At 46.1% G+C, this 115,343-nt stretch carries 93 protein-coding genes, 3 tRNA genes and 3 rRNA genes (1 of these 99 running past the window's edge); 44 read left to right on the top strand and 55 right to left on the bottom strand.

The features are described from left to right. Together AC060N_RS19820 and AC060N_RS19825 are read left to right on the top strand one after the other, a co-directional pair. Positions 1-1,683 carry the 3' portion of an efflux RND transporter permease subunit gene (locus tag AC060N_RS19820; protein ID WP_479525233.1) on the top strand. The gene continues 756 nt to the left of window position 1, outside the view, so 1,683 of the gene's 2,439 nt are visible here — the last part of the coding sequence; its start codon lies beyond the left edge, outside the window; its stop codon occupies positions 1,681-1,683. Further along, a complete protein-coding gene (locus AC060N_RS19825) occupies positions 1,680-2,663 on the top strand; it encodes a polyprenyl synthetase family protein (RefSeq protein ID WP_479525234.1) in 984 nt (327 codons plus the stop codon). Before AC060N_RS19820 ends, AC060N_RS19825 begins: the two co-directional genes overlap by 4 nt. 21 nt (positions 2,664-2,684) lie before the next feature. On the opposite strand, the gene AC060N_RS19830 is transcribed toward AC060N_RS19825, so the two are convergent. Continuing rightward, entirely contained in the window at positions 2,685-3,857 is a 1,173-nt protein-coding gene (locus AC060N_RS19830) for a MalY/PatB family protein (protein WP_479525235.1), read from the bottom strand. A gap of 17 nt (positions 3,858-3,874) precedes the next feature. Beyond that, positions 3,875-4,585, bottom strand: a complete 711-nt coding sequence (locus AC060N_RS19835) for a 2-phosphosulfolactate phosphatase (RefSeq protein ID WP_479525236.1) — start codon at positions 4,583-4,585, stop codon at positions 3,875-3,877. 370 nt (positions 4,586-4,955) lie between these two features. Between AC060N_RS19835 and AC060N_RS19840 the strand changes: the two genes are divergently transcribed. Beyond that, complete coding sequence (locus AC060N_RS19840; RefSeq protein WP_479525237.1) at positions 4,956-5,588, top strand: hypothetical protein; 633 nt, start codon at positions 4,956-4,958, stop codon at positions 5,586-5,588. A gap of 219 nt (positions 5,589-5,807) precedes the next feature. Next, positions 5,808-8,588, top strand: coding sequence for a glycosyl hydrolase 2 galactose-binding domain-containing protein (locus AC060N_RS19845; protein WP_479525238.1), 2,781 nt, complete (start codon positions 5,808-5,810; stop codon positions 8,586-8,588). Positions 8,589-8,974: 386 nt separating this feature from the next. On the opposite strand, the gene rrf is transcribed toward AC060N_RS19845, so the two are convergent. The 11 genes from rrf to AC060N_RS19900 all read right to left on the bottom strand — a co-directional run bounded on the left by rrf (position 8,975) and on the right by AC060N_RS19900 (position 20,730). Beyond that, positions 8,975-9,085, bottom strand: a 5S ribosomal RNA gene (gene rrf / locus AC060N_RS19850). A 223-nt stretch (positions 9,086-9,308) separates the two neighbouring features. Next, a 23S ribosomal RNA gene (locus AC060N_RS19855) occupies positions 9,309-12,191 on the bottom strand. Positions 12,192-12,390: 199 nt separating this feature from the next. Further along, positions 12,391-12,464: transfer RNA gene (locus AC060N_RS19860), tRNA-Ala, on the bottom strand. A 77-nt stretch (positions 12,465-12,541) separates the two neighbouring features. Beyond that, positions 12,542-12,615: transfer RNA gene (locus tag AC060N_RS19865), tRNA-Ile, on the bottom strand. A 141-nt stretch (positions 12,616-12,756) separates the two neighbouring features. Then, positions 12,757-14,278, bottom strand: a 16S ribosomal RNA gene (locus AC060N_RS19870). The 16S, 23S and 5S rRNA genes sit together here with 2 tRNA genes alongside, the layout of an rRNA operon. A gap of 755 nt (positions 14,279-15,033) precedes the next feature. After that, positions 15,034-15,843, bottom strand: a complete 810-nt coding sequence (locus tag AC060N_RS19875) for a helix-turn-helix transcriptional regulator (RefSeq protein WP_463231111.1) — start codon at positions 15,841-15,843, stop codon at positions 15,034-15,036. 101 nt (positions 15,844-15,944) lie between these two features. Beyond that, positions 15,945-16,388, bottom strand: coding sequence for a hypothetical protein (locus tag AC060N_RS19880; protein WP_463231112.1), 444 nt, complete (start codon positions 16,386-16,388; stop codon positions 15,945-15,947). 101 nt (positions 16,389-16,489) lie between these two features. Further along, positions 16,490-17,641 carry a PDDEXK-like family protein gene (locus AC060N_RS19885; protein ID WP_463231113.1) on the bottom strand — a complete coding sequence of 384 codons (1,152 nt, stop codon included), beginning with the start codon at positions 17,639-17,641 and terminating at the stop codon, positions 16,490-16,492. A gap of 297 nt (positions 17,642-17,938) precedes the next feature. Then, entirely contained in the window at positions 17,939-18,571 is a 633-nt protein-coding gene (locus AC060N_RS19890; RefSeq protein ID WP_479525239.1) for a hypothetical protein, read from the bottom strand. A 392-nt stretch (positions 18,572-18,963) separates the two neighbouring features. Beyond that, positions 18,964-19,407 carry a hypothetical protein gene (locus tag AC060N_RS19895; protein ID WP_479525240.1) on the bottom strand — a complete coding sequence of 148 codons (444 nt, stop codon included), beginning with the start codon at positions 19,405-19,407 and terminating at the stop codon, positions 18,964-18,966. A gap of 60 nt (positions 19,408-19,467) precedes the next feature. Continuing rightward, positions 19,468-20,730, bottom strand: coding sequence for a GIY-YIG nuclease family protein (locus tag AC060N_RS19900; RefSeq protein ID WP_463231116.1), 1,263 nt, complete (start codon positions 20,728-20,730; stop codon positions 19,468-19,470). 523 nt (positions 20,731-21,253) lie between these two features. On the opposite strand from AC060N_RS19900, the gene AC060N_RS19905 reads away from it, so the two are divergent. After that, positions 21,254-21,964: a DUF6261 family protein gene (locus AC060N_RS19905; protein ID WP_479525241.1), complete on the top strand. Its 711-nt coding sequence runs from the start codon at positions 21,254-21,256 to the stop codon at positions 21,962-21,964. A gap of 883 nt (positions 21,965-22,847) precedes the next feature. Here AC060N_RS19905 and AC060N_RS19910 read toward each other — a convergent pair. Then, complete coding sequence (locus AC060N_RS19910) at positions 22,848-23,975, bottom strand: N-acetyltransferase (RefSeq protein WP_479525242.1); 1,128 nt, start codon at positions 23,973-23,975, stop codon at positions 22,848-22,850. Between the two features lie 258 nt (positions 23,976-24,233). Here AC060N_RS19910 and AC060N_RS19915 point away from each other — a divergent pair, with 258 nt between their 5' ends. Beyond that, positions 24,234-24,719, top strand: a complete 486-nt coding sequence (locus tag AC060N_RS19915) for a glutathione peroxidase (RefSeq protein ID WP_479525243.1) — start codon at positions 24,234-24,236, stop codon at positions 24,717-24,719. A 2-nt stretch (positions 24,720-24,721) separates the two neighbouring features. On the opposite strand, the gene lipB is transcribed toward AC060N_RS19915, so the two are convergent. Further along, complete coding sequence (gene lipB, locus AC060N_RS19920) at positions 24,722-25,423, bottom strand: lipoyl(octanoyl) transferase LipB (protein ID WP_479525244.1); 702 nt, start codon at positions 25,421-25,423, stop codon at positions 24,722-24,724. Between the two features lie 103 nt (positions 25,424-25,526). After that, complete coding sequence (gene lipA / locus AC060N_RS19925) at positions 25,527-26,384, bottom strand: lipoyl synthase (protein ID WP_479525245.1); 858 nt, start codon at positions 26,382-26,384, stop codon at positions 25,527-25,529. Positions 26,385-26,505: 121 nt separating this feature from the next. Here lipA and AC060N_RS19930 point away from each other — a divergent pair, with 121 nt between their 5' ends. The 8 genes from AC060N_RS19930 (at position 26,506) to frr (ending at position 33,902) form a co-directional block, all read left to right on the top strand. Then, positions 26,506-27,960: an MFS transporter gene (locus AC060N_RS19930; protein ID WP_479525246.1), complete on the top strand. Its 1,455-nt coding sequence runs from the start codon at positions 26,506-26,508 to the stop codon at positions 27,958-27,960. 173 nt (positions 27,961-28,133) lie between these two features. Further along, positions 28,134-29,297: a hypothetical protein gene (locus AC060N_RS19935; protein ID WP_479525247.1), complete on the top strand. Its 1,164-nt coding sequence runs from the start codon at positions 28,134-28,136 to the stop codon at positions 29,295-29,297. 328 nt (positions 29,298-29,625) lie between these two features. Next, positions 29,626-30,081 carry a 50S ribosomal protein L13 gene (gene rplM, locus AC060N_RS19940; protein ID WP_479525248.1) on the top strand — a complete coding sequence of 152 codons (456 nt, stop codon included), beginning with the start codon at positions 29,626-29,628 and terminating at the stop codon, positions 30,079-30,081. A 5-nt stretch (positions 30,082-30,086) separates the two neighbouring features. Further along, complete coding sequence (rpsI, locus tag AC060N_RS19945; protein WP_479525249.1) at positions 30,087-30,473, top strand: 30S ribosomal protein S9; 387 nt, start codon at positions 30,087-30,089, stop codon at positions 30,471-30,473. 110 nt (positions 30,474-30,583) lie between these two features. Next, positions 30,584-31,492 carry a 30S ribosomal protein S2 gene (gene rpsB / locus AC060N_RS19950; RefSeq protein WP_479525250.1) on the top strand — a complete coding sequence of 303 codons (909 nt, stop codon included), beginning with the start codon at positions 30,584-30,586 and terminating at the stop codon, positions 31,490-31,492. 33 nt (positions 31,493-31,525) lie between these two features. Continuing rightward, the gene (gene tsf, locus AC060N_RS19955) at positions 31,526-32,353 is read left to right on the top strand and encodes a translation elongation factor Ts (protein ID WP_479525251.1); all 828 of its coding nucleotides are present in this window, start codon (positions 31,526-31,528) and stop codon (positions 32,351-32,353) included. A 176-nt stretch (positions 32,354-32,529) separates the two neighbouring features. Then, on the top strand, positions 32,530-33,240 hold the full coding sequence (gene pyrH / locus AC060N_RS19960; RefSeq protein ID WP_479525252.1) for a UMP kinase: 711 nt from the start codon (positions 32,530-32,532) through the stop codon (positions 33,238-33,240). A gap of 95 nt (positions 33,241-33,335) precedes the next feature. Next, on the top strand, positions 33,336-33,902 hold the full coding sequence (frr, locus tag AC060N_RS19965) for a ribosome recycling factor (protein ID WP_106540840.1): 567 nt from the start codon (positions 33,336-33,338) through the stop codon (positions 33,900-33,902). 76 nt (positions 33,903-33,978) lie between these two features. On the opposite strand, the gene AC060N_RS19970 is transcribed toward frr, so the two are convergent. Further along, a complete protein-coding gene (locus AC060N_RS19970) occupies positions 33,979-34,779 on the bottom strand; it encodes a BtpA/SgcQ family protein (RefSeq protein ID WP_479525253.1) in 801 nt (266 codons plus the stop codon). A gap of 528 nt (positions 34,780-35,307) precedes the next feature. Between AC060N_RS19970 and AC060N_RS19975 the strand changes: the two genes are divergently transcribed. Next, complete coding sequence (locus AC060N_RS19975) at positions 35,308-35,802, top strand: thioredoxin family protein (protein ID WP_479525254.1); 495 nt, start codon at positions 35,308-35,310, stop codon at positions 35,800-35,802. A 36-nt stretch (positions 35,803-35,838) separates the two neighbouring features. On the opposite strand, the gene AC060N_RS19980 is transcribed toward AC060N_RS19975, so the two are convergent. From AC060N_RS19980 to rbfA, 7 genes are all read right to left on the bottom strand, one after another. Beyond that, complete coding sequence (locus tag AC060N_RS19980; RefSeq protein ID WP_479525255.1) at positions 35,839-36,885, bottom strand: DUF4421 family protein; 1,047 nt, start codon at positions 36,883-36,885, stop codon at positions 35,839-35,841. An 82-nt stretch (positions 36,886-36,967) separates the two neighbouring features. Next, positions 36,968-37,402, bottom strand: coding sequence for an SPOR domain-containing protein (locus AC060N_RS19985; protein ID WP_479525256.1), 435 nt, complete (start codon positions 37,400-37,402; stop codon positions 36,968-36,970). Positions 37,403-37,570: 168 nt separating this feature from the next. After that, a complete protein-coding gene (locus tag AC060N_RS19990; RefSeq protein ID WP_479525257.1) occupies positions 37,571-38,530 on the bottom strand; it encodes an aldo/keto reductase in 960 nt (319 codons plus the stop codon). Positions 38,531-38,755: 225 nt separating this feature from the next. Beyond that, entirely contained in the window at positions 38,756-40,831 is a 2,076-nt protein-coding gene (locus tag AC060N_RS19995) for a sensor histidine kinase (RefSeq protein WP_479525258.1), read from the bottom strand. Between the two features lie 167 nt (positions 40,832-40,998). Further along, the gene (locus tag AC060N_RS20000; RefSeq protein WP_463236455.1) at positions 40,999-42,225 is read right to left on the bottom strand and encodes an FtsX-like permease family protein; all 1,227 of its coding nucleotides are present in this window, start codon (positions 42,223-42,225) and stop codon (positions 40,999-41,001) included. 12 nt (positions 42,226-42,237) lie between these two features. Further along, on the bottom strand, positions 42,238-43,068 hold the full coding sequence (locus AC060N_RS20005) for a class I SAM-dependent methyltransferase (RefSeq protein WP_463236457.1): 831 nt from the start codon (positions 43,066-43,068) through the stop codon (positions 42,238-42,240). A gap of 35 nt (positions 43,069-43,103) precedes the next feature. Next, positions 43,104-43,445, bottom strand: a complete 342-nt coding sequence (gene rbfA, locus AC060N_RS20010; protein ID WP_106540848.1) for a 30S ribosome-binding factor RbfA — start codon at positions 43,443-43,445, stop codon at positions 43,104-43,106. Positions 43,446-43,761: 316 nt separating this feature from the next. Here rbfA and AC060N_RS20015 point away from each other — a divergent pair, with 316 nt between their 5' ends. From AC060N_RS20015 to AC060N_RS20035, 5 genes are all read left to right on the top strand, one after another. After that, a complete protein-coding gene (locus tag AC060N_RS20015) occupies positions 43,762-44,514 on the top strand; it encodes a GntR family transcriptional regulator (RefSeq protein ID WP_479525259.1) in 753 nt (250 codons plus the stop codon). 101 nt (positions 44,515-44,615) lie between these two features. Continuing rightward, positions 44,616-45,056 (top strand): YqaA family protein, encoded by a 441-nt coding sequence (locus tag AC060N_RS20020; RefSeq protein WP_479525260.1) that lies wholly within the window; start codon positions 44,616-44,618, stop codon positions 45,054-45,056. 112 nt (positions 45,057-45,168) lie between these two features. Further along, positions 45,169-45,681: a dihydrofolate reductase family protein gene (locus AC060N_RS20025; protein WP_153640687.1), complete on the top strand. Its 513-nt coding sequence runs from the start codon at positions 45,169-45,171 to the stop codon at positions 45,679-45,681. 195 nt (positions 45,682-45,876) lie between these two features. Next, the gene (locus AC060N_RS20030) at positions 45,877-46,890 is read left to right on the top strand and encodes a YeeE/YedE thiosulfate transporter family protein (RefSeq protein ID WP_479525261.1); all 1,014 of its coding nucleotides are present in this window, start codon (positions 45,877-45,879) and stop codon (positions 46,888-46,890) included. Positions 46,891-47,302: 412 nt separating this feature from the next. Continuing rightward, positions 47,303-50,089, top strand: coding sequence for a bifunctional YncE family protein/alkaline phosphatase family protein (locus tag AC060N_RS20035; RefSeq protein WP_479525262.1), 2,787 nt, complete (start codon positions 47,303-47,305; stop codon positions 50,087-50,089). Positions 50,090-50,154: 65 nt separating this feature from the next. Here the strand turns inward: AC060N_RS20035 and AC060N_RS20040 are convergent, their stop codons facing one another. The 10 genes from AC060N_RS20040 to AC060N_RS20085 all read right to left on the bottom strand — a co-directional run bounded on the left by AC060N_RS20040 (position 50,155) and on the right by AC060N_RS20085 (position 59,540). Then, positions 50,155-51,273 carry a Fic family protein gene (locus AC060N_RS20040; protein WP_479525263.1) on the bottom strand — a complete coding sequence of 373 codons (1,119 nt, stop codon included), beginning with the start codon at positions 51,271-51,273 and terminating at the stop codon, positions 50,155-50,157. 162 nt (positions 51,274-51,435) lie between these two features. Next, on the bottom strand, positions 51,436-52,272 hold the full coding sequence (locus AC060N_RS20045; protein WP_479525264.1) for a cupin domain-containing protein: 837 nt from the start codon (positions 52,270-52,272) through the stop codon (positions 51,436-51,438). 520 nt (positions 52,273-52,792) lie between these two features. After that, complete coding sequence (locus AC060N_RS20050; RefSeq protein ID WP_479525265.1) at positions 52,793-53,152, bottom strand: hypothetical protein; 360 nt, start codon at positions 53,150-53,152, stop codon at positions 52,793-52,795. A gap of 1 nt (position 53,153) precedes the next feature. Beyond that, complete coding sequence (locus AC060N_RS20055) at positions 53,154-53,681, bottom strand: hypothetical protein (protein ID WP_479525266.1); 528 nt, start codon at positions 53,679-53,681, stop codon at positions 53,154-53,156. Positions 53,682-53,860: 179 nt separating this feature from the next. After that, complete coding sequence (locus AC060N_RS20060; protein ID WP_479525267.1) at positions 53,861-54,580, bottom strand: DUF6090 family protein; 720 nt, start codon at positions 54,578-54,580, stop codon at positions 53,861-53,863. 35 nt (positions 54,581-54,615) lie between these two features. After that, positions 54,616-55,779 carry a serine hydrolase domain-containing protein gene (locus AC060N_RS20065; RefSeq protein WP_479525268.1) on the bottom strand — a complete coding sequence of 388 codons (1,164 nt, stop codon included), beginning with the start codon at positions 55,777-55,779 and terminating at the stop codon, positions 54,616-54,618. Between the two features lie 19 nt (positions 55,780-55,798). Continuing rightward, positions 55,799-55,978: a hypothetical protein gene (locus AC060N_RS20070; RefSeq protein ID WP_463236475.1), complete on the bottom strand. Its 180-nt coding sequence runs from the start codon at positions 55,976-55,978 to the stop codon at positions 55,799-55,801. 22 nt (positions 55,979-56,000) lie between these two features. After that, entirely contained in the window at positions 56,001-56,762 is a 762-nt protein-coding gene (locus tag AC060N_RS20075; RefSeq protein ID WP_479525269.1) for a DUF4386 domain-containing protein, read from the bottom strand. A 55-nt stretch (positions 56,763-56,817) separates the two neighbouring features. After that, positions 56,818-57,795: an NAD(P)-dependent alcohol dehydrogenase gene (locus AC060N_RS20080; protein ID WP_479525270.1), complete on the bottom strand. Its 978-nt coding sequence runs from the start codon at positions 57,793-57,795 to the stop codon at positions 56,818-56,820. A gap of 26 nt (positions 57,796-57,821) precedes the next feature. Continuing rightward, a complete protein-coding gene (locus tag AC060N_RS20085; protein WP_479525271.1) occupies positions 57,822-59,540 on the bottom strand; it encodes an acyltransferase family protein in 1,719 nt (572 codons plus the stop codon). Positions 59,541-59,767: 227 nt separating this feature from the next. Between AC060N_RS20085 and AC060N_RS20090 the strand changes: the two genes are divergently transcribed. Continuing rightward, positions 59,768-61,828 (top strand): helix-turn-helix domain-containing protein, encoded by a 2,061-nt coding sequence (locus tag AC060N_RS20090; protein ID WP_479525272.1) that lies wholly within the window; start codon positions 59,768-59,770, stop codon positions 61,826-61,828. A gap of 34 nt (positions 61,829-61,862) precedes the next feature. Here the strand turns inward: AC060N_RS20090 and AC060N_RS20095 are convergent, their stop codons facing one another. Both AC060N_RS20095 and AC060N_RS20100 read right to left on the bottom strand, forming a co-directional pair. Further along, positions 61,863-62,456 carry a MarC family protein gene (locus AC060N_RS20095; protein WP_463236493.1) on the bottom strand — a complete coding sequence of 198 codons (594 nt, stop codon included), beginning with the start codon at positions 62,454-62,456 and terminating at the stop codon, positions 61,863-61,865. Positions 62,457-62,622: 166 nt separating this feature from the next. Continuing rightward, on the bottom strand, positions 62,623-64,833 hold the full coding sequence (locus tag AC060N_RS20100) for a GH92 family glycosyl hydrolase (protein ID WP_479525273.1): 2,211 nt from the start codon (positions 64,831-64,833) through the stop codon (positions 62,623-62,625). A gap of 243 nt (positions 64,834-65,076) precedes the next feature. On the opposite strand from AC060N_RS20100, the gene trpS reads away from it, so the two are divergent. Further along, a complete protein-coding gene (gene trpS, locus AC060N_RS20105; RefSeq protein WP_479525274.1) occupies positions 65,077-66,084 on the top strand; it encodes a tryptophan--tRNA ligase in 1,008 nt (335 codons plus the stop codon). Between the two features lie 58 nt (positions 66,085-66,142). Here trpS and AC060N_RS20110 read toward each other — a convergent pair whose 3' ends face one another. The 3 genes from AC060N_RS20110 to AC060N_RS20120 all read right to left on the bottom strand — a co-directional run bounded on the left by AC060N_RS20110 (position 66,143) and on the right by AC060N_RS20120 (position 68,510). Continuing rightward, positions 66,143-66,793 (bottom strand): TIGR02117 family protein, encoded by a 651-nt coding sequence (locus AC060N_RS20110; RefSeq protein WP_479525275.1) that lies wholly within the window; start codon positions 66,791-66,793, stop codon positions 66,143-66,145. A gap of 57 nt (positions 66,794-66,850) precedes the next feature. Further along, complete coding sequence (locus tag AC060N_RS20115; protein ID WP_479525276.1) at positions 66,851-67,315, bottom strand: MaoC family dehydratase; 465 nt, start codon at positions 67,313-67,315, stop codon at positions 66,851-66,853. Positions 67,316-67,409: 94 nt separating this feature from the next. Then, positions 67,410-68,510 (bottom strand): AI-2E family transporter, encoded by a 1,101-nt coding sequence (locus tag AC060N_RS20120; RefSeq protein ID WP_153640698.1) that lies wholly within the window; start codon positions 68,508-68,510, stop codon positions 67,410-67,412. A 432-nt stretch (positions 68,511-68,942) separates the two neighbouring features. Here AC060N_RS20120 and AC060N_RS20125 point away from each other — a divergent pair, with 432 nt between their 5' ends. Continuing rightward, the gene (locus tag AC060N_RS20125) at positions 68,943-70,382 is read left to right on the top strand and encodes a sodium:solute symporter family protein (RefSeq protein ID WP_153640699.1); all 1,440 of its coding nucleotides are present in this window, start codon (positions 68,943-68,945) and stop codon (positions 70,380-70,382) included. 127 nt (positions 70,383-70,509) lie between these two features. Here the strand turns inward: AC060N_RS20125 and AC060N_RS20130 are convergent, their stop codons facing one another. Genes AC060N_RS20130 through AC060N_RS20140 form a run of 3 tightly spaced genes read right to left on the bottom strand, consistent with a single transcriptional unit; the run spans position 70,510 to position 74,767 of the window. After that, positions 70,510-71,700 (bottom strand): AGE family epimerase/isomerase, encoded by a 1,191-nt coding sequence (locus AC060N_RS20130; protein WP_479525277.1) that lies wholly within the window; start codon positions 71,698-71,700, stop codon positions 70,510-70,512. Beyond that, positions 71,700-72,875 (bottom strand): glycoside hydrolase family 130 protein, encoded by a 1,176-nt coding sequence (locus AC060N_RS20135; RefSeq protein WP_479525278.1) that lies wholly within the window; start codon positions 72,873-72,875, stop codon positions 71,700-71,702. The genes AC060N_RS20130 and AC060N_RS20135 overlap by 1 nt, the downstream gene beginning before the upstream one ends. Positions 72,876-72,934: 59 nt before the next feature. Beyond that, complete coding sequence (locus AC060N_RS20140) at positions 72,935-74,767, bottom strand: sodium:solute symporter family protein (RefSeq protein WP_479525279.1); 1,833 nt, start codon at positions 74,765-74,767, stop codon at positions 72,935-72,937. 251 nt (positions 74,768-75,018) lie between these two features. On the opposite strand from AC060N_RS20140, the gene AC060N_RS20145 reads away from it, so the two are divergent. Then, positions 75,019-75,900 carry a helix-turn-helix domain-containing protein gene (locus tag AC060N_RS20145; RefSeq protein WP_479525280.1) on the top strand — a complete coding sequence of 294 codons (882 nt, stop codon included), beginning with the start codon at positions 75,019-75,021 and terminating at the stop codon, positions 75,898-75,900. Between the two features lie 38 nt (positions 75,901-75,938). Here the strand turns inward: AC060N_RS20145 and mnhG are convergent, their stop codons facing one another. The 7 genes from mnhG to AC060N_RS20180 are packed head-to-tail and all read right to left on the bottom strand — an operon-like array spanning position 75,939 to position 81,504. Continuing rightward, entirely contained in the window at positions 75,939-76,298 is a 360-nt protein-coding gene (gene mnhG, locus AC060N_RS20150) for a monovalent cation/H(+) antiporter subunit G (protein WP_479525281.1), read from the bottom strand. Next, entirely contained in the window at positions 76,288-76,575 is a 288-nt protein-coding gene (locus AC060N_RS20155) for a monovalent cation/H+ antiporter complex subunit F (protein ID WP_479525282.1), read from the bottom strand. Before AC060N_RS20155 ends, mnhG begins: the two co-directional genes overlap by 11 nt. Next, positions 76,572-76,910 (bottom strand): Na+/H+ antiporter subunit E, encoded by a 339-nt coding sequence (locus tag AC060N_RS20160; RefSeq protein WP_479525283.1) that lies wholly within the window; start codon positions 76,908-76,910, stop codon positions 76,572-76,574. Before AC060N_RS20160 ends, AC060N_RS20155 begins: the two co-directional genes overlap by 4 nt. A 12-nt stretch (positions 76,911-76,922) precedes the next feature. Further along, complete coding sequence (locus AC060N_RS20165; RefSeq protein ID WP_479525284.1) at positions 76,923-78,419, bottom strand: Na+/H+ antiporter subunit D; 1,497 nt, start codon at positions 78,417-78,419, stop codon at positions 76,923-76,925. Between the two features lie 3 nt (positions 78,420-78,422). Then, a complete protein-coding gene (locus AC060N_RS20170) occupies positions 78,423-78,764 on the bottom strand; it encodes a Na+/H+ antiporter subunit C (protein WP_479525285.1) in 342 nt (113 codons plus the stop codon). Then, positions 78,764-79,189 (bottom strand): MnhB domain-containing protein, encoded by a 426-nt coding sequence (locus tag AC060N_RS20175; protein WP_479525286.1) that lies wholly within the window; start codon positions 79,187-79,189, stop codon positions 78,764-78,766. The genes AC060N_RS20170 and AC060N_RS20175 overlap by 1 nt, the downstream gene beginning before the upstream one ends. Continuing rightward, the gene (locus AC060N_RS20180) at positions 79,186-81,504 is read right to left on the bottom strand and encodes a putative monovalent cation/H+ antiporter subunit A (RefSeq protein WP_479525287.1); all 2,319 of its coding nucleotides are present in this window, start codon (positions 81,502-81,504) and stop codon (positions 79,186-79,188) included. Before AC060N_RS20180 ends, AC060N_RS20175 begins: the two co-directional genes overlap by 4 nt. Before the next feature lie 365 nt (positions 81,505-81,869). On the opposite strand from AC060N_RS20180, the gene AC060N_RS20185 reads away from it, so the two are divergent. The 3 genes from AC060N_RS20185 to AC060N_RS20195 all read left to right on the top strand — a co-directional run bounded on the left by AC060N_RS20185 (position 81,870) and on the right by AC060N_RS20195 (position 85,895). Then, a complete protein-coding gene (locus AC060N_RS20185; RefSeq protein ID WP_479525288.1) occupies positions 81,870-83,687 on the top strand; it encodes a PAS domain-containing hybrid sensor histidine kinase/response regulator in 1,818 nt (605 codons plus the stop codon). A gap of 133 nt (positions 83,688-83,820) precedes the next feature. Then, entirely contained in the window at positions 83,821-85,020 is a 1,200-nt protein-coding gene (locus AC060N_RS20190) for an acyloxyacyl hydrolase (protein ID WP_479525289.1), read from the top strand. 77 nt (positions 85,021-85,097) lie between these two features. After that, positions 85,098-85,895: a DUF2797 domain-containing protein gene (locus AC060N_RS20195; protein ID WP_479525290.1), complete on the top strand. Its 798-nt coding sequence runs from the start codon at positions 85,098-85,100 to the stop codon at positions 85,893-85,895. On the opposite strand, the gene AC060N_RS20200 is transcribed toward AC060N_RS20195, so the two are convergent. Beyond that, positions 85,896-86,855, bottom strand: coding sequence for a DUF3667 domain-containing protein (locus tag AC060N_RS20200; protein ID WP_479525291.1), 960 nt, complete (start codon positions 86,853-86,855; stop codon positions 85,896-85,898). Positions 86,856-87,156: 301 nt separating this feature from the next. Between AC060N_RS20200 and AC060N_RS20205 the strand changes: the two genes are divergently transcribed. Then, positions 87,157-88,170: a branched-chain amino acid aminotransferase gene (locus AC060N_RS20205; RefSeq protein ID WP_106540881.1), complete on the top strand. Its 1,014-nt coding sequence runs from the start codon at positions 87,157-87,159 to the stop codon at positions 88,168-88,170. Between the two features lie 129 nt (positions 88,171-88,299). Here the strand turns inward: AC060N_RS20205 and nadA are convergent, their stop codons facing one another. The 3 genes from nadA to AC060N_RS20220 all read right to left on the bottom strand — a co-directional run bounded on the left by nadA (position 88,300) and on the right by AC060N_RS20220 (position 93,203). Further along, positions 88,300-89,289: a quinolinate synthase NadA gene (gene nadA, locus AC060N_RS20210; RefSeq protein ID WP_479525292.1), complete on the bottom strand. Its 990-nt coding sequence runs from the start codon at positions 89,287-89,289 to the stop codon at positions 88,300-88,302. Between the two features lie 138 nt (positions 89,290-89,427). Beyond that, complete coding sequence (locus AC060N_RS20215) at positions 89,428-90,339, bottom strand: patatin-like phospholipase family protein (RefSeq protein WP_479525293.1); 912 nt, start codon at positions 90,337-90,339, stop codon at positions 89,428-89,430. 170 nt (positions 90,340-90,509) lie between these two features. After that, entirely contained in the window at positions 90,510-93,203 is a 2,694-nt protein-coding gene (locus AC060N_RS20220) for a TonB-dependent receptor (RefSeq protein ID WP_479525294.1), read from the bottom strand. A 970-nt stretch (positions 93,204-94,173) separates the two neighbouring features. Here AC060N_RS20220 and AC060N_RS20225 point away from each other — a divergent pair. The 9 genes from AC060N_RS20225 to AC060N_RS20265 all read left to right on the top strand — a co-directional run bounded on the left by AC060N_RS20225 (position 94,174) and on the right by AC060N_RS20265 (position 106,131). Further along, positions 94,174-96,756, top strand: a complete 2,583-nt coding sequence (locus AC060N_RS20225; protein WP_479525295.1) for a TonB-dependent receptor — start codon at positions 94,174-94,176, stop codon at positions 96,754-96,756. Positions 96,757-96,797: 41 nt separating this feature from the next. Then, positions 96,798-98,648 (top strand): choice-of-anchor J domain-containing protein, encoded by a 1,851-nt coding sequence (locus AC060N_RS20230; protein ID WP_479525296.1) that lies wholly within the window; start codon positions 96,798-96,800, stop codon positions 98,646-98,648. Positions 98,649-98,809: 161 nt separating this feature from the next. Further along, positions 98,810-100,609: a translational GTPase TypA gene (gene typA / locus AC060N_RS20235; protein ID WP_153640717.1), complete on the top strand. Its 1,800-nt coding sequence runs from the start codon at positions 98,810-98,812 to the stop codon at positions 100,607-100,609. A 639-nt stretch (positions 100,610-101,248) separates the two neighbouring features. Next, positions 101,249-101,704, top strand: a complete 456-nt coding sequence (locus AC060N_RS20240; protein ID WP_479525297.1) for a hypothetical protein — start codon at positions 101,249-101,251, stop codon at positions 101,702-101,704. Positions 101,705-101,722: 18 nt separating this feature from the next. Further along, positions 101,723-102,049: a PadR family transcriptional regulator gene (locus tag AC060N_RS20245; RefSeq protein WP_025862542.1), complete on the top strand. Its 327-nt coding sequence runs from the start codon at positions 101,723-101,725 to the stop codon at positions 102,047-102,049. Positions 102,050-102,081: 32 nt separating this feature from the next. Then, entirely contained in the window at positions 102,082-103,644 is a 1,563-nt protein-coding gene (locus AC060N_RS20250; protein ID WP_479525298.1) for a PspC domain-containing protein, read from the top strand. A 45-nt stretch (positions 103,645-103,689) separates the two neighbouring features. After that, a complete protein-coding gene (locus AC060N_RS20255; protein WP_479525299.1) occupies positions 103,690-104,193 on the top strand; it encodes a DUF4252 domain-containing protein in 504 nt (167 codons plus the stop codon). 21 nt (positions 104,194-104,214) lie between these two features. Then, positions 104,215-104,424: a PspC domain-containing protein gene (locus AC060N_RS20260; RefSeq protein ID WP_025862545.1), complete on the top strand. Its 210-nt coding sequence runs from the start codon at positions 104,215-104,217 to the stop codon at positions 104,422-104,424. Between the two features lie 240 nt (positions 104,425-104,664). Further along, positions 104,665-106,131 carry a DNA/RNA non-specific endonuclease gene (locus AC060N_RS20265; protein ID WP_479525300.1) on the top strand — a complete coding sequence of 489 codons (1,467 nt, stop codon included), beginning with the start codon at positions 104,665-104,667 and terminating at the stop codon, positions 106,129-106,131. On the opposite strand, the gene AC060N_RS20270 is transcribed toward AC060N_RS20265, so the two are convergent. Continuing rightward, on the bottom strand, positions 106,128-106,439 hold the full coding sequence (locus AC060N_RS20270) for a hypothetical protein (RefSeq protein ID WP_153640721.1): 312 nt from the start codon (positions 106,437-106,439) through the stop codon (positions 106,128-106,130). The genes AC060N_RS20265 and AC060N_RS20270 overlap by 4 nt on opposite strands. 281 nt (positions 106,440-106,720) lie before the next feature. Here AC060N_RS20270 and AC060N_RS20275 point away from each other — a divergent pair, with 281 nt between their 5' ends. From AC060N_RS20275 to AC060N_RS20305, 7 genes are all read left to right on the top strand, one after another. Further along, positions 106,721-106,948 (top strand): hypothetical protein, encoded by a 228-nt coding sequence (locus AC060N_RS20275; protein ID WP_153640722.1) that lies wholly within the window; start codon positions 106,721-106,723, stop codon positions 106,946-106,948. 38 nt (positions 106,949-106,986) lie between these two features. Beyond that, positions 106,987-107,565, top strand: a complete 579-nt coding sequence (locus tag AC060N_RS20280) for a non-canonical purine NTP diphosphatase (protein ID WP_463229532.1) — start codon at positions 106,987-106,989, stop codon at positions 107,563-107,565. Between the two features lie 9 nt (positions 107,566-107,574). After that, positions 107,575-109,584 carry a YfhO family protein gene (locus AC060N_RS20285; protein WP_479525301.1) on the top strand — a complete coding sequence of 670 codons (2,010 nt, stop codon included), beginning with the start codon at positions 107,575-107,577 and terminating at the stop codon, positions 109,582-109,584. 42 nt (positions 109,585-109,626) lie between these two features. Further along, complete coding sequence (porZ, locus tag AC060N_RS20290; RefSeq protein WP_479525302.1) at positions 109,627-111,939, top strand: type IX secretion system anionic LPS delivery protein PorZ; 2,313 nt, start codon at positions 109,627-109,629, stop codon at positions 111,937-111,939. Positions 111,940-111,943: 4 nt separating this feature from the next. After that, entirely contained in the window at positions 111,944-112,669 is a 726-nt protein-coding gene (gene recO, locus AC060N_RS20295; protein ID WP_479525303.1) for a DNA repair protein RecO, read from the top strand. A gap of 118 nt (positions 112,670-112,787) precedes the next feature. After that, entirely contained in the window at positions 112,788-113,948 is a 1,161-nt protein-coding gene (locus AC060N_RS20300) for a methionine aminotransferase (RefSeq protein ID WP_479525304.1), read from the top strand. Between the two features lie 72 nt (positions 113,949-114,020). Beyond that, positions 114,021-114,095 (top strand) — tRNA-Arg (locus AC060N_RS20305). 142 nt (positions 114,096-114,237) lie between these two features. On the opposite strand, the gene AC060N_RS20310 is transcribed toward AC060N_RS20305, so the two are convergent. After that, positions 114,238-115,245: a virulence RhuM family protein gene (locus tag AC060N_RS20310; protein ID WP_479525305.1), complete on the bottom strand. Its 1,008-nt coding sequence runs from the start codon at positions 115,243-115,245 to the stop codon at positions 114,238-114,240. Between the last annotated feature and the right edge of the window lie 98 nt (positions 115,246-115,343).

Raw genomic sequence — 115,343 nt, forward strand, 5'->3', positions numbered from 1 at the left:
ATTGGCGTTATCTGGACGCTCGGACTGATGGCCATACTCGGCTACAAGATTACATTGCTCACAGGAATGATTCCGCCTTTGCTCATTGTGATTGGGGTTCCCAACTGTATTTTCCTGGTGAATAAATATCATAACGAATACAAAGGGCACGGAAATAAAATCAAGGCGCTGCAGCGGACCATCATGAAGATTGGTAACGCTACGTTCCTCACCAACCTGACTACCGCTTCGGGCTTTGCCACATTTTTGGTGACCAGTAGCTCCATTCTGCGGGAATTCGGTTTGATTGCGTCGGTGAACATCATGGCAGTTTTCATGACTTCGCTGATCATTATCCCAACGGCTTTCACCATCCTCGATCCGCCGGCCGACAAGGACATGCGCCACCTCGATAATAATTTCATCGGGAAGATTATCGACAAATTTGTTTTGGTCACTCAAAATCATCGGAAAGGTATTTACGTCACATTTGGCATTATTCTTCTCCTGAGCATCGTCGGAATTACCCAGATGAAAAGCACCGGCTACATGGTAGACGATCTACCGAAGAATGACCCGATTTACCTTGATTTGAAGTTCTTCGAGAAGAATTTCGACGGATTAATGCCGTTGGAGATTACTGTCGATACCGAACGTCCCAATGGTGTTTTGCGCACATCCAACCTGAAGAAAATTGACGAATTCAGCACGGCCCTCTCGAAGTACAGCGATTTGTCGCCATCGCTTTCGTTGGTCAATGTTTTGAAGTTTGCCAAACAGGCTTTTTACAACGGAAAAGAAAAATATTATTCGTTGCCCAGCTACCGCGAACAGTCGTTCATTCTGTCCTACGTGGGAAAATCGAACGGCAAAATCGGCGATTTAAAATCGTTTATCGACAGCACCAAGGAAGAAACACGCATCAGTTTCCGCATGAAGGACGTGGGAACTACCCGAATGGAAGACTTGTTAAGCCGTATCCGGAAAGAGGCTGCTAAGATATTCCCGGCCGACAAATACCATGTAACCGTAACAGGTGCTTCGGTGGTATTTGTGAAAGGAACTCAGTACTTGGTGAAGAGTCTGTTCCAGAGTCTCGGTTTGGCAGTTTTACTCATCGCCACCTTCATGGCATTGATGTTCAACTCGCGTCGGATGGTATTCCTGTCACTGGTTCCAAACGTAATTCCGCTACTTTTCACAGCCGGAATCATGGGCTTTACAGGTATCCCGATTAAGGCTTCAACCATTCTGGTATTCTCGATTGCTTTCGGTATATCGGTCGACAATACGATACACTTCCTGGCCAAATACAGGCAGGAACTTCGGTTTACCCAATGGAATATTGGCAAGTCGGTGGTACTCGCTTTGCGCGAAACCGGCTTCAGCATGATTTATACCTCGTTTGTACTTTTCTTCGGATTCGGTATCTTCAGTCTGTCGAGTTTCGGCGGAACAGTTGCCCTGGGCATTCTGGTATCGTTGACCTTACTCGTTGCCTTAATATCGAACCTGATATTGTTGCCGGCTTTGCTTCTTGGATTGCAGCGTCGTGCTACAACCCGGTATTTCGAAGAACCTTTCCTCGAAATTTTCGATGAGGAAGAAGACATCGAACAGGATGAACTTCGAATCGAAGGCAGAGATAAAAACGGCAATCTGCTCTCCGGAACCGATGAAAAGGATAAAACTACTGATGAATGAAAAGCCAGCAGGAACTCTTTGACCGCTTTCTTCAGGAACTGAAAAAAGAACGGGAAAAAATTGACAACGCTACACCAGCGGGTCTGTACAAACCGGTTTCCTATACCCTCGACATGGGCGGAAAAAGGCTCAGGCCGGTATTGGTTCTGACGGGAGCCAATCTTTTTTCCGAAAATATAGAAGAAGCACTGCCGGCCGCGACTGCCATCGAAGTGTTCCACAATTTCACCCTGCTGCACGACGATTTGATGGACAATGCCTCGGTTCGCCGCGGGAAACCGACCGTTCATCTGAAATTCAATCCCAATACGGCCATTCTCAGTGGTGATGCCATGATGATTCTGGCCAACGATTACCTGGCGAATTCGCCTGGTGAAAAACTGCCGGAATTGCTAAAGCTTTTCTCGCGGACCGCACTCGAGGTTTGCGAAGGTCAGCAGTACGACATGGATTTCGAGAGCCGGATGGACGTAACCGTGGACGAATACATCGAAATGATCCGGTTGAAAACCGCGGTATTAATTGCCGGTGCGTTGAAACTTGGAGCCATCATCGGTAATGCACCGAAAAAACAGGCTAATCTGTTATATGATTTCGGAATCAACATTGGGCTGGCATTTCAGTTGCAGGACGATTGGCTCGATGTGTACGGTGATCCCAATGTGTTCGGTAAGAAAATTGGTGGCGATATTCTGAGTAATAAGAAAACATTCCTGTTACTCAAAGCACAGGAAAAGTTGCAGGGAGAGAAAAAGGAACAGTTGCAAAACTGGATCACCAGAGAGTCTTTCCTTCCGGAGGAAAAAATTGAAGCGGTTACGCAGTTATATAATGAAGCTGCAGTAAGTGAGGAAGCACAGCAGCTCATGCTCCATTACCATGACAAAGCGTTGAAGTGTTTGGCTCAACTCGAAGTGGAAGAGACCAATAAAAAGGATTTAGTTGCTTTGGCCGAACAGGTGATGTCGAGGATTAGCTAGTCCAATCCCCGACATGTTATTTTAAAGCACTCTTAACGCTTTTTCGATGCGTTCCAGGCCTTCCTCTAAAGTAGAACGCGGACAGCCGATATTCATCCTGAAAAAGCCTTCGCCACCGGTTCCAAACGTACTCCCAACATTCATGGCCACGCCGGCTTTATTCACCAGCACATCTTTCATCTCTTTTTCGCTCAGACCGTAGTCGCGAAAATCCATCCACACCAGGAACGTCGATTCCGGCTGCATTACCTTGACCTTAGGCAAATGCTCCGCCATGAACTCATTCAAATATTTCAGGTTGCCCTGAAGATATTCCAGCAATTCGCCCAGCCATTGTTCTCCGTGTGTGTAAGCGGCTTCAGTGGCAACCGTGCCAAAGATATTTCCCCCGTGCACATGCAGTACATTCAGCATCCGTTCATAACGCACCCGCATTTTCTTTTGCGGAATGACCAGGAATGCGGAAGATAAACCTGCAATGTTAAACGTTTTGTTGGGCGCCATACAAACGACCGTAATTTCAGCCAACCCTTCCGAAATGGAAGGCAACGGAACATGTTTGTGTCCCGGGTAAATCAGGTCGGAATGAATTTCATCGGAAACGATGATTACTCCTTTTTCCTTGCAAATACGGCCCAGCTCAGTCAACTCTTCTTTGGTCCAAACCATTCCGCCCGGATTGTGCGGACTGGAAAGCAACAGCATTTTGGTTTTATCGTCAATCTTGGCTTTCAAATCCTCGAAATCGAAATAATACCGGCCGTTTTCCAACTTCAACGGGTTCTCCACCATCTTCCGGCCCGAGCCTTTCACGCAAGTGAAAAAAGGAAAATAAACCGGCGGCTGCACAATTACTTTCTCATCCTCGTTGGTCAGCGCCATGATTAACATGGTAACTGCCGGCACCACTCCCGGACTAAATGAAATCCATTCGCGTTGAATGTCCCAATCGTGCCGTTTCTTCATCCAATCGATGATGGACTGATGGTAACTTTCGGGCCGGAAAGAATATGCCAACACTTCATGTTCGGCGCGCCCGCGAATGGCATCCATGATAAAATCGGGCACCCGGAAATCGGTATCGGCTACCCACATCGGTAACGCCTCCGCGTTGCCGCAAAACTGTTCCAACCGGTCGTATTTGATACAATTGGTTCCTCTTCGCTCAATTATTTCGTCAAAATTATAGGGCATATGATTATGGTTTACGGTTATTTCTTCAACTCAAACGTACCAGAATCGATCCGGTTCAGATAGCGGATGCCATTCTCTTCCTCCAGTCGCAAAATAAAATCGAACCGATTGAGCGAAAGACATAAATCGAAGTCCGAGGACGGTGACCATTCACTGTTCTCCGGATCGAGCAAACGGGCACCATCGCCTGTACGAAGTTCTTCCACCATCTCATCAAAGCGGGTGGGTTTTCCCGTTAGGAGATCGCGTATATGTTCGGCCAGGAAAGTGTCTTCCTGCGACGGCCGTTCTCCGGCGTATCCCATGCAAACCAAGCTCACTGTTTCCGGCGATCGGTATCTAATATATTGGACTATTGCTGCAGCGTTTACAAAACTACCGGTAATGATTTCGTCGGCATAAACCGCGTTCACAATTCCCTGGGTGCCGGAACTACTCCGGTGAATGACGGTTTTTCCTGTCAGGTCTGCTTCCAGAATATGCGTGGGCGAATTCCCGTAATCAAATCCGGCAATCTTACGCTCGTTCTGTTCGCCCATCAATACCGAATCGGGAATTTCTTCCGCTAAGCGAAATGCTTCTTCAATATCTCCTACCGGGATGATTCGTGAAGCTCCGCGCTCCATGGCATAACAAGCGGTTGAAAACGCCCGGAATACATCGATGACTACAACCAGCCCATCGGCTTGTTGCGCACCTTCTATTAATTGCAGAATCCGAATATTCATTCAATATGATTTCTGGAAGTGGAACATCGGTTATCCAATGACATCCAAAATAAATGGAAATAGAGGGTTTTTCCCGAAAGGAATTATTAAAAATTTTATCAAAGTTGAGTTTTTGAAGAAAAAAATTCATTCAACTAAGGTCAGACGAATAAAACAGCCACTGCGAGATCATACAAATTTCACACATATAACCTTGTATAACTGTCAGTTATGAAACCAAACACTAAAACCTCTTCAATTTAAGATCACATTTCGACTCAAATCCCGTTTCCGATCACGTACAGTTAAAAAAGCAGTAATATATGTTTTACAACATATGTTGTATAACATGTTTATATTTGCAGTGTAAAACCTCTTAAAATAAGAAGCTATGAAGACAACAAACTTTAAAACAATGATGAGCAAGAATTTAATGGTAGTAAGTTTGAGCGCGTTCTTCCTGGTTATTACAATTGGCCAAGCATTGGCAAGTGGTAAGACTTCAGTTTATACTAAAGATAATTCGGATCTCTCCATCGTTTCGGTTATCAACCCCGGAACGCAACCAATGAGTATCACTATTGAGAATGACTTGGGAAATGTAGTGTATTATACCAAAAACAATGTATCGGGAAGCCAGTATTTCAAGGCATTCGATTTCTCGAAACTGGATGATGGTAACTACAACCTGCGCGTTCGCTCTGGTAATAAAACATTGGTTCAGTCTTTCAACGTAGTTGATGGCCATGCCAATATGAATGACCAGATTGCTGATAACAAAGATGTTGCTCCTACTTTCAGGTTTAAAAACAACATGCTCAAACTTTCCTACCTAAACCTGAGCAAGGACAACGTTGAAGTTTATTTGTACGACAACAAGAACAATCTGCTTCACGAAGAAAACCTCGGGAAAGACGTAAGTCTGGGTCGCATTTTCGACTTCGAATCGGCTAAACCGGGTCAGTATCAGGTTGTATTAACCGTTGGCGACAAAAACAATTACACCTACACGGTGAATAAATAAATTTTTGCATCATCAAAAAAGTAAAGCGTCCTTCAGAAGGGCGCTTTTTTTATGCCCTTAAATTTTTACTCCTACGTTTCTGCTTCTCCTTGCAGTCTGATTGACATATCTTTTTAAGCTAATTGTAAAAAATACACTATTTCACTACTTTTGGTTGGTTCGATTCCAAAAGAGAGACCGCAAACAAATACAATTAGATAAATTAATTAAAACCAAACAATGAAAAGAGAGGCAACACAATTTCTGTTCCTGATTCTGTTTCTCTTTGCGGCACCCGCTGTTCAGGCACAAAACGGTGTAGTAAAGCAAACAGAAATCACCAATTTTCAACTGCAGTCGTCGGCCGTAATCGACGCTTCGGGCGAAACGTTATCCACTCCTTCTTACCAGGAAAATGTGTACTGGTTTCCGGTAAAAGTTCCTTCAACCGTTCTCACCGGGCTGGTCGCCAACAATGTTTATCCCGATCCGTACCAGGGGATGAACAACATGCGCATTCCGGATGCATCCGACAGTTTCAATAAAGAGTACAACCTGGAGCAATACAGCTTTCTTCCGAATGAACCCAATCCCTGGAAGAAGCCGTACTGGTACCGTACTTCTTTTAAAGTACCTGCCAGCGATAACGGCCGACATTTTCAGTTGATCTTCAAAGGCATCAACTACCGGGCTGCGGTTTGGGTAAACGGAAAACAGATTGCCGATTCGACTGATATGGCCGGTATGTTTGCCGAATATAGCCTTGATGTCAGCAAAGAGATTAAAGCGGGTGCTGACAACTACCTGGCGGTGAAAATTTATCCGCTCGATTTCCCCGGCACGCCGGCACCTGAACAGCTGAAAGCCATGGGCCCGTTCTTTGCCAACGGTGGTCCAACCGGTGATATTGGTAAAAATGTGACCATGCTTTGTTCGGTCGGTTGGGACTGGATGCCGCCAACCCGCGATCGGAACATGGGAATCTGGCAACCGGTTTATTTGAGAACTTCAGGAAACGTAACCATCAGTCGTCCGCATTTGGTGACGACATTACCTGCTCTTCCCGATACAACGGTCGCTGATATTTCGCTAAAACTGAATCTCGCGAATCATGGTAATTCCGGTGCAAACGGGAAATTGAATGTTACCATCACACCTGAAAACTTCACTGGTTCGTCCATCGAATTTTCGAAAGATGTTACGCTGGGTGCCAATTCTTCCACGAAAGTGGATCTCAATGCGGAAAACGAAACGAGTCTGCACATCACCAATCCGCATTTGTGGTGGCCCAATGGTCACGGTGCACCTAATCTCTATCGTATCCGTTTGCAGTACCTTGCCGGGAATACCGTTTCCGACGATACCACCTTTGTTTTCGGAATTCGCACAGTGAGCTCGAAAGCCACCGAAGTGAAGGGCAAATTTCTGCGTCGTGACTTTTATGTGAATGGAAAACGTGTCAACCTCGTTGGTGGAGCGTGGGTTCCTGACATGATGGTGAACCGCGATTCCTTGCGTTATGACAACGAACTTCGGCTTTGCCAGAATGCCAACATCAACCTGGTGCGCATTTGGGGCGGTGGTATTACGCCTCCCGACCAGTTCTTCAACGCAGCCGACCGCTATGGTTTGCTGGTTTGGTCCGACTTCTGGGTAACCGGAGATACCCAGGGTGAATTTAAAGGTTCGCCTGACTGGCCGTTGCAAGGCAATGTTTTCATTAAAAACATGACTAGTACGATTCTTCGTATCCGGAACCATCCAAGCTTGCTACTGTGGACCGGCGGAAACGAAGGTCATGCGCGTAAAGAGCTTTACTACGCCATGCGCGATAGTATTATAAAACTCGACGGAACACGGCCGTTTATTCCGAGTTCTTCCGGCTTTGCCAAGCTGCCTGCTGACTGGAAAGCTTCATGGCCCGATAATAAACAATCAGGCGTATACAGTGGCGGACCGTATGCATGGCAGAGTCCGAAACAATATTACAAGCTGGCCAACAACGCCAAAGACTGGGTTTTTAAAGACGAGACCGGTATTCCGTCGCAACCTCCGTACAATATTCTCCCGAAGATTATTCCTGATTTGGTTTGGGATAAAACGCTTCCGTTCCCGTTGAACAATACCTGGGGTTACCACGATGCGGCTTCCGGAAACGGAAAATATGACCTCTATTACAAGGACATGGTGAAACGCTTCGGCGAGCCAAAATCAATGAAGGGCTTTTCGGAAAAGATGCAGTTGATGAATGCTATGGGTTACCAGGGGATTTTCGAAGCAGCCGGAAGCAAACTCGATGACAATGGCGGTGTAATGCTCTGGAAACTGAATGCAGCCTTGCCGAGTGTCATCTGGCAGGTATACGATTGGTATCTGATGCCCAATGCAGGCTATTATTTCATGCAAAATGCCGTCGAGCCTGTCCATGTACAGTACGACCAGGATAATGCCTATGTGACCGTCGTTAATCGCTCGTACAGCCCGGAAAAGAACCTGGTGGCCGAAGCCGATGTGTACAATATTCATTCGAAACTCATCCACAACGAATCGAAGAAAGTAAGCCTGGATGCAGCGTCCGTCAAAAAAGTATACTCATTGTCAAAAGTATTGGCTAAAACCGATGGTGTTTCGTTCGTTGTTTTACGATTGAAAGATGCAAATGGGAAAGTAATTTCACGCAATTCCTACTGGCTTTCGCCTGACGACGACTTTACTTCGATGAACGCGATGGACAAAGCACAAGTTGAGTTGAAGGTTATTGACAAAACCACGAAAGGCTCGCATACAAAATGGACAGTTGAACTGAGCAATCCATCCGATAAACTGGCGTTCTTTGTCCGTCCGATGCTGATGAATAAAGGCGAGGAAGTATTGCCCAGCATGTGGTCGTCAAGTTATTTCACACTGAAACCCGGAGAGTCAAGAACCGTAACGGTTAGCACACCTGCTCAAAATCTTGACAAATCAGGTTTCCGCGTCGAAGGCTGGAATTTGGAGCCAATATGTCGCCCCAATAAATAGTTTCACTAACTAACACCATGCATAACTTTTGTAAAGTGCGTTACCTTCGGGTGGCGCACTTTTTTTGTTTGCTTTCGCAGAAGAATTCCTAAAAGAAAGTTCGAAGGGCATTAAGGAAGTAGTAGAGGATGAAAAAACAACACGACGTCTGACACCTGGTGTCGTCTCACAAAAAAAGGCAGCCATCTGGCTACCTTCACACACACAATCACTCCAATCCATTCCCGGTCGGACCGGAACTCACTAATCAATCCCTTCAGAGTATACAATATCTTAAATATCAAGACCGGTGTCTTTTGTCTCTTATCTGGTGTCTAATATCTGAAGTCTATTGTCTTTCGGATATAAAAAAGCCCGACTCCAATAAAGGAACCGGGCTTTAATAAAATAAGCGGCGACCTACTCTCCCACATCTCTGCAGTACCATCGGCGCTGACGGGCTTAACTTCTCTGTTCGGAATGGGAAGAGGTGGAACCCCGTCGCTGTAGCCACCTAAAGTTTTCAGCTTTGCTTTTCAGCTATACAATATTTTTTGTAATAGTGATTAAGTTTTAGGTGTTAAGTGTTAAGATGCTCTTTGATGTCGGGCCGGACTTCGCTTTTCGGCGTTCTCCCTTTTCTTAAAACTTAAATCTTTCGACTTAAAACTTACTATTACTGACATGAACCCTGGAAGAAAACAATTTCATTACAACAAAAACACCAATTTATAAAACCGGCAAGGAAAGTTTCGGGCAATTAGTATCGCTCGGCTTTGACGTCACCGTCTTTACACCTGCGACCTATCAACGTCGTAGTCTCCAACGACCCTCTAAGGAGACCTCATCTTGAGGCGAGCTTCGCGCTTAGATGCTTTCAGCGCTTATCTCTTCCACACATGGCTACCCAGCGGTGCTCCTGGCGGAACAACTGGTAAACCAGAGGTATGTCCAACGCGGTCCTCTCGTACTAACGTCAGGCTCTCTCAAGTCTCCTACGCCCACAACAGATAGGGACCGAACTGTCTCACGACGTTCTGAACCCAGCTCGCGTGCCACTTTAATGGGCGAACAGCCCAACCCTTGGGACCTTCTCCAGCCCCAGGATGTGACGAGCCGACATCGAGGTGCCAAACCGCTCCGTCGATATGAGCTCTTGGGAGCGATCAGCCTGTTATCCCCGGAGTACCTTTTATCCTTTGAGCGATGGCCCTTCCATACGGAACCACCGGATCACTATGCTCTAGTTTCCTACCTGATCGACTTGTAGGTCTCACAGTCAAGCGCGCTTATACCATTATGCTCTGCTGGCGGTTACCAATCGCCATGAGCGCACCTTTAGAAGCCTCCGTTACTCTTTTGGAGGCGACCACCCCAGTCAAACTACCCACCACACACTGTCTCCATTCCTGGATTAGGCCCCAGGCAAGCAAAGGGACGTATTTCAAGGATGACTCCACGAATCCTGGCGAACCCGCTTCAATGTCTCCGTCCTATCCTACACATCACTTACCCAGAACCAATGTGAAGTTGCAGTAAAGGTTCACGGGGTCTTTCCGTCCCGTTGCGGGTAAGCGGCATCTTCACCGCTACTACAATTTCACCGAGCTCGTGGCCGAGACAGTACCCAGATCGTTGCACCATTCGTGCAGGTCGGAACTTACCCGACAAGGAATTTCGCTACCTTAGGACCGTTATAGTTACGGCCGCCGTTTACCGGGGCTTCGATTCAATGCTTCTACCGAAGTATAACATCCCCTCTTAACCTTCCGGCACCGGGCAGGTGTCAGGCCATATACATCATCTTGCGATTTAGCATAGCCCTGTGTTTTTGATAAACAGTCGCCTGGGCCTTTTCACTGCGGCTGGCTCGCGCCAGCGCCCCTTCTCCCGAAGTTACGGGGCCATTTTGCCTAGTTCCTTAGCCACGAATCACTCGAGCGCCTCAGGATTCTCTCCTTGACTACCTGTGTCGGTTTACGGTACGGGTTCTCTTGACCTGAAGCTTAGAGGTTTTTCTCGGAAGCCCTTAGGACCACTATCCGATTGCCCGAAGGCTCTCGGTACTGTCGGGTTTCACCTCACCGCGCGGATTTGCCTACGCAGTTCATCGGCTACGCCCTTTAACGTACTATTCCGTCAGTACGCGGGTCTTTCATCACTTCGTTACCCCATCGCAGTCAAGAGTAGTATCGGAATATTAACCGATTTTCCATCGACTTCGCCGTTCGGCTTCGCCTTAGGTCCCGACTAACCCTGATCCGATTAGCGTTGATCAGGAAACCTTAGTCTATCGGCGGGCAGGTTTCTCACCTGCCTTATCGTTACTTATGCCTACATTTGCTTTTCCGGACGCTCCAGCATACCTCACGGTACACCTTCGGCGCTGACCGGAATGCTCCCCTACCACTGTAAATAAATTTACAATCCATAGCTTCGGTGGTATGTTTAATGCCCGATTATTATCCACGCCCGACCGCTCGACTAGTGAGCTGTTACGCACTCTTTAAATGAATGGCTGCTTCCAAGCCAACATCCTAGCTGTCTAAGCAATCAGACCTCGTTTGTTCAACTTAACATACACTTGGGGACCTTAGCTGATGGTCCGGGTTCTTTCCCTCTCGGACACGGACCTTAGCACCCGCGCCCTCACTCCTGGTGAGCATCTTGCAGCATTCGGAGTTTGTCTGGAGTTGATAGGCGGTGAAGCCCTCGCATCCAATCAGTAGCTCTACCTCTGCAAGACTCGTAACCAAGGCTGCACCTAAATGCATTTCGGGGAGTACGAGCTATTTCCAAGTTTGATTGGCCTTTCACCCCTACCCACAACTCATCCAAGGACTTTTCAACGTCCCCTGGTTCGGTCCTCCATCCCGTGTTACCGGGACTTCAACCTGGTCATGGGTAGATCACATGGTTTCGCGTCTACCCCCACTGACTATGGCGCCCTATTCAGACTCGCTTTCGCTTCGGCTCCGTGGCTGAACCACTTAACCTTGCCAGTGAGGAGTAACTCGTAGGCTCATTATGCAAAAGGCACGCCGTCACCCCCTAAAGGGCTCCGACCGCTTGTAGGCGTACGGTTTCAGGTACTTTTTCACTCCCCTGTTCGGGGTGCTTTTCACCTTTCCCTCACGGTACTGGTTCACTATCGGTCTCTCAGTAGTATTTAGCCTTACCAGATGGTCCTGGCAGATTCAGACAGGATTTCACGTGTCCCGCCCTACTCAGGATACTGCTAACTCCGCAAGCCTTACACGTACAGGACTTTCACCTCCTTTGGTGTGACTTTCCAGAACACTTCCGTTTCGTCTTACTTCGTATATCGCAGTCCTACAACCCCGAAAGTGCCGAAACACTTCCGGTTTGGGCTCTTCCCCGTTCGATCGCCACTACTGGGGGAATCACTTTTGTTTTCTTTTCCTCCGGGTACTTAGATGTTTCAGTTCTCCGGGTTAGCTTCCTGCATAACAGGATACCATACTTATATATGGTGGGTTGCCCCATTCGGATATTCACGGATTAACGGTTATTTGCACCTCCCCGCGACTTTTCGCAGCTTATCACGTCCTTCGTCGCCTCTGAGAGCCAAGGCATCCCCCGTACGCCCTTTCGTACTTTCTCTCGCCTTTTCGAAGGTTTTATCCTTCGGCGTTTCTCTTGTAACTCTGTTGTTTTTCTTCCAGCATGTCAATGAACTTCATCCCTTTCAGGATATGTGGATTACAGGGAATCGAACCCTTTCCTCTTCCAGGCGCCAGCCTAATCCTTCGTGTTCCAATATGTTTTCCTGATGAACTTTTCCTGGTGTTTACACCCTTTGTGGAGAATATCGGAGTCGAACCGATGACCTCTTGAATGCAAATCAAGCGCTCTAGCCAACTGAGCTAATCCCCCGTCTGTGCAATTAGTAATGAACAATGTGTAATGAACAATATTGCTAATTGTTCACTGCTCATTTTTCATTGCCTGTGTAGTCCCGCCCAGACTTGAACTGGGGACCTCTACATTATCAGTGTAGCGCTCTAACCAGCTGAGCTACGGGACTGTAAGTACTTATCAGGCTTGCTTCAAGCTTTAAGCCATAAGCTAACAGCCATCCGCTTTGCTCCAGTATTATTTTAAAAAGGAAGAAGTAAACACCCTTCTGCTCTAATTTCCTCTCAGAAACCTTTCGTGTCGGCTCCAGAAAGGAGGTGTTCCAGCCACACCTTCCGGTACGGCTACCTTGTTACGACTTAACCCCAGTCATTGGTTTTACCCTAGGCCGCTCCTTGCGGTTGCAGACTTCAGGTACCCCCAACTTCCATGGTTTGACGGGCGGTGTGTACAAGGCCCGGGAACGTATTCACCGCGCCATGGCTGATGCGCGATTACTAGCGAATCCAGCTTCATGGAGTCGGGTTGCAGACTCCAATCCGAACTGAGACCGGCTTTAGGGATTAGCATCCTGTTGCCAGGTAGCTGCCCTTTGTACCGACCATTGTAACACGTGTGTAGCCCTGGACATAAGGGCCGTGCTGATTTGACGTCATCCCCACCTTCCTCTCACCTTACGGTGGCAGTCTCGCCAGAGTCCTCAGCATGACCTGCTAGCAACTGACGATAAGGGTTGCGCTCGTTATGGGACTTAACCCGACACCTCACGGCACGAGCTGACGACAACCATGCAGCACCTTGTAAAACGCCCCGAAGGGAAGTCACCTTTCGGCAACGGTCATTCTACATTTAAGCCCAGGTAAGGTTCCTCGCGTATCATCGAATTAAACCACATGTTCCTCCGCTTGTGCGGGCCCCCGTCAATTCCTTTGAGTTTCAACCTTGCGATCGTACTCCCCAGGTGGATAACTTAATGCTTTCGCTCAGCCGCTGACTGTGTATCGCCAACAGCGAGTTATCATCGTTTACGGCGTGGACTACCAGGGTATCTAATCCTGTTCGCTCCCCACGCTTTCGTGCATCAGCGTCAGTTACGCTTTAGTAAGCTGCCTTCGCAATCGGTGTTCTGAGTAATATCTAAGCATTTCACCGCTACACTACTCATTCCGCCTACCTCAGGCGCACTCAAGCTATACAGTTTCAATGGCAGTTCTACAGTTGAGCTGCAGCATTTCACCACTGACTTATATAGCCGCCTACGCACCCTTTAAACCCAATGAATCCGGATAACGCTTGCATCCTCCGTATTACCGCGGCTGCTGGCACGGAGTTAGCCGATGCTTATTCATGTACTACCGTCAAAATCCTACACGTAGAACACATTCTTGGTACATAAAAGCAGTTTACAACCCGTAGGGCCGTCATCCTGCACGCGGGATGGCTGGTTCAGGCTCTCGCCCATTGACCAATATTCCTCACTGCTGCCTCCCGTAGGAGTCTGGGCCGTGTCTCAGTCCCAGTGTGGGGGATCATCCTCTCAGAACCCCTAGGCATCGTCGCCTTGGTAAGCCGTTACCTTACCAACTAGCTAATGCCACGCATGCCCATCCTGTACCGCCGAAACTTTATTCCAACCAACATGCGAAGGTTGGAAACCATGGGGTATTAATCCGGATTTCTCCGGGCTATCCCCCTGTACAGGGCAGGTTGCATACGCGTTACTCACCCGTGCGCCACTCGTCAGCGTCCCGAAGGACCTGTTACCGTTCGACTTGCATGTGTTAAGCCTCCCGCTAGCGTTCATCCTGAGCCAGGATCAAACTCTTCGTTGTAATCAAAAAGTTTAAATGTCTATTTGCCTGGCACGATCAGTTTTTCCTCTAAAAGAAAATTGAACTTCTGGTGCTTATCTTCTTTCCTTTTCAATATTTTCAATGAACTTGTATTCTTCTCTTACTTCTCGCTCCTCCTGCCCAACCCTCGGTTGCCGTCGGACGGGCCGAAAAAAGCGTTGCAAAGATAGAAATCTTTTCGCGTTATCTCCAAATCTTTTTTTGCCTTTTTTCTCTAGGCTCAGTACCCGAAAATCAACGCCCGTTTTTTCAAACGTGGCGGCAAAGATAAAACCTTTTATCCCGACTTTCCAAATACTTTTTCAAAAAAAATTGCGGGGTGATTTTCCCGGGTAAAAACCGAACGATTCCGGCTTTCCTGTTTCCCTTTTCAACCTCCCACTGAACGCTGCTCCCCTTTCGGAAAGCGGATGCAAAGAAAGCGTATTTTTTCCTTTCCCTCCAAACCTTTTTCCACTCTTTTTTGACATAAAATCGCAACTGCCTGATTAGGTGGACCAAGTTATTTCAAAAAAAGATCATATACAGCAATCACAGGAGAATAAACATGGTGAGTGGGCGAAAGGGAGACGGGGAATCAAGGCAATGGGGAGACAGCAATTTTGAATGATGATTTCGCTTCGGGGTAGCTGGTCCGGAGGGGGCGACCAGGCCCCGGGAGCAAGAAGTACGCGCACCATACCTATCGAACAAACGTTGATCGGAAGTTATCAAATGCAAAAACGACCGACCTTCTATCGGTATAAACTCAATGACTTTTCATACGAAGAGACGACTTCCTCAATCAGACTTTCTGGCTGAATGACCTTGACCCGCTCTCCGAATGAAAGCAACTCCTGAACAAAATCGAAAGTCACATGAAGTCTTAATTCAACCCTCAGCTCGTCGTCATTATCAACCAAAATATTCTGCGATTCGTGCAGTGGAAGTGATTTGATATATTTCCCCTGCTCCGGGATGAACGACAGAATAACTGTTTCCGGCACCGCCTTATCACCTATGATGATGCCGAAACAATTCCTAAAATATTCCTGAACATCTAAATCAACGGGAACCTGAAAACCGGTCTTCTGCACACTAAGCTCAGAAAGGCGATCAAGCCCGTAAATCCTGAGTTCATCCTTGTCAATATCTCTTGCAAGCAAGTACCAACGATTTTTGAATTCCTTTAAAGCATAAGGTTCTGTTCGCCGCGCACTGGGTTCGTCTTCCCAAAACTTCTGGTAAGAAAATGAGATCCGGAAACAATTCTTAATGGCATGCAACAAGCTGTAAAGATTCTCGGTGCCCTTTGTCTTCCGCTTTTCAAAATGAATGAAATCAGCCAGTTCATCCGTCAGATTTAACGCATTTAATGTGTCAAAGGCTTCCATGATACGCTGCTGCAGCTCATTGGGTCCCCCCCATTCAATGCAATACTGCTTCCGTGAAGAATCATAGGTAATATCAATGTCGTAAATGGTCCGAATATCATTCAAATCACGTTGAAAAGTACGAACAGAGATATCAAAATTATATTCTTGTAACTGAGATTCTCGTTTCAAATAATCTGAAATCTCCCTGAAAGAGGCAGAACTTTTTCTGAGCCTCTTGATAATTAAACTGTACCTGTATATGGCCTCCCTCTTCGACATACCTCTTTATTCTATTGATATTTATTCATGATATTGATGAAAGCTAGGGTTGGATCAGGCAAAAATCCCTCTTCTGCTCCGACAAAATATTCTTTTAATTCCAAGTCATTCTTCGATTTTCCGGTATAGAAGTACAGAAGCATATTTCGCTCGGGATAAAACAACGAATCTTTCCAACTGAAATACTTTTTGAAACGCAAATAACTTAAACACTCAACTTCCAATTCACGATACCGACTGGCTGCCTCAAAATTACTCTCGCTTACATGCTTTATCTTTCTCTCCACAGCCAGTTCTTTCAAGTCGGCATTGAAGAACTCAAAGTTTAGAAACCTGAATTCCACTCGAGATAATTTCATCAACTCACCAATCAACTTTTTAAGTTTCTTCTTATCCAACCGCTTTGCGTCGAGTAATTCATTTAGTTCGTCCGCTACTTCATCTATGAGTTCCATGACTTTTCTTTTTCACCCGAAGATAAGAAGTGGCAACGCCAAAACGTGTCGTTACCAAAAGCAGAACAACGAAAAACTGACTGTACCAGAGAAACGCTTTCCTACATTGTCAAGTCTTTTGCCTGCTCAAGCATATAACTCACTATTCTTTTAATCTCTGACTTCATTTCTCCTGTGGTAATTGCAAAAAAGGCTTCAGCATCCCAATTCCGATACTTTGTCATATACGACCATCCACAAGGTATTCCCTTGTTGTAAATATTATGTCTTTGGAATTTCGGAGACAAATATTCAATTGACTCTTCGGGCCTATTATCATCGTTCCTCAACTTGTACATATACCCCAACTCTATGAAATTACCTTTTTCAAACTCAAATTGAATATCAAAATACTCCCACTTAGAAATCTTAAAAATAAATTTTGCATATTTTTCCCCCTTTATAAATTGACTACCAACCTCAACCTGAATATCCAACTCTTTAGCTATTTCGTTCAAGCGCGCAATAAGCCTTTCAGCAAGATTACTTCTTAGTGCTTGTATATTCTCAAACACAGTAAATGCCGCTTCTATATTTTCTTTCGAAGAGGAGAGTAACTGAACAATCTCATCGGTGTTTTTTTTATTCATATCCTGATTCGTAAGTGTTTTCAAGTGATTAATGTATTGAACTAGGGTCTCTCGTACCAGAGGAAAACGTGTAGCAATTTTGACGCATTCATCCAACCAGGAAATAATATCCTTCTCAAATGAGAGTTGTTCATATCCCACTCCATCACTGCTGTTCTCGGATGCTTCACTCCCATCAAGCGTTAAATACAGAATTCTGTAATTCGCGTCCCCATATTTATTTTGAGCAAACTTGTTGTATCGCTTTAATTGTTCTTCCTGATCTCCGGCATAAATTTTATTCTCAATAATAATTGCATGGCCTTTCCCATCTTCAATTAAAATATCTACCCGCCCATCCGCTGTATAGTATTCCGTATATACATGGGCATCTTCGACATCAAAGATTTGAAAAGCCTCGCTAGAGAAAGCTATCTTAACAAATGCCTCCAGGAAATCCTTTTTTAATCCGTGAGAACCTTTTGGGTCCAACAATTCGGCAAGGATAGCCGAATGCGTAGTTTCGTAATGATTTACTCCCAAGACGCGAAACATATTAAAACGTCCTCCGGAAGCTTCAAGTATCTCTGCATTTTTTTGGGATATCACAGAAATTTGAGAGAGTAAACTTTGCATATTTTTCATTTCGATCTTCATTTATAGTGCAGGTGCATGTGTTCCTTTATGAGAACCATCCGGATGCCGCGGACAGTTAGCTGCAGCCATTGCACTTATCGATGAGAAGGATATTCCACAATACTTACAGGTATACCTGCTTTTTTCTTTCCCTTCATAAAGCTTATGCCGTCCCTTGCCTGCTCCCAAAGGATGCTTTAAACAATTTGTGCCCGTTAAACTTGAAACACTGGAAAATTTCCTTCCACAATATTCACAATAGAAATTTGTCATAATGTTTTGTTTGTATTATAAATGAACCTTCACTTACAAGTATTCATAAGAACAATAATATCCATCCTGGAAATTAAATTTCACTTTATAAACCGGGTAGTATTTGGTAAATGAAAAGATATCAAATTTAGGATAATTAGCGCATTGAAAGGCATACACATAATAATTTAATCCTTGCGATAATCGTTTCATCCGGGTAAGTAAAGGTGGCCCAAGCTTTTTATCTTCTACGTATTTTACAATCAGGTATTGCAGATAACGCATCTCATCTTCATCCACATCAACTATTCTTTTAGATTCTGCCGCTTTGACAGCCAATTGAGGATTTCTTCTGAAGAAGGACACTAATCGACGACAATTATCCTTAACCGTTTTCTTATATTCCTTCCCGTGAGGGCCATCATAAAAAATGCCTCCAAATCTGTTTCGTTCCGGATTAACCAATGCTTTTTCAGCAATCCGGATGGTGTCCTTTAGTAATCTGTCAAGTAAAATATCATCCCGAACTTTCTCCAGAATCTCCTGATGCTCCTCCGGAATAAATCCGTTATACGCTATTCTATTCTCTCGCTCTTCCATCTTCTTTTTCTGATGCGACAAATCCTGACAAGCGATCAGTCCGAGAAATAAGAAGACAATTAAAGGACTTTTCTTTAGTTGATTCATTTCCTTTTTGGCTCAAAAATAAATTCGCCCACAGACAAACCGTGTCGTCGAAAATTAGAAAGACTTCGACAAAAAGATAAAAGACCTATCCGGTCCATGGGATTTCAGGCATTCAGCCTACGTCAGCAGACTTCAATAGGGATTTTCATCCCTGCAGGGATAATACATTGTTAGAAAATGTAACCACAAATAATGTGCGACCCCACCCGGGGTCGAATAAATGATAAGGTGAAACTCGTTTCTAACATCATGTGACTCCTCCGGAGTCTTTCCAGCGGCGCCGGGTATCCGTTCATCATCTCAAATTCAATTTGGGGATCGGGAAATTCCTTTAACAACAGAAACAGCAAAGCCCAACCTGGAACATGAAATTCTCAAACCTGAAACCGAATTTAACCAATCACCACATCCAGTTGGCGGCCTTCGTCTTTGGCCTTTTTATCCATTTTGGTTCCCATACCCGCTCCAATAGCGATGCCAATGGGTAAACCAACTCCCAGATACGCAATATTTCCTATAGCTAAGCCGATGACAACACCAATGGGAATTCCAAAGGCAGCCATTCCGCTTGCCGTCCAAAGGTGCCGGTAATAGTTTTTTGGAACGAGCTTCAACCGCTTCTCCAGTTCTTTCACCACATATGCTTTCGACTTTATCAGTTGCCGCCCCAGTCCTTTTCCGGTTGCAGCATTGATCTTCTCAATCTCCGAGTTGACCAATTCTACAATTTCATCAGGAAGATCTCGTTTCTTCAACTCCTCAATCAATTCTGTAAACTGAAAATAGGTTTTTGCTTCCCGTCCGGAAGGTTGTTTTTTTAACTCGGTAAATGTCATCGGTTACTTTTTTTTGAATTACAGACAAGGGAAAAAGTGCAGTCAGAGTGAATAAGCTCTTTAAAATATATTATTGTTGATCCTCCAATCATCATTCAATATATTTTGACAATCAATGTCAGTCAGATTAAACCATTCACCTGTCTTACGCTTAGACTCAAAATATGAGTGTAAAGTTTTTTCAGTTTTAATTCCACTTGCTTTAAAAAAACCTACAATATCTAACGGCTCTGGATTTCCTGTTTGCAATGAAGATATTCTATTTTCAACTGACTGTCTCTCTGTCAAACCACTCTTTCTTTCCGTCCAACCAATTTTGAAATAGTTCGAATTACGTTGCCTTATCAAATAAATCAGTCCTTGTGTTGTCTTTTCATCAAATAGATTGTAAATGATGCTATTTGTTTTTTCAAAATTTCGATATGAGTAAAGCCACTTTTCCCATAGTGTTTTATCTGATTCAGCACGGTTAAGCGTGTCAAACTCCGCATCCTGCACTAACTTATCAATCTCGGCCCTCGTCATATATCCGCTTTCTACTAAAGATTTATAGATTTCATGCGCTTTTCTTTTATCGCGTTCTACAATTAATGTCCAGTCAGTATCTGTAAAATATGCAATTTTAATTTTAACACTTGGCGAATATCTTACTCCATATGTACCAAATCGGATTATATCATTGTTTTCAATTGGATTCTCTAAGAATTTTGGCGGTGGACAATTAATATAGCCTAATGATGCCTTCTTGTATTCATTTCTTCGTTCTTCAAAAAGTTTTTCTATTCTATCTGAATTTCTTACGCTGAATTTTTCATATCTATTGATATTTCTCACATTATTTTCGCCGTTATAAGCAGCCTCAAATAGTGTTACTACTTCAGAAAGCAATGAATATTTTGTATAATATCCTGGCGAATAATATTTTTCTATTACTCTTTTGACTTCAATTAAAATGGGGGCATAAATGTATTCATCAAAAAAGTGGTGCAAATCGGGTCTTGAAAGATAAACTGCAGCAATCCAGTTCACAACTTGCTTTTGAATGGTCTGTAGCTCATTATTTTTAAACCAACTATATAGTTCTGTATTAATTTCAAAAGCAAATATTTTATAGTCACCGATGCCAAATTGGAAAGTCCCTTTATTAATAGCCTTGTGCAACTCTTCTATTATTTCCCATTCATGAGGCTCATTCGGAAGAAAATTTCTAATTATTACAGATGCACGAATCATTCTCACATTTCTGACTCTCTCTAGAAAAGTTTCTTTCTTGAGTTTTGCCTCTAGATGAATATTAGGATTTATCAATAAATGATTCCCCATGATTTTATATTCAATGCCATAATGACCTGTTACTATTTATTGCTAGCTACTTACAGGTCATGAAGGTAGTAAAAAACTTTCCGAACATAATAATGGGCTTAAAAAGAATTTGTTCCCGTCTCCAATCGGTTTCCGACAATATGGTGAGTTATTTTTTTCAACTTCGGCATAAACGCCAGACTGTTCTATTGGTGAAAGTATTGAAAAATCGTTTCCGTGCGCAGATTTCCTGGGTTCACAGCCTGCCCTGACAGAAAATAGCGACATGAAGATTTAATGATTATACGAAACTCGACTTATTCACTATTTAATTAAATAATGAATAAATAATCTCATAAGAATTAAATATTTCATCATATGATGAATAGTTATAATATTTATATTTAATTATTCAACTAACTAATGATATATTAAAATCATTTGATTTCACTATTTCATTATCTGTTTATTCGTCGTAACTTAATGAAAGTAATCCTTCCCAGCAGGAAAAAGGTTTCCCAAGGGAAGATAAAGCCTCGTAACCATGCTGACCAAACTCATGACCAACTGCCGCGCCACCGAAGCAGGAAGCGTATCGGGCGAAATACTGATTGCATACCGTCGTGCTGCCATTAACGGCGACAGCCACCTAGCGAACATCATGGCGTCGCTGGAAAAACAAACGAAAGCTCTGACGACAGCCATCGATCGGGACCGGGCCAAATCGGCGCTGAAGGAGAAGAATGCGGCGCGCCACAATCATTGGCGGAGCCTGTCGTACCAGCTACTGGGAGCGGTTCACCATCCCGCCACCGAGGTGCAATCGGCCGGGGAAAAGGTGTATCATGTGTTTGAAAAGTACGGACTGGCCCTGATGAGGAAAAGCTACGCCACCCAAACAACGCTCATCCGCTCGTTCTTGATGGACCTGTCGGAACCAGACATGCAACAGCCGATTCAACTAATATCGGGGTGCAGAGAGCGGCTGACGCTCCTGGAAGCGGCCCAGGAGGAGTTCGAAAACAGTCGTCTGAAATTACAGACCGCCCGCGGAAAAGAGCGCAGGCTGGTGAGCGCCACCCGACTAAAACAACAAGTGGTAAGCCTGGTTAATAAGCAACTGGTCGTTCACCTCAGGGCCATGCAACAGGTAGACGATGCTGCTTACGGCAACTTTGCCCGCACCGTGGCGAAGATGGTTGCCGGGACCAATTTGCAGGTGAAAAGACGGAGGAAGAAAACAGAGAAGGCGTAAGCTTTTCCAATGTTTGAGACTTTGGAAAAGCTCAGGGCAATGAAAGCGCCCCTCCTAACCTCCCCAAACCGGGGAGGGATTCGGTCGCGAAGGACGGAGCGTTGAAGAACGAGACAGCAACCCAGGGCGTCAGGCCTTCAGCCTGGCGGGCTCCGGTCGGCCTGAAAGGCCAAATTATTTCAGCCCAATGGCAACGCCTTGGGGAATGAGGCAATAGAGTGCTGTAAGCGGTCGTGTCATGATTGTGTTTGAAAATGAGAGGTTGTTTCGACCGCAAGGGCGATGGAGCGGATAGAAGATATTTTAATTGTAGTTCCTATGTGCGGCGCAACAACGTTGTCTCTATCATAACGGCCGGAAGGTGCGCCTCTCGCTTTCGCGTGTATCCTAACCCGGGATGGTGTCATCACGACTACATCGTGATTCCTTACCCCGGGCTGCGGACTTTCAGGCCTTCAGCCTGACAACACAGAAACGTTTTTAACGATAGGAACAACAGCGAAGCGCAACCCGGAACTTGAAATTTTGAAACGTGCCTCCCTATACTGCGCGGCCACGATGTATTGTGGCCCTACAGCAACGGCTCAACCAGCGACGTCTTCCATCCTCCCCTGGTGTCATCTCGATTTCTTAAAACTTAACACCTAACACTTAAAACTCTTTTAACAACAGAAACCACAAAGCACAAACTATAATCCCGTGCATTTCTCACTGTTCACTACTCATTGTTCATTGCTTTGCGGCCGGGCGGAGGCCGACAGCCGGACGAAGCAGGGCCGGGTGGACGAACGGGAGTGACGGGGCGATTGAAATGAGCCCCCGGAACGACCAGTGAGAACCCGGGCCTGCGAGTACGCTACAGGCCGCAGACCGTAAAGCTGCCCTAAGCTAAATCTTTACGGTAACAGCGCTTCCGCTTGTGCTGGATGTGATCGAAATTTTTCCAGTTTTGGATGGCTTTGTTGTTGGTTTCGAGCATGCCGGTGGTTTCGAGATTTTTGACACCACTATTGATAAGCTCCTGCAACAGTTCGGAGAAGAGCAGTGAAACCATTCCTTTTCCCTGCCAGTCGGGATGCACACCGGTGAGCAACAGATCGCACTCATCCGGATTTTTCAATGCTTTTCGAATATGGAAAATCCCGAAAGGAAGCAACTTGCCATTGGCTTTTTGCAGGGCTTTGGAAAGCGACGGCAGCGCAATAATGAAACCGGCAATATTCCCCTCGCCGTCCTCAATCATTTTCACAAATTTAGGTTTGAGCAACGGAATGTACTTGTTCAGGTAATAACGACTGGTTTCCTCGTTGAATTCGACGACACTAAAGAGATCTTTGAAAGCAGAGTTCAAAATTTGGAAGACCCGCTGGCCATATTCGTGAAGTTCTTTCCGGGTTTTGAAGTTAACGACCTTGAGGCCGTAGCGGCGCTTTACCATGTCGTTAATGCGAACCGCCTTCTCGGGCAGTGAGAATCCCGCCAGCGACAACCGAAATTCAATCCAGTCCATTTCCTTGGCATAGCCCAGCCGCTCCATGTGCTCCTGGTAGTAGGGCAAATGATATTCGGAAACAACCGAAGGAAGGTAATCGAAACCTTCGACGAGCATCCCCTGGTGATCGAGATTGGAAAAGCCCAACGGACCATGAATGCCGTTGGCGTCGTGCTCTTTCGCCCATTGTTCGGCTTTCGCGAAAAGCGCATCAACCACCTCGGCGTCGTCGATGAACTCAGCCCGCGAAAAACGAGCCATCCGCTCGCCGGTTTTCTCGTTGTGCTTGTGGTGAATGATTCCGGCCAACCGACCTACGCATTTACCATCCTTGCGGGCAATCCACAAAAGTGTGTCACAGCCACGCATCGCAGGATTTTTTTCTGGCAACAGGGCATTCCGCTCCTCACTTTTGACGGGAGGAACCCAGTAGGGATTATCACGATAAAGCTCAAAAGGTAGTTCAACAAATTCTTTTAACTCATCAGTTGACCTGACTTCGACCACTTCAATTGCCATTATGCGTATGTTTCGGTTTGGTGATTTCAAAGATGCTCATTTTTCATTTCGGAATCAATTCGATGCCCTGTCCCGATGATTTAAGACGGTCAACCAACAATCCGGACAATCCTCACATCCAGCTACCTATCAAAACATTGTCGATTGCTGATAAAAATTTATCTGTTTTATTTCTGAATAAGTTATTTATCATAAAGAGAGTCCATTGAACATTGAGGTACCGACTGCGTTTTTGAAATCACAGCAAAACGAAACGCAATGAATGATATTTACGGTTTCGAAGCCGAAACACTGGAAGGAGAAAAAGTAACGCTGGACGCTTTTCGCGGAAAAGTGGTGTTGATAGTCAATACTGCCAGCAAGTGCGGATTCACGCCTCAATATGATGGACTCGAGAAATTGTATGAGCAATACAAAGAGGACGGATTGGTGATTTTGGGTTTCCCTTGCAACCAGTTTGCCCACCAGGAACCCGGTGGCAAAGAGAGTATCGAACAAACCTGCAGGGTCCGTTACGGCGTCACTTTCCCGATGTTTTCGAAAATTGACGTGAATGGAAAAAGTGCCCATCCTTTATACCAATACCTGAAAAAAGAAAAACCCGGTTTCCCGGGAAAGCGAATCAAATGGAACTTCACGAAATTCCTGGTCGACCGCAACGGAAAACCAGTGAAACGTTTTGCTCCTTATTTTAAGCCGGAAAAACTGGGTGAATATATCGAGCCGTTACTGAACCACCAGTAAACTTACACCAATTCAGCACCAAACACCTCGGTGAATTTCTGTCGGGTCAGTGCTTTAATGGCTTCGAAATCCTGCTCTTTTCCCAGTTCTTTTTGCAGGGAAGTTACTCCCTTGTCGACAAATCCACATGGGTTGATGTGCTGGAAGTAGTTCAGATTCGTATTCACATTGAAAGCAAAACCGTGCATGGTAACGTGGCGCGAGCTTTTTACCCCGATAGCGCAAATTTTTCGTGCAGTAGGTTTACCCACATCGAGCCAGACACCGGTTGCACTTTCGTCGCGCGAACCTTCGAGGCCAAACTCAGCGATGGTTTTGATGATAGTTTCTTCGAGGTTATATATATACTGCCGCAAGCCCATGTCGAAATTCTCCAGGTCGATAATGGGATACCCTACAATTTGTCCGGGGCCGTGATAGGTAATATCGCCTCCACGATTCGTGCGAAAGAAGGTAGCGTCCTCTGCCTGTAGCTGGATATAATTGAGTAAGAGATTGTGTTCATCGCCACTTTTTCCCAGCGTATACACATGCGGATGCTCGACAAAAATCAAGTAATTGGGTGTTTCCTTCCTGGAAGAGGGTTCTGCATTTTTATTATCCAGTTTCATCTGGATGGTTGCCCCCATCAATTCCTCCTGACGGTCCCAGGTATTTTTGTATTCGGCTACACCGAAATCGAGATACTGAACTTTTCGATTCATTTGAGTAGTACTCCTAAATCAGGCCAATTAAAAGAACAGCCCCAAATCCCTTGAAGGGGACTTAGGGGCTATATATTTCTTGTTTTGCGTTCGGTAAAATTAATTAATTCACCCGGGGCCTGATATGACGTTCGGCATGGTATGACGAACGTACCAGTGGTCCACTTTCCACAATACGGAATCCGCGGCGTAAACCTTCTTCTTTCAACGCACGGAATTTATCAGGATGAACATACTCCTCTACCGGAAGGTGAATCTTCGTCGGCTGCAGGTATTGTCCCATGGTCAGGATTTCGCAACCGTTGGCTACCAGGTCGTCCATTGTTTTGTATATCTCATCAAGAGTTTCGCCCAATCCAAGCATCAGTCCTGACTTGGAAACGGTTCCGGATTCTGAAATGGTTTTAATAACTTTCAGACTGATATCGTACTGCGCTTTACTACGCACCTGTGGCGTTAAACGCTCAATGGTTTCCAGGTTATGCGAAATAATATCAGGCTTGGCATCGATGATCTGTTTCACCAATTCGGGCTTCCCATCAAAATCGGGAATCAACACCTCCATCGTAGTATCCGGATTCACCTCTTTGATTTTGTTGATGGTTTCCACCCAGTGTGCTGCACCTCCATCGGGCAAGTCATCCCGGTCAACCGAGGTAATCACGGCATGTTTCAAATTCATCAACTGCACCGAACGGGCTACATTAGCCGGCTCATTCGGGTCAAGCGGTTTCGGACGACCGGTTTTGGTAGCACAAAACTTACAAGAACGCGTACAGATTTCCCCCAGAATCATGAAGGTTGCGGTTCCTGCGCCCCAGCATTCCCCCATATTCGGGCACTGTCCGCTGGTACAAATGGTATGTAGATGGTGATCACGAACGACACCTTTTACGTGACGGTAATTCGTCCCAATCGGCACCTTAATTTTCAGCCAATCGGGCTTTCTTCTAGTCTCCATAGCGAATCTACTTTTTAAAAGTTGCGCAAGATAAGCATTTTACAACAAAGCCTCTTTTCACACTTATCTGGCATATTTTTATAATTTTGGCTCCATTGTTCTCTCAAAAAACACAAAACAAATGAAGGCACTTCAGGTTTTTAAAAAATTTCCACGCACATTTTGGGTTGCGAACTCAATGGAGCTCTTCGAGCGTTGGGCGTGGTACGGTTTCTATATAATGTTCGCTTTATATCTTACCAAATCTACGGATGAAGGAGCATTAGGATTCACCCAGGTTCAAAAAGGTTGGATCATGGGTGTCGGTACCGCCATATTGTATTTCCTCCCCCTCATTACCGGAGCTATTTCCGATAAAATCGGTTACAGAAAGACTTTATACATTGCCTACTCCGTTTATACTACTGCCTTTTTGGCGATACCCTTTTTCCATTCGTTTGTTCCCGTATTTATTATTTTCCTTTACCTGGCACTTGGCGCCGCCCTGTTCAAACCTATTGTATCGGCAACCGTTGCCAAAACTACCGACAAAACCACTTCTTCGATTGGTTTCGGTATATTCTATATGATGGTGAATATCGGGGCTTTCATCGGTCCATTCGTCACCAGTCATTTTCAGAAAATTGGCTGGGAATATGTTTTCATTTCATCGGCCGTGGTTATCGCCTTCAATTTTGTTTTGCTGACCTTTTTCTACAAAGAACCCCGACACGATGACGAGCCTGAAAAAGTAAAAGAACCTCTTGGAAAAAATATTTCTGGAGCATTTAAAAACATCGGCGTGGCATTGAGTGATGTCAAATTCGTGATCTTCCTGGTTATTATTGCCGGTTTCTGGACCATGTATAACCAGTTGTTCTTCACATTACCGGTTTTTATCGACCAATGGGTTAACACCTCGATGGTTTACGATTTCCTGCTCCAGTGGTGGCCCTGGCTGGCACACAGTATCGGAACAGAGCAGGGCACCATTCCGGCCGAGCTATTGGTTAATGTGGATGCGGGCTCCATCATCCTGTTCCAGATTATTATCTCTTCCATCGTGATGCGGATGCGTCCGCTGAATGCTATGACAGCCGGGATTTTTGTGGCTTCGATTGGTATCGGTTTATCGATGATGACTCATAGCGGTATGTTTGTGGTTCTCGCTCTTTTCATATTTTCCATTGGAGAGATGTCAAGTTCACCGAAAATCACCGAGTACATTGGCCGCATTGCCCCGCCCGATAAAACAGCATTGTACATGGGTACTTCGTTTCTGCCGGTTGCAGCCGGTAACTTTTTCGCCGGGATCATCTCCGGTAATGTTTACCAGCAAATGTCCGATAAAGTGGAATTGGCCAGAAACGAAATGGTCGCCCGGGGTATCAACCTGCCGGCCATCAGCGATAAGTTTACGCAAAACGACTTTCTGGAGGCAGCGGCCCACAAGCTTAACATGAATATGCACGAATTTACTATGTTCCTTTGGGACAAATACCACCCGTCGCATATCTGGATTGTGATAACCGGAATCGGTTTCGGCGCCACTCTTCTGCTATTCCTGTACGATCGCTTGTTACTGAAAAAGCAGTAAGCACACGATATAAAAAACTAATTCATCCGGAGCCAATGGAATTTCTCTTCCAGCTCCGGATTTTTTATTCCCCGCTACCGCTAAAAACTTTCAGAGCAGGAAAAATAAATGTATTTTCAGCCGGATTTATTATTGTCAACTTTCGCGAGAAGCTCTTAATTGAAATGCATTTCATGAAACAGTTATTTTCAACTCGTATTTCCCGTTTCACTATTTCGGCGGGGATTATTTTTGTCCTGATCTCATTCCTGAATATGAAATCTGCTTCCGCGCAGAACGACTATCATTTCTTCCAGTACACCGAGCCTTATTTGCCCGATACAACCGGCAACATTTATTTTGCTCTCGACAATACCAATTTCTTCAAGAATAACGAATACAGAGGAACGATAGCGACCGGAGCAACGATTCTGGGATCCTGGTTCCGCCCCAAAGTCGTTTACTACCCAACCCAACAACTCCGCCTCGAGTTGGGCGTGCATATATTAAAATATACCGGCCGCACCGATTACGAAAATATCAGTCCCTGGTTTACGGTTCGTTATCATCCAACCTCTGCCATTACCATTATTATGGGCAACCTGGATCAGGATGAAAACCATATGCTGCCGGAACCGGTTTACGACCCACAGCGGTTTTACACCGACAAACCTCAGGGTGGCATCCAGATGAAGTACAAAACAGAAAAGTTGTACACTGATATGTGGATCAACTGGCGGCAAATGATTCTTCCGGGTGACCCGTTCCAGGAAAAGTTTTCGTTTGGGGTCATGAATAAATGGACTTTGTTGGAGAACGGCACTAACCAGGTATCCGTTCCGCTGAGTTTTTTCGGTACTCATGCCGGCGGACAGATTAACGCAGGTCCATCCCGCGTGCGGACGTACATCAGTGTTTCACCCGGTGTGATGTTCAACCACAATACAGGCGGCCATTTCCTGACGGATATCGGAACCAACGACAACTTATTTATTACCACCGGCCCGAAAGACGATACCATCTCTCCTTTTTCGAAGGGACATGCCGTATTGCTTTCCGGTTACGTCAATACACGTTTGGGCGATATTACAGCGGCTTATTGGCGGGCTCATCATTTTTATGCGCCTTTCGGCGGAATATTGTACCAGAACGTTTCGAGCCGTTATCCCGGTACTTCGGTTGAGAACCGCGAGTTGGTCAACCTGAAGTATCATTTCGACAAAGCGATTACTGATCAAACCCACCTGGGTTTCATGTTCGATTTATATTACGACACCATCGAAAAAAAATCGATGAATGCAGCCGGATTGTACCTGGTCGTTAATTTTGGCGTCATTCCCCGAAAAAAAGTGCACTAAGTCCTGATTTCGATGAAAATGACGGGGACTTCATCAACAATTTTGTGAAAATTTTTAATCCGAAATGTTTTCCTTCACATCAACACCTTCTATCAAGATCTTTTGTATTGATTTTGTAGCAGTTATTTTTTCTCACCCCAGTTGTAAAATTGAAAAATAACAAATACTTTTGCAGTCCCGATTATCATCCATACTTGCAAATATGCATGGATGACGACAGCAAAACTGCCTTAGCAACAGTGCCGGAGAACCGGCGACCCGCTGTTCGGATTCCGGGAAAATGCATGTTCGTTAATATGTTGTTTCATTCATTAAATTAAAGAAGCAAGTGGATACGTTGAGTTACAAAACCGTTTCGGCAAATAGTGCAACGGTAAACAAAGAATGGATTGTGGTTGATGCCACCGATCAGACCCTTGGTCGGTTTGCAAGCAAAGTTGCCAAAATCCTTAGGGGTAAGAACAAACCGAACTTCACCCCTCACGTAGATTGCGGTGACAATGTAATTGTTATCAATGCAGAGAAAATCCGTCTTACCGGAAACAAGTGGAATGCCAAAGAGTATATCCGCTACACCGGATATCCGGGTGGTCAGCGTTCGCAGACTGCCAGTGAAATTCTGGCTAAACATCCGGAAAGACTGGTTGAAAAAGCGGTAAAAGGTATGCTCCCGAAAAACCGTTTGGGACGCAAGCTCTTTACCAACCTGTATGTATTTGTGGGCAGTGAGCATGACAAACAAGCTCAGAGCCCGAAAGTAATTAACATTGATAACATTAAATAAGTAACATGGAAATCATTAACGCAATCGGTAGGAGAAAAGCCGCTGTTGCCCGTGTTTACATCACCGAGGGTAAAGGTAATATCACTATCAACAAAAGGGACATCACTGAATATTTCCCGGTTGATACACTGCAATACATCGTTAAGCAACCGCTTAACCTGTTGGAAGTAGCCGGTCAGTTCGACGTTAAGGTAAACCTCGACGGTGGCGGCGTGAAAGGACAAGCTGAAGCGCTTCGTCTGGCTATTTCACGTGCAATGATCAAAATCGACGAAGAGAATCGTCCGAAGCTGAAAGCTGCCGGATTCCTGACTCGTGACCCACGCGAAGTGGAACGTAAGAAGCCAGGTCGTCCGAAAGCACGTAAACGCTTCCAGTTCTCTAAACGTTAATCTTATTTGCCGAATCATTAACAGATTTTGTTTAGCATCTAAACTGTCCGGACTCGGAGAGCCCGACTACCGGATGGTTGCCTGAACAGAACGTAAACAAAAACAATTTTATGCCTAGAACAGAATTCAAGCAATTACTCGATGCCGGTGTTCACTTTGGACACTTGAAACGTAAGTGGAACCCGAACATGGCTCCTTACATCTTCATGGAGAAGAACGGAATCCACATCATCGACCTTCAGAAAACCATTGTTAAAATCGACGAAGCAGCTGCTGCGTTGAAATCTATTGCCAAATCAGGACGTAAAGTTCTTTTCGTTGCTACGAAAAAACAGGCAAAAACAATCGTTTCTGAGCGCATCAAGGAAACCAATATGCCTTACATTACTGAGCGTTGGTCAGGTGGTACTCTCACCAACTTCCCAACTATCCGTAAGGCCGTTAAGAAAATGACCTCCATCGATAAAATGATGAAGGACACGAGCTGGGACAACCTCTCAAAACGTGAAAAACTGCAGATTACCCGTCAGCGTGCCAAGCTGGACAAAGTGCTCGGTTCTATCGCCGACCTGACCCGTTTGCCTGCTGCCCTTTTTGTAGTTGACGTGATGAAAGAGAAAATCGCCGTTCGTGAAGCTCAACGTTTGGGTATTCCCGTTTTCGCTATGGTTGATACCAACTCGAATCCGGAAGGAATCGACTTTGTGATCCCGGCAAACGACGACGCTTCTCAGTCAATCGATCTCATCATCAGCGTGATGAGTGAGGCCATGAAAGAAGGTCTTTCAGAGCGCAAAGTTGAGCGCGAAAAAGAAGGTGGCGACGAAAAACAACCGGCCAAGCAGAAACGCGGAAATCGTAAAGCTGCAGCTAAAGACAAAGAGGCTGAACCTGTAAAAGAGGAAGCTAAAAAAGCTGAGCCGGTTAAAGAAGAAGCTCCTAAAGCAGAACCTGTAAAGGAAGAAGCTAAAGAAGCTCCTGTTGCCGATGAGAAAAAAGACGAAGAAGCTGACAATTAATTGCATTCAAAAAATCAAATAAATCATTTCAACATGGCTATTTCTGCTGCTGAAGTAATGAAGTTGCGCAAAGCAACCGGCGCTGGTATGATGGACTGTAAAAAAGCCCTTGCCGAAGCCGACGGTGATTTCGACCGCGCTGTTGAAATCATTCGTGAAAGAGGTAAACTGGTAGCTAACAAGCGTGCCGATCGCGAAGCAACCGAAGGTGCTGTTCTCGCGAAGGTTTCCGACGATAATAAATTTGCTGCTCTGGTTGTCCTGAATTGCGAAACCGACTTCGTTGCAAAAAATGAAGGCTTTGTTGCTTTCACCGAAAAGATCCTGGATTTGGCTATCGCCAATAAACCAGCCGATCTCGATGCACTGAAAGCTCTCGATATGGATGGTCGTTCAGTTGAAGCTCATGTTACCGAGCAAACCGGTATCATCGGCGAAAAACTGGAACTCTCAGCTTACGAAACCGTTCAGGCTGAAGATACCATCGCTTACATCCACCCGGGTAACAAACTGGCAACTATTGTTGGCTTCTCGAAAAAAGTGGCTGATGAGCAGATTGCTAAAGACGTTGCTATGCAGGTTGCTGCTATGGCTCCGGTGGCTGTCGACAAAGATGATGTTCCTGCTGAAGTTGTTGAACAGGAACTCAAAATTGCCAAAGAGAAATTCCGTCAGGAAGGCAAGCCGGAAAACATGCTTGATAAAATTGCACAGGGTGCTTTGAACAAATTCTTCAAAGAAAACACTCTGCTGAACCAGGTTTACGTGAAAGATGGAAAAATGACCATCAGCGAATTCCTCGCTTCCGGCGACAAAGAATTGAGTGTAACCGGTTTCAAGCGTTATACTCTTAATGTCTGATTACGGTCAAGAATACATGAAAAAGCTGCTTCAATTGAGGCAGCTTTTTTTATGTCTGGAAGCTGAGAGCCACTGATTTTAAAAGAATATCCGGGAAACCGTGGAAAAAGCATTTTGAAAACTCGGCGGTTTTTATTGTTCATCGTATCTTTACCGAAATAAAATCCAACGCACTCATGGGAAAATTTAAACGTGTATTGCTGAAGTTGTCCGGAGAGTCCTTAATGGGTAACCAGCAATATGGCATCGACAGGAACCGCCTGACTGATTACGCCAATGAAATTAAAGAAGCTGTAGCCTTGGGCACCCAAGTCGGGATTGTTATTGGTGGCGGGAATATCTTCCGTGGCCTGAGTGGTGCCTCCAATGGTTTCGACCGCGTAAAAGGCGACCAGATGGGCATGCTGGCAACTGTCATCAACAGTTTGGCCCTTAGTTCTGCATTACAAGCAATCGGTGTCAAGACGCGTGTCCTTACCGCCATTCGGATGGAACCTGTCGGTGAATTTTATTCCAAAGAAAAGGCTATCGAATCGTTGGAAAAAGGCGAAGTGGTTATCCTGTCGGCTGGGACCGGCAATCCCTATTTCACGACTGATACCGGCTCATCACTGCGAGGCATCGAAATTGAAGCAGATGTGATGCTGAAAGGAACCCGCGTGGATGGAATTTATTCGGCCGATCCGGAAAAAGATCCAACGGCTACCAAATTCGATGAAATTACCTATGACGAGGTGTATAACCGGGGCCTGAAAATAATGGATTTGACGGCCACAACCATGTGCAAGGAGAATAATCTTCCTATCATGGTTTTCGATATGGATACGCCCGGTAATTTGCTTAAATTATTGAAAGGTGAGAAAATAGGCACGTTGGTGCATAATTGAAACAGCTGATTATCTGAAGTATATATTTAATACTTTGAAATCTTTCAATTTTTTCTAAATTTGTTTAAATCAACATCTTGGAAAATAATCGCTCTATGAACGAAGAAATTCAAATGATATTGGATGACGCCCGTACCCGAATGGAACAGGCGCTTGAGCATCTCGAAAAAGAACTGGCTCATATTCGTGCCGGTAAAGCCAATCCGCGCATGCTGGACGGCGTTATGGTCGACTACTATGGTTCGCAGACTCCCCTGAACCAGGTTTCCAGTGTCAGCACGCCGGATGCCCGTACGATCGCTATTCAACCCTGGGAAAAGAAACTGATCCCTGAGATCGAAAAAGCTATTATCAACGCCAATCTTGGCTTCAACCCAGACAACAATGGCGACATCATCCGTATTAATGTTCCTCCGTTAACTGAAGAACGACGCAAAACGCTGGTGAAAGATACGCACCGGGAAGGCGAGAATGCGAAGGTTAGCATCCGTAACGCCCGTAAGGATGCCAATGATTATCTCAAGAAATTGTTGAAATCGAAAGAGATTTCAGAAGATATGGAGAAGATTGGTATTGACGAGGTACAAACCATTACCGACGACTATATCAAAAAAGTTGATGAAGGAATGGAGAATAAGGAAAAAGAGATCATGACGGTATAACAACCGACTGTTTATAAAAACACAAAGGCTGCAATATTCATTATTGCAGCCTTTTTTATTTCGATGTATCGTATCTTTATTTTTCCCGGAGTTGCTTTACTTTCTCCATCAGTGAACCCACGCGGTCCCGATCCACCGGGTTCATCCAGTAACCTTCCTCCTTCAGCGACGAACCGATAATAAATCCATCGGCATACGGCCAGTAGGACTCGATATTTTCTTCCGATATGCCCGAACCGATCAAGACGGGCAGACTGGAAGCCCGTTTAGCTAACTTAACGTCCTCAATGGCGGCTTTTTTTCCGGTAGCTGCACCTGTGATAATTATTCCGTCAGAAAGGAAAAATTCGGCCGCCTGAATCGTTTCTTCCAGGTTCACATCAGCTGTGATATTGTGCGAGGCATGTTTTTTCCGGATATCCGTGAAAATCCCAACACTGTCAGCCTCTATTGATTTCCGGTATCGCATGACCAGGGCCGCGTCAGAATCCATGTAACCTTCGTCCGCCACATGACCGAAAACAAATCCCTCGGCCCTCACGAAATCGAGGCCGGCTGCTTTAGCAATGGCCACCGCATCGGTATTAGCTCCGGCCAACACCTGAATTCCGACAGGCAACTCAATTTCCCGCTGCACGGCAAGTGCTGCAGCCGTCATGGCGGCCGTAATCTCGGGTCCGACCTTCCGGTTTAAATAAGGCACATCGTGCATGTTTTCAATCATCACGGCATCCAGCTCGTGACTGTTGTAAATCAGGGCTTCTCTCACAGCCGTATCGATAATTTCGGCCATGCTCATTTTGTGGCGAGGTGTACCGGGCAACGCTCCCAAATGGACCATCCCGATAATGGCTTTTCGTTTAAATGATAACTTCACAATTCCGGATTTTATCTAAAACAAATCTATAAGGAAAGATAAAAATATTTGTCCACTCGATCCGGCCTTCCATACGAATTTTTATACAAATCCATACCTCTTCAATACCAAATTATGACTACCCGTGGGGAGTTTTCAACCGTTTTTTGTTAAGAACTTTCCATTTTTAATTCCTATTCATCAACAAAATATTTGTAATTTGAATATCGAAACCAATCGATAACCTCCCTCCTCTTTTTTAACGATTTACAGCGACCGCTGTAAATTATTTTTACACATTTTTTATCAACGAATAGCATATGTTCATACATAATAATCCACCTTCTTCGCATTCCTATCCCCCCACTCTCTTCCTATCGCAACTCAGATTTTAAGTATTGACGAAATTCGCACTTCCAAAAATTAGATTCATGGAATATGGGCGGTATGAAACTTACCATTGCATATTACGTTAAACTTTGACATATTATCGTCCGATAAATCAGATGGTGATTCTATCATCCATTCATAAATCAAATTTATTCATATATGAAAAGAATTATTTTCGCGCTCCTTTTTGTTCTCGGACTTTCCGTTAGTCCGACTTTTGCCCAGGGCGTGCACATTTACAATCCGAACGCCAACGCCACCGAGCAAATTGCAGCGGCAGTGAAGAAAGCCCATGCCGAGGGAAAAAACGTTTTTCTGCAGATTGGAGGAAACTGGTGTCCCTGGTGTGTAAAATTCCACGGCTTTTGCGACAATACCCCGGAGATTCATCAATTGATGGAGAAAAATTATGTCCGGGTGATGGTGAATTACAGCAAGGCAAACAAAAACCTGGATGTTTTGGCGAAACTAGGCTATCCGCAACGTTTCGGTTTCCCGGTACTGGTTATTCTGAATGACAAAGGGGAACGTATTCATACGCAAAACTCGGCATACCTGGAACAAGACGGAAGTTACAGCATTAAAAAGGTGGCAGGTTTTCTGAAAAACTGGAGCCCCGATGCGTTGAATCCGGCACACTACGCTTCGAAATAAAACCTTACCAAAAGCGGGACAGGCGTTCCGCTTTTTTTATTTCCTTCCGGGAAAAATCCTGATTTCCTTATTTAAACTGAAACGGTAAGCCACATTGGCCCTGATGTTCCCGGAACGATAATGAATCCGGGTACCATCAGGCGGTGCTCCCATCAGCATATCCATGTTCACACATGTTACCCCAATATACACTCGTCCAAATTGATACCCTGCCCCAAAACGTTCCGTCAGTTTATAGAAAGGTGAGTAGGTATGATAATCCCGGTTGTCCATATCGGTCAACGTGCTTCTCCCCACACCGATTCCACCGATGGCTGAGAGCATGATAAAAAAACGCTTATCGATAACAAATGTATGTGCATAGCCGCCGGTTGCCGCTACAGCCAGCCAATCCCATCGTTTAAAATTTATGTCGTTGTAAAAATCAGGTACCGCCATTCCGGAAGGAACAAATGACGAATCAGCGTCGGAACCGTCCCAGTATACACCGCCGCCGGCAAAGAAACTTCCTGCGCTCTTTTTCTGCCACTCATCCTGAAGAAATGGAGCCCGGAAACTGAACCGGGAATAATTGAAGTTGTAATTCATTTCCGCATTAACCGCATAAGCACGAATATCGGGTCGTGTATAATAGAAACCTTCCCGTGGAGGAGACTTCAATATATCGTGGCTGTTGTTGAGATACTGCCCCCAGAAAACATGCGAAAACAGATCGAAGGTTACCCGCCTGAGGTAAAGATGTGTTTGAAAATCGAGGAAGGTGGTTTTACCGTATTTATCCACCGGCATTCTCATCGATGGCAGACTAAAACCCGCATTAATTCCCAATAGCTTGTAGTTGATACCAAAACCAACCAGGTAGTTGTTGCTGGGCAGGTAGTCAAGCTTTTTGTTTAGAGAACCGTCAATGAGTTGTTGCCCCATGTATTTACGGGACGTATACAACCTGACCACAAGGTCGTTCTTGTAAGAGGCAATGTAGCTGCTATCCGGAGGAGAATTCAGTTTATTCAGAAACGAACCCTGTCCGCTGACATGACCGGAGAGAAAAGAAAATAAAACCAGAAAAAGAATCAACCGCATAACCCCATTTTACAAATCGTTGCAAATTTCGCGGGGGGAAAGGTATAAAAAAAGAGAGCGTCAAGGCTCTCTTCATATGCTCTTAATTTTCCTTTTTAATCAGTAACCAGGCATCACGGAACTGCTTGTACTTATCGCGAATATCCGTCACCTTTTCCCGGGCCGTATTCTCGTCATCGTAGCTGTCGACACAAACTCTGTACAAACCGTTTTCGTTTACGAGAATTCCCGGATAAAAACCTTCGTGCATCAATTGATTTTTGAACTTCTGAGCATTCTGATACACACCAAAACTACCCAGGATAACGTAAAACCGTTTGCTATCAAGCGATTTCTCTTCTCCGTCCGGCACACTGACTTTTTCTTCCTTCACCACAATCTTCGGCGCATTATCAATCTTCGTCGTTTCCGGTTCTTTCATCTGTTCGGGAGTGGTGGTTTCCGGCATTAAGTGTTGGGTTTTACAACCGAAAATAAGAGCCAGGCTAAGTATAAAGAAGACTTTGAGAATTTTCATAAGTACAAAATTAAGAATAGGAATATGTAAAACGAATATAAGAATATTTTACCAGTTGCTTATCATTTCATTACAGAGGTGCTGAAAAATATGCCGGCACGATGTTCAGTCTTCCATGGAAAAGCAAAGTTTAGCACAAAAAAAGTGGCACTGTTGTGCCACCCTTTTTTATGTCATCGGATACTGAAAAATGGGCGTTCCCGCTTTTCCTTTCTCTTTCATCATCTTTATCTCTTCCGCCGACAAAGGTTTTATCCGCGAGGAAAGCTCCAGCGCCATTTTAAACAAGTCTTCGTTGCCCGGAGGAAGCGCGGCTGTTACCGGATGCGAAAGCGTGAACCGAAGCCCCATCAGTGCCTCTTCCGGATCGGTTAATGGTTGATACCAGCACTTGGGAACTTTATTGGTTGCGCCTTCCGGATACGGACTCTTGGCCATGGCTTTCAACGCCAGAATGCCCATTTGTTTGCTGTGCGCCCTTTCCAAAACCTGTGGACCGAAATTTCCTGCGTACCACGTCGTATAGTTGACAGGGAAGAGGATGGTATCGAAATCATGCTGATCCATCAGAGCGTTGGCCGCTTCGACGGAGTGTGCAGAAAAACCGAGGAAGCGAACCTTCCCTTCATTTCGGGCAGCGAGGAACGTTTCCATGGCGCCACCCGGAGCGAAAATTTGTTTCACATCGTCGAGGGTCGTCACGGCATGCAACTGGTACAAATCCAAATGATCGGTTTTCAGCCTTTTCAGCGATTGCTCCAACTCTTTCCGCGCTCCTTCTTTCGAACGCTCGGTTGTTTTACATGCCAGGAAAACATCTTTCCGGTAAGGCTGCAATGCCGGTCCCAATTTGATTTCAGCATCGCCGTAACTGGGAGCAACATCAAAGTAATTAATTCCATAATCGATGGCTTCGCTCACCCTGGAAGATGCTTGCTGCGGTGTTGCATCCATCACCACAATTCCGCCAAAGCCGAGCATCGATAATTTTTCACCGGTTTTCCCCAATGAGCGTCTCTCAATTTTCCCGGGAGGAGTCTCCCTAATCATACCAGCCAGATCGGCCGGAAAAAGACTTAGAAGAGGAACGGCACCTGCCGTTGTTTTGATAAAATTTCGTCTTTTCATAACCACGGTCATTTTTTAATGGATTTTCAAAAAAAGCGACTGGTTGTACCCGGAATAATGAGCACACCAGTATTCTGATTGCGCAAAAAATTCCTGCTTCGTTGGTGGAAATATCGGAGGATCTGGTCTTCCTAAGTCAGATTTGGAAAAGCACAAATAAAGTTATGAATTTTTAAACAGGAATGGAATCGAACATCAGCCTGTACTTCTAGATAGCTATAATGCTCAAATTGAATGCTTCGCATAGCTATGTACCGACATAACAAAATCACTTCCTTCGCCGGGTTTGCTCCAGATCTCAAGCTCTCCTTTGTTCTGATGGGCTATCTCGCGACACAACTGCAATCCCAAACCGGTTCCCTTTTCGTTATTGGTCCCGGCAGAGGTGAACTCAATTCCCTGGCGAAGTTTCTGCAGGTCTTCCTCGTTAATCCCTATACCGTCATCCTTCACATGAATTTCAAGTCGGTTATCTGCAACCGAGCGAACAAACACCTTGATGCTGCCACCTTCAGGGGTGAATTTTATGGCATTGGAAACCAGGTTGCGAACGGCCAACTGTATCGAGTTCGAATCGATAACGGCTTCATATTCCTGAGTCAAATCAAGTGTCAGCGCAATTGATTTTGACTGAGCTGTTTGCTCCAGTTGCTCAATACTGTTCTTCAATATCTTGTTCAGGCTATGCCTCTTCAATTCGTATTGCACCTGGTTGTTCCGGCTTCGTCCCCAAACCAACAGGTTATCGACCAAACCAACGAGCGAACGGGCTGAAACCTTCATTTCCTTTCTTAATTCGCGGCGGCTGGCGTCATCCAATTCATCGCCATCCATCAACTCCATCACCTGAACGAAAACAGCCAACGGCGAACGCAAATCGTGCGCAATGATAGAGAACAGTCGATTCCGGCTTACCACATCCTCCTTCAAACGTTTGTTTTGTTCCGATATTGACCGGTTCTTATTCTCAATCTCTTCTCTTTTCTGATTAATCTCTTCCGTCCGTTCATTCACCAGCGACTCGAGGTTGGCATTTACCAGCTCCAGCTCACCCGTCAATTTCCTTTCGTTCCGGATGGTCATGACAAACCGCTTTAACATGATGGCTGTCTCGATGTAAATAAACACCACAAAACCGTACTTCATCAGGTACTCACCGTAATGAATCTCGAAGGCATTGGCGACCAGTATGTCATGTAAAATGATGACCAGGATTAGGCTAATCCCAATCAAATGGTAACGGGCGAACAAAACTTTCCGACCGGCCATCTTCAACGAGAAATAGAAGATCAATATGCCTGAGAGGAAAACAAGCGCATAAAAAATGAACAACGAATACGCGAATATCCTGACCGGCAGAAACAGTATCCCCAGGCCACAGAAAACGGTTATGTAGGTTACCAGCCGATTCCAGGCATAAAATGCCTGATTCCGGTAGAAATAATAGTAGTACCAGTTAAAGAACATCAGGGCCAGGAAGGTCGACAAATATTCAATCCTGATGAGCCAGGTCCACGATGGTGTGAACAGGTCGTTGATCAGGAAATTGTCGTTGACCAGGCTACGCACGACGACAAACCAGAGCGAAAGACTGAAATACAAAAGGGATTTCTCTTCACGGTAGTAAAAAGCAAAAATGGAATAGAAGATTCCAAACGTAACAAGGAATATCAGCGCCGAGAAAACAAAGTAGTTGTCGTGCCGCATCTGTCGGCTGACCGATGCCGGCGTTCCCAAATATACAGGCTTCCAAAAACCACCTCTTCGATGATGAAAATTGGATACCTGAATGACAATATCAACAGGTTGCTTACCTGCAATAAACTGGACATGTCCGGGACGGTAACACGGAACCGACGAATCAGTTGAAGTCCCTACTTTTCCATTCTTGTAACGGAGTTTACCATCGATAAAAAGTTTGAAGGCAGAATCGAAAACGGGAACCGCCAGGCTTAATGTGTCACCATGAGCTCCCGGGATGGTCAAACGGGCATGATACGTAGCATACCCGCTTCCGGGAAGAGACTCTCCATCAATGGAATATTCGGTCCAGTAGGCAGGTATTTTGACCGTTCGAGGCTTTTCGCGAAAAGAGCGTCCCGAAGAAAGACTATCGGGACTGACCAGCTGTTTCCAGTAGAATTCCCAGGTGCCGTCCAGTTTGACGGGCTCCCCCTGCTGCAGCTTCTCCAAAGGGATGTTCACGATACCCTTCGAAACGAGCTCGGCTTTTGAACGACCGGGCAAACTGCTCCAAATTATCAGCAAAAAGAAAATATATAGTGGTCCCTTTTGTCTCATCCTTTCTTTTTAAAGCGCATACCATCAAACCACACATAACCAGACGACTAGAGCAAGAAACACTTCTTCCTCCGGTGCCAAATAAGTCGGGTTATTCCCTAAAACCAATAACGTATCCGCTCCGTAAATATTCTTACAGACCGATACTTTTCTCAGAAAAAATGTGATTAGTATGACTCGTTGGTGAGGTACTTGCCGGAAATAAAGCGAACCGGGAACCAAGCTGCAAAAAATCCGATGACCAGAACGGAAATGAAAATGGCCGTCACATCCATGGGGATGATTTTAACCGGATATGCATCGATAATGAAGGAGGTGCCGCCGGTAAGTTTTAGCAATCCGTATGTTTGCTGAAGCCAACTGACAACCAGGCCAAGAAATGTACCCACTACGGCTCCGATGATTGAAATGGACCAACCTTCGAAGAGGAAAATTTTTCGGATAAGACTGTGATTGGCTCCCATACTTTTCAGGATATTGATGTCTTCCTTCTTATCGAGAATGAGCATGGTGAGAGAGCCAACAATATTGAACGAGGCAATAAGCAAAATGAAGACCAGGATGAGGTAGACGGCCCACTTTTCGCTCTTCATAATCTTGTACAGGTAATCGTGCTGCTGGTATCGGTTTTTCACCACAAACCGGTTGCCCACCAGTTCCTGTATTTTTTGTTGTGTTTCTTTGACGGACGCATCTTTCTTCAGTTTTAACTCAACAGCACTGACGCCGGTAGGCATTTCGAACAACCGGCGGGCAAATGCCATGGGAACAATCACGTACTTCGAATCGATTTCCTGCTGAATACTGAATATCCCGGTAGGGAAAATGATATCATGATTGAAATTCCCGACCAGTCCCATCCCCATCGTTCGGCCCCTTTGCGGAACATACACCTGGATGGGATTAATAAAATTGAGCCCGACCGAAAGATAATAGGCCACTCCCTGTCCAATGACAGCATAGTAGTTGTTCGCGTCCTCCAGCTTGAATTTGCCGTCCACCAACATCGTATCGATTCCGGTCATCTGCTGAAACGACGGACTCACGCCCATGATGGTGGCAATGTATTGCTGATTGCTGTACCGAAGCAATGCATTCTCCTCAATAATCTGAGCATAATCGGCCACCTCGGGCAGGTTACGTATTTCCTGAAAAATAGCCGTGCTGTCCTGGAAGCTTTTCCCTTCGGCGACGGTGATTTTCAGGTCGGGGTCAAATGAAGAAAAGAGCGATTTGATCAAGCCGTCGAAGCCATTGAATACCGACAAAACCACCACTAATGCCATCGTCCCCACCGACATCCCGACGATGGAAATTCCGGAGATAATGTTGATGATGTTGGTCTTCTTCCGCGAAAGCAGGTAACGCTTGGCTATGTATAACGGCAGGTTCATCGCGTAATTTCTTTAGGCTGGTTTTTCGGCTTTCACCATCAGTCCGGTTCCGGTTTCATGCTTTCCGTGCACATCGAAATAATTCAGCAAAGCAGAAATGGGATAGGCCACCAGGTAATAGAATGGCAACACCACGAAAAAGATTTTGGAAGCGCCCAACATCTGGATCGGATACTTCATCGAAAGACGCCAGGAAATTTTTCCCGGGGCACCGTATGTATAGCGTACATCGATGTTGGTAAATCCGGCTCTTTCCAGCTTCTCGCGAATATCCGTCACTCCGTAACCATCACGAACGTGTTCGTCGATAAAACCGTGCACATCTTCCTCGTGGTCGTGATCGTGGCTATCGGAACCACCCTGATCGGATGGGGTAGAAATGAACAGAACGCCGCCCGGCTTCAGTGAAGCATTAAAGTTTCGGAAAACCTGTTCGTCTTCCAGAATATGTTCCATCACGTCCACCGAAAGAATCAGGTCGTAGGTTTCCGGCTCATCAAATTTGGTCAAATCCGCTTCCGCGAAATGTACGCGTTCGCCTTTCCCAATTCGGGCAAAAAACTGGTTGCAATCAGCTATTTGCTCTTCTTTTACGTCAACACCTTTTATTTGGGCCTTCGGAAAAAGCCGGCTCATCCGGTAGGTGTACTGGCCAAAGCCGGAACCGGCGTCCAGGATTTTCAATTCCTTGCCGGTATGTGACTTGCCCCACTTTTTCAGCTCCCGACTAACGTGCCAGGCACGCAACAAAAGCATATCGAGCAGTGAATAGAAAACTTTGCGTAGAAAAGGTGTCCGGTTGAAAGCTTTTCCCAGAACGCGTTTAATCGGATCGTATTGCATGTGCCTGAAATCGTTTAAAATCGAGCGTTTGTAATTTATTTCAACAGGTTGTCAATGTTTTCGATGTAGTCGAGACTATCATCCAGGAAGAACTCCAAATCGGGAATTACCCGCAACTGGTGGCGCACAATCCGTCCCAATTCCCCACGCAAATGACCTTTCCGGTTGTTGATGTGGTCCAGAATTTCCTGCGCATTGTCCGACGGGAAGATACTCAGATAACAGCGAGCCAGCGACATATCGCGGGTCACCCTCACAGTCGTTACGGTAATCATCTTTCCCTGAAAAAGCATCTGGGTTTCGCGTCGAAACAATTCGCTCAGTTCTTTTTGTATCAACCGGCCAATTTTATTCTGACGGGTACTATATTCTTTCATCTCTGTCTTTTTTCTTTTGCTGTAAATAACGGTTTCCCGGAAACTCAATACAAAATAGCGTTAACACAGGAATCCATATGTCGTGATATTTAAGCGCAAAGGTAAATAATTATGACGGAAGATAATTCATTGCCCAATTACTGCTGCTCATTTATCAAAAAATGACTCTCGTTTTTCGTTTGAGCCTTGACTTTTCACCGAATCGCCGTATATTTATATGTGCAGACATAATATGCAAACTGCTTATGAACTGCGGATAAACAACTAATTATTGATTGTGTTCCGGATGTAATCATCCAATCGATATCGTTACCATATGAAACTCAAAATCGACCACAACAGTTCAAAGCCCCTGCATGCCCAGGTAGAAATTCTACTGCGCAAACTGATCGAAAAACCCGAATATCAGGAAGGTGCCTATTTGCCCAAAGAGGTTGATTTAGCTAAAAAGTTAGGCATATCGCGAAACACCGTTAGACAAGCTATCAACAAGCTGGTATTCGAAGGATTACTTATCAGGAAGAAGGGACAAGGGACAACTGTTGCTCCAAAAACAAATCATACACCGGCGGTTGACGGAAATGCCATTGCACGACAAATTCAGTCAGATGAAGAACCATTGGTCACGCTTCAGACAAATGCGGTCCGGGAAGATGCCAACGAAACGGTCGCCCGGTTCATGCAAATTCCGGAAGGAACACCCGTTTTCAAAATTACCCGGTTGGAAGGAAATGACGACGAACCGGTGGTTTATCTCGAAAGCTACTTCCATCCCCGTCTGGGATTACACGAAGACATGGATTTTTCAAAGCCACTGAGCCAGATTCTAACCAACGATTTATCGGTTGTACTCTCGCTTTCGCGTGAAAAAGTGGAAGCCCGGCCTGCATCGACCATCACTGCCAAGCGACTCGGAATCACTACCATCGATCCGGTACTGGTTCGTGAACGCTACGTTTATGATACCAACAACCAGCCGGTAGAATACACCACCAGCTTTTACAACGCATACAAATACGCCTACAACGTTGAAATTCAGCACAACCAGGCTATCTACCCAGACGTTTAAACTTTCTCGTCAAAAACAAACCGGAATTTTCTCTACTTTGTTGTTATATCTCTGACTACCGACATCATTAACCATTTCATGTTTAAACATAGAAATTACGAATGGAAGTGCTGGCAACATACGGTTTAATTGGTCTCTTTGTCGCTGCCTTTGTGGCGGGAACCCTCATTCCGTTTAATTCGGAAATCGTGTTGAGTGCCGTTCTGATCGCCGGTGCCGATTTGATGACCGCACTCGTTGTGGCAACCATCGGTAATTCATTGGGGGGACTGGTGACCTATTACATGGGACACATCGGGAAACCGGAATGGCTGGAAAAATACGGCAAGGTGAAACATGAAAAGCTGGTGCAAATACAACCGCAACTCAACCGGTACGGGCCCGCAGCTGCAACGCTTTCGTTTGTTCCCGGACTCGGTAATGTTATCATCCTCGGGCTTGGTTTCTTTCGCATTGCTCCATTCTGGAGCTTCCTGTTCATGACATTCGGCAAGCTGGCCCGTTATGCTGTTTGGGGATACATGACCGATTTAGTGATTTAATACCCCGAAAAAGTCGACATTACTGAACCGACTGTTGCCTAAATAGTTGTATCTTTTTACACTGAAATGAATTTGTAAGAATCTCGATTATTAACCCTACGCTAATGGGTCCATGCGAAAGCTCATTCTGAATATTGCTATTAGCCTCGATGGCTGTATTGAAGGACCGAACGGTGAGTTTGACTGGTGTTTCACCGACCAGGACTACGGGATGACCCAATTCATGAAACAGATTGACACGTTGTTGATGGGACGGAAAAGTTACGAAGTGCTCACTTCCTCTTCCACTGACCCATTTCCCGGCAAAGAGTTGGTCGTTTTCTCCCGAAGGCTCCGTAATCTCGAACCTCCTGCACGACTTCATCAGGGAAACCTGAAACATACGGTGACGCAGTTGAAAGTCCAGCCCGGAAAAGACATCTGGTTGTTTGGCGGTGCCGACATCGCCGGACAATGCCTCGATCTGGGTCTGGTCGACGAAATGCAGCTCGCGGTTCATCCCCTGTTCATTGGCAATGGAAAGTCACTGTTCCGTTTGCTGAACAGGCGCCGAAACTGGAAATTGAGTGAAACCAAGCGCTTCGATACCGGTTTGATACAACTCTTCTACCGGAAAGAACAGTAGTCGAAACCGTCGGTCTCGCTGTCGCTGCCTGGACAAGTCGATAACCAGTAGTTATTGAGTATAATGGAATTGTATTTGCACACACGATTGATTACCACTTACTTTACCATCGCAAACCAACACTCAAACTCATGTTGGTACTTAACGTCTTTCCTATCGGGAAAAACATAACCGAAACGATTAAATAAGACAACTATGAGCCTTCAGATTTTAGTATTCGGCTTCCTTTTCGGAGCCATTCTTCAGCGGGCGCAGCTGAACAAATACAACACCATCAGCGGAATGGCAACGCTGGAAGACTACACCGTAGTCAAAGCCATTCTCGTCGCCATCGGACTGGGCATTATGCTCATCAACTTCGAAATCGGAACCGGGCAAGCAATCTACCATGTAAAACCGTTCATTGTTGGCGGCATTATGCTGGGCGGATTGATTTTCGCAGCCGGCATGGCCATTCTGGGTTACTGCCCCGGAACCATGGCTGTCTCACTTGGCGAAGGCTCCATCGACGCTTTGGTCGGTATCGTAGGCGGCTTGCTGGGAGGACTTATCTTCACTGCCGTCCTGCCTGCCATCGAACCCATTCTGGGTCCCAACTTAGGCAAGATTTCCCTCTTTACCATCATGGGTGAGCAAACCACTTACTGGTTTTACTTTCTGACGATTTTATTTGGCGCCGCAATGATTCTGCTCGCCTTCTATTTCGATAAGAAGCACAAAGCTCCAAATTACCGTTGGCTGTTTGCCGGCCTGGCATTGGCTGTCCTCAACGCGATGGTATTCCTCAAGGTAACTTCCAACCGTCCCATCGGTGCATCGACGAGTTATCCGTATGTAGCTGACCAGCTCACCGGGATGACCAACAACGGTTATTTTGGTAAGATTGCTACTCCGGGACATTGGGAATTGGTTTTCCTTTTCGGAGCGCTGCTGGCCGGACTGGTTTTCTCACTCCTGTCAAAAGAATTCAAAATTACCGCCATTCACCGTCGCTGGGAGCATTACAAAGGTAAATCGGTTAGCAAACGATTGGTAACTGCTTTCATTGGTGGCTTCATCCTCATTTTCGGAGCTCGCATGGCCGGCGGATGTACCAGCGGACATATTCTTTCGGGTGGCATGCAATTGGCAGTGAGCAGCTTGGTATTTGGCATTTTCGTTTTTGCCGGCTTGATCATTACCGGAAAACTGTTCTACAAGAGAAAGTAACTTCCAATTAGATAACCCTTTCGGGGAAAGACTCCTTTCTATGTTCAAACATAATGAAAGGAGTTTTTTTATGAGAGATGCCAGACGAAAGACACCAGAAAGAAGACATTTCGGTTTGTAAAAACTTTAATGACATCCTTATAGCTTCCTGAGATTATCCACTCCCAAATCTCCCTTTCTCACCTTCACCCACCCTCCCTATCGCTCCTCCATTAATCTTTCGTGATTTTTCTGTTGCAAAAAGGTGACAACTCCAGGCGGCAGAATAGCTATCCATCTCACTATTTTCGGGTTACCAACGTAAAGTTTTTGTAATCGGTGTAAAACGCTTTTGCAACCCGTTGGTTATCCCTTTCCAATCGTATAACTTAGACTGGTTCAAAACAGACTTGACAACTGACAATTAGATACTATGAAAAAGCTTTTCACTGCTTTTGCGGTACTCGCTTTCGGGCTGATTCTTTGGTCCTGTCAGCCGCAAAAGAAAGAGGCCGTTGTGCTAACTGCACCGGCCGGTGACCGATTCACTAAGATTGTGCCGGGCGGCGAGACCGTTCTTCCCAACGGACGGCTCATTACGCCCTTCGGGAATACTTTTATGGTAGCTCCTCACCCGTTTGGTTTGACACTCAGCCATGACGGAACAGTAGCCGTGACCGCCAATTCAGGTACATCGCCACTGTCCATCTCCATCCTGAAGAACATCACGTCGAAAAATCCGGACATCCGACAGGTACCTCCCGGTCCATCGACCGACCGCGGTGTGCTGGCTTCGGTTTTCATGGGACTGGCTATTTCGCCGGACAATAAAGTAGTGTATGTAGCCGGCGGACAAACCAACCAGATTTATTTGTTCGACATCAACACCGGGGAGAAACTGGATTCCATTGATTGCAACGTGATGGCCGATGGCGAGAAAACGCCTTACGGGTACATCGGCGACATGGTGCTGAGCAAAGACGGCAAAACATTGTATGCGGTCGACCAGATGAACTTCCGACTGATCATCGCGGACACGCAAACGAAAAAGGTCCTGTATTCGGTTCCAACCGGACGATATCCTTTCGGGGTCACCCTTTCGCCGGACGAAAGCAAGGCATACGTGGCCAACGTGGGCATGTTCGAGTACAAGAAGATTGACGACATCGAGTCGAAGCACAAGATTGACAAAGCCCTGAGTTTTCCGGCTTTTGCCTATGGCTCGAAAGAGATGAAAGAAGGCACCGTTATTGACAGCATCAAAGTGCCGGGCCTTGGCGATCCGAACGTTCCCGAATCGTTTTCAGTGTGGGCCGTATCGCTGAAAGACAAGCCGCATGTAACGGCCAAAATCAAAACCGGAACACTGGTGGGTGCCAAAGTAGAAGGCATCCCGGCCGTGGGTGGCTCGAGCCCGAACTCGGTGGTAGCAACTGACCAATACGTTTTCGTGAGCAACGGAAACAACGACAACATCTCCGTCATCGATGCAAAGAGAGATACCATCATCAAGGAGATAGCCCTAAAGCCGGCCGATCCGCTGAAGCACTTCCGGGGCGTTATTCCGTTCGGTCTGGCCGTTTCGCCGAACCAGAAAAGGCTGTACGTAGCTGAATCGGGCATCAATGCCGTAGGTGTGATTGATATTCCCTCGTTAAAAGTGCTCGGCCACATCCCGGTAGGCTGGTTCCCATCGAAACTGAAGGTAACGCCTGACGGGAAAAAGCTGATTGTAGCCAATGCAAAAGGTTATGGCGCCGGCCCAAATGGCGGCAAAGACTTCAAAGAAGGCCCCGAAGGAACCTACATCGGCAACCTGATGAAAGGAACCGTTACCGTGATGGACATTCCGGACGACTGGGAACTACATACCCTGACCGATAAAGTCATCCACAATAACTTCAAAATCCAGTCGGTGACGGATGCGATAAAAGGCCGAGAAAACAATCCGATTCCACTCTACGGCGGACAGAAAAAGTCGCCCATCAAACACATCGTATTCATCTCGAAAGAGAACCGGACGTACGACGAGATTTTTGGTCAGTTGAAGAACGCCAACGGCGACCCGACCATTGCCCGTTACGGAAGTGACGTGAGTTTTACCAACCACGAAGGTACCCTGAAAGTGGAGCACGCCACCGTGATGCCCAACCACCTGAGACTGGCGCGGCAATTCGGTTTTGGCGATAACTTCTATGTGGATTCGGATGTGTCAGCTGACGGACACCGCTGGCTGGTGAATACCTATCCTAACGAGTGGGTGGAAACCTGTACACCGGCCAGCTACGGCGGTAACCGACGTTACAATCCGGAATCGACCGCACCCGGTGCTTTGGCTATGAACGGTGCGGCAGGAGCTGTCTATCCCGAAGATTACAACGAAGCCGGTTCGCTGTGGGATCACCTGGAGCGCAACAAAATCGACTTTTACAATTTCGGGTTCAGCGTGATGTTCGAGCCGGCGTTCTACGACAAATCGTACAAATACACGGGCATTAAGCAGTTTGCCAACTTCCCGGTGCCGCAACCCATCTTCACCCGCTCATCGAAAGCATACCCGACGTTCAATATGAACATCCCGGATCAGTTCCGCATCAGTCAGTTCATTAAGGAATTCAATCAGAAATGGATTAACAGCAACGATACGATGCCGAGCGTGATGACCGTTATCATTCCCAACGACCACGGTGCTGGTGAGCGGCCAACCGAAGGTTATCCTTTCCGCGAAAGCTACATGGCCGACAACGACCTGGCCGTGGGACGCATCGTGGAGTTTCTGTCGCACACGCCATATTGGAAGAACATGGCAATTGTGATTACCGAGGATGATGCGCAGAACGGTGTGGACCATGTGGATGCGCACCGCAGCGTGCTGATGGTGATTTCGCCTTACGCGAAACATCATTACGTAGGCCATGTGCACTACAGCTTTGGCAGTTTATTCAAAACATTCTGGAATGTGCTGGGCCTGCCTTACCTAAACCAGTACGATGCCGGTGCTACCGATTTGGCCGATATGTTTACTGACAAGCCGGACTTTACGCCGTACGAAGCCGTTCCGGTAGACCAACGCATTTTCGATCCGAAGAAAGCACTCGATCCGTTGGACGAGAACTTCGACTGGGCTGCCCTCAACAAAGGCCCGCAGCTCGACGATCCGGAAGACATGGTGAAAGACCAGAAGGAACAGCCAGAGTACCGGACGGAAGACCAGAAATAAATGGAAAATTAAAGACTACTAAAAAGAAAAGTCCCCGGGGTTCGGGGACTTTTTTATTTCATGAATCACTCATCCTGAACCTGAGTGATCAGCTCGTAGCTGGTACTTCTGCCGCCGCCCGGTGTTTTTCTTAATATACCTTTGTTTATTAGATTCTGTATATCGCGCAGGGCTGTATCTGTAGAACACCTGCCAATTTTAGCCCATTTTGATGTCGTCAGTTTTCCGTCAAATCCATCCAGAATCATATTCAACAATAATTTCTGGCGTTCATTTTGCACCCGGCTTGAATTTATATTCCAAAAACGGTGCTTGAAGATAACCGTACTCAAAGTTTCATCTGATGAATACAAAGAGTTGAGTAAACAATTCAGGAACCACTCCAACCAACGAGTAATGTCGACCGTTTCCTTTTGCGTTTTTTCCAATATCTGGTAATAGGCTTTTCTTTCCTTTCGAATTTGAGCTGACATGCTATAGAAGCGCTGAGAGATTCCATCCGAACGAGTCAGCAGCATATCGGTTATGGCACGCGCAATCCGGCCATTCCCATCTTCAAACGGGTGTACCGTCACAAACCATAGATGCGCAATTCCTGCCTTGATGACCAGGTCCAACTTGTTATCTGAGTTGAACCAATCAAGAAATAAGGACATTTCATGCTCTATGATTGAAGCAGCCGGAGCCTGATAATGTACTTTTTCTTTTCCCAATGCTCCGGAAACCACCTGCATAGGCCCTGTGGAATCGTCCCGCCAGCTCCCAACGATGATTCGGTACATCCCACTTCGCCCGGCAGGAAAAAGAGCTGAATGCCAATCAAACAACCTTCCTTTCGTTAATGGTTCCCTGAAGTTGTGGGTTGCATCAAACATCATATCAACCACACCATCTACATCCCTGTCTGATGGAATCAAACCGGAAACATCCATCCCCAACTTCCGGGCAACAGAAGAGCGAACCTGCTCCGGATGCAAAAGCTCTCCTTCAATTTCAGATGATTTGAGCACGTCGAGAGTTAAGGTTTCCAAAATGGCCTCCCTTTGCAAATCAAAGCCAAGAGCTTCCATTCTGCCAAGCAACTTACCCTGAAGATGACGCACCTTCCCCAATAGCAACAACAATTGTTCATTATCCCATGAGAAATTGGGCCAACCTTCCTTTTCGTAGATGTAAACCTTCATTCACCGCAATATTTGCGGTAAATATACCATTTATTCACCGCATGAAAAATTATTTGTCGCATATTTTGCGGTGATTAGTTTCTATATTCGCCGCAAAAAAAAGAAAAGTCCCCAAAGATTCGGGGACTTTCTTCTTGCTGGCATGGTCTTTTATGAAATATACTAATCAGTTGCCTGGGCTGTCATTTTTTGAGCGATGTGGTCCATCACTGGTTGTATTTCGCTATCGGAACTAAAATCAACCAGTTTCATATGTTTATCAATCACCACCGTATGGGGTGCAGGCATGTAAAATACCTCTCCGGCTTTGAATGTCTCTTCGTGGCCATCCTGATAGATAACCCGCAAAGAACCGTCAATCACATATCCCCAATGATCCGACGTGCACATATCTCCTGGAAGACCTTTCAACAGAGGGGTAAAATCCATGGGTTGCGGCATATCTACGTATCCAACGGTCATTCCCGCGATTCCTGCCACATTCGTAAAACCATTCTTTGAATTGGGTGGAATGGAGGTGGCTGCCATGTGAAATGACGCGGATTTTGGCTTCTGAAAGGAGGAGACATCAATTACATTGCTGCTAACAATTTTCCATTGCCCATCGACTTTTTTCAAGGTTCTCGATTCCTTTTTCTTCTGCCCTTCATTACCGCCCCAGTTGTCAGACTGGTCGAAACTGACGAATGCGACATCGCGGCCAATGACGAATGAGAAGTTCGTCCGGCTCATTTCCAGATCGAAGGGCTCCATCTGGCTGATGGATTCAGCCAACGATTTGTAATCAAAATCTCCCTGAACGCCCTGAGCATTGGTAAACAACATGCCTCCCTTGTTTGTCGGAAGCCAGCACGAGGCCCATTTAGCGGAATCTGCCTGTGCGGAATAGTTGCTTTCATCGGCCAGCACCTTGATAATGGCTGCTTTGTCGGCATCTTCATTCATTGATCCAGCACAGGCCGTGAAAATCAGTGCAAAAATCAATAGTAAGTTTTTCATAGGTGTTCTTTTTTCACATGATGAATAGGTCTTTGGGGAAGTAAGCGTCGCCAGTATGGATTGGGGAAACCATACTCGTTTGTATATTCGGCTGACATAAGAATCGTTGGAACCTCCTGTCGCAGGTTAGTCGGATTACAGGTAAATTTCAGCCGACTGTTGATTAGCAGCCTTTTGTTATGCAAAAAAGATAATGCTTCGATAAAGGCCGTCCAAATACTTCATGAGTGTCAGACCGATGATCATAAGTTAGCATCAAGCCTTCAATTTCAGTTAGTTACACAAATCAATTTAGGGAAGTATTTTCGGATAAACAACTCTTTTTATTGGATTTTATCCCGCGGATGACATGGTGAAGGACCAAAAGGAGCAGACGGAAGATCAGAAATAATTTGAAAGTAAGTTTACATATAAAAGAAAAGTCCCCGGAGTTTCGGGGACTTTCTTTTTGATGCTTATTCAGAATTCTTCTTTATTTTGAAGCATATGTTATAATATATCTTAACGTGTGAAATTTTGCTCATTCAACTCCTAAATTACCAATAATCCCATCCAGAAAATCAATATTTCTCTTTTCGATTACATAATCAGCTGTCCCAAACAATTCATCAAGATAATCGTGAAATGGTTTATAAGAACTAGAATCGATATTAATAACTATTTCATTTGTAGCAGATTTCTTTACCGAAAAAACATAAAAAGTTGACAATTTTCTCCGGTCCTGAATCTTTTGAATAGAAACAACCGCCTTTTCTCCCAAATGAGAGCTCGTCTCGAAATATAATGTTGTTGGATTTTGTCTACGCCAGTTAAGTTTACCTTGAATTGTTGCGTCAATAAATTTCTTAATAATTTCGATATATTCTTCTTTTGCCCCCATATTAGTCAAGTTTAATTGTTCTTTTTTCAAAATATCCCATAAGCTCAGCAAGTTGTCCACCCAAATCACTAAAATGTTTTTCTACTGCGTAATATACAGCGTTCTCAACAACCGTATCACTTTCAATAGGTCTAACTTCCGATAAAGAATCCTTTGTCGCGTCTAAAGTTTCATAGATGCTTTTGATTACATCTTCGTAGTCGCCATCTTTTTTAAAAGGTGAAGTCAACCTTCTAATCCTCCTGTTTATTTCACTGTAGAAATCTCTAGCTTGCGGAAATTCAATATCAAATTCTAGTTTGTCAAGCTTTTGAATTATTTCATTCAATTCAATTGTAATGGTTTGAATCTTCACAGTTTTACCAGCCTCATTTGCTGCTTGTTTAGCAGCTCTTGCCTCAACATAAGCCTTTATAGAGGCAATCAAACTCAATAAACCAACCAAAAAGAAAATCCAAAAATCCCAAGTCTTCCAAAATGGAGGGAACAACTGTGATATTTGCTTTACGACTTCACCAATATCATTCATCTATTTTTATTTTTCAAGAGGCAAGCAACTCTCCAATTATTATCTGAATACCACTAACGTTATTTAATTCTTTTAAAAAGCTAATTTAAGATTTTTTGTTATACGGCCTTTTTTTATTCTTTCCTTAAGCATAAAACCGCCCAGCAGGCGGTTTCCAATCACTTGATATAGGCACATTTCTATTTTTCTTCCGCCGCTCCCAACTCCTCATCGATTAACGCTATCAGCGTTTTGATATCCTCCAAAGCCTGGTTGTAGGCGCCTTCCTTACCTTTGGTCAGGAAGAGGCTCTCGATGAGGATGTTTTGCAGCTCGACGGAGTAGAGTTTTTCGGGTTTTATGATTTTCAGCGTGGCATAGTTAATCACACCTTTCACTTCGGGTGACAGCTCGTTGATGATGATTTCCCAATGGATTTTCTCCAGCATGTTCATGTAATTGTAGGTCACTTCCAGCTTTTGGAGCTGGCTGGTAATGCCCCGGTTCTTCAGCAACTTCAACTCTCCACTGTTCACCAGTGTCTCGTAAATATTGCCGCTGCGTTGAAAATCGGAATACCGCGACAGGTTCATAACGATGATCGCCAGTGTGTCGATTTGACTGCGGTCATTGGCCAGTATCAACTGGTTCGCATACTCGTACTGCCCCGAGTAGAAGTTGTTGAACGCCTGTACCCGTAGTAGCTCGTTCCGGTCGTCGACTACCTGTCGCCGGATATTCTGATAGATTTTCTTCTCATTCGCCTTCTCAATGCGGCGGGTATTCCAGTTGTTAATTTGCAGGGCAATCAGGATTCCGATGACGAGCAAAACTATCTCGCCCACTGCGTACAGCAAGTATTTGCTGAACCGCTCACCGGAAAGAAATTCGAATCGCATTTTACGGAACACTCGGATCATGGTTATTCATTGGTTAGTTGGTTCAAACGCTTTGCTCATCCCATTGCAGCCAGGATGTAGTTTTTCAGAATCCGGTACTGCTTCACTTTCGAGGTGTAATTTCCCCCGGTGAACACCACCACGGCATTGAATTCAGGAATAACGACAATTTTCTGTCCACCCCAACCCAGGGCCGAGAACATCAGGCCGGTAGCCGAGTATTGCTTGGTCCACCACGTGTAGCCGTAACCGACTCTACCCAAATCTTCGCCGGGTACTTTGATACTGTGATTTCCCCCGTAAGGCTCCGCACAATTGGAAATCCACTCGTCGGAGAGCATCTTCCGCCCCTTTCCGTTCAGATGCTCGAGCATGGCCACGCCAATTTTCACCATGTCGCGCGGAATCATCTTTACCCCTCCAGCCGCATGCGCTTCGCCCGTCTGATATTTCAGCCACCAGTCAAAGGTTTCTATGTTTAGCGGCCTGAACAGGTACTCAGCCGAGAACTCTTCCAGTGTCATTCCGCCGGTTGCATTCTTCAGGATGGCATTCAAAATTTCCATGTTTCCACCGGAATAGTTGAAGTGTGCCCCGGGCGGTGCAAACAGCGATGCGCCCAGGCTATATTCCACCGGAGTCATCCCGGAAAAGTAGATGGCAATCTGATCATTTTTGATGCTGGTCAGCGGAGCGCCCCATTCGTCCCACGCCAGGCCCGAAGTCATGGTCAGCAGGTGCTCTATAGTGATATATTCACGACCGGCCGTTTCCAGGAAATCGTATTCCGGCAGGTAATCGAATATCGACTGCTGCACGCTATCGATAAATCCCTTTTCAACAGCAATCCCGATGCACAGAGATGTAATGCTTTTGGTTACCGAGTGCACGCAATGTGCCATATTGCGATCCCAGTTCACCCATTCTCCGTAATGTTTCGGTGCATCCCACTGGTATTGGTGTCCCGGAAAATATTCCTCCACCACCAACTTACCGTCGCGGTAAATCAGCATCGAGTGCACTTCGCCATGGCGTCCATCCCGAATCCGCTCCACAGCCCGCCTGATTAAGCGTTTATCCATGTTCACCTCATCCAGCGACCCAGTGACAAAACCATCGTTGATTTGCCCGGGTGGCTGGTAGGTGTATCGGCTGGAGATCTGACTCTGGCAACCAACGAACAGCACCAGCATAGATAAGATGAGAATCGCTTTTTTCATGGCTTAGTTAGTTGTCTGTTCACTTCCGTCCTCCAATGATGGCGGTAAGAATCAAGCCCAGGCCCAAACCTCCTAAAAGGCAACCAACAAAGGCCAATACAGATGCTTGCAGGAAAAAGAATCCTACGCCTAAGCCCAGCAGTAAACCACCACCGGTTGCCCAGGTACTTTTGTCTTCAATTTTTACTTTTTCGTCCATTTTTAGATCCTCCGTTTTGTTTTTATTGTATTTGATTATTAGATGTGAAAGTGTATATCTCTTGATGATTAATATTCAAACTTCTGAACAAAAGCCAGAAGCCAATTATTAATTCAAAAAGACCGCTCGGAAGCCAGAAGACTATTTGATTTATCGCCATGGCAGCATATTGGGGAGCCAGAAGATACATCATGGAGTGAATGAAAATGAGGGCAAATGAAAAGATCCCAAAAGCTGCCAATATCCGGGGGATATATCCTGACTTGAAAAACAAATAAGAAAATATCATCATGTCGAGCCCCAATAATACCATGGGAACTGAAAATATGGCCATATGTGATTTGATAATCAGAGTTAACGGAACCTGGAGCTGTTCAGGCGTAAACACTTTCAAATATGCTTCTCCATCTAAAAGATGCAAAGCAATGAAAGCGACCAGTACAATAACTGCCGAGATAATGGCCTCGACCAGCTTCAAAAGAAGTGCAAGCAAAGCAAGATTCCGATTTTCCGGTTTGAGTATCCGATAGAGAGTCCACCCCAGTATGATCAAACCTACCGGCATGAGCAGTTCAATTGTCATACCCAGACGGAATAGTAGCACATTGTCCAAAATATGATTAGCTGTCGCCGAGGCATTTGTTCCAATATTAAATTTGGAAAGAATGAGAGTCCAATTAAGCGTAGGAACGATAAAGGCCAACAGGAACATGAAGCCTGCTATTTTTGCAGCCTTTTGTTGTGATGAAGCGATGATTTGACTTATTGTTCTATCTAAATTCAATTTGAATTCCTCCGTTTTCGGTTTATTAAGATTAATTGAGTACTTATTTTTTCGGTCATGATACCACGTTGATGATTACGTTTCCTTTTTTGTGGCCCTTGGCAACATACCGATGCGCCTCTACCATTTCGTCGAACGGATACACCCGATCGATAACCGGACGAACAGCTCCGCTCTCCAGCAATTCGTTGAGAAACTCCAAATCGCTATCTTTCGCCACAGCGGTATGGGTGATCATTTTTTTCCGACTGGTCAGTGAAGTCCAGATTCCCCGAATGGTCTGCATGAACCGCTGATCGGCCAGGATGTAAACGCCGTCTTTTTTCAGTGAACGGATGCATTTAGTAAAAGGGCTTTTTCCGACGGTATCGAAAACAATGTCATAGGTTTCGCCAAGCTTCGAAAAATCCTCCCGTGTGTAATCGACCACTTTGTCGGCGCCAATGGATTTCACCATTTCGAGATTGGCTGTGCTGCACACACCCGTTACTTCTGCGCCGAAGTGTTTGGCCAGTTGCACGGCATAGGTACCCACCGCACCTGATGCTCCGTAAATGAGAATCTTTTGACCTTTCTGCAGATTCGCTTTCCGCAAAAAATAAAGAGCGCCAATGCCCATAAACGGAATGGACGCCACTTCCCGGTAAGTTTTCCCGGCAGGTATTTTAGTTATGATGCCATCTTCCGGTACCGTAAGGTATTCGGCATAGCAACCCAACTGCAACCACGGCGGTGCCCCATACACACGGTCGCCAGGCTGAAAGCGGGTCACCCCCTTACCAACCGATTCTACTTCGCCAGCAAACTCAACGCCCAGAACGGAACTTTTGGGTTTCCTCCAGCCCAACATAAAACGGGATGGAAGCCAGAACAGAAGATGCACAACGAATCCCCGCATCCGAACATCGCCGGCGGTAACCGTTGTAGCATGTACTTTTACCAGTACTTCGTGATCGCGGGGGGAGGGCTTGTCGACCTCCTGAAACCGTAACACTTCAGGAGGTCCATACTTTGTGCAGACGATAGCCTTCATCAAGTTAGCCTGTTAGATAATTAAAGTTATGACTGTTGCAGCAGTTTTGCAATTTCAGGACGAGTGGTTTTGATACGTTCGTAGTCCAGTTTCAGTCCCAACGGACCAAATACCTTCCCGAAATAATCGTAAATACCTTTCACCGCTTCGAAAGGAACCTGTACGGATTCGAGCGCTGTGGAGCCGGCGTTGTTTTTAATGGATGTATCAGCACCATGTGCCAATAACGCTTCAACAATTTCCGTACGGCAGAAGAATGCAGCCGTGTGCAAAGGCGTGGAACCATCGTTGTTCCGGAAGTTGACATCGGCTCCCGCTTCAATCAAGGCCAGCGCCATTTCGTTCCTGCCAAAGGTAGCTGCCGTCATCAAGGGACTCGAACCACCCGAGGATTCTTTGATATTCAGATCGGAACCGGATGCGATGTGCTGCTGTACCGCTTCCATATCACCCATGACAATGGCTTCGTGCAGGCTGACTTTTGGATTCGCTTTTGCTTCGACCTGCTTTGCCGGTTGTTCCGGCTCAGCAGTAGCTGATTTCTGACTTCCTATTACTATGAAGGCAAACAATGCGCCTACCATCACAGCACCGGTGGCCAGTTTCAATGGAACATTCGGTTGGAAAACCCGGCGATAGACAATTACCAGCAGGTTGCTCACCGCGTACGTCAAAATGGTCAATACGGCATATTTCACCAAAGCGGGAACCGGTGCGTACAGCAGTCCAACCGCAATCACTCCCATCACGACCAGGTGAATAATGTAAACCGAATAAGAGCTTTTGTTCAGTTCGTCCATTAACCAGTTGGTTTTATTCAGGCTAAAACGGAACGCATAAATCAATACATACAGGAAACTCAACATCGAAAGCACAGCCGAAACATGGTAAAAGAGCCGGTCGACAAACGGGTCAACAAAGTAGAAGTTCCTTCCGGGATTGATGATATTGAAGAACAGGTTCAGTGCTACAACCGTGAAAACCAGTAATGAGAAGGTCAACATCACATTTACTTGTATATACAGCTTTTTATTTTTTGTGCCCGATTCAAACACTTTCTGCTTGTTGCAAAGGGTTCCCAACAGGAAGGACATGAAATAGAGCAACAGCCTTTCCCGCTGAAAATCGAAAAGCGCTGTATGCGTCCAGCCCATCAAGCCGGATTCGGAAATAACCATACCGTAAAGTACCCCGAAGACGAAGGTCAAAACCACACCCGTTTTCAGTGAAATTTTGAACGATAAGAGGTTGAGTTTGTACAGTGCCAGGTAAATCATCTGGAACAAAAACAGGATGGGTAAGAACCACAGCCAGTTCTGGGTCGGATTATTGGCAAAGAAGAAAAGGTCGGTTCCGGCACGTTGGAAAACGTGGAAATAAGTGTACCAGGCTTCCTGTGGCAATCCTCTTGAGAAAAGGAAGATCGCTTTGTAAGCGGGAATCAGGGTCAACACGGCAATCAGCCACGGAAGCATAATTCGCTGCAGTTTCGACTTCACGAAACTCCACGTATTTTTACTCTTTAAAGAATAAGGAATAAAGTATCCGGAGATGAAGAAGATACTGAACATCACAAAGAGGTCCAGGTACATTCTGATTAAGCCAATGGAATTATTTTTCACCGGGTCGACAACAATCCAGTTGCCTTCGAGGGCTTGTTCATAAACCAATCCGGCGTGCAACAGCACCACCAGGAAGATGAGGAAGGTCCTCAGATTGTCCAAAAAATAGATTCGTGTTTTCATGACCGCATCGTTTAAATTTCGACTTTTGATTGACAGTGTAAAGTTCCGTCACGCGCTGACGCAAAGCCTATCAACCATGCCGTCAATCGTATCAAGTTTGGAGAGGCCATGAAAATTATGACGCAGGCATATCAATTATGACGCAAACGACGACGAAACGGCCTGAAATGAGGTTTCAAACTTTATGCGTAACTTTTGCACGAAAACCACTGATGCCTGACTGAATCATGCCTGAATCCGGAACCATCGAGAACGATTTTTTAAGCAAAGCGACCGCTGCCATTGAAGAAAATTTGTCGAACGAGCAGTTTGGTGTGTCAGAACTGGCTCACGAAATGGGCATGAGCCGCTCCAACCTTCTCCGCAAGGTAAAAAAGCTGACCAACCTTTCGGCCAGTCAATTTATCCGGCAGATACGCCTGGAGGCCGCTATGGAGTTGCTGAAAGAAACGTCGCTGACTACTTCGGAAATATCGTATCGCGTGGGATTTGGCAGCACCTCGTACTTCACTAAATGCTTCCGCGACCAATACGGCTATCCGCCCGGCGAAGCAAAGGGTAAGGCTTCCGCCGAAGAAGAACCGGTTCAGGAACAACTTCCGAAGAAAAAGAGAAGTCTGGTTTGGTTATGGGCCATTATCCTGGTGGTCATTACGGCCAATATCGTCTACCTCATCGTCGGTCCGATGGCCGAAAAGCCCAAAACACAGGAGAAGTCCATCGCGGTGCTGCCTTTCATCAACGACAGCAACGACTCCACCAATGTCTACATCATCAACGGTGTGATGGAATCCATCCTCAACAACCTGCAAAATATTCAACATTTACGGGTGATTAGCCGCACTTCGGTGGAAAAATACCGGCAACATCCCGAGCTCATTTCCGAAATTGCCAAAGAGCTCAACGTGACCTATGTGGTGGAAGGAAGCGGACAGAAAATTGGGGATCACATCCGGCTGAATGTGCAGCTGATTGAGGCCGATGGCGACAAGCATCTGTGGGCAGAACAGTACAACCGCCAAACGAAGGATATCTTCTCGTTGCAAAACGAAATCGCTAAAAACATCGCTGAGAAGATTCAGGTCATTATCACGCCGGAAGAACAAGAGCGCATTGACAAAGTACCAACCCGGAATTTGGTTGCTTATGACTATTTTCTGAAAGCACAGGAATATTTCCACAAAGGCACCGGCGAAGGACTGAAAAAAGCCCTCCCCTTGTTCAAAAAAGCGGTGGAACACGACCCGACATTTGCCCGCGCCTACGCTGATATCGCCATTGCTTACTATTATCTGGACATTAGTCAAACCGAAAAACAATACGGTGCCGAAATCAACGAGAATGCCGATAAAGCACTGCTTTACGATTCACAGTTGCCACAGAGTTTGATGGCGAAGGCGCTTTTCTATATGCACAGCAGGGAGTACAAACTGGCCGAACCCTACCTGCTGAAAGCGCTGGAATATCATCCCAATTCCGCCATGGTCATCAATCTTCTGTCTGATTTCTATTCGACTTACTCTCCCAATGCGGAAAAATACCTGGAATATGCGCTAAAAGGTGCGCAACTCGACATTGCTGCCAATGACTCGGTGACTGCCAGTTTCATCTTCCTGCACATTAGCAATGCCTTTATTCAAAGTGGTTTTGTTGATGAAGCCGCAAAGTACATCAATCAATCGCTGGCGTATCATCCCGATAATCTCTACTCTCAATATGTGAAAGCGTACATTCAGTACGCCCGGAATCCAGACTTACAAAAATTACGGACTCGTCTGATTGCCGTGCTGAAAAAGGATACTACCCGGTTGGACGTTTTGCAGGAGGTAGGAAAAATCTGTTACTACCAGCGCGATTACGAAAGTGCTTATCGCTATTACCAACCGTTCATCGCTGCCAAAGAAAAGTATCACCTGGCGATTTTCCCGGGCGAAGACGCCAAAATCGGATTGGTGTTAGCCCAGGTCGGAGAAACCGAAAAATCAGCTGAATATTTGCAGAAATACAAAGTTTTCGCGGAAGGCGATCAATCCATATACAAGCACCTAAGCCTGGCGATGTACTATGCCTACGAAAACCAAACGTCCAACGCAATTGAGCAGTTGAAGCTTTTTTCAGAGCAACAGGACTACTACTACTGGGTGATTCTTTTCCTCAAAATCGATCCGCTGATCGATAACGTGAAGGACAATCCCGAAGTCAGGAAACTCCTACACACCATCGACATCAACTTCCAAAAGCATCACCGGGAAATGAAGACTTCGCTGGAAAAGAAAGGGGTGATTTGAAGTTACGGATGAAAAATCAACAATAAGCTAACTATCAAAGTATCTGCTTAAAACCATCCAACAGCATCTGAACGGCCATCATCACCAGAATCATTCCCATGAAGCGCTCGAGAGCAATCAGTCCGCGCTGTTTCAGCACTTTGATAAGAGCCGGTGCCACCAACAGAATAATGAAGGACATAATCCAGGCAATCACCAACGAAAGAACCAAACTGACACGGTTACCGGGGCTCCCCTGCGACATCAGGATTAACATGGACAGGACGGACGGCCCAGCAATCATCGGTATGGCAATCGGAACAAGAAAAGGTTCACCGCCAGGGGTTTGTCCCATCACTCCTTCCGGCTTCGGGAAAATCATCCGCAAGCCAATAATTAACAGGATAATTCCTCCGGCAATGGTCACCGCCTCTTTTTGCAGGTGCATAAAGTTCAGCATAGGTCTTCCGGTAAAAATGAAAAACACCAAAATCCCCAGAGCAATCAGCAACTCCCGGATGATGATAGTTCGCTGACGTTTCAGTTCAATTCCTTTCAGCACTGCCAACAGAATGGGTATGTTACCAATCGGGTCCATCAGTAGAAATAACAATACAGCTGCCGACCAGATAGAATTTCCTGATTCCATGATGATTTAAATTGATTAGGTTACACTTTTGTCCAAATCAGAATAGAGAACAAGATTCCGGCAGAATAGTTTCCTGCTGAATTTGCCTTTGCAATAATAAGAAAACCCGTCAGGTTTTGGAAGCCTGACGGGTTGAGCTACGGGAACAAATTCCTTGACAATATCTTTACTGAAACAGTTGCTTGTTGGGTTCCGGTCCCATATCGAAGACCAGTGTGTCACCGTTCATAATTTCGTCCTGCGTGATGTACGAACGATGCAACTCCTGTCCGTTCAGTTTCACCGACTGTACATACAGGTTATCCTCCGATGCATTCGGTGCTTTTACGGTGAACACCTTGCCGGGAGCGACGGTAATCTGCGCTTCCTGCACAATCGGAGAACCTAACTGATATTGCTGGTCGGAAGGACTGACCGGGTAGAATCCAAGCGCACTAAACACGTACCAGGCCGACATCTGACCGCAGTCTTCGTTTCCACAAAGACCATCCGGTGCGTTGTAGTACATTTCGGTTTGAATCTGACGGTTCAGCTCCTGTGTCCGCCATGGCTCGCCCGCATAATTGAACAGGTAGGTGATGTGATGACCGGGCTCGTTCCCTTGCGCATACCCACCAATCAAGCCGGAAATATCGGGAGAAGCTTCGGCTCCTTTTACACCGTGTTTCAAAGCAAACAAAGTGTCGAGCTTGTCAGCGAAAGCTTTTTTGCCACCCAGCAAATCAATCAAACCGGGTACATCCTGTGGAACTTCCCACAAATACTGCCAGGCATTTCCTTCGGTATAATCACTCTGACGATGCTTGGAATAGGCCGGATCAAAATCGCCAGTCCAGCTTCCATCCAGCTTTTTCCCACGGAAGAAACCGGTCTTCGGGTCGAAAATATTCTTGAAATTCCGTGACCGTTTCAGGAAGTAATTGTAGTCGTCCATTTTGCCCAGTTTCTTCGCTACCAACGCAACACTATAATCATCGATGGCGTATTCCAGCAGTTTCGAAACGGATTCATTCACTTTATCCGCTGGTATATAACCCAGTTTTTTGTAGTAATCCAGTCCGTCACGATCCGACATCATGGTATTTTTCATCGCCTCGTAGGCTTCTTCGCGATTGAAATCACCAATATTTTTCAGGATGGCTTCCCCAACAACAGGTACGCCACTGTTACCGACCATACAGAACGTTTCGTTACCTTCCAGTTCCCAAACGGGTAACAGGCCGGTCTGTTTGTAATGGTCGAGCATGGTTTTCACCATATCGTTCACGCGGTCGCGGTGCATAAACGTAAACAGCGGATGCAAGGCACGGTAGGTGTCCCACAACGAGAAAACGGTGTAACGCTTGTAACCGTTCGCTCTCATCGTGCTGCCATCGACGCCTTTGAAATCGCCGTTTCTATCAGAGAAGAGTGCCGGCGCCACCATGGTATGATACAGTGCGGTGTAGAAAGTGGTTTTCTGGTCGGGATCGCTTGACTTGATGCGAACTTTATCGAGCTCTTTTTCCCATGCATCGCTGGCTGCCTGATGAACTGCATCGAAATCCCAGTTCTCCGGTGCCGATGCGAGATTGGCCATGGCATTGTCTACCGAAACAGAGGAAACTGCCACTTTCACCATCACCTGGCTTTCGCCGAACGTGAATACGCCTACTTTCTCGGCATCCGTCGGCGCATCAAAAATTTTCGATTTCTGAATTGGCGCACTGAACCGGGCTACGAAGAAAACGTGCTGGTCGGCCGCCCATCCATGCGAAAAGCGTTTTCCGGTAATGGTATGATCATCCACTACCGTGATGTCTGTTGCATAAGGCTTGTCCCAATTGATGGCAAAGCCGAGATTCAGCATAATGTTGTGCTCTCCCTCGTCTGGGAAAGTATAACGCTGCCATCCGGAACGCTCTGTCACTGTCATTTCGGCCCGAACATCGCGATCCTGCAAAGTAACCGCGTAATATCCCGGCGAAGCCATCTCTTCATCGTGCGAAAAAGTAGCTGCATACTTTTTGGTAAAGTCGGCGTTCTTTTCACCCGGCTTGTAAGTTACGGGCTCATTCACCGGAAGGAAAGAAAGATCGGCCAAATCGCCGATGCCGGTTCCGCTCAGATGTAAATTGGAAAATCCGGAAATGATGCTGTCGGAATAGTGATAACCGGAACACCAGTCCCAGCCCGAAACGCCGTTATCGGGGCTCAACTGTATCTGTCCGAAGGGATAAGCCGCTCCCGGATAGGTATGTCCGTGACCTGCCGTTCCAATAAACGGATTGACAAAGTCGGTGAGCGCCTCCGGTTCCTGAACAGTTTTCTTAGTTGGCTGGCATGCGACTGCCAACAACAATATTCCGGTAAGGAAAGGAAGAATGTTTCGAGTCATTGGTTTTATGAGTTTTGTTTACGAATAGGATAAAAGAATTCACCTGATAAAAATACCGAAAGTTCCAGAATAGACTAAAAATTACGAAAGTAAATCCGTCCAAAAGGATATCTCGTTTATGAACTTCTTCTTCAAAATGGTTCAATTTGCCTAAGCCGAAGCGTATTCATCCTTCCCCTTTCGGGAACATTTGCTATTTTTGCATCTGTTTTATTCATAAGCAAATCATAACAACACAACGATATGACCACCAAAGTGCCTACAGTCGTTAGCGGAATCCGCTCAACCGGGAACCTTCACCTGGGAAACTATTTCGGGGCGGTAAAGAATTTCGTGCAGATGCAGCATGACATGAACTGCTATTTTTTCATTGCCGATATTCACTCGCTGACCACGCACCCCCACCCCGATCACCTGTATCAAAATGTACGGCAGGTACTTTCGGAATACCTTGCCTGCGGACTCGATCCGGAAAAAGCCACGCTGTTTATACAAAGCGATGTTCCGGAAATTACCGAAATGTACACTTTCATGAACATGAATGCGTACCTGGGCGAGTTGGAAAGAACGACTTCATTTAAAGATAAGGCCCGGAAGCAACCCGATAACGTGAATGCCGGCCTGTTGACCTATCCGGTGCTGATGGCGACCGACATTATCATCCACAAAGCACATTTTGTCCCGGTAGGAAAAGATCAGGAGCAAAACCTGGAAATGGCGCGTACATTTGCCCGCCGTTTCAACCGGATGTACAAGGTGGAAGAGTTCCCGATTCCCAAACCTTTCACATTCGACGGAAAGGATATGATCAAAATCCCCGGACTGGACGGTTCAGGAAAAATGGGTAAATCGGAAGGTAACGCCATTGGTTTGGCCGAAGATCCCAAAAGCATCCGCAAGAAAGTGATGCGTGCGGTAACCGATTCCGGTCCAACCGAGATGAACCAGGAAAAGCCGGAGCCCATTCAGAACCTGTTTACCCTGATGGACGTGGTTTCGACGCCTGATACAGTGAAACATTTCGACGATGCTTACAACAACTGCTCTATCCGTTACGGCGATTTGAAAAAGCAGTTGGCTGAAGACATCATCAACTTTACAACGCCCATACGGGAGCGAATTGAGGAGATTGTGAAGGATGATGCCTATCTGGGAAAAGTAGCCAAAATGGGCGCCGAAAAAGCTCGTGCATCGGCATCTCAAACCCTCAAGGAAGTACGTGAAATCATCGGCTTCCGGAAATTTTATTAATGGATTAATCCACTTTATCATTATAAATTTAAAGACCCTGGCCCTGTGCCGGGGTTTTTCATTTGCGTTTTTCCCGTTTCTTCAAGTGAAACAACACTCCTTTATCAAACGGCGACCATATAGACGTGTAAATGTCAGCTGTTTTCAACGCATCGTTCACCCACACATTGCAGGTGTGGAAACAGGTGAAATGGCCATTGGCTTCGAAAAAACGATCGGAAGGCGTGTAGCCCGCGTGAGGTATTTCGATGATGTGACCAAGGCTGTCGGTAGTGAAAGAGGTTCGGATATAAGCAAGTAGCTTTTTTCGTTGTTCCGGACAAAGCTGTACTTCATGCCACGAGTTTCCGCGAAAGCGGTAATCATCGATATGCATGGCTGATGGTGTTCTCAGGAAAAGTGCACGAAAAGCTGTTTTGAAAGTGAGGTCGGCCCAGGTAGGTGTAGTGAGGTAAAAGCCACGATCGCCCCAGCCGAAGGAAACGAAACGAGTGTCTGGATTGAGCTTTAATTCTTCCGCGAAAGCGGTATCGAGCTGGTTAAGGGGAACGATGATGCTCAGGTGAACACCGTTCGTGGTAACGTAAACCGGTTTCTTTTCCGGGCAAACCGGAGGCCCGGGATGAGGGGAAAGTACGGATAAAACAAACGCCGCCAGGAAACCAGCGACGTTTGTAGATATGATTAATCCTGCCAATAAGACGAGCATGCGGAAAACATGTTTCATGGTGATTTCCGTCAACCCGGCTTACAGGAAACCGGATGTTTATTCGAAATGGTAGAGGAAAATCAGTGTGGCAGTGAGCGCCGGCTTTTTGCTGTCTTTGATTTCCAGCGTTACGTCGAGCTGTGCCTTGGTGATGCCCCGGAGATTCATGATGGAATTCACTTTGGCGTGCAGCCGAACTTCGCTGTCGACACGTACCGCTTCCATAAATTTCAGCTTATCGATTCCGTAGTTCACCAGCATTTTCACGTTGTGGAACTCAGCGATCTGCTCCCACAGGTAAGGCAATACCGACAGAGTCAGGTAACCGTGCGCGATGGTGCTTTTGAACGGGCTTTCGGTTTTTGCCCTTTCGGGATCGGTGTGAATCCACTGGTGATCGAGGGTGGCATCGGCAAACAGGTTGATTTGATCCTGGGTAATTTTCAGGTACTCTGATGTTCCCAAATCCTTGCCATCATACGCCGCAAACTCTTCATAGCTGCCAATAACTAATTTACTCATTGTTCAATTTGGTTTTAATTTTTGATTCAGATGGCAAGATAAAGCATTTTCGGCAATCCTCCGACGGGAAATAAAAAGGGCGGAAGATAAAAAACTATGATTCTTCCGATTCGGTATCCTGTTTTTCAGGTTCCTCTTCCTCTGTCACTTTTCCGGTATCGCTAAGAAAAACAGCGAAAGGCCGTAGTGTTGGAACTTCTTCCAATATAATTTTGACGACGCCGACAATCGGGATGAACAACACCATACCCGACACGCCCCAAACCATACCACCAACGATAACCGATATGAGCACGACAAATGCGTTGATTTTGGTGGAAGAGCCCACCAGCCACGGACGAACCAGGTTTTCCTGCAAAATATTGGCTGCCCAGAGCAACCCGAGGGTGAGTAGTGGAACAAGCAACGAATCGGAAGTGAGCAGCGCGTAGCCTACCACCACAATCATGGCAATCAGGTTTCCCACGTACGGAATCAGGTTCAGCAGGGCAATCATTACCGCAAAGAACAGCGCGTAATTCACGCCCAAACTGATCAAGACAATGAAATCCATCACCGCGGTTGTTGCCGTTAACCAGAGAACGCCCACCAGGTATTTCTCAATCATCTTCTGTATTTTGAAGAAGACATGACTCACCGATTCGCGGTTTTCCCGATCGCGGTAGCGCTCGCGCACAAATTTGGCAGGTAATTCACGGTAGTACAACAGAAAATAGACGAACACCGGCATCAGGAAAACATACATGAGCGTTTGGCCGATGGTGGTTACGTGTTTCAAAAAGTACGAAGCCACTTTCTCCACTTGTCCAACCAACAGCTTTTGCAAATCGCTTCCCTGAGGAATGATATTTAAGTGTGCCTCAATAAAATCTTTGGCATCGTTGATGTAAACCGACAACTTCCCGGTAATGGAAGGCAACTCACTACTGATGGCCACCACCTGCGAGCCGAGAAAATAAAAGAGCGCTCCGATAATGATGAGAAACAGTACCAGCGATGTCAGGATAGCCAGCGGCCGTTTCCAGCCATGCTTTTCCAGGAAAATTACCAGGGGAACCAGCAGGAATGAGAACAAAATGGCCCACGCCAGCGGTACCAGAATACTGCGGCCAACAATCAGGAAAACAATCATCAGGGCGATGGTGGCGCTCCAGTAAAAATATGCGGGGATATTCGGCTTGATTTTTTTGTCCATTGTTGTTATTTGTTCAGGTTAAGTCTGTTTGCTCATAATAACCGCCGAACGCCGGATTTCGTTCATTTTGCCGGTAGAAACAACGGCTGCCTCAGATTTTCAGGCCTTTCTTATTTCTGCCGTAAGGCTTTTAATGTAAGAATAGTAGCGACAAAGGCTGCAACCAGCCAGCCCGATTGCTTTTGGTGACTTGCCTTCGATTGATTAATTTTAAGGAAATTTCACAGAAGGGTGAGCCAGTTCGGTATGACTCTCCCTTTTTTTATGTTCATCGCTGAGACAGATGAATAACCGATACCCGTCGCCGGAAATCCGGGGTACATCGTAAGCCCCATTCCGCCTAACCCTTTTGCAGGAAATACATCCGGGTATTATCAAAAAAAATATTCATACCGAAACCTTTTGTTAGCCTAATCAAAATATCGAATTCATATGACATTGATTGATGCAGTCGTTCTGATTATTTATTTCATTGTTGTTTTAGCTATTGGTATTTACCACCACCGGAAGAATGAAAGTGAGGAAGATTATTACGTGGGTGGACGCCAAATGGGAAGCTTTCACATCGGTCTTTCAGTGGTTGCTACCGACGTCGGTGGTGGATTCTCCATCGGACTTGGCGGACTGGGATTTGTGATGGGCCTTTCGGGAAGCTGGATGCTGTTCACCGGATTGATTGGTGCCTGGCTGAGTGCCGTCATTCTTATTCCAAAGATTTTTAATTCAGCCCGGGAAAAAAATTTACTCACCTTTCCCCAGTTACTGGGAACCCACTACGATAAACGAGTTGCGTTTGCTGCCGGAATCATTTCGGCGATTGGTTATATCGGTTTTACGAGTTCGCAGCTGCTGGCCGGCGCTAAACTGGCTACCGCGACTTTCCCAGAGATCGATACCAAAATCGCCCTGATTGTGATGGGGGTAATTGCTGTCGCTTATACTGGTCTCGGCGGATTGAAAGCCGTGATTTACACCGACAGTTTTCAATGGGCCATCCTGATGTTCGGCCTGGTTTTCATCGGAATTCCACTGGGTTTTATCGGAATTGGAGGATGGGACGGCATCTCTGCCACTTTGCCCGACAAATTTTTCTCGCTGCAGAATATCTCCATTGCGAAAATCATCAACTGGAGTATTACCATTATTCCCATCTGGTTTATCGGGATGACGCTTTACCAGCGGATTTATGCCTGTAAGGATGAAAAAACGGCCAAACGTGCCTGGTACATTGCCGGCTTATTCGAATATCCGCTGATGTCGTTCATGGGTGTTTTGCTGGGAATGTTCTCGCGTGTGGCAACTATTCAGGGAATGTTTGCCGACGCCGGCTTTGCCAATGTGAATAGCATCGATGCCGAGCTGGGACTTCCGCTGCTGCTGAAATACGTCCTCCCGACCGGTGTGATGGGACTGATGCTGGCCGCATACTTCTCGGCCGTTATGTCGACCGCCGATAGCTGTCTGATGGCTGCATCCGGAAATATCCTGACGGACATCTTCAAGTTTAAAGGCAAATCGGGACGGGGGAAAATGGTTATTCCCCAGATAGTCACCATTATTGTAGGAGTGTTCGCCATTCTGCTGGCTTCCAGTATGCAGAACGTGCTCGAGCTGATGCTTTATTCCTACGCCTTTATGGTGTCCGGCTTATTAATTCCCGTTCTCGGAATTCTCTATTTCAAACGAAAGGATCCCGGTGCTGCTTTCTGGTCGATGGTCACGGGTGGAACGCTGACCATTACATTAACGCTTATCAAAAAAGATTTACCCTACGGACTCGACCCCATTTTCTTTGGTATCATCGCAGCGTTCGTCGTCTTTATCCTGGTCAACCGGTTAAAGACGCCCAGGCCTGCTTTCATACGAGATTAGATAGTGAAACAAAAAAGGGTGCCCCACAAACAGGTCACCCTTTTTCAGTAATACAAACCTATGTGAAAGAATATGAGCTTATTCTTGAACCTCCCGATACCGCTTTAGAACAGAGAAGTTTGTTGCGTTAACCCAATTGACGCCCGATTTCCAGACAAGCCCGGGAATTGTGATAGGGACATTTCCAGAACCCGGCTTTTTCATCGCTCAGGTCGGGATTACCATACCGATCGACCTTCCAAAACCATTCGCCCTTCCGGTGATCAATGATGAATTCCTTAATGAATGTCCATATTTTCAGCGCCTTTCCGAGATATCGATCATCGCCGCTCATCCGGTAGGCATAAGCCAGTCCCACCATCGCTTCAGCCTGTGGCCACCAATGACGATCGGTATCCAGATGGCCGGTTTCCGCATTCAGCTCATTCATTACGCCGCCGGCACTGTCCACTCCTTCCTTCAAAAATGTGTCAACCATTCCGAGCAACATCGGCTTCAGTTCCTCTAATAACGCTTCATCCTCTAACGCTTCGGCTGCTTCGTAAATCAACCATGAGGTTTCGATATCATGACCGTAGGAGATGACCGAACTCTTTACGTTCCACTTTTCGTCGAAAAACAGCTTTAAATGATAGTCGTCTCCAACGAAATATTCCTGCATCAATTCGATGAGCTGTCGTAACGCAGCTCCCACTTCTTCCGTTCGGTGCATACGGTACAGGTTGGTGTATGCTTCCAGCAGATGAATATGGGTGTTCATTCCCTTTTTCTCGTTGGCATCCTTTTCGCTTAGGCGCAAATCGTCCAGCTCGCTCCAATCTTCGGCGAAAGCCTCAATATAACCCCCGTTTTCGCGGTCGACAGCTTTCTCTTCCAGCAAATGGAAAAGTTCTAAGAGCCAGTCGAGTACTGCCGACTCTGACGTCAGCTTGTAATATTCAGACAATGCATATACAGCAAATGCCTGAGCGTAAATCTGCTTCCGCGGATTCAGAGGCTTTCCCAAGTAATCAAGTTCCCAGTACACTCCATCATATCGCTTGTCGCGAAAATATGTTTCCAGGTATTGAAAAGCCCGGTCGGCCATTGCCTTTTTCTCTTCCGAGAACGAGTGCATGCAAGCCGCGGAGAACGTCCACAAAATGCGTGTATTCAGGATAACGCCTTTGGGCGCTTCTTTGTCCGGGCGGTTTTGCCCGTCGAGCAGGCCGTAAAAACCACCGTGCTTTACATCGGGCATGTAGGTTTGCCAGTAGCTCAGGATATTTTTCAGCTCCCGGCTCAATTCACCCAAATATGTTTCGACAGAAATCGGCATCAGTACAAACCTTTATTGGAATCGATGAGTGCGTTGATGTTTTCGACCGAGCGATGAGACGCTAGTCGATCTTCAGGCGTATTAACCACATAATCAACTAATTTATCAACAGTAGTTGTAGCTACATGCATTCGTGTATCGGATGACGCATAGTAAATATAGACCGTTCCGTCGTCATCGGCAATCCAACCATTGGCAAACAATACATTCGAAACATCGCCGATGCGCTCCTCTCCTTCCGGCGCCATAAAATATCCTCCCGGTAGGTGGGTAACTTTCGTCAGATCGTGCAAATCGGTCATAAAAAGGTACAGCACATAACGCAAGCCGGCAGCGGTATTCCTGACGCCATGAGCCAACTGCAACCAACCCTTCTCCGTTTTGATCGGTGCCGGACCAAGTCCGTTTTTCAACTCGTAAACCGTGTGGTAGGCTTTCTGGTGAATGATGGTCTCGTTCTGAACCACCGGATTTCTCATGTCATCGATGTAACCGAAACCAATTCCTCCGCCGCTCCCTACATCAATGAAACCATCCTGCGGGCGGGTGTAGACGGCGTATTTCCCATTGACGAATTCGGGATGCAATACGACGTTCCTTTGTTGACCTGTATTGGAAATCAGGTCGGGCAGGCGTTCCCAGTTGATGAAGTCTTTGCTACGAACAATGCCTGCATTGGCAACTGCGGCACTGGTATCGCCATTCGGCGCGTTAGGATCTTTGCGCTCTGTGCAGTAGATGCCGTAAATCCAGCCATCTTCATGTGTCACCAGACGCATGTCGTATACATTGATATCGGGATCTTCCAGCTGCGGAATCGTGATAGGTCGTTCCCAAAACCGGAAATTGTCCACACCATTCGGGCTTTCCGCTACCGCGAAATAAGATTTCCGGTCCCAGCCTTCCACCCGGGCGACCAACAGATATTTATCGCCGAATTTCAGGGCACCGGCATTAAAAGCCGCATTCACCCCAATGCGCTCCAGCAAATAAGGATTGCGTTCGGGCGACAAATCGAAACGCCAGTGCAACGGAGCATGAGCACCTGTCAATACCGGATAACGGTACCGCTCGTAAATGCCGTTGACCGAGAACTCTGCTATATTCTTCCGGGTCAGCAATTCCTCCTGTCTTTCCTTCAGTTGGGTCAATCGGTTTTCAAAATATTGAGTCATCTTTCGTTTGATGTTATTTTCAATCAGGTTATTTATAGTCTATTATTCCATCAGGTGAACTAGCCTTCCTCTTCTACCAGCTTGTCCCACCAGGTTTTCTTCATGATAATGGCAACCACCGCTACGATAGCCAGAGAAATTCCCAGTGCCAGATTTTTCTTCAACACGAGGTAGATAGGAGCCAGCACCAGCCCGGTTTGCGCGATGATACCAAGCACCACATTGAACATGTCGCGGTAGAAATTTTTGTTCTTGCGGAAGCCCGGATCATCTGCCATGACCAGCTCATGAACCGGTTTCCAGAATCCCCACGGACGAACACTTTTGTAAAAGCTTTTCAAAGTCTCTTCATCGGTGGGCGGCGCCATGTAGGTTCCGATGATACTTCCGCCCACGGAAATAATGAGAATAAGCGGGAAATAATAGAGGTCGAGCGTTTCGGTGAAGATGTACGGGAAAACCAGCGCGGGAACCATTCCGGCCACCATGCCCCAGAAGAAACCGTGACCGTTGAAGCGCCACCAGTACCATTTCAGCACATTGGAAGCCACGTAACTTCCGTACAGCGCCGACACAATCCATTGCAAAATCGAATTGACATCGGTGGCAAATATTCCGAAGAAGATACTGACAACTACCACCAACACTCCGGTGGCATAGGTTGTCACATTAATTTGTCGTTTGGATGCCTTTGGATTCAGGTATTTCAGGTAAATATCGTTGACAATGTACGCCTGGGCAGCATTCAGCGTTCCCGCAAAAGTCGACATGAAGGCCGCCAACAGTCCGGCCAGCAATAACCCGGTAAATCCTTCCGGAACGAATTCGTTAATCGCCGACGGAAGAATCTGCTCAAAATCGATGTGACCAGCCACAACCAAATTCAGTTTGTCGTAGTAAAGCAGCGCTAACACAGCAAATCCGGCAATCATCAGGTAACGAACCGGCATGAGCACAACACTCACAAAACCACTCATCATGGCTGCTTCCTTTGGTGACTTGGTCGAGAGAATCTTCTGCAAATCGTAGTTCGGGGCAGGCCCGGCTAAACTGACCAGCACGCCTTTGAACAACATCATGGAGAAGAAGATGCTGAAGAGCGAGTAGCCGTCCGAAGCAATTTTTTCATTCACCTCCGCGATAATATGCGACCAGTCCATGTGAAGCTTCCATCCGAAGAAAGGATTCATCCAGCCATCCGGCACATTCAGGGTACTGTGTCCCAAAGCGCCCATCGCAATGAAAGCTATCACAAAAGCCGAAACCGTCATGATAAGATATTGCAGCACGTCGGCCCAGACGATTCCCGACATTCCGCCCAAAACCGAATAGAATACGGCAAAGAAGGTGAAGATAATTCCATAAATGTGCGGCACGTATTCAACCGGAACATGAAAAGGAATGTACGGTTGCACCACGCTCCACGGAATGAATATCTGCACAAATTTTCCCAGTCCGATAAAACCATAAGCGAGATATCCCAGGCAGGTAATCAATGCAAACACCACAACCACTGCATGCGACATGGCAGCATCGCGGCCTTTCCCAAACCGGGTACCAATCCATTCTGCTCCGGTAGTCACATTCGAGCGTCGTACCCAGACGGAAAGGAATACCATCAGGAAAATCTGGTTGAAAACCGGCCAAAGCCATGGAATCCAAACGCTTTTCAGACCATAAACAAAGGTGATGGTCACCAGCCACATCGTTCCGGAGATATCGAACATTCCGGACGCATTCGAGAGGCCCAACATGTACCAGGGGAGGCGATTTCCGCCAAGCAGATAAGCTGATTTGTCTTTTTGCGCACGCTTCCGCAATACAAGTCCGATAACCACGGTCAGCATCAGATATCCGAAAATGACGGATATATCAATAATTCCAAGCTTCATTTACAGGGTTTGAATCGTTAGTTTCTAAAAATAGCTGGTTTGACCGGCTTGACCATTTCCTTTCCTGAATTCAATACTATTTCAACTTCAACAAGGCGATAAACAGCATACATCAGAAGACAAAACCAAACAACCAGCTATCAACACCCTTGTTTTAACAAGAATATCCAGTCTCAAAAGTATTTGCTATACTTGCATTCTTCAAATACTATTTCGTCAAAATCCTGTACTTTTCCTAACAACTCATCATTATGAGCATTGATACAGCCAATCCTCAACGCGAGATCACACCACTGACCGAAGGCGATTGCCTGCTGGTTTTCGATCGAAAGAAGCTCAACTTCGACTTTCCGTTACATTTCCACCCGGAATACGAGATCAACTTTATTTACAATGCGGAAGATGCAGTTCGGGTTGTCGGCGAACACCGGGCACCTATCGGGAAATGGGAATTGGTATTGACCGGACCGAACCTGATGCATGTGTGGGAACAGGGCGAATGTCACTCTCCGGATATCCACGAAATCACCATCCAGTTTCACCACGACCTGTTTCACCAAACCCTATTGGACCGCAACATTATGAAACCGGTGAAAGACATGCTGGACCGATCGGTACGCGGTATTGCCTTTTCCGAAGAGACCATCCACATGCTACAGCCCCGCATCATGAGCCTGGCGCACAAAAGCGGCATCGACGCGCTGATGGAATTGGTTTCATTGTTGTTCGACCTAGCTAATTCACGCGGACAACAGATGCTTTCTTCTGTGATGGCGAAAAACGATGACTTCTACAACAGTGGAAAAATCAAGAAGGTGCATGATTTCGTTCAGCAACATTACGCCCGGAAAATCAAAGTGGAAGATGTGGCACAATTGCTGAACATGACAGAAGTATCATTCAGTCGGTTCATCAAGCAACGAACCGGAAAAACGTTTGTGGAATACCTGAATCACTACCGGATTAGCCTTGCTTCAAGGTGGTTAATTGAATCAAATATGAGCGTTTCGGAGATTGCCTACAAGTCTGGCTTCAATAACCTGGCTAACTTCAACCGATTCTTTAAGAAAATGGAAGGATGTACGCCTTCAGCCTTTCGTGAAAACTTCTCCGGAATAAAACGAGTAAATTAATAACCTGATGATTATACATCATATATTAAAGCATAAGATTAAATATCAATTTTACCGTTCTCTTCATCATAATCAATTCGATTTTCCAACTCGTCGACTATAGTTTTTTCCCATTTCGGCACTTTTAACAGGTGGGCAATCCGTCCGATCATGTGTGATGCGACCGGAGCTGTTAGGAAAATGAAAATGATGACCAGCACTGCTTCGATGATCACGTAAGCAACGGGAAAATGGATGGAAACCGCCACTAACATTAGTAACGCGCCAAACGACGACGCCTTAGTCGCAGAGTGCATCCGGATATATAAGTCGGGAAAACGCAACACTCCGATGGCTGCCAACAACATGAAGAAGGCACCTAAAACCAACAATATGGCCGAAATCCATTCACTTATCATGATAACGTTTCTTTAGATAGATGGCAAAAGCCACGGTTCCCATAAATGTGATGAGTGCAATCATCACGGCTACGTTCAGGTACACTTTTTCTCCGCTTAAAAAGGTAATGGCCAGTGTGATGCCAATCACAAGAGAAGCAATTAAGTCCAGCACCACAACCCGATCGGGCAAACTGGGACCTTTCACCAATCGCCAGAAAGCCAAAAAGAATGCGAGCAGCAACATGCCCATAGCAATATTGGCCGCATCGGTAATGACGGTCGAAAGCAGTATCATGACCACACCTCCTTTACTCTTCTTTCCAGGCCCGATTTGACTTCTTCGCGGTAGGCATCGGCATCTTCGAGGTATAAAACATGCACATACAACCTTTTTTTATCCTTCGATACATCAAGGCTTAAACTCCCGGGAGTCATGGTGATTAGATTCACCAATGTCATGATCTCGTAATCGCTTTTGATATCGAGCGGAATCTCCACAATGCCCGGTCTCATATGGTGCGTCGGCGTTAAAATATCATACGCCAAAACCAGGTTGGCTTTCATCAGCTCCCAGAGATAGAACCCTGCAAACGCGATGATCTGAACTATTTTCACCAAGATATACCTCATAGCTTTCCGGTATTATTTTCCTAAAACAGCATTGATGTAAGCCGATGGCTCGAGCAACTGTTGCGCTGCCGTCATGCAAAAATCGAAGAAGAAGCCAACGGCCACTCCCATTCCGATAGAAAACAGCGCCAGCACAACCGATGGAAAAACTAAGGCAAAGCCCACCTTCTTTTCCGCGTAATTCACGACTTCCTCAGCTTCCTCCGGCTGTTTTTTCCAGAATCCTTCATTCCAGATTTTTATCATTGAAAACAGGGTAATAAGCCCCACAAACAACGAGATACCTGTCACGAAGAAATGATGCGAATCGAAACCGGCTTTTACCAGAATAAATTTTCCAAAGAAGCCGGAGAGCGGCGGAACACCAGCCAGCGCAAATGCCGGAATGATAAACAGCAATGCCAGATACGGCTTTGTTTTGTAGAGACCGCCAATGTTTTTTAGCTCGAAAGTTCCTTTCAACTTGCTCACCATTCCTCCCACCATAAATGTGTTGGTTTTAGCAACAATGTTGTGCCCCATATAGTAAATCGCTCCGGCAATCCCGAGCGGTGTGAAAAAGCCGAGTCCCATAATCATGTAACCGATTTGGGAAATGATGTGGAATGACAAAATCCGCCGGATATCATACTGCGATGCAGCAGTGAACACCCCAATCAGCATGGTGAGACCACCTGTTATTAAAAACAGCTCTTTCCAAATTCCGCCAAGCGGAATAAAAAACAGAGTGAAGAACCGGATCATGGCATACACGCCAACTTTGGTCAAAAGTCCGGCAAAAAGTGCGGTCACCGCTACCGGCGGCGTGTGATACGATGCAGGCAACCAGAAAAAGAAAGGGAAAACCGCGGCTTTGATGCCGAAGGCGATGAAGAACAACATAGCCGAGCTGGCTACCAGGTTCGACGAAGGGTCGTTCTGCAATTTCATCGCCAAATCCGCCATGTTCAGCGTTCCCATTTTTCCGTAAAGCAATCCGGCTGCCGCCAGAAAAAGCATCGAGGAAACCATATTGATGGTCACATATTTTACCGCTCCTTCCAGCTGTTTGCGTTCTCCGCCCAGCGTAATCAAAACGAACGACGCAATAAGCATCACTTCGAACCAGACATAGAGATTGAATACGTCGCCAGTGATAAATGCCCCGTTGACTCCCAGCAGGAGGATATTGAACAACAAATAGAAATGAAACTTCAGGCGCCGCTCGTCCATCAATCCCAGTGCATAAACCGACACGGTAAAGCCGATGAGCCCGGCAAAGAACAGCATGATAGCGCTGAACATATCGGCAACCAGCGTAATGCCAAACGGAGCAGGCCAACTACCTACATGCAAAACCAAAATGCCATCGCGGTAGACTTTAACCAGAATGATGACAGCCACGACCAGCTGTGCCAGCGTGAAAAACACTCCCGAAGCCTTTCGGAAGTTCAGGCTGTTTTTGGCAAACAAACTAACAATGGCCGCCAAAACAGGAAGAACCAAAGGTAACATGAGCAGGTTTTCCATCCGCTAATCTTCTTTTAGTTGGTCAAAATCAACCGTACCTGACGATTGGTAAAAACGATAAATCAATACCAGTGCAAATGCCGTAATTCCGAAGCCAATCACCAAGGAGGTTAAAACCAATGCCTGCGGTAGCGGATCAGCTACCGTAGACTGGGCCGCTTTCTGACCTTCCTGTACAAACGGGGGACTCACTTTCGACAAACTTCCCGCCAGGAAAACCAACAGATTGGTGGCATGACTAAAGAAAATCAGCCCGAGAATTAACTTCACAATGCTTCGCCGCAACAGGAGGTAAACGCCTGCCGCATACAAAACACCAATAATAATTGCCAGTATGACTTCCATTATTCTATATCGATTATATCAAACATGATGGTTAACAATACGCCGGTTACCGCCAGGTATACGCCCAAATCGAACAACACGGGTGTTCCCAGATGAAGCTCCTGCCCGAATGGCAGATGCACGGTCGTCCACATGCCGGTCATAAACGGCTCGCCGGAAAAAACACTCAGCAAAGCTGAAACGAGAATAACCGCCAATCCGGATGCTAGTAAAGCCGAAGTGGAAAGCGGCAGTTTCTTTCTTGCTTCCGCAGAAGTGAAAGCCAGCGCATAAAGAATATAGGCTGCAGCAGCCATTAATCCGCCAATGAATCCACCACCCGGTTGCTGATGCCCGCGATACAGCACCACCAGCGAAAGAATGAGCAACAACGGCCGTAATTTCGTAGCTGCAATGCGGAAGATATTTGAATACGGATTGCTCATTCTTCCTCCTCCTTCTTTTTCGGTTTCAACTTCAACAACGAAATCACGCCAATGGCAGCAATCACGAGTACAACGGTTTCGCCCATGGTATCCAGGCCTCGAAAATCAACCAGAATCACATTCACGATGTTCCGGCCATGGCCTTTCGTGAAAGCTTCTTTCAGGAAGTAATCGCTGATGGGCGGACTGAGTTTGATGAACTCGGCTTTCAATACCAGTGCAGTCATGAAGCTACCGAAAACAATGGCAATCACGCCGTCGCGAATCCGGCTGGACGGACGGGAATATTTGGGCATGTAGCCCGGAAGATGGTAGATCACCATTACAAAAAGCACCAGAATAAGGGTTTCCACCAAAATAAGGGTAATGGCCACATCCACGGCTCCGTAAAGTATAAAGATAAAAGCCATGGCATAACCGATAACGCCGAGCAGCACGATAGCCACCAGCCGCGACCGTGTAAATACCGCGCCGATTGCTGCCGTGACAATCAGCAAACTGATTCCGAGCAGGTAAAACGGAATTTCATCCCAGCTGGCCTGAAAGCCCCAACCACGCGTATGATAAAGCTGGTACCATACCAGCAACGACGAGACAATGAAAATAAGCATCAGGTAGAAGCGGTGATAGCCGTGCTGAACCACTTCGGTGTGCCGTTTTGTAAATGAAAGAAAGTTTTCCACCAAGCTGCGGAACAGATCGGTGAACTCGATTTTGAAATAGCGTTGGTTAAACTTCCGTAAGGCTTTGGTCGCCCGTTTCCGGAAGAAAAACAGCGTCAGTCCCAACGTAATGGTGATTACACTTAGCAGGAAGACCAGGTTCAGGCCATGCCACAATTTCATATGAAGGTCAACCGGACTAGCATTCACCGCATCAATTGCCGGCATCACCAACGGCTGTGTGATGATAGCCGGATAAATCCCCATAAACAAACTGGTCACCGAAAGAACCGCCGGCCCAATCAGCAGTGGAATAGCGGGTTCCTTTGGAATTTTAGGCGGGTCTTTTCGCTTTCCGAAGAATACACCATGACCGAAGAGGAAAGCTACCGCCACCATAAATATGTTCGCTGTAACCGCCAGAATGGCCAGGTACACCGCAATCTGAGGGGCTTGCACCTTGGCGTCGTAAATCACTTCTTTCCCGATAAATCCGAGGAAAGGAGGAAGTCCCGCCATTGAGAATAGTGTCAGAAAGGTGGCGACAGCCGCTATCGGCATCACCGGCCACATGCCTCCGAGGTGACGAATGTCACGCGTACCGACGGTTTTATCGATAGCGCCGGCTATCATGAACAATGCCCCCTTATACAAAGAGTGGACAATCAGAAAAATCACCATTGCTGTAATGGCGAGCTCTGTTCCCATTCCGACCAACAACACCAACATTCCAAGCGCACTGATAGTGGTGTACGCCAATATCTTTTTCAAATCGGTTTGCGTAAACGCGAAATAGGCTCCGACCAACATGGTCATTGCTCCGGCAAGGCCAAGCGAAAATTGCCACAAGTCGGTGCCGCCAAGAATCGGCTGAAGCCTGGCCAACAGATAAATTCCGGCTTTCACCATGGTGGCCGAATGCAGGTAAGCGCTCACAGGCGTCGGAGCTTCCATAGCACCCGGAAGCCAAAAGTGAAACGGGAACTGCGCAGATTTGGTAAAAGCTCCTACCATTATCAAAAGCACCAGCGGCACATACATTTTACTGCTCTTCACCACCGCACCGTTTTGCAACAAGTCCGTCAACTCGTAACTTCCGCCAACATTGCCCAGCAGAACAAATCCTGCCAACATGGCTAAACCACCAAAGCCAGTAATCAGCAGTGCCTGCAGAGCCGCTGCCCGGGCTTCCGGTCGCTCATGGTTAAAACCGATGAGTAGAAACGAAGAAAAACTGGTGATTTCCCAGAAAACAAACAGTGTTATCAGGTTATTGGCCAGTACCAGCCCCAGCATCGCTCCCATGAAAAGAAGAATGTAGAAATAGAATCTTCCCCGCATGGGATAATGTTGCATATAGTACCCCGAATAGATCAATACCAATGCTCCCATTCCGGTTATCAGTAAACCGAAAAGCAAACTGAGCCCATCGAGATAAAAGGATAAACGGACGTGCAGCAATGGAAACCAATCGATTGACCGGACAATGAAATGGCGATCGATGATAGCTGGAAGCAATCTGATTAATAATACAAACAGGGCAGCCGGTAGCAAGGCATACAGGTAGCCTGAGATCTTCCCCAGCCTTTTGTCGATAAAAGGGGCAAGAAATGCCAGGAAAAAAACCAAACCGACAATCCAGATCAACGACATGAGTAACAGGTTTAATCAGATAATATTAGCGTTCGATATCGCTGTATTGTTGTTTCTAAGAATACAACTAAAATTTAGTTTTGTTTATCTTTTTAACAGCAAAATCATTTATAATAGAAAAGTTTTCCTTACTTCGCCTCAGCATTGTTACCGTTGGCTGATAAACATTTAGCCACATCTGACTGTTAAACTTTAGTCTTTGTCAGATCATCTAAATTTCAATGCGTCAAGACGATAAACTTTTAAACAAACAATATTACCCGAATACTCCAGGTTTGCAGTCTATTGGGGAAACGCGAATCAACGGATTGGGTAACCGGAATTAAATGTTGGGTTAAAGACGTCTTAACCAGTTTAGTGAATGTATGCAGCAACCAACCAATGAAAAGCGCAAGGTGAGGGGAAAAACTGAGGTGCGCATCACCATTATCTACCTAATCGTTGGTATTCTTTGGATTACGCTCTCCGACGAAGCGATACTCATGTTCGGGCAAACTGCCGAAGATCTCACCCGTCTGCAAAATTACAAAGGTTGGTTTTTTGTTATCTCCACTGCCCTACTCATCTTTTTTCTTATCCGGCAGGAAATCCGAAAGCGGAATGCTGTTGAAGATTTGTTACGTTTACGAAATGACGAACTTTCCGAGAGCCTCGAAACGATCCGCCAATTTCAAAATGAAAAACGTTCGAGTCAAAAGCGTTTTCTCGGGTTGTATAAAAATATTCGCGAGGGTTTCGCCTGGCTCGACGCAGCCGGGAATATAAAAGGGACCAACCCAGCTTTTCTTAATATGCTCCAGTTTAGCTCTGAACAGCTAATTGGTAAACACTACCGTGAACTCTGCCCGATGGGGTGTCACCAGCTTCTATCGGCCATCGACGAAAGAGGCTATACCGATATCATCGACATCGAGCTGCTGAATGCTGCAGGGCAAAAAGTCCCCGTGTCGCTAATGGCCTACAAAATGCCGGCTCCAACAGGTGATAGCGAGGAAATCTGGGTGATCGTTAAAGATATTATCGATGAGAAAAAGGTCGAGAAAGACATTCTAAATGCAAAGCAGCATGCCGAGCAAAGCGAGCGCCTGAAGTCAGTATTCCTCGCCAACATCTCCCACGAGATACGAACGCCCATGAACAGCATCATCGGCTTTGCTGAGCTACTGGGAAACGACGAACTTCCGGATGAACGACGGAAATGGTACAGCCGTATTATTGCCGAAAATGCGGAAATGCTGCTGGTGATTGTCAACAACGTTTTAGATATATCCCGATTGGAAACCGGACAACTAAAAATTATCCGCCAGGAAACCGATTTAAACAAGGTGATATCCGACATTTACGACCTGTTCGCGCTTCAGGCCGATGACAAAGGCATAGAACTGACCATCAAGAATCTTCTTCCGAAAGACAAAGCGCATATTTATACAGACGAAGCCAAACTGAAGCAAATCCTTATCAACATTACCGGAAATGCAATAAAATTTACGCAGGAGGGTGAAATCAGCATCAGCTCCACCGTTGAAAATGGCGAAGTTTGTTTCTCTATCGCTGACACAGGAATAGGCATTGCTCCTGAAGACCAAAAAGCCATTTTCGAGCGATTCCGCCAGGTAGACGATTCGACGACCCGGAAATATGGAGGAACAGGCTTGGGATTAACCATTTCGCTTGGCTTAACCGAACTTCTGGGAGGCTCACTAAATCTCGAATCTGAACACGGAAAAGGTTCTGTATTTCATATTCGTATTCCGGCAAAAACCAATCAGCCCGATAAGGTAAAGGTTGCACCGAAAAAGAATAACGTCTCTTCGGTTAAAACCGAAAACCCAGCCATTCTGATTGTAGAAGACGAGCACGCCTCCACCCTTCTGATTAAAGAGGCGTTGAAAGAAGTGAGTGCGGAGGTCATCTTTGTTAAAGACGGCGAATCAGCCATTAAAATCTGCGCCGAGGACTCCTCCATCCGGCTCGTTCTTATGGATCTAAACCTACCGGGAATAGATGGAGCAGAAACGGCCCGTCTGATTAAAGAGAAATGCCCGGGAATTCTAGTCATTGGTCAAAGTGCGCAGCAACTCAATCATCAAAATTCATCAAAACAACAGTCCATTTTCGATGATTTCCTTCTCAAACCCTATCTCCCGAAAGAACTCGTAGCGTTGGTAAAAAAACATATTTAGTTTTTTCTAAAAACTGTCTTTTCCGCTACACCAATCAGCTTAATTTCCCAAGTTTATTTCCTATTTTTAGTCTTCTTATCCTGCTTGACATTACCGACAAGAAATTTAGAATGTTTATCCCAAATCATTCACAATGAAGAAATTCATCGTGCTCCTTTTCTTGTTGATATCCGTTCAACTCTATGGAAAAGGGCTACTTGGCGATACACTACGGGCGAAGGTTCAAAAGCACCTGTTCATTGGGTTGAAATATGCCCCGGGATTTGTCATGCAGACATCCAACTTCTTTAGGGGCTATAATGAGAACTCTGCCCCAATTGACCACAATTATTCGGGAACCATCATCCTGGGCTGGCAATCCTATGGCGACCGCGAATGGGAACAATATTACGGTTATCCGGCATACGGGATTGGATTTTATACAGCAACTTACCCAGGCGAAAGTGGTGAACTGGGTAAGCCCGTTGCTCTCTATGGATTTTTCAGGGGGCCGTTTAAACGATTCAATAAAGTGGCATTAAACTACACGGTTGGGTTGGGCCTTACTTACAACTGGAAACCGTACGACCCTGTTACCAATCCATTCAACACCGTGATTGGTTCAAAGGAAACCGTGTACATTGAGTTTGGTACCAACGTATCCGTTCCCCTTTCCAAACATTTTGAATTGGTTGCTGGCGGTCAGTTCAACCACTTCTCCAACGGTTCGCTGAAAAAGCCCAACAAAGGCATCAACCTGGTCGCTCCGTTTGTGCAGCTGAACTACCAGTTCAACGAACGACCGGAGTTCAGGTGGCAGCCTCCTGCCCCCATCTCGAAAATCTGGGAAACCAATATCTCCGTGGGCTATGGTATCAAGCAACTGCAACTCGATATATCGAAGATGCCGGGAGTTTCTCCATGGAATGACAAATTATTCAATGCCTGCAACCTGAGCCTGAATTTCCAAAGACCAGTTAGCCACATTGTAAAAGCGGGCTTTGGTACCGACGTAGTGTACGACGAAACTTTTAATACCACCCTGGCTTTCGACGAGCAGAATAATCCGTACAAAGTACATGGGAATTTCTGGGATGGAATCAGCCTGGGATTTTTCGGCTCAGCCGAATTCTATTTGAACCGATTTGCCGTCTGGACTCAACTGGGATATTACGTTATCCGGAAAAACGACAACGAGGACGGGCACAAACTCTACCAGGTAGTTGGCCTGAAGTTTTTCTTCCATAAAAATACATTTGCGGCTATAGGCCTGCGGGCTACTCAGTTTTCTAACGCCGATTACATAGCGTGGACGATTGGTCACCGAATAAAATGGACCCGAAAAAGTCGGTAGTTCATCCAAAGTTCGTTAAACTCTTCGAAGATTTTTCCGTTACCTTTAACATCACAAAATTGTAGCAAATTTTTACCATGCAACACGAAGGAAACCTGATTAAGATGAGAACGGAAGCGGAAAGTCCAGTCCGTTACTTTTTACCCCTTGGCGAAGAAGTTATTGCCATGAACGACTTGATTGGAAATCAACTGACCATCAGTTTTTCGGGGCAAATCAATTGTATCCATTGCGGGAAAAAGACCAAGCGTTCCTTCGGACAGGGTTTTTGCTACCAATGTTTCCAAACCGCTCCCGAGGCCGATCCCAGCGTGATGCGGCCGGAATTATCGCGTTCCCACCTGGGAATTGCACGCGATTTGGAATGGGCACAAAAGCACGACCTGATTGACCATTACGTTTACCTGGCCGTGACAGATGCGCTCAAAGTGGGTGTGACCCGTCATCACCAGGTGCCTACCCGCTGGATTGACCAGGGAGCCAGTTACGCTATCAAACTGGCACGTACCCCCAACCGGCACATCGCCGGCGTGATTGAATCGTATCTGAAAAATTACCTGAACGACAAAACCAACTGGCGCGCCATGTTGCGCAACGAAGTGGATGAATCGATCGATTTGGCTGACGAGAAGGAACGCGTTGCAACGCTACTCCCGGAAGAGCTCAGAAAATACCTCAGCGACGAGCATGAAATCATGTCGCTTACCTATCCGGTAGAAAAATTTCCTGATAAAATTAAAAGCATTTCGCTCGATAAAATACACCAGGTGGAAGGTGTGCTCAGTGGCATCAAAGGACAATACCTGATTTTCGATGACGACCGGGTTTTCAACGTACGTGCTCACAACGGCTACTTCGTGGAACTCAAAGCCTGATTACAGAAACCTGAACGAAATATAGACCGCCGCCGAGAGCATGACCATTAACGACATGAAATAGAAAAAGGAAACCCAGACAAACCGTTTGATGGTGACCCACCAACTCCGCTGATAGAATTTCCGAATGGCCAAAAAGAAATAAACTCCCGCACCGGCAAACAGCAACAACGTAATGTATCCATCTAATTTAGGGCCGGCCACCCAAATTCCGAGTAACGCAACAATCCCCGCCAGGTAGAGAAAGGCATGGAAATGCACCGTGAAGATTAAATGATTGATGTAGTACGGATGCGTTTTCCGGAAAAACAGACTCAGGAAAAGAGCAAACACCGGTATCAACAAAAACACCAGCCAGGAAGTCGTCTGCAACAACTTGGAGATAAAAACTTCGGGATATTTCAGCAACATCGAAACCTTCTGAAAGACTCTCTCCTCTGACGAGGTCCTAACGGTATCTTTCGCGACCTCCATCTGTTTCGAAACTTCCTTCAGGATATCGCCATGCGTCTTCATCTTCTCCGCGGCTTTATTCTGAAACGAATCGACCGGTAGTCCCCGGCTACTGAGCTGTTTTTCGATTTGGTCTGCATCTTTGAGATGTGTTCGAAGAACTCCCCGGTAATGAAAGCTCAGCAACAAAAAGAATACAAAACTGAAGAAGAACAACAACCGGAATGGCGGAACATAACGCACCCGCTTCCCGGCCAGAAATTCTTTCGTCAATTTTCCGGGTTGAAGAAAAAGTGGTTTGACGGTATGCCATAAACGGGTATCGAATGCGGCTACATTCCCCAGAAAATCGACGGCGACCATCCCAAAAGGTTTCTGAAAATCGCGCACCGACTGTCCGCATTCCGGGCAATAATGCCCCTGAAAAGTTGTTCCGCAATTCTTACAGGTCTCCTGATTTTCAGGCTCAACTGGCATGTTATTCAACATTAAATCCGATTTTGTCATGAGCGATAAACCGTTTGGTTGGTGTTATTGGTAAATATAATATTATGAATTATTCTTATAAAATTATCACCAATAATTCCCTCCGAATATGAATCTCGAATTCAAAAAGCCGTTACGATGATTAATTGAATTCAGGCGACTATCCATTTAAAATTAGCTATCTTCGCATCTGGTCTGAAATTAAGACCTATGACTCGGGAATTGGGAAGAAAATCATTTTATTTTCCTGTAATTTTACCTTAGTTTATACATCATTCCCAAGATGGGAATTGATATATTGAATAATATAATTACGCATCATATGGAAACTATCGACTGGAAAAATTTAGGATTCGGCTACCGGAAAGCCGATTACAATATCCGGTGCTGGTATCGCAATGGAAAATGGGGCGAACTGGAGGTATCCGATTCGGAACAGGTAACCATGCACATGGCAGCCACCGCACTGCATTACGGCCAGGAAGCATTTGAAGGACTGAAAGCTTTTCGTGGAAAAGACAACAAAGTACGCGTTTTCCGCATGGATGAAAATGCCAAGCGTCTGCGCAATTCCGCCAACGGAATCATGATGGCTCCGGTTCCGGAAGACCTTTTCATGGACGCTATCCGGAAAGCGGTTAAGATGAACGAAGAATACGTGCCTCCGTTCGAATCAGGAGCATCACTTTATATTCGTCCGTTACTGATTGGTACGGGACCGCAAATTGGCGTAAAACCTGCGGAAGAATACCTTTTCATGGTATTTGTGATGCCGGTAGGCCCTTACTTTAAAGAAGGCTTTAAACCGACTGATTTGGTTATCTATCGTGAATATGACCGGGCTGCACCTCACGGAACCGGTATTTATAAAGTGGGTGGAAACTACGCTGCCAGTCTGCAGGCCGGAACCCGCGCGCATAAAGAAGGATACTCCGCCGTACTTTATCTCGATGCCAAAGAGAAAAAATACCTCGACGAGTGCGGACCAGCCAACTTCTTCGGTATTAAAAACAATACTTACGTAACGCCGAAGTCGACTTCCATCCTTCCTTCCATTACCAACATGAGTCTTCGTCAGCTGGCTGCTGATATGGGAATGACCGTAGAAGAACGGAAAATTCCGGTAGAAGAACTGGCCGAGTTCGAGGAAGTGGGAGCTTGCGGTACGGCAGCTGTTATTTCGCCCATCAAACGGGTTTACGACGCCGATATCGATAAGGAATATACGTACGGAAAAGAACCGGGCACAGTCAGCCAGAAACTGTACGATAAACTTCGCGCCATTCAGTACGGAACCGAACCGGATCCTTACGGATGGACTGAAGTAATTGAATAAAAAATATAAGAGTCAGATTCCAACTGGCTTTTAACCGTTTTCCCTACCGGGAAAACGGTTTTTTTTGTACAAAAAATCCCCGACCAACAAAGGACGGGGATTCTTTCAGTTATTTTGAAAATATCTTTTTCAGGAAAGCTCCAGCATTTTTAAAATCGGGGCTTTTGCTTTTTCGATGGTGTCAGCATCCAGGTTGATTTCCGGACGCTCGTGCTTCAGCGCCAGGTACAGTTTCTGGACCGTATTCAGCTTCATGTAAGTACAATCGTTGCAACCACACGTCGAGTCGATGGAGGGAGCCGGAATGAATACTTTGTCGGGACATGCTTTTTGCATTTGGTGCAGAATTCCGCTTTCGGTGGCGACAATAAACTTTTTAGACTCGTGCTGCTGAACGTAATTGAGTAGTGCCGTTGTTGAACCTACGTATTTGGCCACCATCAACACCGGTTTTTCACATTCGGGATGGGCGATAAACTCTGCGTCCGGATTTTCATCCATCAACTCCAGAATCCGCTCCAGCGAATACTTTTCATGGACCATGCAGGCTCCGTCCCACAATACCATGTCACGTCCGGTTTGCGAGTTGAGGTAATTACCCAGGTTTTTGTCCGGGGCAAAAATCAGTTTCGCATCTTCCGGGAACGAATCGACAATCTTCTTCGCATTCGACGAAGTAACAATCACATCGGAGAGTGTTTTAATGTCGGCTGTACAGTTAATGTACGAAATCACTTTATGGTCGGGATGTTCGGCCTTGAATTTGGCGAAAGCCTCTTTCGGCGCCGATTCGGCCAGCGAACAACCGGCTTTCAGGTCCGGGATGATTACTTTCTTATCAGGATTCAGGATTTTGGCCGTTTCGGCCATGAAATGAACGCCCAGGAAAACAATAACATCAGCGTCAGTCTCCTGTGCTTTTCTGGCTAATGCCAATGAATCGCCCAAAAAATCGGAAATATCCTGTAACTCAGGAGTGATATAGAAATGTCCCAGAATGACCGCATTCTTTTCCCGCTTCAATCGCTGAATCTCTTCAACCAGGTTGACCTGCGGGGAAACAGGTTCGTCGATGAACCCTTTATCCTCCAGCATTTGCCGGATTGCTACTTCTTCCATTCCTCTCTCAATCTTTAAACGGTTATGTTCGGATGCCACGAGGCAAAATAACGGAGGCAAAGGTAAGAATTTATCTGCAAACGAAATGCGAATGTAACAGCGCCGCCGGACCATGCCGGAACGGCAGAAAAAAGATTACTAGCCAGCCGATTTAATCAGGCGTTTTTCTTCCCAGGCATCCAGTGCTGATACGGCAATTTCCCTTCCGGTTGCCCGGATTTCTGCCGAGCGCTCGAATTCCCAGGGCGTGGCCAGCTGAAACGGGATGTCAATCACAATGTCGGGTTGATGATTCCGTATCGTCAACGCCGCAATTTCGCGCTGCATTAACTCGATGGTTTTCCCCATGGTTTCCAGGTAATCGAACTTGATGCCGGGCATCTGGAAAGTGAAAAACTGGGCAAGCTTCTGGTGAAGCGTCTGCTTTTCCTCTTCCTTCTTTTTTATTTCATTACCCGATTTTCGAAGCATTTTCTTCGATTGCTCCTCATAACTCTTGTCGTCTCCCGAAAGGTTAACAACCACCAGGATGTCGTCTTTCTGCCGCTTCACGTACGGAATAGGAATCGGCGATATCACCGCTCCGTCGACCAGTCTTTTTTTTCCCACTTCTACCGGCGTAAAAACATCGGGTACCGATATGGAAGCACGAACGGCCGTAAACAGCGAACCTTTATCAAATACTTCAAGTTGATGACTAACCAAATCGGTCGCAACCGCTGTAAACGGAATATCTAAATCCTCAATATTCACATCATGGGTAAATTCTTCGTGGATGGTCTTGAATATCCGGTCGCCCTTCACAAATCCCCGACTGCTGATGGTCAAATCCATGTAATGCCAAAGGTCGCGCATGGTGAGCTTACACATTCGTTTGGCAAACGGTTCCAGCACTCCGGCAGCATAAAATCCGCCAACCATGGCTCCCATCGATGTGCCGGCAACCGAGCTGATTTCATAACCACGGGCTTCCAGCTCCTCGATAACTCCAATATGGGCTAAGCCCCGGGCGCCACCGCTGCCCAATACCAAAGCGACTTTTTGTTTCATTTGATACATTTATATACCACTAATACAATCAATTTTCCCACTGGTTCAAACAACTCATCTTCCTGCCAAGTAAATGTAATGATTACCAGCATTGAAAAAACAGAGACAAATAAAAAGGGCTGCCTGAAAAGACAACCCTTTTGTGTATTATGTTGGTATTTCGGTACTTCTTAGAAGTTCACACGAAGTGAGAAGTTGAAGTTACGTCCAAATCCCCAGAAACCAACCATGTTGTCGCGAGTGTGGTTTCCAACACCTGAACCGCGGTCCCATGCATCGGCAATGTACGACGTATTGAATACGTTGTAGCAGTTGGCATTGAAATAAGAATCCAGACCTCCAAGTTTGAATGCATATCCGATACGGGCATCCAATGTGTTGTAGTTCGGGATTTTCCATGACTGCTGACGGTCGTTCGGATCGGTACGTTTCTCAGGAGAGAATTTAGCGTAGAAATCAGCGTTGTACAACCAGTTCAGACCTAAGTCAATCTGTTTGGTCAGATTTGCTTTTGCAGCCAAACCAAACTGAGTCTGCGGTGCATCAGCAACTTTCAGATCCTTTGTATACAATGTAGCAGAACCTACTTTTGCGTGACTGTCGTCGAAAATGTCAACGTTCACGTCTTTTGTATAGTGCCAGTCGTTAACCGAACCGTTGGCAGCCAAACGCAACCAGTGAGTCGGGTTGTATTTCAACTCTGCCTCAACACCTTTGTGCAACTCGTTCAACCCTTTGAAATATACAGTCTGGTTGGCAGAAGTTCCGTCAGACATAGTATAGCGATAAGAACCATTGGTCCACCGGTCGTTCCACTGCGTGTAGTATGCGTTGATGCGTGCATCGAATTTTTTCGATTTGTATCCGTAACCTGCTTCAATCGATGAAATTTTCTCGGTAGTATAATCCGGATTCACATCGTTTGAGTAGTTGATAAATACATAGTCGAAGTAAGGTGCACGAGCATAGTAACCTGCATTCACGAAGAAGTTCGAACGCGGGCTAACGTTCCAGTTAACACCACCTTTTACGTTGTAACCCATCTGGTTTTCAGTCGGACTTTTTACGCCTTTGTAGTTCGGCGCTCCGTTGTAACCATTGGCGTTATAGGTGTTGCTGTCGTAAGTGAAATAGTCGATACGCTTGTACCAGGTATTCGAGAGTGTTGCAGCAACGAAAGCTGACCAAATGTCGTTTGAATATTCCAACTGACCGAAACCACCGAAGTAGTTCACCAGACCATCATCGTAGTAATCAATTTTGTCACCAACTTTGGCCATTGCGTTACCCGACTTGTATCCGGCGTAAGAATCGTCCCAGTAGTTAGCACCCAACAGGTCACGTACTTCACGGTAGTGGATACCTTTGTAGATACGACCATCGATACCGGCAACCAGGTTCAGGTTTTCACCCAGGTGTGCATTCAGAGAAGAAAGAATACCTTCCCAGTTGTGCTGGTTAACCGAGTTACGGAGAATCTGAACAGCACCTTCTCCCTGGCCTGCTGCGTTGATGTTGGCTGCACGTGAAATATTGAAATCTTCGTGGGCCATCGGGTTAGAAATGTCGTAACCATCGGTTCCGAAACCTAATTTAGGAACGTCGTACTTGTAGTAGAATCCGGGAACGGTTTCGCCCATGTACTGGAAAGAACCATAGTAACGTCCCAGCAAACCGGAACCACCACCACGACCAACAGAGGCATACAGAGAAGTCTGCAATTTAGCGTCTTCGCTGATATCCCAGTACCAGTTCAATGCGAACTGAGGTTTGTGGTAATAGTTTACTTTTTCGTTCATTTTCTTACCATCGAGGTAACCGTAACGCATGTTGAATTTGGTTCCCATCGCATCGTGAACCGTTTCTGTCATGGCAGAATACTCATCATTCGGACGCTGTCCGTGTTTCTGCGGAGCACCGATAGCGGTAAACTGAAGCAGGTTTTTGTCGTTCAACTGTTTCGAAATAGAAAGGAAGTATGACCATGCATCTACCCAGGTAGACTGAATGTATCCGGTTCCTTCGGTACGGCTACCAATGAAAGAAACAGCCCAGCCATTATCCATCAAACCGGTAGAAAGTCCCAGCATGTACTTCTTACGACCATAATCAGTCATTCCGTACTGTGCGAAACCACCTTTTTTCGCATCGGTTGTTTTGGTGATAATGTTCAGGGTACCTCCAACAGAGCTGATAGCCAATTTGGAAGCTCCCAAACCACGCTGAACCTGCATCATGCGGGTAGCATCAGACAGACCGGCCCAGTTTGACCAGTAAACCCATCCGTTTTCCATATCGTTCACCGGAATACCGTTGATCAATACAGCAACGTTTTTCTGGTCGAAACCACGAACGTTGATGCGGGAATCACCATAACCACCACCTAAATTACTGGTATATACACTCGGAGTCATTTTCATGATGGCAGGAAATTCCTGAGAACCGAGCTGCAACTGGATGGTTTTGGCGTTAATAGTAGTAGCAGCAACAGGAGTTTTACGCGAAACTGCCACGTTGGCCATTACGTTTACTTCAGAAAGACCAACAGCATCATTCTTCAACTGCACTTTCTTCATATCGACAGTCGCACCGTTTTTCACCGTAACGGATTGCTCTTTTTGCTCATAGCCGATATAAGAAAACTTAACGGTTTGCTCTCCGGCAGGGACCTGTAACTTAAAGCTTCCATTGAAATCTGTCGCAGTTCCAATGGTCGTGCCATTAACCGTAACGGCGGCACCAATCAGGCTCTCGCCTGTTTCTGCATCAACTACCTGTCCGGTAATTGTTCCCTGTCCAAAAGCGGTAAATGAGTAAAGTCCCATTATCATTCCGAGAAGGACAGCAAAGACTGACTTTTTCATAAAAATATTGATTAGTAAAATTCCAGTTAAACTATGTATTTGTTGCTAGTAATATAGATACCAATTCGATGTTCGAATACCTGTTCCTGAACGCGCTGTAAAATTATGGTCTTGCCCAGTGGCGAACTGAAAGCTGCCATTAACGATTTGTTAAGTGAACAATAATCAAAAATTACAAACATGTTACATCATCAAATTAACCTACATCCATTTATCACATAATCAGCTCATTGCAGAAAAGAACAAACAGAGTGCTCCCAAAATTTTTTCACCACTATTGTGAAAACTCATCATACTGCAGGGGTTTAAAAAGTGATTGTGGAATAAAGGTGTTTAATACGGGGTAAGGATGAAGTCTCCTTCCGGGATAGAAAAGTAAAAATCTCATATCAGGAAATCTGGAAATTTTCATTTGATACGTTGCCAGAAAAAATAAGATTCAGCAAATCCGATTACTTGGATTTATAACTTTTATCATCGGCGAATTTAATCTTGATAAACAAATCACCAAAACCATTTTGAGAATCTTAACGATCAATTCACTTTCAACAAGAGGCCTATCGCCAAGTCATTAATGCCATTATTGAGAATTGGATTAAATTAGCATACTGACAGACAGCCAAATACTTGATAACATAAACATTTTTTAACATTTACAACACCCTGAAATGACAGATCAATCTCATCTTTGTTATGTTCATTTTGCCAATAAGATATTGTGCAACATAATTGCCAAACTAATTGAGGAAAGTTCAATATATTAGGCCTTCCTATGAAACCAACTAAGACCAACAAACCTGCTACAACCGTAGTCAAACCGTCTATTCCGTATGGTTTAGCCTTTTGCGGACATTTCCCTTTTTCTTTATCCGAACATGCTTTTTTACCTACCCTACATACCTGTATTTCTTTTTTATTTATTCAAATATTTATTATTCAACAAGTTAATTTGTAATCTAACCTAGAAAGTATGAAAGCAAGATTTATTAGGGTTTTCCTTTTAGCTTTTCTATCGCTATTCTCCGTTACAGCCTTTGGACAAGGAACAGTGAAAGGAGTTTTAGTCGATTCATCAACAGGTGAAAACCTGGTAGGTGCTGCAGCCGTTGTAAAAGGCACCTCCATTGGTACAGCCTCTCTTTTTGATGGAAGTTTTTCTCTGCAGGTTCCTGCAGGCAAACAGACGCTGTTATTTTCCTACATCGGATACATTCCTTCCGAAAAAGAAATAACAGTAAAAGATGGTCAGGTACTCGACCTGGGCAACGTAAAACTGAAGTCGAATACGGTAGGTATCGACGAGGTTCTGGTTGTCAGCTCTTTCGCCCGCGACCGCCAGACTCCGGTTGCTCTTTCCACCATTCAGCCTCAATTGATTCAGGAAAAACTGGGTAACCAGGAATTTCCCGAAATTTTGAAATCTACACCGTCGGTTTATGCAACCAAGCAAGGTGGAGGTTATGGTGACTCACGTATCAATCTTCGTGGATTTGATTCCAATAACATTGGGGTGCTGATTAACGGCGTTCCGGTGAACGATATGGAAAATGGTCGGGTTTACTGGTCAAACTGGGCCGGTCTTTCCGATGTAACACAAACGATGCAGGTTCAGCGTGGTTTGGGTGCTTCCAAACTGGCTCTGTCTTCGGTTGGTGGTACCATCAACATCATTACCCGTAGTACCGATGCCGAAAAAGGTGGTTCGCTGTACGCCGGAATTGGAAACGATGGTATGCACAAATACATGTTTACGGCATCGACCGGTTTGTTGGAAAATGGGTGGGCTGTAACCATCTCCGGAGCACACAGCTATGGTGATGGCTATATCCGCGGAACCAATTACGACGGATATTCCTATTTCCTCAACGTTTCAAAACAAATCAACGACGCCAACCGTCTTTCATTTACCATCTTTGGAGCTCCTCAATGGCACAATCAACGCGGTAACCAGCACAAAATTATCACTTACCGCGGCGAAAATCCCGAAATTCCCTATCCGGTACAAGACGGATACAAATACAACAGCGATTTCGGATACCGCAATGGTAAAGTATATGGTGGTGCCTACGGATACAACGTATACCATAAACCACAGGCTTCGTTGAACTGGTACTACAAAATTAACGAAGAGACTTTCCTCTCAACCGCAGTTTATGCTTCTGTTACCAACGGAGGTGGACGTCGTGTGGACGGTACCGGCAGCCAGATGTTGAACTGGGACTATCGCAACGACCGCCCCTACGGTACAACCAAACTGACTCCGGAAGGTTACTACGATTACAACGCCGTAATGGATATCAACAAGGCATCGCTCAATGGTTCCGAAGCCATCATCGGTATGAGTGTGAACTCGCACCAATGGTACGGAATGTTGTCGACTTTGAATACCAAGGTGAATAACATCAACATCACTGCAGGTTTGGATGGTCGTTACTACATTGGGAAACACGCCAAACAGGTGGATGATTTACTGGGTGGTGCATTCTTTATTGACAACGTAAACATCAACCGGCCGGCAAACAGCCCGCTGAAAAAAGGTGATTACTACTCCTATCACAACGACGGTATTGTTCGTTGGATTGGTGTTTTCTCGCAAGCTGAATACGTTGTAGACAACTTCTCAGCATTCCTGTCGGCTTCTATCTCATCTCAGTCATACAACCGGAAAGACTACTTTCAGTATACTCCCGGTGACCAGATGTCAGGATGGGTGAACTTCATGCCCTGGAGTGTAAAAGGTGGTGCCAACTACAACATCAACAAGCATCACAATGTATATGTAAACGGAGGTTACTTCACGCGAACTCCTTATTACAACATCGTTTATCCTAACTACACAAACGACATCAATAAAGACGCGAAATACGAACGTGTTCTTTCTACAGAAGTAGGCTATGGATATACCAGCAGCAAACTGAACGTGAAACTGGGTGTGTATCGCACCAACTGGATGGACAAAGGTTTGCGTGTATCACTCGGACAAGTTAGCTCAAACATCAGTGGTTTGAACGCGCTTCACCAGGGAGTTGAATTGGAAGGTAACTACAAACCGATTCCGAAACTGAGCCTTCGCGGTATGGTTTCCGTTGGTGACTGGAAATGGCAAAACGACGTGTCGTTTGATGTATACGACGACAACAATGTATACCAGGGAACATACAATGCTTATTTGAGCGGTATCCACGTGGGTAACTCAGCTCAGACGACTGCAGCCTTTGGCGCAGAAATGGAAGTATTGCCCGATCTGAAAATTGGTCTCGACTGGAACTACTACGGACGTAACTACGCCGACTTCGACCCGTCGAACCGTACCGATGCAGCTGACCGCTCAGACGCATGGAAAATGCCCGATGCTGCCCTCTTCGATTTGAATATCAACTATGGTTTCAAAATCGGAAATTTCGATGCATCACTCTACGGAAATGTGAACAACTTGTTCGACAATGTTTACATCACCGATGCCACAGACGGAACCAATCACGATGCTGCATCAGCACTGGTATGGTACGGATTTGGCCGGACCTGGTCAACTGGTTTAAAAGTCAGGTTTTAATCTAAGAATAGAATGATTTAACCGTGAAAAATCTGATAAGAATGAATAAGTTATATAAATTTCTGATCATCATTGCTGTTGCTCTGGCAGGCTGTAATCCGATGGAAGATATCAATAACCAGTTGGATCAGCAGAAAGAAGCGCCTACGGCAGAATTTGAATACACCCTCTCGGATGCTGATTATTCAACAATCTCATCTGAAGCACTCGCAGTTGCAGCCAACAAAGAAGATTCAACAACGGCTTCATACATCAAATCGAGCCTTTCTCTTCCCGAAGGTTTTGCAGCAGACTATGTACCGGCTGTTTTGAAAAGCCTGCACCCGGCACTGGGTAAAAACTCGGTGGCCAAGGTAGCCTACAATTTCAACAACGGTCCGAAAGCTTACCTGGCAGAGTACACTGACGCAGGAACATATTATTTACAAAGTTCGGATTATGCAGCAGTGGGGGGAGAAGTAAAGGTAAACCAGTTCTTTTCTCCTTCTTACCCGCCAGAAGAATATCTTCCAGCTCTGTTGGCCGGAAAATATTCTGATGCAGCGGATGGCACATTGAAAATGGTCACCTATAAATATGCGCAATCCGACAATCCGGAAGGGTCGATGATGAATATCTTCAAAGAAGACTTCAGTGGATCGCTTGGCGATTTCCAAACATTTAGTGTCGCCGGTGACCAGAGTTGGTATGCCGCCTCATATAGCTCAGATGAGTATGCAAAAATGTCGGGATATTCAGGAGGGGCTCAAGTCAATGAAGACTGGCTGGTTTCACCTGCTATTGACTTGAGCGACTATGCTTCCCCAAATATGCAGATAACACAAGCCATCAATTATCTCAACGATCAGTGGGATCAGCTCAGTGTATTGGTTTCTACTGATTACAATGGTACCGACATCTCTACTGCAACTTGGAATAAAATCAATATATCCACTTTACCTACGGGAAGCAACTGGGATTTTGTTACTTCTGAACGTGTTAGTCTTTCTGACTACGCAGGACAAACCATCTATATTGCTCTGAAATATACCTCATCCGATACCAACGCAGCGACATGGGAAGTTGATCAGTTGGTTGTGTCCGGAATTCAGCCGAAAGTGAGCTTCATGAGTGACTTTTACCAACTGAATGGCGGAACCTGGGCCAAAGATCAACGCGCATATGTGGTGAATCCCGATGATTATGACGCAATGGGCGCACCGGGTAAATACAACAACTTCTCCAGCTCCGATAACCCGGATGACTACCTGCCTCAGCTCCTGTCGATAAAATATCCGTATGCTCAGGATGGTGATAAACTGGCTGTTGTTTATAAATACTACTCTGGTGGCACCTCGACCCGCGCTGATGAATACAGTTTCAGCATGAATGAATGGACCAAGTATGATCCGATTGAAGTTAAAACTGACCAGTTCATCAACGTTGGCTCCAAGTGGATCTTTGACCCGACCGTTAAATTCACCATGTCGTCAGCCGACTATCAACTCGTCGTTGATGCAGTAAAAGCCAATCCGGACACCAAGAATCTGGTTGACAGCTACGGAACAGGCGAGTTCTACTATGGTGCAAACTCTCATTATAATAACTTCGACCTCCGTATTGTCAAGCGTACTACCGGAGATTTTACTCAATCTGAATATGTTGATCTTTCGGAAGAAGATGCAAGTGCTTTGATTATGCAGCGCGTTGCTGAAGGCGTTGCAGTCATGTTGAAAGCGAAATTCCCGAATGCTGTCGCTCAGGTAAGTGGTGTGGATGTCATGTACATTGTCACTTTCAGCTCTTATGAAAATGACGGTAGTTATGGTAAATACACCGTAACTTTTCAGTGCACCAAGTCAGGACCCGACCCAAGTTTCGAACTGGTAGAAGGACCAACTCCTGTCGAATAAATCCGATTAAAATACACTTTATTAAGAGGGGGCATTTGCCCCCTTTTTTCATACCCATACCTCCACTATGGTTTAAGCGAATGTTATGGTTTGGTTTAATCTTTCAGACTCAAAATAGTACACGGATTTAATTCCTATATTTGCCGACTAAATTTTTGAAGATGCAGAACATTCGCAATATTGCCATTATTGCCCACGTCGACCACGGAAAAACGACACTGGTTGACAAGATGATACTTCATTCGAAGATCTTTCGTGATAACCAAAAACCGGGCGAACTGATCCTCGATAGCAACGATTTGGAACGGGAACGGGGAATTACCATCCTGTCAAAAAACGTTTCTGTTGTTTATAAGGATATTAAAATCAACATCATCGATACGCCTGGTCACTCCGATTTTGGAGGCGAAGTAGAGCGTGTACTGAACATGGCCGATGGTGTGTTGTTGCTGGTAGATGCCTTTGAGGGAACCATGCCGCAAACCCGCTTCGTATTGCAGAAAGCCATTCAGCTGGGGCTCAAACCCATCGTTGTCATTAACAAGGTCGACAAGCCCAACTGCCGTCCGGAAGAAGTTCAGGAAGAGGTTTTCGACCTGATGTTCTCGCTTGACGCGACAGAAAAACAGCTGGATTTCCCAACCGTATACGGTTCTGCCAAACAGGGCTGGATGAGTACCGATTGGAAAGAGAAAACCGACGATATTATTCCTTTGCTTGACGCGATTGTAGAGCATATCCCTGCTCCCATCGAAAACAAAGGAACTCCGCAGATGCTTATTACCTCGCTCGATTACTCCAAGTATGTCGGACGAATTGCCATTGGCCGGGTCAACCGGGGCGAGCTGAAAGAAGGCATGAATGTTTCGCTGGTGAAGCGTGATGGTAAAGTTATCCGGACGAAAATCAAAGAACTGCAAACCTTTACCGGCCTTGGTCGTGAAAAAGTGGAGACGGTTCAAAACGGCGATATTTGTGCCCTTGTCGGAATTGACGGTTTCGATATTGGCGATACGGTTTGTGATTTCGAAAATCCGGAACCACTCGACCCGATTGCAGTCGACGAGCCCACGATGAGTATGTTGTTCACTATCAACAACTCTCCTTTCTTTGGTAAAGAAGGAAAATTTGTCACCAGCCGCCACATCCACGACCGGTTGATGCAGGAGCTGGAAAAGAATTTGGCACTGCGTGTCGAAACCACCGAATCGGCTGATGCATGGAACGTACACGGACGAGGCGTATTGCACCTGTCGGTTTTGATTGAAACCATGCGCCGCGAAGGATACGAGCTCCAGGTTGGGCAGCCTCAGGTTCTCTTCCGTGAAATCGGCGGAGAGAAACACGAACCTGTCGAATTGCTGCACATCGACCTTCCGGAAGAGATGAGCGGAACTGCTGTGGATATGGTTACCCGCCGTAAAGGAGAAATGATGAACATGGAACGCAAAGGCGATCGTATTCACCTCGAATTCGAGATTCCTTCCCGTGGTATCATCGGTCTGCGTACCGGCATGCTAACAGCCACCCAGGGAGAAGCAGTGATGTCGCACCGTTTCCATAAATATGACCTGTTTAAAGGCCCTATCGAAACACGACTGAACGGTTCATTAATTGCCATGGAAACCGGAACCGCTTTCGCTTACGCGTTGAATAAACTGCAGGATCGCGGACGTTTCTTTATCGACCCACAGGAAGAGATTTATGCCGGACAGGTTGTTGGTGAGAACAGCCGCGAAGGCGATTTGGTCCTCAACGTAACCAAATCGAAAAAGCTGACCAACATGCGCGCATCGGGTTCCGACGACAAAGTACGTCTGGCACCGCCCATCCGATTTAGTCTGGAAGAAGCCCTCGAATACATTCAGAAAGATGAGTATGTAGAGGTAACGCCAAAATCCATTCGTCTTCGTAAAATCCTCTTGGATGAAAACGAACGGAAACGCGCCTCGAAGAAATAAATTCACCCAATATATATTACAGAAACCACTCCAAACCGGGGTGGTTTTTTTATGCCTTTACTTTTTGTCGACGACTTTATTTCGCAATATTTCAGAATTTCATGAATTGCTTTGTCGACTTTTTTACCACCTGAAAGAAATAATTGCTTCCCCATATTTTATACACTGTCTAGCCTCAGCTGTGTAAAATATTTACGATTTGAAAGTTTGCCTTTACATTCTGAAAATCCTCAAAAGAATAAATGGCGTTTATTAGCATCATTTAAGAAAAGAATAATTGTAACAGTAAGCCCAATTAGATAACCAATCTTGAAACCCCAAAAGGCTGCCTCCGGACTATTTTTCGGCAGGCAGCCTTTCATTTTTCCTTCCGGAAGAAGACATAATTTTCAAAATGAGCTGAATTTTTCGGTTTATCTCAAAAAAAATCTGGCAAAAATCTCATTCTCACAAACTGCCAGTCTCTCTTTTAAATTAAAGGGTTTCAGACTGCTATTAACTTTGTCTCACCTCAAAAAATAAATCTTTTTCGGAAAAATATACTACTTTGTATTGCATAGTACCATTCTTTGTTCATATATTTGCATTACATACTTCAATGCCTTAAAAGGTATTTTTGAAAATGTAAATTAAAAAACGATGAAACGAATAGGAAATCACATCACGGTAACCCTGGCACTGGCAGCAATGCTGTTTTTAAATTCCTGCACACCAGCTGCCGGCTTTCACCCCGCTTCCCTGCTGGTTGGAGAAGGTTCAAAGAGCACGGTGATTTCAACTGTTCTTTTGAGACTTCCCGGAAAATTGGTCGATGCAACTGTCACCGAAATGGAAGCTCATTTCATGAAGAATAAACAGAAACATAAAAAAGAAGTCAAGCAGAACGCTTCCGAAAAAGTGTTAAGCCTTCCGATACATACCCGGATTGCTAACCCCATTCCGTTAAAGAAAGACAACAAAACACTCAAAGACACAAAAGCATCAAATAACAATAGCCATACAAGTACTAGTGGAACTACCAAGCTGAAAAACAGCAACGAACCGAACCCGGACACCAAACCCCAGGACGCCCCGGTTAGTTGCCAGCTGATGTAGATAAAGAAAGGGACCGCAATGAAACTGGAAAATACAAAAGCACAAATGCGCAAAGGAGTATTGGAGTACTGCATTCTCCTGATACTCTCCAAGCGCCCATCCTATGCTTCCGACATCATCGGGGAGATGAAGTCGGCACGCATGATTGTGGTGGAAGGCACCCTTTATCCGCTGCTCACGCGGCTGAAAAATGCCGGTCTGCTCGGATATCGCTGGGAGGAATCGTCACAGGGACCTCCCCGGAAATACTACGAATTAACCGAAAACGGCAGCCAATTCCTCTCCGAACTGGAAGGCTCGTGGCAGGAACTGGTCGGAGCTGTCGCTGAAATCAAAAACAGTTAACTGGAATCGCCCGAAACACAAAAACATTGGACATGAAAAGAACACTAACCATCAATATCAGCGGAACCGTTTTTCACATCGATGAAGATGCTTACGATAAGTTACAGGCTTATCTTCTCGACATCAACCGGTACTTCGGTTCCGATCCGGAAGGAAGAGAAATCATTATGGACATTGAAGCCCGTATAGCTGAACTCTTCCAGGAAAAGACAAAATCCGACGGCAATGTGGTCACCATTCAACATGTAGAAGAGGTAATCGAAGTGATGGGCCGGCCATCAGATTTTGCCGCTGAAGAGGAGGAGGAAGAACCAACAGAACACAAGAAGCGGACGTTCCGGACAGGAAAAAGGCTTTACCGCGATCCCGAACACCAGGTAATAGGCGGTGTTTGCGGCGGATTGGGTGCCTATTTCAATCTTGACCCGGTGATTTTCCGTCTGGCGTTCGTTTTACTCTTCCTGATTTCTCATGGAATTATCGTGTTGCTTTACCTGATTTTCTGGATCGTTGTCCCAAAGGCCATCACCACTTCGCAACGCCTTGAGATGCGGGGTGAGGATGTCAACATCGACAACATCAAAAAGACCATCAAGGATGAATTTCAAGACGTAAAAAAAAATTATCAAAAGTTCCGAAATTCCCCTTCGTACGAGCGCGGGCGGGACAAAATAAATGAAGCAGGTAGTGTGTTGGGTTCCGTTCTGCGCGTGATACTCAAAGTCATCGTCATTATTATTGGCGTTGCCCTGATTATCGGCGGCTTACTCACCATTATTGGATTAGTCGGTTCGTTATTCATCTCGAATACTTTCCTGGGAATTGTTCCGTGGGGTAGTCATGTGGTTCCGAATTTCTTTCACTTCTATGTGGGAACCGACACGTTGAACTGGCTGATGATCTCCGTTGCCGCCCTGGTTGGAATTCCACTGCTGGCACTGATTTACCTCGGCACCAAACTGGTTTTCCGTTACAAATCGAATAATGCAGCAGTTGGCCTCTCCGCCTTCGCGCTCTGGATTATTGCTTTAATGATTTTACTGGGGACCGGCATTAGCAAAGTCAACTACTTCAAACGTCAGGGAACTTATACACAACGTCGCGAAATAACAACAAAAGCCGATACACTGTACCTGAAACTGGCTCCGGATGAGTACCGCGATTACATCGACAATGATATTCAATTTGACGATATGCGCATTGCCTCGCTCAACGGACGTACTGTACTGGTAGGCCACCCGACCTTTGATATTGAGTCGACTTCCGGTACAGAACCGGAACTGATTATCCGTTCGAAGGCCCGCGGAAAGACCATCGACATGGCACAGGACAATGCGGAAGATGCTAATTACAAGATTGTCATCAAAGATTCGCTGGTCAACTTCTCACCCTGGTTCGAAATTGCAGAAGGAAAACAGTGGCGCGATCAGGAAGTACATATCATTCTTCGTCTTCCGGTAGGAAAGACCGTTTATCTCGGCGACAGAATGGTTAAAATAATCAATGACATCGAAAATACTACCAATACCTGGGATGGCGACATGGTTGGAAAGTTCTGGACCATGACACCTCAGGGGCTTTCAATGGCAAAATAAACGGTTTGCCGGACACCATAATTCATCCATAAAAACGAAACCGAGATGAGTTTAATTTATAAAATTGAAATCATGATTGCACTGTTGCTGACCTCACTGGTCTCCAACGGGCAAAGTAAATCGTACCGGATTTACAACGAATTTGACCAACAGGACGGATTCTCCTGGTTCTCTGTATCGAAGAGTATGCTCGATGTTGTTGACCTGACACTGGACGACGAAAACAAAAAAGTAACCGGTGATTTGAAAGAGATCCGGATCATGGTTTTCAATCCGAAAAAAGCGGAACTGCATAAAGATTTCTACCGGATGATGAACCACAAGCTATCGCGAATGCACTACAAAAAGGCAGAACCCGAAGACAGCGATCCGTCCGATAATGTTTCTTTCTGGATTAAAGGCAATAAGCGTAAAGTGCGCGAATGCCACATTGTGATTGGAAATGATAATCCGAATGGATTGAACTGCCTCATCTCTTTTTATGGTGACATGGATGTCCGCAACCTCGATGAGTTGAAATCAATCGGCGAAAGCCAGATAGATCTTTAACCAACAAAATTTTAGTTAGCTATGCAGAAAAGATTAACCCGCTCATATCATAAAAGCTTACTTGGCGTATGCGGCGGCATCTCCGAATATTTGAATCCACAAATGGACCCGGTATTCGTGCGAATAGCGTGGGTCGTATTATCATTTATAAATCCGCTGATGGTAGTGCTCTATTTCGTGCTGGCCATCATTATGCCCGAACCTGACTATCGTTATCATAGCGGGTACTAGTCAGGCTTTCGGGCAACCCTTTGAAGAGGCAGTTTTTCGAATGCACTGCCTCTTTTTTTGTTTTCTAACTTCCGCATCTGAGCGCTCCATCGCATATTTATATCCTCAAACCGGATAACCGCTGGTTCCATTTTCAATTTTAACACTTTATCCGTTGTAATTTTCCTAAGTTTGGACCTACCAATCATTAACTGACAGAAAACTCCCCCATTTCAGCGAGTTTTAGAGGATTTTTATGATATGAAGAAACTACCGACAAATCTGCAGCGATGGCTTTTCATGGCCTTCGTCATCCTGGCCATTGCCAGCTGTTCTAAAAACGACGTTCCGGGTACATCACCCGATAACAATCAAACCGGAACGGATTCCGGTTCCGGCAACAACAGCGAGCCGTTTTCATTAACCGAAACCTTCGAAAAAGGAGAAAAAACAGCTTATGCTGCCGGAAACGTTACGCTGAGCACCGGAAGTTGGTACTTTGATGACGCATTGCTAGGAAATCTTTCCAGCGATGCCAAAGACGGGAACCAATCGGTGCGGTTGCGCAACGGAAGCGTTGCGATGAATTTTGACATCAACGGTGTGCAAATGCTTTATGTAAAGCACGCGAAATTCGGCAACGACGGTAATTCCACCTGGAAACTCATGCTTTCCGACGACGGTGGTTCGACATACACCCAAATCGGGAGCGATATCTCCGAAACGTCCACCACGCTGAAAACCGACTCGTTCAGTATCAGCGATACACTGGCGGTTCGGTTCAAAATTCAGAAAACCGGCGATACACGAATAAATCTCGATGACATTACCTTCAAAGGAATAGGCGACCCGGGCGTTTCTGTTTCCGAGCCCGATACCACCTCTACCGGTGGCGGCGGCGGTTCCACTTCCGATGCTGCCGAACCAAGGGATGTGACCGTTGGAACCGATGCACCTCCGGCATCAGGAGACAACAGCAACCTGCTGCTGGGAAATCCGTCGGATGCCGTGAATTCCATCGTTTCGAAAGACAATTACCTCATCGATATGGGCTATTATACCGAGTCGTACAGTGCGAGCCGGGCCGAGCCCAACTGGGTGAGCTGGCACCTCGATGCTTCGAATATTTCCCACGCGGTGAGCCGGCAGGACAATTTCGCTGCATGGGCCGATTTGCCCTCCGACTGGTTCCAGGTGCAGGATAACAGCTACCACGGAAGCGGATTCGACCGGGGACACAACTGCCCTTCGGCTGACCGGACCAGCTCAGTTGACGCCAATTCAGCCACCTTCCTGATGACCAATATGATTCCACAGGCTCCCAACAACAACCAGCACACGTGGGCCGATTTAGAAAATTACCTGCGCGATGAAGTCAGGAATAAGGGCTACGAAATCTACATCATCATGGGGTCGTATGGAGAAGGCGGAACTGGCTACTACGGCACTACGGTTAACACCATCGATAACGGGAATATTGCCGTGCCGTCCCATATCTGGAAAATAGCCGTCATGCTCAAAACAGGAGACAACGATTTAAGCCGGATTGATTCCACCACCACGGTTCTGGCCGTGAATACACCCAACACAAACAACATCGATGCGGATTGGACCCAATACATTGTTACCGTTAGGGATATTGAAAAGGCCACCGGATACAACTTCCTGTCGGAGTTGCCACAATCGGTGCAGGACGCCATCGAAACAAAAACTTATTCGGTCAATTAGCAGTTGACGAGCAAAATATTGAACGCGGCCGGGAGATGTTTCCGGCCGTTTTTTCTTTTACAGGAAATTCCCATCGACCGCCGACCTCCCCTGGCCCGCTTTCTTCCCGAAAGGTTCGCCAAACAAGCGCCGGAGTTCTTCCAACGGCTCGCTGAGTTCTTTGCTCGCCCCCTGACTGCCACTGCGTCAGTCGAGACTGCCATTGCGTCGGTCGCGGAGTTGTTTTCTTTATCCCCGGAGATGTTTTCTTTACTTGTCACGTTCATTTCTTCAAGGCCGGAGATGTTTTCTTCACCCGTCGTGTTCATTTCTTCGTGGCTCGGGTGGTTTTCGCTATTTCCCGGGATGTTTTCTCTACATGCCGGATACTTTCTCCGCCAGCGAAACTGGTTGTAAAGCTTTGCTCATATATTTATCACGGACGATAAACAGACCCGTTTCTGAAGAATTGGGATACAGGCAATCCCAAAGTCCCCGAACTCATTTTCCACCAGAATTCAACATTTAATCCCAAAGTCGGGACTGCATTTTATTGCCCTTTCCCCGCTTTCTCTTTTTTCGTACCTTATTCTTACTAAAACCGCTGGTCATGAATACATCAGGAAGAAACAACCGGCGAACCACCTGGCTGGGCCTGGCTGCTCTTTCAGCCATTGCAGGCCTCATGCTGATGGTGATTTCCCGCTACGACCCTTCGTTGCTGTTTCTGTCCGGGCTCTTCATCGGTGTTTCGCTATGCATCACCATCCGTTTGTTCTTCAACTCCCGCTCGAAAAAACCACAGAACCTTCCGCACGAAAACGACGATTCGCCCTAAATGCTTTACATTTGTGCCAAACGCATTTAGGATTATTTATGAAAAAACTGGTTTTTGCCACCAACAATCCACACAAACTGAGAGAACTTCGCGAAATACTGGGTGAACAGTTCGAACTGCTCAGCCTGAACGACATCGGTTGTGCCGACGACATCCCGGAAACGGGGGACACGCTGGAAGCCAATGCCGCCCAGAAATCGTTTTACATCTGGGATCGCTACCACATCAACTGCTTTGCCGACGATACCGGCCTCGAAATCGATGCCCTGAACGGCGAACCGGGGGTTTACTCGGCCCGCTATGCCGGTGAGGCCAAAGACGCCCGCGAGAATGTGAAGAAAGTGTTGCGGGAAATGAACGGAGAAAACAACCGGACTGCCCGCTTCCGCACCGTCATTTCCTTAATCATCGATGGGAAAGAGACGCAATTCGATGGAATTGTAGAAGGTGAAATCCTCACCGAAACACGCGGCGATGCCGGCTTCGGCTACGACCCTATTTTCCTTCCGGAAGGAAAACAGAAAGCGTTTGCCGAAATGGAAGCAGACGAAAAGAATGAAATCAGTCACCGGGGCCGCGCTGTGGCCAAGCTGGTCGACTACCTGAAGAAAAACTAAACCTCCGTTATGCAGCTAACGCGAAAAAAGACCTTGCTCATTTTGCTGGTGGCCGTGCTGGCCGCTTTCTGGCAGGTAGCCTTTTTTCGCAACACGCTCAAATGGGACGCCCTCGATATCTCCTTTCCGTGGCGGTTCATCATCACCGCTACGGCGTGGCATGGCGAGTTGCCTTTGTGGAATCCGTTCCAGTTCCTGGGATTTTCACAGCACAGCGATCCGCAAACCTGGTATCCCGTCTTCTGGCTCTTTGCCCTTGCCGGGAAATACACCCTTTACTCGCTGAGCCTCGAGTTTTTACTGCACATTTTCCTGGCTGGTTGGGGCATGTTTCGCTTAACGCGAAGCCGAGGACTGTTGCCGGAAGTAGCGCTCTTCTGTTCCATCGGGTACATGTTCTCGGGCTTTTTTGTGGGAAATGCCCAACACCTGGGCTGGATCATTAGTGGCGCCTGGCTTCCGTTTGTCTTCAATGCTTATCTACGTTTCCTCGAAAAGGAAAAACCGCGCCACCTGGCTTTGACGGTCCTTTACCTCTTTTTCCTGTTCACCGGCGGTTACCTCGCCTTTTTTGTCACCACCGTCTATCTTCTCATCGGTATTTTTCTGTGGCGTACCTACCGGGAAATCAGAAACAAAGCATTTGCACGGCTGGCCCGCCAATGGAAAAGCCATCTGTTGCTCGGCGTTATTTTCTCCGTGGTTAGTGCTGTCGTCTGGTTTTCGCTGCTCGACCTGATACCGGCCATGCACCGCGGAAACGGCATCTCGCTGGAGCGGGCGCTCTCGGTTCCGTTCTATCCGGTTGACCTGCTCTCGCTCTTTTTCCCGGCAGCGCAGAATTACAGTCGCTCATTCTGGATTGGCGACCAGTCGATGATTAACATATTTCACGGTATCCTACCAGTGATACTAATGTTCGCATGGATTTTTAACAAAGGAAAGAAACGAACCGAATGGTGGTATTTTGCGGGCGCTATTTTTTTTCTGGCGGTGTCACTGGGACAGAGTCTTCCGTTGCGCACATGGATTTATTACGCACTGCCCCTTTTCAACTACTTCCGCATTCCGGCACTTTTCCGACTGTTTTTCGTGTTTTTTAGCCTGCTTTTAGCCGGGACATTCGTCAACCGGATGATCACACATCATAAGCGCCGGTTACGAAGAATGACATCCGTTGCGCTCTTTGTTTTCCCGCTGTTCGTATCTCTCCTGCTCTATTTCCTAACGGGAAAACTGGAAGACAAGGCGCTGCATGCCATTTTCCGGCAGGCGGTATTGGAGGAAATTCTCCTGTTCGTTTTCTGGTATTTCGTTCTCCGGATGAAGAAAGCGAACTGGCGACTGGTGTTGCCCGGTCTTATTTTCATCGACATGTTGTTTGCCGTTCAGAGCAACATTCACATGTCGATCATAGACAATTTCCGGCCGGCTCAAACACAAGCTGAGTTGAACCGGTTGCCCAAAGGTTTTCCAGTTCCCAATTTGAACCAACGAATTGCCACCGTTCGTCAGCGAACGCCCGATATTCGTCCGCTGTGGCGGAATGTGCCAACTTTCTACAAGCAAATCAGTTTCGACGGTTATTCGCCTTATCAGTACCGCAACTGGCTCGCATTTGAAGATTCATCCGTTTTTCAAGAGGTTATTGACCATCCGTTACTCTACTTCCGGAAGGAAAATGGCAATGATTCTAACCAAATTTCCATCACCGGATTTGGCGCTAATTACATCGAAGCGGATGTTTCCCTGAAGGGACCTTCGGAACTTGTGTATCTGCAAAATTTCAAAAACGGCTGGCAGGCTTTCATCGATGGGAAAACGACAACTATTCAACCGGCCTACACAGCCTTAATGAAGATTTCGGTGCCAACCGGCGAACATCACATCCGGTTCCGCTATCACCCGAACAAAGTGCTGGCAGCTTTTGCAGTTTCAGCCATCAGCTTTTTGCTTCTGGTATTGTGGCTTCTTTGGGATACTTTTCTGCGGAAGCGAAAAAAGAAAACGGTTGCCTGACGCGATTTTTTTAACTTGGGGCAAGAAAACAAACCTGACGGAATGCACAAACGAATTTACTTCCTCCTGCTTTTACTGGTTACCGGAATCACCCAGGCCCAGGTGCCTTTGTACCAATGGCGCTCGCATCTTTCGTTTAACGATGTGATAGCTGTGACCGAAGCCGACGGAAAAGTGTTTGCTGCGACCAGTCAGGGGCTTTTTAGTTATAACCAGAGCGATAACAGCGTAGAAACCTTCACCCGGGTGGAAGGATTATCGGATGCGGGTATTTCAGCCATTGGCTGGTCTGATGCGGCAGGCGTACTGGTGATTGGTTATTCCAACGGAAACATCGATTTGCTGGATGGCGAAACTGTGCACAACATTTCTGCCATCAAACGCAAAACCAACCTAACCCGGAAGTCCATCAACCAAATCATCACCGATGGCAGTGATGCCTACCTCAGTTGTGGCTTCGGCATCGTGAGACTGAACCTGGAGAAACGGGAAATCAGCGAAACCTGGTTGATTGGCAGCGGCGGCGCTTCGGTGATGGTGAACGCGCTGGCCATCGATAATACGTATTATTGGGCAGCGACAGCCAGCGGAATTTACCGGGCGCGAAAGGACGAACCCAACCTGCAGGATTACGCCAACTGGGAACAGCAAACCTCGGTTCCGGGTAACACCGACGACTTCACGGCCATCGCTGCTTTTCAAAACGAAGTGTATGCTTTCGATAATACCGCCAAACAACTGTACCGATGGAACGGAAATTACTGGCAAACAGCTTTCACCGGCATCAACGATTGCCTGAACCTGACCAGCAGCAACGACCAATTGGTGATTATCCGAAGTGAGTCGGTTGATCTGTATAACGGCTCTTCGCTCTCGTCTATCACCACCTACAGTCCGGAAATTGTACAATGGCAAAGCATATCTCCCGTCGATGCTTTTGCCGGAAGCAACGGTAATCTCTGGATCGGCGACAGCAAATTCGGGATGGTTGAGCAAACCGCGGGTGGCAGCTTTCAGCAAATTATTCCCGATGGTCCGGCCGATAATTTGGGCGCTTCACTCTCGTCCGGCGATGGGACGGTATTCGCCGCGACCGGTTCCAAGAGCGGCGATGTATTCCTGCCCGCCGAAGTTCATTTATTAACTAACGGCGAATGGCACACCATCAACGCCAATACCACGAAGAATCTCGATAATGTAAATGATTTGGTTCGGGTGGCTTCCGTACGCGGAAATCCCGACAGGTTTTATGCCGCTTCATGGGGAAAAGGATTGATTGCTTTCGATAACCTCGAAGCAACGAAGCATTACGATCCATCGAACTCGCCACTGGAGGCGTATGGCGATAACCTATGCTGGATTGGCGGCTTGTCGTTCGACCGGAATAATAACCTCTGGATGACTAATGCACTGGTCGAACACCAGGTGAAAGTTCTGAAAGAAGACGGCAGCTGGGCCAGTCTGAAATATCCGGGACTGGAAAGCACCGACAATTTTGTGGGCGATATTCTGGCTACGAAATCAGGCATCAAATGGGTTATCATCACGAATGTGGGTTTGTTTGCCTTTGACGACAACCGCACCATTGATGACCAAACCGACGACAAATACCGGAAGCTAACCGTGAGAAGCGTCTTCTCCAACAACGAAACCACCATTTCCAAACTCTATTCCAATATCCAGTGCATGGCCGAAGATCAGGATGGCGCCCTGTGGGTCGGAACCGGAAAAGGTGTGGTGGAGTATTACAATCCCGATAAGGTATTCGACACGTCCGATTTTTACGGCATTCAGCCGGGTGTTGATTTGGGCGACGGTCTCTATCACCCGCTGCTGGAAAAGGAAGTGGTGACCTCCATTGCAGTGGACGGCGGCAACCGGAAATGGTTCGGAACAAAAAATTCCGGCGCGTTTCTCTTCTCGGATGACGGGCAAACACTCATTCGCCATTTCAATACCGAGAATTCGCCCCTTCTCTCCAACAATATCAAGTCGATAACCATCAATGCGAAAAACGGCGAAGTATTCTTTGCCACCGATTATGGTATCCAGTCGTACATGAGCGATGCATCGGGTGGTAACCAAACATTCGCCAACGTATATGTGTTTCCCAACCCGGTGAGGGAAACGTACCACGGCGATATTACCATCGATGGTTTGATGGACCAGTCGACCGTGAAGATTACCGACATTGCCGGTAACCTGGTTTTCCAAACCACGTCGAACGGTGGCCGCGCCATCTGGAACGGAAAAGATTCATACGGACGCCGGGTGAACACCGGTGTGTACCTGGTTTTCTGCTCCGACCAAAACGGCGACCAGAGTTTTGTGACCAAACTCCTTTTTATCCGGTAAAACCATGCAACAGAAAACACGCGCCATCGTCCTCCATTACCTTCGCTACGGCGAAACCAGCATGATTGTCACGCTGTACACCGAAGCGTTCGGGCGGATGTCCTTCATGATGCAGGGCGTTCGGGGAAAGAAATCGCGCAGCAAAGCCAACCTGTTGCAGCCGCTCTTCCTGCTCGACATGGAAGTATCGTACAAGCCGGGCCGCGAACTGCAGCGCGTAAAGGAGATGCGCAACGCCGTGCCTTACTCTTCCATTCCGTTCGAAATCGGGAAATCGACACAGGCGATGTTCCTGGCGGAAATCCTCTACAAGGTGTTGCAGGAAGAAGAGCCACGTCCGGAATTGTTTGAATTCCTGTTCCACGCCGTGCAGTACCTCGACTTGGCAACTGAAGGAACTGCCAACTTTCATCTGGTATTTCTCTTGCAGTTTGCCCGCTATCTGGGCTTCGGACCGAGGGACAACTATTCCGAAGAAAAACCGTATTTCGACTTGCGCAACGGCGTGTTTGTCACCATGCCGCCTCCGCATTCCGAGTACCTGCACAAGGACGAAAGCCGCCTGTTTGCAAAGCTGATTCACGTGAATTTCGACTCGCTCGAAACGCTGAAACTCGATCACAAACTGCGCGACCGATACCTCGAAGCGTTGCTCGACTATTTCAGTTTGCATCTCGGGAGCACCATCCACATTAAATCCCTCCCGGTACTAAGGGAATTATTTTCGTAGCATAATCTTCACACAAGCGTTTTCTCTTCCCGAAAAATCAAGTAAATTGTAGGTGTAAAAAGGCTGTTGCGCCTTCCAAATAATTACTACTTTTGACCCCAATCTTCTAAAAGAATATATGGTTTCATCAAAATTGCCAACATCAAGAAGAAGTATCATTGCGACGATGACTGACTTGGCAAAAGAACATAACGCCATTGACCTCGCCCTGTCGGTTTCTGATCTTCCCAGCCCGGAACAGCTCGTTGAGCTGATGCATAAATATGTATCGGAAGGATACAACAACTATGCGCCTATGGAGGGAATCGAGCCGCTGCGCCGCGTTATCGTCGACCGCATTAAGCAACTACACAACAAAGAATACTGTCCGAATACCGAAATCACCATCACCGCCGGCTCTACGCAGGCCATGGCTACGACCATCAGTGCGATGATTAAGGAAGGCGAAGAGGTGTTGTTGTTCGAACCGGTTTCGGAATCCTACATCTCGGCCATTGAGCTGAATGGCGGACGTCCGGTGTACGTGAACCTGAAGAAGCCCGATTTCCACATCGACTGGGACGAGGTGAAGAAGCTGATGAACGCCAAAACCCGGATGATCATCATCAACAACCCGCAGAACCCCACCGGCCGTGTGATGAACGAAGAGGACATCAACCAGTTGAAACGGCTGACCAACGGAACTCGAATTGTGATTCTGGCCAACGAAATTTTCGAGCACATTGTCTTCGATGAAGAGAAACACCGCAGCATGTCGTCGGTTCCCGAACTGGCAGAACGCAGCATGGTGGTTTCCTCTTTCGGACCGGTGTACAAAATCAGTGGCTGGGGAATTGCCTACGTGGTGGGCCCCGAAAAACTGATGAGCGAATTTCGGAAAATCCAGCAGTTCCAGGGATACAGTGTGAACACGCCCGGACAGTATGCGTTGGCTGAATTTCTCGAAGAAGACAACAAGTACGAAGAGATTGCCGATTTCTACCAGGGCCGGCGAAACTATTTCAACCGCCTGATGAGCGAAAGCAATTTCGAAATCATTCCGGCGACCGGAACCTACTACGAAATTCTCGATTACAGCAATATTTCTGACGAAACCGACGTGGAGTTTGCCATGCGACTGGTGAAGGAATACGGCGTATCGGTGCTGCCGCTTTCAGCGTTCCGGCACGAGAAAACCAAGTCGAGGATGCTGCGCATTTGCTTTGCCCGCAACAACGACGTGCTGGAAGAAGCAGCCAAGCGTTTGTGCGCTGTTCCGGTGTTGGATCCGGCGAGGTAATTGCCAACGGCCCGGCTTGTCTGTAACTGATTTTTATCTATTTTTGCACTGCCCGAGCGCAGTGTTTTTTATGGCCCCATAGTTCAAGGGATAGAACGACAGTTTCCTAAACTGTAGATCCAGGTTCGAGTCCTGGTGAGGCTACCACACCTCCTGATTTTCAGGAGGTTTTTTTGTTTTTGACACCGGATGCGGCACCGAAAGAATTACGCTCTACAATATTTTAAAAATGTCTGCCCTTTTCCTTTATGAGCATTACTTTACGGAAAGACATGAGGTCAGCTATATATTATTCTTTCTTTCTGGATTTTATTTCCTGTTCAATTTCCTTCAAATCCTGTTCATCGGCCTGTCGCGCTTCCCAGGCTTTTCGCTTCGAATCAAATTGTTCGTAAATTTCTCTTACCTTCTTCTCCATTATCGAATTGCTAATGGTGCCTTTTCCCCGAAGAATCTTTTGATCATTAAAATCCAAAATCCGATCGACATTTTCTCTCCAAAAAGAGATGGTCAAGTCAAGCCTGTTTTTCGCTCGCAACTCGGCACTTTCCAGGAAAATGACAACTAAACGGTTGAGGGTATCTATCTCATCTGCTGTGAGGTAGTTTTTAGCCGTGAAAATATCGCCTTTCCGAACAATGCTCCCTTTCCATGAAGTTAAATTCATATTAGGCGAATCAGCGCTGGCCCGTGAGACAATAATCTCAGCCGCGGTTTTGCCTGTTACTGCATACAACAACTTATTTTGTGTCTCTGCAAAAAACATTTGCGTTGCTTTATCGGAAGAATCGTAATCACTGCTTAATGAAAAAAGGTCGCGAACTTTCTGGTAGAAACGTTTTTCTGATGCCCGTATATCCCGAATCCGACTTAAGAGTTCATCAAAGTAGTCGGGTCTTCCGTCCGGGTTTTTCAAACGTTCATCATCCATTACAAAGCCTTTGATCATGTATTCTTTCAGGTTGCGATTCGCCCACATTCGGAATTGAGTACCGCGAATGCTACGAACCCGAAAGCCAACAGCCAAAATCATATCGAGAGAATAAAATGTCACCTGATACTCCTTGCCATCTGCAGCAGTTGTAAAGAATTTCTTTACAACTGAATTTTGAATCAACTCCCTTTCTTTTAGTATGTTAGATATGTGTTGCCCGATATTCTGCTTAGAGGTGTCAAAAAGTTCTGCCAGCTGGCTTTGGTTCATCCAAACACTCCCATCTTTAGCATAAAGGGATACGGAAGCTTTACCGTCAGGCGTGTTGTAAATGATAATATTTTGCATGTTATCGTGTTCCATCCTATTTCTTTTTTTAGATTTTTCTCTGGCAGGAAAGCTATTATGCTCCTGCTGTCAAGTAATCTTCTTTTATAAATTTCGAAGCAGATATTATCATG

The sequence above is a fragment of the Prolixibacter sp. DSM 2831 genome (assembly GCF_056493735.1).

Coding starts and splice junctions, on each gene's coding strand:
- AC060N_RS19825 (WP_479525234.1), top strand. CDS start 1,680: ATGAAAAGCCAGCAGGAACTCTTTGACCGCTTTCTTCAGGAACTGAAA.
- AC060N_RS19830 (WP_479525235.1), bottom strand. CDS start 3,857: ATGCCCTATAATTTTGACGAAATAATTGAGCGAAGAGGAACCAATTGT.
- AC060N_RS19835 (WP_479525236.1), bottom strand. CDS start 4,585: ATGAATATTCGGATTCTGCAATTAATAGAAGGTGCGCAACAAGCCGAT.
- AC060N_RS19840 (WP_479525237.1), top strand. CDS start 4,956: ATGAAGACAACAAACTTTAAAACAATGATGAGCAAGAATTTAATGGTA.
- AC060N_RS19845 (WP_479525238.1), top strand. CDS start 5,808: ATGAAAAGAGAGGCAACACAATTTCTGTTCCTGATTCTGTTTCTCTTT.
- AC060N_RS19880 (WP_463231112.1), bottom strand. CDS start 16,388: ATGGAACTCATAGATGAAGTAGCGGACGAACTAAATGAATTACTCGAC.
- AC060N_RS19885 (WP_463231113.1), bottom strand. CDS start 17,641: ATGAAAAATATGCAAAGTTTACTCTCTCAAATTTCTGTGATATCCCAA.
- AC060N_RS19890 (WP_479525239.1), bottom strand. CDS start 18,571: ATGAATCAACTAAAGAAAAGTCCTTTAATTGTCTTCTTATTTCTCGGA.
- AC060N_RS19895 (WP_479525240.1), bottom strand. CDS start 19,407: ATGACATTTACCGAGTTAAAAAAACAACCTTCCGGACGGGAAGCAAAA.
- AC060N_RS19900 (WP_463231116.1), bottom strand. CDS start 20,730: ATGGGGAATCATTTATTGATAAATCCTAATATTCATCTAGAGGCAAAA.
- AC060N_RS19905 (WP_479525241.1), top strand. CDS start 21,254: ATGCTGACCAAACTCATGACCAACTGCCGCGCCACCGAAGCAGGAAGC.
- AC060N_RS19910 (WP_479525242.1), bottom strand. CDS start 23,975: ATGGCAATTGAAGTGGTCGAAGTCAGGTCAACTGATGAGTTAAAAGAA.
- AC060N_RS19915 (WP_479525243.1), top strand. CDS start 24,234: ATGAATGATATTTACGGTTTCGAAGCCGAAACACTGGAAGGAGAAAAA.
- lipB (WP_479525244.1), bottom strand. CDS start 25,423: ATGAATCGAAAAGTTCAGTATCTCGATTTCGGTGTAGCCGAATACAAA.
- lipA (WP_479525245.1), bottom strand. CDS start 26,384: ATGGAGACTAGAAGAAAGCCCGATTGGCTGAAAATTAAGGTGCCGATT.
- AC060N_RS19930 (WP_479525246.1), top strand. CDS start 26,506: ATGAAGGCACTTCAGGTTTTTAAAAAATTTCCACGCACATTTTGGGTT.
- AC060N_RS19935 (WP_479525247.1), top strand. CDS start 28,134: ATGAAACAGTTATTTTCAACTCGTATTTCCCGTTTCACTATTTCGGCG.
- rpsI (WP_479525249.1), top strand. CDS start 30,087: ATGGAAATCATTAACGCAATCGGTAGGAGAAAAGCCGCTGTTGCCCGT.
- rpsB (WP_479525250.1), top strand. CDS start 30,584: ATGCCTAGAACAGAATTCAAGCAATTACTCGATGCCGGTGTTCACTTT.
- tsf (WP_479525251.1), top strand. CDS start 31,526: ATGGCTATTTCTGCTGCTGAAGTAATGAAGTTGCGCAAAGCAACCGGC.
- pyrH (WP_479525252.1), top strand. CDS start 32,530: ATGGGAAAATTTAAACGTGTATTGCTGAAGTTGTCCGGAGAGTCCTTA.
- frr (WP_106540840.1), top strand. CDS start 33,336: ATGAACGAAGAAATTCAAATGATATTGGATGACGCCCGTACCCGAATG.
- AC060N_RS19975 (WP_479525254.1), top strand. CDS start 35,308: ATGAAAAGAATTATTTTCGCGCTCCTTTTTGTTCTCGGACTTTCCGTT.
- AC060N_RS19980 (WP_479525255.1), bottom strand. CDS start 36,885: ATGCGGTTGATTCTTTTTCTGGTTTTATTTTCTTTTCTCTCCGGTCAT.
- AC060N_RS19985 (WP_479525256.1), bottom strand. CDS start 37,402: ATGAAAATTCTCAAAGTCTTCTTTATACTTAGCCTGGCTCTTATTTTC.
- AC060N_RS19990 (WP_479525257.1), bottom strand. CDS start 38,530: ATGAAAAGACGAAATTTTATCAAAACAACGGCAGGTGCCGTTCCTCTT.
- AC060N_RS19995 (WP_479525258.1), bottom strand. CDS start 40,831: ATGAGACAAAAGGGACCACTATATATTTTCTTTTTGCTGATAATTTGG.
- AC060N_RS20000 (WP_463236455.1), bottom strand. CDS start 42,225: ATGAACCTGCCGTTATACATAGCCAAGCGTTACCTGCTTTCGCGGAAG.
- AC060N_RS20005 (WP_463236457.1), bottom strand. CDS start 43,068: ATGCAATACGATCCGATTAAACGCGTTCTGGGAAAAGCTTTCAACCGG.
- rbfA (WP_106540848.1), bottom strand. CDS start 43,445: ATGAAAGAATATAGTACCCGTCAGAATAAAATTGGCCGGTTGATACAA.
- AC060N_RS20015 (WP_479525259.1), top strand. CDS start 43,762: ATGAAACTCAAAATCGACCACAACAGTTCAAAGCCCCTGCATGCCCAG.
- AC060N_RS20020 (WP_479525260.1), top strand. CDS start 44,616: ATGGAAGTGCTGGCAACATACGGTTTAATTGGTCTCTTTGTCGCTGCC.
- AC060N_RS20025 (WP_153640687.1), top strand. CDS start 45,169: ATGCGAAAGCTCATTCTGAATATTGCTATTAGCCTCGATGGCTGTATT.
- AC060N_RS20030 (WP_479525261.1), top strand. CDS start 45,877: ATGAGCCTTCAGATTTTAGTATTCGGCTTCCTTTTCGGAGCCATTCTT.
- AC060N_RS20035 (WP_479525262.1), top strand. CDS start 47,303: ATGAAAAAGCTTTTCACTGCTTTTGCGGTACTCGCTTTCGGGCTGATT.
- AC060N_RS20040 (WP_479525263.1), bottom strand. CDS start 51,273: ATGAAGGTTTACATCTACGAAAAGGAAGGTTGGCCCAATTTCTCATGG.
- AC060N_RS20045 (WP_479525264.1), bottom strand. CDS start 52,272: ATGAAAAACTTACTATTGATTTTTGCACTGATTTTCACGGCCTGTGCT.
- AC060N_RS20050 (WP_479525265.1), bottom strand. CDS start 53,152: ATGGGGGCAAAAGAAGAATATATCGAAATTATTAAGAAATTTATTGAC.
- AC060N_RS20055 (WP_479525266.1), bottom strand. CDS start 53,681: ATGAATGATATTGGTGAAGTCGTAAAGCAAATATCACAGTTGTTCCCT.
- AC060N_RS20060 (WP_479525267.1), bottom strand. CDS start 54,580: ATGATCCGAGTGTTCCGTAAAATGCGATTCGAATTTCTTTCCGGTGAG.
- AC060N_RS20065 (WP_479525268.1), bottom strand. CDS start 55,779: ATGAAAAAAGCGATTCTCATCTTATCTATGCTGGTGCTGTTCGTTGGT.
- AC060N_RS20070 (WP_463236475.1), bottom strand. CDS start 55,978: ATGGACGAAAAAGTAAAAATTGAAGACAAAAGTACCTGGGCAACCGGT.
- AC060N_RS20080 (WP_479525270.1), bottom strand. CDS start 57,795: ATGAAGGCTATCGTCTGCACAAAGTATGGACCTCCTGAAGTGTTACGG.
- AC060N_RS20085 (WP_479525271.1), bottom strand. CDS start 59,540: ATGAAAACACGAATCTATTTTTTGGACAATCTGAGGACCTTCCTCATC.
- AC060N_RS20090 (WP_479525272.1), top strand. CDS start 59,768: ATGCCTGAATCCGGAACCATCGAGAACGATTTTTTAAGCAAAGCGACC.
- AC060N_RS20095 (WP_463236493.1), bottom strand. CDS start 62,456: ATGGAATCAGGAAATTCTATCTGGTCGGCAGCTGTATTGTTATTTCTA.
- AC060N_RS20100 (WP_479525273.1), bottom strand. CDS start 64,833: ATGACTCGAAACATTCTTCCTTTCCTTACCGGAATATTGTTGTTGGCA.
- trpS (WP_479525274.1), top strand. CDS start 65,077: ATGACCACCAAAGTGCCTACAGTCGTTAGCGGAATCCGCTCAACCGGG.
- AC060N_RS20110 (WP_479525275.1), bottom strand. CDS start 66,793: ATGCTCGTCTTATTGGCAGGATTAATCATATCTACAAACGTCGCTGGT.
- AC060N_RS20115 (WP_479525276.1), bottom strand. CDS start 67,315: ATGAGTAAATTAGTTATTGGCAGCTATGAAGAGTTTGCGGCGTATGAT.
- AC060N_RS20120 (WP_153640698.1), bottom strand. CDS start 68,510: ATGGACAAAAAAATCAAGCCGAATATCCCCGCATATTTTTACTGGAGC.
- AC060N_RS20125 (WP_153640699.1), top strand. CDS start 68,943: ATGACATTGATTGATGCAGTCGTTCTGATTATTTATTTCATTGTTGTT.
- AC060N_RS20130 (WP_479525277.1), bottom strand. CDS start 71,700: ATGCCGATTTCTGTCGAAACATATTTGGGTGAATTGAGCCGGGAGCTG.
- AC060N_RS20135 (WP_479525278.1), bottom strand. CDS start 72,875: ATGACTCAATATTTTGAAAACCGATTGACCCAACTGAAGGAAAGACAG.
- AC060N_RS20140 (WP_479525279.1), bottom strand. CDS start 74,767: ATGAAGCTTGGAATTATTGATATATCCGTCATTTTCGGATATCTGATG.
- AC060N_RS20145 (WP_479525280.1), top strand. CDS start 75,019: ATGAGCATTGATACAGCCAATCCTCAACGCGAGATCACACCACTGACC.
- mnhG (WP_479525281.1), bottom strand. CDS start 76,298: ATGATAAGTGAATGGATTTCGGCCATATTGTTGGTTTTAGGTGCCTTC.
- AC060N_RS20155 (WP_479525282.1), bottom strand. CDS start 76,575: ATGATACTGCTTTCGACCGTCATTACCGATGCGGCCAATATTGCTATG.
- AC060N_RS20160 (WP_479525283.1), bottom strand. CDS start 76,910: ATGAGGTATATCTTGGTGAAAATAGTTCAGATCATCGCGTTTGCAGGG.
- AC060N_RS20165 (WP_479525284.1), bottom strand. CDS start 78,419: ATGGAAAACCTGCTCATGTTACCTTTGGTTCTTCCTGTTTTGGCGGCC.
- AC060N_RS20170 (WP_479525285.1), bottom strand. CDS start 78,764: ATGGAAGTCATACTGGCAATTATTATTGGTGTTTTGTATGCGGCAGGC.
- AC060N_RS20175 (WP_479525286.1), bottom strand. CDS start 79,189: ATGAGCAATCCGTATTCAAATATCTTCCGCATTGCAGCTACGAAATTA.
- AC060N_RS20180 (WP_479525287.1), bottom strand. CDS start 81,504: ATGTCGTTGATCTGGATTGTCGGTTTGGTTTTTTTCCTGGCATTTCTT.
- AC060N_RS20185 (WP_479525288.1), top strand. CDS start 81,870: ATGCAGCAACCAACCAATGAAAAGCGCAAGGTGAGGGGAAAAACTGAG.
- AC060N_RS20190 (WP_479525289.1), top strand. CDS start 83,821: ATGAAGAAATTCATCGTGCTCCTTTTCTTGTTGATATCCGTTCAACTC.
- AC060N_RS20195 (WP_479525290.1), top strand. CDS start 85,098: ATGCAACACGAAGGAAACCTGATTAAGATGAGAACGGAAGCGGAAAGT.
- AC060N_RS20200 (WP_479525291.1), bottom strand. CDS start 86,855: ATGACAAAATCGGATTTAATGTTGAATAACATGCCAGTTGAGCCTGAA.
- AC060N_RS20205 (WP_106540881.1), top strand. CDS start 87,157: ATGGAAACTATCGACTGGAAAAATTTAGGATTCGGCTACCGGAAAGCC.
- nadA (WP_479525292.1), bottom strand. CDS start 89,289: ATGGAAGAAGTAGCAATCCGGCAAATGCTGGAGGATAAAGGGTTCATC.
- AC060N_RS20215 (WP_479525293.1), bottom strand. CDS start 90,339: ATGAAACAAAAAGTCGCTTTGGTATTGGGCAGCGGTGGCGCCCGGGGC.
- AC060N_RS20220 (WP_479525294.1), bottom strand. CDS start 93,203: ATGAAAAAGTCAGTCTTTGCTGTCCTTCTCGGAATGATAATGGGACTT.
- AC060N_RS20225 (WP_479525295.1), top strand. CDS start 94,174: ATGAAAGCAAGATTTATTAGGGTTTTCCTTTTAGCTTTTCTATCGCTA.
- AC060N_RS20230 (WP_479525296.1), top strand. CDS start 96,798: ATGAATAAGTTATATAAATTTCTGATCATCATTGCTGTTGCTCTGGCA.
- typA (WP_153640717.1), top strand. CDS start 98,810: ATGCAGAACATTCGCAATATTGCCATTATTGCCCACGTCGACCACGGA.
- AC060N_RS20240 (WP_479525297.1), top strand. CDS start 101,249: ATGAAACGAATAGGAAATCACATCACGGTAACCCTGGCACTGGCAGCA.
- AC060N_RS20245 (WP_025862542.1), top strand. CDS start 101,723: ATGAAACTGGAAAATACAAAAGCACAAATGCGCAAAGGAGTATTGGAG.
- AC060N_RS20250 (WP_479525298.1), top strand. CDS start 102,082: ATGAAAAGAACACTAACCATCAATATCAGCGGAACCGTTTTTCACATC.
- AC060N_RS20255 (WP_479525299.1), top strand. CDS start 103,690: ATGAGTTTAATTTATAAAATTGAAATCATGATTGCACTGTTGCTGACC.
- AC060N_RS20260 (WP_025862545.1), top strand. CDS start 104,215: ATGCAGAAAAGATTAACCCGCTCATATCATAAAAGCTTACTTGGCGTA.
- AC060N_RS20265 (WP_479525300.1), top strand. CDS start 104,665: ATGAAGAAACTACCGACAAATCTGCAGCGATGGCTTTTCATGGCCTTC.
- AC060N_RS20270 (WP_153640721.1), bottom strand. CDS start 106,439: ATGAACACGACGGGTGAAGAAAACATCTCCGGCCTTGAAGAAATGAAC.
- AC060N_RS20275 (WP_153640722.1), top strand. CDS start 106,721: ATGAATACATCAGGAAGAAACAACCGGCGAACCACCTGGCTGGGCCTG.
- AC060N_RS20280 (WP_463229532.1), top strand. CDS start 106,987: ATGAAAAAACTGGTTTTTGCCACCAACAATCCACACAAACTGAGAGAA.
- AC060N_RS20285 (WP_479525301.1), top strand. CDS start 107,575: ATGCAGCTAACGCGAAAAAAGACCTTGCTCATTTTGCTGGTGGCCGTG.
- porZ (WP_479525302.1), top strand. CDS start 109,627: ATGCACAAACGAATTTACTTCCTCCTGCTTTTACTGGTTACCGGAATC.
- recO (WP_479525303.1), top strand. CDS start 111,944: ATGCAACAGAAAACACGCGCCATCGTCCTCCATTACCTTCGCTACGGC.
- AC060N_RS20300 (WP_479525304.1), top strand. CDS start 112,788: ATGGTTTCATCAAAATTGCCAACATCAAGAAGAAGTATCATTGCGACG.
- AC060N_RS20310 (WP_479525305.1), bottom strand. CDS start 115,245: ATGGAACACGATAACATGCAAAATATTATCATTTACAACACGCCTGAC.